Here is a 113469-nt window from a genome sequence, read left to right as displayed (position 1 = left end):
GCGTTCCCGTTCCTGGTGTTGATGCTGGCAATCATGGCCATCCTCGGTCCGGGCTTGAAGAGTTTCTATATCGCCATGGCGCTGGTGGGCTGGGTGTCGTATGCGCGGTTGATCCGCTCGCAGATCCTGGTGCTCAAGGAAAGTGACTTCGCCCTGGCGGCCAAAAGCCTCGGCTTTGGCCATGGGCGCATTCTGTTCCGGCACTTGCTGCCGAATGCGATGTTTGGCTCGATTGTGTTTTCCATGTCTGACGCGGTGCTGGTGCTGCTCAACGGCGCAGCGGTGAGTTACCTGGGCCTGGGCGTGCAACCGCCGACCGCCGAGTGGGGGACGATGGTCGCCGAAGGGCAGGCCTTCATTACCACCGCCTGGTGGATCTGCACCTTTCCGGGGCTGGCCATCGTGACCCTGGCCATGGGCTTCAGCCTGCTGGCCGATGGCGTGGCGCAAGTGTTGGGAGAGCGCCCATGAGCCTGCTGCAAGTGCGCGACCTGAGCGTGATCGCCAACAATGCCGGGCGCGACGTGACCCTGGTCGACCGCATCTCCTTCGACCTGGCCGAAGGCGAGATCCTCGGCCTGGTAGGCGAAAGCGGCTCGGGCAAGACCATGGCCTGTCGCGGGCTGATCCGCCTGTTGCCGTCGCCCAACCTGCGCGTGCAGGGCGGCGCGGTGCGCCTGGCCGGCCAGGACTTGCTGCCACTGGACGACGTAGGCATGCGCGCAATCCGTGGCGGGCAATTGGGCATGATCTTCCAGAACCCCAGCAGCCACCTCGACCCGCTGATGCGTATCGGCGAGCAGATCGCCGAGGGCATCCGCCTGCATCAAGGCGCGTCGAAAAAAGACGCGCGCCGGCAAGCCATCGAGGTGTTGCGCCAAGTGGGCATTCCCGATCCCCAGGCGCGGGTCGACAACTACCCCCACGAGTTTTCCGGCGGCATGCGCCAGCGCGCCATGATCGCCGTGGCATTGGGCTGCAACCCGACAGTGCTGATTGCCGACGAACCCACCACGGCCCTCGATGTGACCGTGCAGGCGCAAATCCTGCGGCTGTTGCTGGAGCTGCGCGACCAGCGTGGCTTGTCGATCATCATGATCACCCACGACCTCGGCGTGGTGGCGCAAACCTGCGACTCCATCGCGGTGATGTACGCCGGGCGCCTGTGCGAGCACGCCAGTAAATACGAGTTGCTCGCCCATCCCCGACACCCGTACACCGCGGGGCTGATCGATTGCCAGCCGGCCCACAGCAGCGGCCACGCCTTGCTGCGCACCATTGCTGGCCAGCCGCCGTTGCTCGATGCGTTGCCCGTCGGGTGCCGCTTCCACCCGCGTTGCCCGCAAGTCGGCAGCCTGTGTCGCGAACGCTTGCCGGAAGGTGCGCGGGTGGCCTGTCACTATCCGTTGGGAGATCGCCCATGAGCCTGTTGCAGATCAAGGACCTGGAGGTGCGGTTTGCCGCGTCCGGCAGCGGGATGTTCGGCCTGCACAAACAGTGGGTGAGGGCGGTCAACGGTGTGTCGCTGAACCTGGCGGCGGGCGAGACCCTGGGGCTGGTGGGCGAATCCGGCAGCGGCAAAAGTACCCTCGGCCGGGCGATTCTGCATCTCAACCCGATCAGCGCCGGGCAGGTGCTGTTCGACGGCATCGACATGGCCCACGGCAGCGCCGTCGACATCGCCCGCCTGCGCCATGAAACCGCGATGATCTTCCAAGACCCGTATGCCGCGCTGAACCCACGCCACACCATCGGCGAAACCCTTGCCGAAGTGTTGCGGGTGCAGCACAAAGTCGCGCCGCAGCAGATCGCGCGGCGTGTCGACGAATTACTCGAGCTGGTCGGCCTGCGCCCTGAATTGGCCGCTCGCAAGCCCGGTTCCCTCAGCGGCGGCCAGTGCCAGCGAGTCGGCATCGCCCGGGCGCTGGCGGTGGAGCCGCGCTTGATCGTTGCCGATGAATGCGTGGCGGCACTGGATGTCTCGATCCAGGGGCAGATCATCAACCTGTTGCTGGAGCTGCAACAGCGCATGAACCTGGCGATTCTGTTCATCGCCCATGACCTGGCCATCGTGCGCCGCCTGTGCGACCGCGTGGCGGTGATGTACCTGGGCCAGATCGTCGAGGAGGGGCCGGTGGAAGCGGTCTTCACTTCACCGCGTCACCCGTATACGGCGGCGTTGATCCAGGCGATTCCCGAGATCGATCCGCATCGGCCGTTGCCCACGGAGCCCTTGCCTGGCGAGCCGCCGAGCCCGCTGAATTTGCCTACAGGCTGTGCTTTTCACCCGCGTTGCCGGTATGCCCAGACCGTGTGTTCCGTGGTGTTGCCGCCGACCCATTTCCTGCACGAGCATCGGTACAGTTGCGTGCTTGAAGAACCTTTGCTTTGACCCCTGCCATTCTTGAACAACCGCCGTTATAAACAAGGAGTTATGACATGCAATCGCGCCACTTGAAGTTGCTCGCCGCCGCCACATTGACCGCCTGGTCGCTGACCGCCGGTCTTGCCCAGGCCGCCGGTGTTCTCACCATCGGTTGCCGGGAAGACAGCACCACGTTCGATCCGATCAAAAGCGCGCAAAACCGCGACACCTGGGTCTTTGCCAACGTCTACGACACCCTGGTGCGCGTGGACAACCTGGGCACCAAGATGGAGCCGGGGCTGGCTGAAAGCTGGGAGATTTCCAAGGACGGCCTGACCTACACCTTCAAGCTGCGTGCGGCGAAGTTCTCGGATGGCTCGCCGATCACCGCAGAGGATGCGGCGTTCAGCCTGTTGCGCATCCGCGACAACAAGGCCTCGCTGTGGAGCGACCCGTTCAGCCTCATCGACACGGCCAAGGCCGCCGGCCCGCAAACCCTGGTGGTGACGCTGAAGACCCCGGCGGTCGCGTTCCTCTCGCAACTGGCGTCGCCGACGGTGTCGATCCTGTCGGAAAAGGCCATGAGCAAAATGGGCGAAGACGCCTACGCGGAAAACCCGGTGACCTCCGGCGCGTTTACCGTGGGCGAGTGGCGCAAGGGCGATCGGGTGATCCTGAAGAAAAACCCGAACTTCTGGCAGGCCGGGAACGTCAGCCTGGATGGCGTGGAGTGGGTCTCGGTGACCGACGACAACACGCGCATGCGTATGGTGCAGAACAACGAGCTGGACACGGCGATCTTCGTACCGTTCTCCCGGGTTGAAGAACTGAAGAAAGACAAAAACGTGGTGATCCATTCCGACCCGTCCACCCGCGAAGATCACCTGCTGATCAACCACGAGCACGGCCTGCTGGCCAAGCCGGAAGTACGCCAGGCGCTGGACATGGCCATTGACAAACAATCGCTGGTGAAGACGGCCACTTACGGTCAAGGCACCGTGGCTTATTCCTACATCCCCAAAGGTTCGTTGTACCACTACGCCAACAACCTGCAGCGCCCGTATGACCCGACCGCGGCGAAGAAACTGCTGGCCGACGCCGGTGCCAAGGACTTGAAACTGAACTACGTGGTCAACGCCGGCAACGAAGCCGACGAGCAGATCGCGGTGATCATCAAGGACCAGTTGGCCAAGGTCGGCGTGACGGCCAACCTGCAGAAAGTCGACCCGACCCAAAGCTGGCAGATGCTGGTGGACGGTGATTACGATATTTCGGTGATGTACTGGACCAACGACATCCTCGACCCGGACCAGAAGACCACCTTCGTGCTGGGCCACGACACCAACAAGAACTACATGACCCGCTACAGGAACGACAAGGTCAAGGAACTGGTCGCCGCCGCACGCATCGAGGCCGACCCGGCCAAGCGTGAGCAGATGTACGTCGACCTGCAGAAACTGGCGAAACAGGATGTGAACTGGATCGACCTGTACTACAGCCCGTACATCAACATCTCACGCAAGAATGTGAGCAACTTCCTGCAAAACCCATTGGGTCGCTTCACCCTAGAGGAAGTCGTGAAAAACTAAAGAACACCGCTAAATAAATGTGGGAGGGGGCTTGCCCCCGATAGCAGGGTGTCAGTCACTGCATCTGTGACTGACCCACCGCTATCGGGGGCAAGCCCCCTCCCACATGTGTCGGCCGTTACTGCGCGTCGAACGCTTGCCCGTTGATCCCGCTGCTGTCCGGCCCCATCAGGTACAGGTACACCGGCATGATGTCTTCCGGCGCCGGGTTGTCGGCCGGGTTTTCCCCCGGGTACGCCTGGGCCCGCATGCTGGTGCGCGTGGCGCCGGGGTTGATGCTGTTGGCCCGTACTGGCGCAACGGTGTCGAGCTCGTCGGCGAGGGTTTGCATCAGGCCTTCGGTGGCGAATTTCGATACGCCATAGGCACCCCAATACGCCCGGCCCTTGCGCCCGACGCTGCTGGAAGTGAACACCACCGAGGCGTCCTGGGACAGCTTGAGCAGCGGCAACAGCGTGCTGGTCAGCATGAACATCGCGTTGACGTTGATGTGCATCACCCGCATGAAGTTCTCACCGGACAACTGCTCGATCGGCGTGCGTGGGCCGATGATCGAGGCGTTGTGCAGCAGGCCGTCGAGGTGGCCGAATTCCTTTTCGATCATCGCCGCCAGCTCATCGTATTGATGGGGCAGGGCGGTCTCCAGGTTGAACGGGATCACCACCGGTTGCGGGTGGCCGGCGGCTTCGATCTCGTCGTACACCTGGGCCAGGTTGGCTTCGGTCTTGCCCAGCAGCAGCACGGTCGCGCCATGGGCGGCATAGGTTTTCGCCGCCGCCGCGCCAATCCCGCGACCGGCACCGGTCACCAGGATGACGCGGCCTTTGAGCAGTTCGGGACGTGCAGAGTAATCAAACATAAATAGCCTCGACAAAATTCACTAGGTGACCAACACCGAGCTGGAAAACACTGAAGATCCCCTGTGGGAGGGGCTTCATAGGTCAGCAAGACCGGTAGACCATCAGCAACTGCACAGCGCGTTATCCAGCACCTTGCGCAATTCCAGCGGGTGATCCACCACCACATCCGCGCCCCAGTGACGTGGGTTGTCGTCCGGGTGGATGTAGCCATAGGTGACCGCTGCCGTGCGGGTGCCGGCGTCGCGGCCGGACTCGATGTCGCGCAGGTCATCGCCGACGAACAGCACGCTGGCCGGGTCCAGGTTGAGCATCTGGCACGCCAGGATCAGCGGCTCCGGGTGCGGCTTGCTGTTCGTCACGTGGTCTGGGCAGATCAGCAGCGCCGAGCGCTCGGCCAGGCCCAGCTGCTGCATGATCGGCTCGGCAAACCGCAGCGGTTTGTTGGTGACCACGCCCCAGATCAGCTTGGATTTTTCGATGTCTGCCAGCAGCTCGGCCATCCCGTCGAACAACGCGCTGTGGATCGCGCAGCCCTTGAGGTAGCGCTCGAGGAACTCCAGGCGCAGTTCTTCAAAGCCCGGGGATTCCGGGTCCATCGAGAAGGTCACGGCGACCATCGCCCGCGCGCCGCCGGAGATTTCATCGCGGATATGCTGGTCGTTGATCGGCGCCAGGTTACGGTCGGCGCGCATGGCCTGGCAGATGGCGATAAAGTCCGGCGCGGTGTCCAGCAGGGTACCGTCCATATCGAAGAGAACTGCTCGCAACTTCACAGGCTTACTCCTCGCGCAGGGTCTGGATCATGTAGTTGACGTCGACGTCGCTGGCCAGCTTGTAGTGCTTGGTCAGCGGGTTGTAGGTCAGGCCGATGATGTCCTTGACGCTCAGCCCGGCCTGACGGCTCCAGGCGCCCAGCTCGGAAGGGCGGATGAATTTCTTGAAGTCGTGGGTGCCGCGCGGCAGCAGCTTCATGATGTATTCGGCGCCGATGATCGCGAACAGGTAGGCCTTGGGGTTGCGGTTGATCGTGGAGAAGAACACCTGGCCGCCGGGCTTGACCATGCGGAAGCAGGCGCGGATCACCGAGGAGGGGTCCGGCACGTGTTCGAGCATTTCCAGGCAGGTGATCACGTCGAACTGCTCGGGCATTTCCTCGGCCAGGGCTTCGGCGGTGATCTGGCGGTATTCGACGTTCACCCCGGATTCCAGCTGATGCAACTGGGCCACGGCCAACGGCGCTTCGCCCATGTCGATCCCCAGCACCGTAGCGCCGCGCTGGGCCATGGCTTCGCTGAGGATGCCGCCGCCGCAACCGACGTCCAGCACCTTCTTGCCGGCCAGGTTGATGCGTTCGTCAATCCAGTTGACCCGCAGCGGGTTGATGTCGTGCAGGGGTTTGAACTCGCTTTCGCGGTCCCACCAGCGGTGGGCCAGGGCTTCGAATTTGGCGATTTCGGCGTGGTCGACGTTGCTCATGGTGGTTCCTCTAAATCGGATAAATCGGTTTGTCGGCCCTGAACACGGGTTCAGGACCGGCGTTATTCGCGGTGCCCGCTGATGCGCTGGCCCCAGGCAATGGCCATGGCGGTCAACTGTGGTTCATCCATGCGGGTCAACTGCCGGTTGTCGAGCAACTGCTTGCCGGCGACCCAAAGGTGTTTCACGCTATCGCGTCCGGTGGCATATATAAGCTGTGAGACCGGATCGTAGATCGGTTGTTGCGCCAGCCCCGAAAGATCAAAGGCGACGATATCCGCCGCCTTGCCGACCTCCAGCGAGCCAATCTCGCCCTCCAGGCCCATGGCGCGGGCGCCGTTGAGGGTCGCCATGCGCAAGGCACGGTGGGCATCCAGGGCGGTCACCGAACCGGAGACGGCCTTGGCCAGCATCGCGGCGGTACGGGTTTCGCCCAGCAGGTCGAGGTCATTGTTGCTGGCGGCGCCATCGGTACCGATGGCCACATTGACGCCAGCCTGCCACAGACGCTCCACCGGGCAGAAGCCGCTGGCCAGTTTCAGGTTCGATTCCGGGCAATGGATGACGCTGGTGTTGCTTTCTACCAGCAAAGCCAGGTCGTCCTCGCTGATTTGGGTCATGTGAACGGCCTGAAAGCGCGGGCCCAGCAGGCCAAGCCGGCCGAGGCGCGCCAATGGGCGTTCGCCGGTCTGCTCGACAGACTGTTGTACCTCGAACGCGCTCTCGTGCACATGCATATGGATCGCCGCGTCCAGCTCCTCGGCGATCACCCGGATCTTTTCCAGGTTGGCATCGCTCACGGTGTAGGGCGCGTGGGGGCCGAAGGTGATCTTGATGCGCGGGTGATGCTTGAGGTCGCCGAACAACTCGATGCCCTGGCGAATCGCCTCGTCGGCGCTGCTGGCGCCGGGAATCGGGAAGTCGAGGATCGGAATCGCAATCTGCGCGCGCATCCCGCTGTTGTGGACGCAATCACTGGCGACCTTGGGAAAGAAGTACATGTCCGAGAAGCAAGTAATGCCCCCCTTGAGCTGTTCGGCGATGGCCAGGTCGGTGCCGTCGCGCACGAAGGCTTCATCGACCCACTTGGTCTCGGCGGGCCAGATGTGTTTTTCCAGCCAGGTCATCAGCGGCAGGTCATCGGCCAGGCCGCGAAACAGGGTCATCGCCGCGTGGCCGTGGGCGTTGATCAGGCCGGGGCTGAGCAGCATGCCCGGCAGCTCGCGCACTTCACTGGCGGAAAGTTTCAGCGCCGCGGCCCGCGGGCCGATAAAGGCAATGCGCCCATCGCGGATGCCCAGGCCATGCTCCTTGAGCACCACGCCGGCGGGTTCGACAGGTACCAGCCACGTCGGCAGTAGCAATAAGTCGAGCGGGGCGGCAGTGGAGGTCATCGCAGGCTTCTTCCCGGGCAGCAATAAAAGAAGGGCGAAGTATACCCGAGCGTCCTGGCTGGCGGATCGCTATAATCGGCGGCTTTTGTTCATGAGTGCGGGGTGAGGGATGCGCGATCGACTGTTGGCTGCGGAGAAAGTGAAGGCCATCGATTGGCGCGATGGCGCACTGCACCTGCTCGACCAGCGTGTTTTGCCGTCCCGGGAAAGCTGGGTGACCTGCTCCACGGTCGATGAAGTGGCCGCGGCCATACGCTCGATGGTCGTGCGCGGCGCAGCGGCCATCGGCATCAGTGCCGCCTACGGCCTGGTACTCGCCGCCCGCGAACGGATCGCCGAGGGCGATGACTGGCAGGCTGGATGGGAAGAAGACTACGCACTTTTGGCCGATACCCGCCCGACCGGCGCAAACCTGCTCTGGGCCCTCAAACGTATGCGCGACCGCCTGGACCGTCTCAAACAGCACGCCGATCCGCTGGCGGTGCTGGAGGCCGAAGCCATCGCGATCCATGAGAGCGATCGCGAAGCCAACGTCGTCATGGCTCAGTTGGGCGTCGAGCGGATTCGCAAGCACCAGGGCAACGCCCAGGCGATCCTGACCCATGGCAACGCAGGCGCCCTGGCCACGGGAGGCGTCGGCACGGCCCTCGGGGTGATCCGCGCGGCCTTCCTGGAGGGGCTGGTCGAGCAGGTCTATGTCAACGAAACCCGGCCATGGTTGCAAGGTTCGCGGCTGACGGCGTGGGAATTGGCTGGCGAGGGGCTGCCCGTCACGGTCAATGCCGACTCGGCGGGCGCGCATATCCTCAAGACCAAAGGCGTGACGTGGGTGATCGTCGGCGCCGACTGCATTGCGGCCAACGGTGATGTGATCGGCAAGATCGGCACTTATCAATTGGCGGTGTGCGCCATGCACCATGGCGTGCGTTTCATGGTGGTGGCGCCGAGTTCGACCCTGGACCTGATGATGGCCTCCGGCGACGACGTGGCCCTGGAAGAGCGCGCTGCGGGCGAGTTGCTGGACGTCGCCGGGCAGCGCTTCGCTGCGGATGTGAATGCCTTCAATCCGGTGTTTGATGTGACCCCGGCCGACTTGATCGACGTGATCGTGACCGAAAAGGGTGTTGTCGAACGGCCTGACACGGCCAAGCTCGCCAAGTTGATGTGCCGTAAACGCCTGCATTGAGGGCTTTGGTGGTTGTTAGATTGCCATCGGGAGCAAGCTCCCTCCCACATTTGACGGTGTTCACAATTTGAGTGTGGCAGGGGGCTTGCTCCCGATTGGCCTTGAAAGGCTATGGTTTCTTCGGATCTGCCGCGCAAAAACAGCACCACCCCGGCTCTAAGCCCCTCTCGTCGTCCTCAAGCCTGTCATCCGTCAACTTACTATGCTCCATGCCCATCAGGGGGATAGGTGCGTGGCGGCGATTGTGATAACATCCGGCGGTTTCCAGGGTCGCCCCGAGGGGCTGCCTTTAACGTGCAGATCCGTGTCATAACTCGTTGATTTGTCGTAAGTCGTTGCCAGGCACCATGCCGGCAGCGGCGAGCTTCGTTCGTCCCATATGGATGTGACGAGGTTTCACCCGAAAAAGGAATCAGGCTTCTCATGGGCGAACTGGCCAAAGAAATCCTCCCGGTCAATATCGAAGACGAGCTGAAACAGTCCTACCTCGACTACGCGATGAGCGTAATTGTCGGTCGGGCACTGCCTGATGCGCGCGATGGCTTGAAGCCCGTGCACCGGCGTGTGCTGTTCGCGATGAGCGAGCTGGGTAACGACTGGAACAAGCCGTACAAGAAATCTGCCCGTGTTGTCGGTGACGTGATCGGTAAGTATCACCCTCACGGCGACACTGCGGTGTACGACACCATCGTTCGGATGGCCCAGCCGTTTTCCCTGCGCTACCTGCTGGTAGACGGCCAGGGCAACTTCGGTTCGGTCGACGGCGACAACGCCGCGGCCATGCGATACACCGAAGTCCGCATGACCAAGCTGGCGCACGAGCTGCTGGCCGACCTGCACAAAGAAACCGTGGACTGGGTGCCGAACTACGACGGCACCGAAATGATCCCGGCGGTCATGCCAACCCGTATTCCCAACCTGCTGGTCAACGGCTCCAGCGGTATCGCCGTGGGCATGGCCACCAACATCCCGCCGCACAACCTCGGTGAAGTCATCGACGGTTGCCTGGCCCTCATCGACAACCCCGAGCTGACCGTCGATGAGCTGATGCAATACATCCCGGGCCCGGACTTCCCGACCGCCGCGATCATCAACGGTCGCGCCGGCATCATCGAAGCCTATCGCACCGGCCGTGGCCGCATTTACATGCGCGCCCGCTCGATCATCGAAGACATCGACAAGGTCGGTGGCCGCCAGCAGATCGTCATCACCGAGCTGCCTTACCAGTTGAACAAGGCGCGTCTGATCGAGAAGATCGCCGAGCTGGTCAAGGAGAAGAAGCTCGAAGGCATCACCGAGCTGCGCGACGAGTCCGACAAGGACGGTATGCGCGTCGTGATCGAGCTGCGTCGTGGCGAAGTGCCTGAGGTGATCCTCAACAACCTCTACGCCCAGACCCAGCTGCAAAGCGTGTTCGGTATCAACGTCGTGGCCCTGATCGACGGTCGCCCGCGCATCCTGAACCTCAAGGATCTGCTGGAAGCCTTCGTCCGTCACCGTCGCGAAGTCGTGACCCGCCGCACCGTGTTCGAACTGCGCAAGGCCCGCGAGCGCGGCCACATCCTGGAAGGCCAGGCGGTTGCGCTGTCGAACATCGACCCGGTCATCGCCCTGATCAAGGCTTCGCCGACCCCGTCGGAAGCCAAGGAAGCGCTGATCAAGATGCCGTGGGAATCCAGCGCCGTGGTGGCGATGGTTGAACGCGCCGGCGCTGATTCCTGCCGTCCCGAGACCCTCGACCCGCAATACGGTCTGCGCGACGGCAAGTACTTCCTGTCGCCGGAACAGGCCCAGGCCATCCTCGAACTGCGCCTGCACCGCCTGACCGGTCTGGAGCACGAGAAGCTGCTGGCCGAGTACCAGGAGATCCTCAACCAGATCGGCGAGCTGATCCGCATCCTCAACAGCGCCGTGCGCCTGATGGAAGTGATCCGCGAAGAACTGGAAGTGATCCGCGCCGAATACGGCGACGTGCGCCGCACCGAAATCCTCGATGCGCGTCTCGACCTGACCCTGGGTGACATGATCCCGGAAGAAGAGCGCGTCGTGACCATCTCCCACGGTGGCTATGCCAAGACCCAGCCATTGGCTGCGTACCAGGCCCAGCGTCGTGGCGGTAAAGGCAAATCGGCTACCGGCGTCAAGGATGAGGACTACATCGCTCACCTGCTGGTCGCCAACAGCCACACCACGCTGCTGCTGTTCTCCAGCAAGGGCAAGGTGTACTGGCTGAAAACCTACGAAATCCCGGAAGCCTCCCGTGCCGCCCGTGGGCGTCCGCTGGTCAACCTGCTGCCGCTGGACAGTGATGAGTACATCACCACCATGCTGCCGGTCGATGAATACACCGAAGGTCACTTCATCTTCATGGCCACCGCCAAGGGCACCGTGAAGAAGACCCCGCTGGAATCCTTCAGTCGTCAACGCAGCGTGGGCCTGATCGCCCTGGAGCTGGATGAAGGCGACGTGTTGATCTCCGCAGCCATCACCGATGGCGAGCGTGAAGTCATGCTGTTCTCCGATGGCGGCAAAGTGACGCGCTTCAAAGAGTCCGACGTGCGTGCCATGGGCCGTACCGCCCGCGGTGTGCGTGGGATGCGCCTGCCGGAAGGGCAGAAGCTGATTTCCATGTTGATCCCGGAAGAAGGCAGCCAGATACTCACCGCTTCGGCGCGTGGTTATGGCAAGCGCACCGCCATCAGCGAGTTCCCGGAGTACAAGCGTGGCGGCCAGGGCGTTATTGCCATGGTCAGCAACGACCGCAACGGCCGTCTGGTTGGCGCGGTACAGGTACTCGATGGCGAGGAGATCATGTTGATTTCCGACCAGGGCACCCTGGTGCGTACCCGTGTCGCTGAAGTATCGAGCCTGGGCCGTAACACCCAGGGCGTGACGCTGATCAAGCTGGCCAACGACGAAACGCTGGTTGGCTTGGAACGCGTCCAGGAACCGTCGGAAGTCGAAGGCGAAGAGCTGGAAGGCGAGGCATTTGACGGCGAGGTGATCGCAACCGGCGATGACAGCGTCGACGAGCCGACCCTCGACGCTGCCGCAGACGAAGAAGAACCGCAGGAATAAGCGGACAAACAGGGGGGCGGATGAAGATTCGCCCCTTGTTGTTTGTCACCTTTGAAATATCAATGCTCCCCCTGTAGGAGCGGGCTTGCCCGCGAAAATCGTCAACGATAACGCGTGCATCCTGGATAAACGCGGTGATCTTGCGTTTTTCGCGGGCAAGCCCGCTCCTACAGGCAGCGTTAGCAGTTAATATTCGATTTATTGCACCACCCCCACCAGATCAGAGTGAGATTGGATGTGAGCAAGAGAGCCTATAACTTCTGTGCCGGTCCCGCGGCGCTTCCTGAAGCAGTCCTGCAGCGCGCGCAGGGTGAACTCCTCGATTGGCATGGAAAAGGCCTCTCTGTGATGGAAATGAGCCATCGCAGTGATGAGTTCGTGTCCATCGCCACCAAGGCCGAGCAGGACCTGCGCGACTTGCTGGACATTCCCTCCGACTACAAGGTGCTGTTCCTGCAGGGCGGCGCGAGCCAGCAGTTCGCCCAGGTGCCGCTGAACCTGCTGCCCGAAGACGGCACGGCCGATTACATCGACACCGGTATCTGGTCGCAGAAAGCCATCGAAGAAGCTGCGCGCTACGGCAACGTCAACGTCGCCGGTACCGCCAAGCCTTACGATTACTTCGCGATTCCAGGTCAGAACGAGTGGAAGCTGTCGAAGGACGCGGCCTACGTACACTACGTGGCCAACGAAACCATCGGCGGCCTGGAATTCGACTGGGTGCCGCAAGTGGGTGACGTGCCGCTGGTGTGCGACATGTCTTCGGACATTCTCTCGCGGCCGATCGATGTGTCCAAGTACGGCATGATCTACGCCGGCGCGCAGAAGAACATCGGCCCGAGCGGCATCCTGGTCAACATCGTCCGTGAAGACCTGCTCGGTCGCGCCCGCTCGCTGTGCCCGACCATGCTCAACTACAAGGTCGCGGCCGACAACGGCTCGATGTACAACACGCCGCCGGCGTTTGCCTGGTACCTCTCGGGCCTGGTGTTCGAGTGGCTCAAAGAGCAGGGCGGCGTTGCCGCCATGGGCAAGCTCAACGAAGTGAAGAAGCGCACCCTGTACGACTTCATCGACGCCAGCGGTTTGTACAGCAACCCGATCAACCTGACCGACCGCTCGTGGATGAACGTACCGTTCCGCCTGGCCGACGACCGTCTGGACAAGCCGTTCCTGGCCGGTGCCGAGGCGCGCGGCCTGCTGAACCTCAAGGGTCACCGTTCGGTGGGCGGCATGCGCGCCTCCATCTATAACGCTGTCGATATCAATGCCATCAACGCGTTGGTGGCCTACATGGCAGAGTTCGAAAAGGAACACGGCTAATGTCTGAGCAAGAACTCAAGGCCCTGCGTGTACGCATTGACAGCCTGGACGAGAAAGTCCTGGAGCTGATCAGTGAGCGCGCGCGCTGTGCCCAGGAAGTGGCGCGGGTGAAGATGGCGTCCCTGGCGGAAGGCGAAGTGCCGGTGTTCTACCGTCCGGAGCGTGAAGCTCAGGTGCTCAAGCGCGTGATGGAGCGCAACAAGGGACCGTTGGGTAACGAAGAGATGGCGCGGTTGTTCCGTGAAATCATGTCTTCCTGCCTGGCGCTCGAGCAGCCGCTGAAAGTGGCTTACCTCGGCCCGGAAGGCACCTTCACCCAGGCGGCGGCGATGAAGCACTTCGGTCACGCGGTGATCAGCAAGCCGATGGCAGCGATCGACGAAGTGTTCCGTGAAGTGGCGGCCGGCGCGGTGAATTTTGGCGTGGTGCCGGTGGAAAACTCCACCGAAGGCGCGGTCAACCACACCCTGGACAGCTTCCTTGAGCACGACATGGTGATCTGCGGCGAAGTCGAGCTGCGCATCCACCACCATTTGCTGGTGGGTGAAAACACCAAGACCGACAGCATCAGCCGTATCTACTCCCACGCCCAGTCCCTGGCCCAGTGCCGCAAGTGGCTGGATGCCCATTACCCGAATGTCGAGCGCGTGGCGGTGTCCAGCAACGCCGAAGCGGCCAAGCGGGTCAAGGGTGAGTGGAACTCGGCGGCGATTGCCGGCGATATGGCGGCGGGCCTGTACGGCCTGACGCGCCTGGCCGAAAAAATCGAAGACCGCCCGGACAACTCCACGCGCTTCTTGATGATCGGCAGCCAGGAAGTGCCGCCGACTGGCGACGACAAGACCTCGATCATCGTCTCCATGAGCAACAAGCCCGGCGCGCTGCATGAACTGCTGGTGCCGTTCCACGACAACGGGATTGACCTGACGCGCATCGAGACTCGTCCTTCGCGCAGCGGTAAATGGACCTACGTGTTTTTTATCGACTTCATCGGCCATCACCGTGATCCGCTGGTCAAAAGCGTGCTCGAGAAAATCAGTCAGGAAGCCGTGGCACTCAAGGTGCTGGGCTCTTACCCGAAAGCGGTTTTGTGAGGCGTTAACATGAGTGGCAACTTCCTCGCCCTGGCGCAGCCGGGCGTGCAACAACTGTCGCCTTACGTTCCAGGCAAGCCTGTGGACGAGCTGGCGCGTGAGTTGAACCTGGACCCGGCGAAGATCGTCAAGCTGGCCAGTAACGAGAACCCTCTGGGTCCAAGCCCCAAGGTGCTGGCGGCGATTCGTGAAGAACTGGCCGAGCTGACCCGTTATCCGGATGGCAACGGTTTTGCCCTCAAGTCCCTGCTGGCGCAGAAGTGCGGGGTCGAGCTGAATCAGGTGACCCTGGGCAACGGCTCCAACGACATTCTTGAACTGGTCGGTCGTGCCTATCTGGCGCCCGGCCTGAACGCCGTGTTCAGCGAGCACGCGTTTGCGGTCTACCCGATCGTCACCCAGGCCGTCGGTGCCGATGCGCGGGTGATTCCTGCCAAGGACTGGGGTCACGACCTGCCGGCCATGCTGGCGGCGATCGATGCACAGACCCGCGTCGTGTTTATCGCCAACCCGAACAACCCGACCGGCACCTGGTTCGATGCACAGGCACTGAACGACTTCCTACAGGATGTGCCGGAACATGTGCTGGTGGTGCTGGACGAGGCCTACATCGAGTACGCCGAAGGCAGCGACCTGCCCGACGGCCTGGATTTCCTCGCGGCCTACCCGAACCTGCTGGTCTCGCGCACGTTCTCCAAGGCTTATGGCCTGGCGTCGCTGCGCGTCGGCTACGGCCTGTCGACGGCGGTGGTGGCCGATGTGCTCAACCGTGTGCGTCAGCCGTTCAACGTCAACAGCCTTGCCCTGGCGGCGGCCTGCGCAGCGTTGCAGGATGCCGAGTACCTGGAAGAAGGGCGTCGCATCAACGAAAGCGGCATGCTGCAGTTGCAGGCAGGCTTTCGTGAGCTGGGCCTGGGCTGGATTCCGTCCAAGGGCAACTTCATCTGCGTCGATCTCGGCCAAGTGGCGGCCCCGGTGTTCCAGGGCTTGCTGCGCGAAGGCGTGATCGTGCGTCCGGTGGCCAACTACGGCATGCCGAACCACCTGCGCATCACCGTCGGTCTGCCGGCTGAGAACAGCCGCTTCCTGGAGGCGCTGGCCAAGGTTCTGGCCCGTGGTTGATGTCACTGCATTGCAACCTGCTGTGCCTATGATCGGTCGCCTGGTGGTGGTCGGTCTGGGGTTGATCGGTGGTTCCTTCGCCAAGGGCCTGCGTGAGAGCGGGTTGTGTGGCGAAGTGGTCGGCGTGGACCTGGACCCGCAATCGTGCAAGTTGGCGGTTGAGCTGGGTGTCGTCGATCGCTGTGAAACCGACCTGGCGCGCGCATGCCAGGGCGCCGATGTGATCCAGCTCGCCGTGCCGATCCTGGCCATGGAGAAGTTGCTGGCGGTGCTGGCCGGCATGGACCTCGGCCAGGCGATCCTCACCGACGTCGGCAGTGCCAAGGGCAATGTGGTGCGGGCGGCGCAGCAGGCGTTTGGCGAGATGCCCGCGCGTTTTGTGCCGGGCCATCCGATTGCCGGTTCCGAGCAGAGCGGGGTGGAAGCGTCCAATGCGCAGTTGTTCCGTCGGCATAAAGTGATTCTGACGCCGCTGGCGCAAACCGATCCGGCGGCCTTGGCCGTGGTCGACCGTCTGTGGCGCGAGCTGGGCGCGGATGTCGAGCATATGCAGGTCGAGCGCCACGACGAAGTGCTGGCGGCGACCAGTCATCTGCCCCATCTGCTGGCGTTCGGATTGGTGGATTCGTTGGCCAAACGCAACGAAAACCTCGAGATTTTCCGCTATGCCGCCGGTGGCTTTCGCGATTTCACGCGGATCGCCGGCAGCGACCCGGTGATGTGGCACGACATCTTCCTCGCCAACCGCGAGGCCGTGTTGCGCACCCTGGACACCTTCCGCAGCGACCTTGACGCCTTGCGCGACGCGGTCGATGCCGGGGATGGCCACCAATTATTGGGCGTGTTTACCCGTGCGCGGGTGGCGCGTGAACATTTCAGCAAGATCCTGGCACGCCGGGCCTACATGGAAACCGCAGTGAACGCCGACGACCTGACTTTCCTCGCCAACCCGGGCGGCCGCTTGAGCGGGCGTATCCGGGTGCCGGGCGACAAGTCGATCTCCCATCGGTCGATCATGCTCGGTTCGTTGGCCGAGGGCGTGACCGAAGTCGAAGGTTTCCTTGAGGGTGAAGATGCCCTGGCGACCTTGCAGGCGTTTCGCGACATGGGCGTGGTGATCGAGGGGCCGCACCACGGGCGCGTGACCATTCATGGTGTCGGGCTTCATGGTTTGAAGCCGGCGCCGGGGCCGATTTATCTCGGTAACTCCGGCACCTCCATGCGCCTGCTGTCCGGTTTGCTCGCCGCACAGGTCTTCGACAGCGTGCTGACCGGCGATGCTTCGTTGTCCAAGCGCCCGATGAACCGCGTGGCCGAGCCGCTGCGGAAGATGGGCGCGGTGATCGAAACCGGGCCGGAAGGGCGCCCACCGCTGACCATCCGTGGTGGCCAGAAGTTGAAAGGCCTGACGTATGTGCTGCCGATGGCCAGTGCGCAGGTCAAATCCTGCCTGCTGCTGGCGGGCCTGTATGCCGAGGGCAAGACGTCCGTCACCGAGCCGGCACCGACCCGCGACCATACCGAGCGCATGCTGCGCGGTTTCGGTTATCCGGTAGAGGTCGTGGGTGCAACGGCGACGGTCGAGTCGGGCCATGCGCTGGTCGCCACCCATATCGAAGTGCCGGGGGATATTTCCTCGTCGGCATTTTTCCTGGTGGCGGCGTCAATCGCGGAAGGTTCCGAGCTGTTGCTGGAACATGTCGGCATCAATCCGACGCGCACCGGGGTGATCGATATCCTGCGGCTGATGGGCGCGGATATCAGCCTGGAAAACCCGCGCGAAGTGGGCGGCGAACCGGTGGCCGACCTGCGGGTGCGGGCGGCCGCGTTGAAAGGGATCGAGATCCCCGAAGCGCTGGTGCCGTTGGCAATCGATGAATTTCCTGTGCTGTTTGTGGCTGCTGCCTGCGCTGAAGGGCGAACCGTCCTGCGTGGTGCACAAGAATTGCGGGTCAAGGAGTCCGACCGTATCCAGGTCATGGCCGACGGTCTGCTCGCCCTTGGCGTGAAGTGTGAACCCACCCCCGATGGGATTATCATTGACGGTGGCCTGATGGGCGGTGGCGAAGTGCATGCCCATGGCGATCACCGGATCGCCATGGCGTTCAGCGTGGCTTCGCTGCGGGCAACGGCGCCGATTCGTATCCGTGACTGCGCCAATGTTGCTACGTCTTTTCCGAACTTTCTTACACTGTGTGCCCAAGTCGGCATCCGTGTTGCCCAAGAGGCTCAATTGTGAATATCAAAGCACCGGTGATTACCATCGACGGGCCAAGCGGCTCGGGCAAAGGCACGATCGCCGGCATCCTGGCCAAGCGCCTGGGCTGGTGCCTGCTGGATTCCGGCGCGCTGTACCGCCTGCTGGCATTTGCCGCCCGCAACCACGGCGTCGACCTCACCAACGAAGAATCCCTGAAGCTGCTGGCGGCGCACCTTGATGTGCAGTTCGTCGCTGCGACGGAAGGTCATCCCCAGCGCATCATCCTGGAAGGAGACGATGTGACCGATGACCTGCGTAACGAACAAGTCGGTTCCTGGGCCTCCCAGGTTGCCGCGCTGCCGGCCGTGCGTGATGCGCTGCTGCAGCGCCAGCGGGCGTTTCAGGAGCCGCCGGGCCTGGTAGCCGATGGCCGCGACATGGGCACGGTGGTATTTCCCGAGGCGCCGCTGAAGATTTTCCTGACCGCCAGTGCCGAGGAGCGGGCGCGTCGCCGCTACTTGCAGTTGAAGGGCAAAGTGGATGGTGTTAGTCTGTCGAGTCTGCTAGATGAGATCCGTGCACGCGACGAGCGTGATACCCAGCGCGCAGTAGCCCCGCTCAAGCCGGCGGCTGATGCCATACAGCTGGATTCCACGGAGTTGTCCATCGAGCAGGTGCTGGAACGCATCTTGAGTGAAATCGCTATTCGCGATATCGCCGGGTGACCAAGAAGTCTGCAGGGGACCAGTCATAGTCCTGCGGTGCTTCTTTTAATTGAAACTAACCCACACCGTCTGGGGCGTGGAGATGGGCGTATTCTTCGCCCTTATCAACAGGAATTAAAATGAGCGAAAGCTTTGCGGAACTCTTTGAAGAAAGCCTAAAAACCCTGAACCTTCAGGCAGGCTCCATCATCACCGGTGTTATCGTTGATATCGATTACCAAGCTCGCTGGGTAACCGTTCACGCTGGTCTGAAGTCTGAAGCACTCATCCCGCTTGAGCAGTTCTACAACGACGCTGGCGATCTGACTATCAATGTCGGTGACGAAGTTCACGTTGCTCTGGACTCGGTTGAAGACGGTTTCGGTGAAACCAAGCTGTCCCGTGAAAAAGCCAAGCGCGCTGAATGCTGGATTGTTCTCGAAGCAGCCTTCGCAGCTGAAGAAGTGGTCAAGGGCGTTATCAACGGTAAGGTTAAAGGCGGCTTCACTGTCGACGTTAACGGCATCCGTGCGTTCCTGCCAGGTTCTTTGGTCGACGTCCGTCCAGTGCGCGACACCACGCACCTGGAAGGCAAGGAACTCGAATTCAAGGTCATCAAGCTCGATCAGAAACGCAACAACGTTGTCGTTTCCCGTCGCAGCGTCCTGGAAGCAGAGAACTCCGCCGAGCGTGAAGCTCTGCTGGAATCCCTGCAGGAAGGCCAACAAGTCAAAGGTATCGTCAAGAACCTCACCGATTACGGCGCATTCGTCGATCTGGGTGGCGTCGATGGCCTGCTGCACATTACCGACATGGCTTGGAAACGTATCAAGCATCCTTCCGAAATCGTCAACGTTGGCGACGAGATCGATGTCAAGGTTCTGAAATACGATCGCGAACGCAACCGTGTTTCCCTGGGCCTGAAGCAACTGGGTGAAGATCCATGGGTCGCTATCAAAGCCCGTTACCCAGAAAGCACCCGCGTGACCGCGCGTGTTACCAACCTGACTGACTACGGCTGCTTCGCTGAGCTGGAAGAAGGCGTTGAAGGCCTGGTACACGTTTCCGAAATGGACTGGACCAACAAAAACATCCACCCTTCGAAAGTCGTACAAGTCGGCGACGAAGTGGAAGTTATGGTTCTGGACATCGACGAAGAGCGTCGTCGTATCTCCCTGGGCATCAAGCAGTGCAAATCTAACCCATGGGAAGATTTCTCTGGCCAGTTCAACAAGGGCGATAAAATCTCCGGCACCATCAAGTCGATCACCGATTTCGGTATCTTCATTGGTCTGGACGGCGGCATCGACGGCCTGGTTCACCTGTCCGACATCTCCTGGAACGAAGTGGGCGAAGAAGCTGTTCGTCGCTTCAAGAAGGGCGACGAGCTGGACACCGTTATCCTGTCGGTTGACCCAGAGCGCGAGCGCATCTCCCTGGGCATCAAGCAACTGGAAAGCGATCCGTTCTCCGAGTACGTTCAAGAGAACGACAAAGGCGCAATCGTTAAAGGCATCGTGAAAGAAGTTGACGCTAAAGGCGCCATCATCACCCTGGCCGACGATATCGAAGCGACTCTGAAAGCCTCCGAAATCAGCCGTGACCGCGTTGAAGACGCGCGCAACGTTCTGAAAGAAGGCGAAGAAGTAGAAGCCAAGATCATCAGCGTTGACCGCAAGAGCCGCGTAATCCAGCTCTCCATCAAGTCGAAAGACGATGCTGAAGAGAAAGAAGCCATCCAGAGCCTGCGCGACAAGCCAGCTACCTCTGAGCCTTCTGCTGGTCCTACCACTCTGGGCGACCTGCTGCGTGCACAAATGGAAAAACAGAACTAAGTTCTGTCAGACCATAGAAAAAGGGCGACTTCGGTCGCCCTTTTTTGTGCCTGAAATTTGTTGAATCAACAACTTGGAGCCACGTAGAGCTGATCGGTGTCAGAACTGATTATAGTCTTTGGATAAGCTATTCCCGTGTTGCTGATTCAGTAAGGATTTTCAATGAACAGGCTCATCTTCGTGTTCGCAATGGCCATGCTTGCAGGTTGCGCCGCCACCAATGCCAAGACTCACGCACGGCATGGCGTCAGTGGCATCGAGATCGACTGCTCAGGCTTGGGCTCCAACTGGGAGAAGTGCGAGAAGCGCGCGGCTCGAGAGTGCAAGATGCAGGGGTACAAGGTCGTCACAAGGTCCAGTGACGCCAAGGACGAGGAAGGGGATTACTTGTTCGGCTGGAACCCGGCAGGCGCCGTTACCCGCACGATGCTGGTGATCTGCAATTGAGCGCGTAAGCGCTTGATAGTGAAGTCGATCTGGCGTGTAGATAAGTTATTGGATGGGCTGTTCAAATTCATCAAGTCATGCTAAAACCTTTGAAGCGCTTTTCCTAGCTGCTTGAAAAAGAAGGGAAAAATATGACGAAGTCGGAGTTGATCGAACGAATTGTCACCCATCAAGGGCTGCTCTCATCCAAGGATGTGGAGCTGGCCATCAAGACCATGCTTGAACAAATGTCCCAATGCCTGGCTACGGGCGATCGTATTGAGATCCGAGGGTTTGGTAGCTTCTCGCTACACTACCGCGCCCCGCGCGTAGGCCGTAACCCTAAGACCGGGCAATCCGTCAGCCTGGACGGCAAGTTCGTGCCTCACTTCAAGCCGGGCAAGGAATTGCGTGATCGAGTGAACGAAGACGAAGAAGAAAACGTCTGAGTGTCTTTAGGGTAGGAGAAGATTATGCGTGGAATTAAGCGCGCCGTGGTGTTGCTGACAGTGCTGGTGGTCGCACTGGTGGTTATAGCGTTTGTGCTCGAAAACCAGCAGGGCGTGTCTCTCTCGTTCCTTGGCCTGGCGACCGGGCAGATGCCGGTGTCGGTGTTCGTGACCGTGGCGTTGATTGTCGGCATGCTGATAGGGCCGTTGTTGGGCGTATTGGTGCGCAGTCGCCGTCATAAGTCGACCCCTGCAGGGCGTGCCTAGGGAGCTCTCTCCCGTTCCACAAAAATCGCATGCATGCTGAGACAACCGCTCGTCAGAAAACTGCCCTAAAATAGCCCGTCAATTTCAGCGCCACCTTGTAATGATGCGGCCGCCCTCAAGTAAAAAATCCGCGGATTCATTGGGTTTCAGCTCGTAGATTCGGAAAGTCCTTTCTGTTTTCACTCTCCTTGGACGTGCTGCATCAGGGCTACCCCTACACCTGTAGGAAAAGCCTACCGCTCATGTCAAGACTTGTAATATGTCAGAGAGATGGCAAAATGAAATCTGTTCTCGATAACAGGCATTTTGTGCGCTCAAAATTTGGCAGAGACGCTGGGTTTTGACGGTCATCTAATTAGAATAAAAAAGACACAATTTTGTCTGCATAACGAGCCCGCAGTTTCTTTTTGAAGGCAGGTTTTTGTTGTGAGTAGTAGTTTTCGCGCGCCTCCAGTTCCCCCGTCCGATGAAGTTGATTTCGTAGCTCTCTTCGATGCCGTTTGGCAGCAAAAAAAATTAGTTGCGCTTTTCACGTTTGGCGCGTTGGTGATCGCGGGTGCCTATGCGTTTTTAGCTAAACCTGAGTATCAGGTGAGCAGCGTACTCAGGCCTGCCGCTATTAACGAGCTGGACTCATTGAATCGCTCAGAAATTTATAAGCTTCCTCCTAGAGAAGCCCTGATAAAGGTAGGTTCCTCTTTAGAGTCTTACGACACTCGTTTGGCTTTTTTTCGCGCAAATCAGAAACTATTTAAAGAATTTGAGCGCCCAGGGCGAACGCTTGAGCAAAGTTTTGAAGAGTTTAATCGAAATTCAATTAGCTTGTCTCTTCCTGATCCCAAGAAGTCCGATGCGCTTAGTTCATATATTCGAATTGAAATGAACTACCCTGCTGGGGTCGATGGAGTATCCATACTCAATGGTTTTGTTGAGTATGCCATTTCAAATGAGAAAGAACAGGTTGCTGCAGATTTAGAAGTTATTGTTAAGAATCGTCTTAACGAGTTGGCTGAGAAACTCAATGCAGCACGCGCTGGCTATGATAATGATAAGAGCGCCAGGATCGCCTCATTACAAGAGGCGAGCAATTTACGTAAGGCGCAACTGCGTGATGAGCTAAATGCACTGCGTGCACAGTTGAAAATGGAGCGCGTGAGTAGGGTGGCTCAATTAAGTGAGGCTATTGGGATTGCCAAGTCTTTAGGGATAAAGAAGCCGACGACGCCATCCTCCCTAGGAGAAGCTGATCGAGGCGGTGCAGCCAATATGATGCGCACTGAAGTCAATAATCAACAAATTCCTTTGTACTTTATGGGTACAGACGCGCTAGAGGCAGAGCGCGGTGCACTGCAGCAGCGTAAGTCTGATGATTTTACTGCCAGACGTATAGGTGAAATAGCCAAAGAGTTACAATTGCTTGAGAAGAACCGCGAGGTAGAGGTTCTCAATAGTCGCCAAAACGAAGATATATTCTTGGCGGGTGTTCAGCCTCTGCGCGCTGAGGCCGTACGTTTGCGTAATTTGAATATTGATATCAGTCGCTTGAAATTGGTGACAATCGATAAGCAGGCGTTAGAGCCGCTCAGTCCCGTTAAGCCCAATAGGAAGCTAGTCTTGATAATTGGCCTTGTTCTCGGCTTGGGACTAGGGGTTGGTATTGCGATGGTGCGTTACGTAATTGGCCGGCGACAGACAGCTGTAACGCAGCTTTCACGGGTCGATCATTAGTTGCCACTGCACGCGGTGTTGGGCCTTCGGGTGTGCTGTATCGGGAGCGTGTTTGGAGGCTTTCGGCCTTCTTGCGCGGTAAGTGTTTTGCTTGCCATTTGGCTATCTTAGGTAACGAAAGCGGCGGCGGGGCCGTATAATGTCGCACTTGGGGAGGCTGAAGGTTGGCAGGTCGTCCCATCGCTATCGAATGGAATCAGGTGCGCCAGCTTTTGCCTTCCAGAAATATGCTCAACGAGGTTCGTCGGCATGGCTATGAATGCAAGCTCGACTGATAGGCAGTGGTCTTTATTTTTGGAGCTACATATGCGTTTATCGTGTAGCGATTTGAGTGTTTGGCGTATACGGCGCTTGCCGCGTATCGGTGTCGACGCGAGTGCTGCTGCGCGACGAGGAAGTCAGGCTCTTCGAGGACTCTTTGCTCATGAACGATCGAACGAATGGATGCAGTGAGCGGTCATATGAGCCACCAGACGTTTTCAATCTTTCTGGGCATATTAACATGCAGGCATGTAGGTGCGGACTGGAGCTCAAAGAAATTCGTGTTCTTTGAGTCTGATTGGCTGTGGATAGTGGCACCAGGAGGGGTCTGGTAGCCAGGAATGATAGGATATCTGACAATCATAGATGTCACTGAGCGTCGCTGCGAGTTTGAGCACTCTACCCGAGGCGATGTGATCCAATTTTGGCGTAGATGGAGATCGAAAAACCAATGAAAGGTATTGTTTTGGCCGGCGGCTCAGGGACGCGTCTTTATCCTATTACAAAGGGTGTTTCCAAACAGTTGTTGCCTGTCTACGATAAGCCGATGATTTACTATCCGCTGTCTGTTTTTTTTCTGGCCGGTATCCGTGACATATTGCTTATAAGTACACCCGTTGATATCGATGGTTTCAAGCGTCTTTTGGGTGATGGGAGCGATTTTGGTGTATCCATCAGCTACGCGGTCCAGCCGGAGCCGGATGGCTTGGCGCAAGCGTTTATTATAGGTGAAGAGTTCATTGGGTCGGATTCAGTTTGCCTGGTTCTGGGCGACAATATTTTTTATGGTCAAGGCTTCAGCCCGATGTTGCGTTCAGCCGCCGGGAAGACCAGCGGTGCAAGTGTATTTGGATATCAGGTCAAAGACCCGGAGCGTTTTGGAGTCGTGGAATTTGATAACCGGCAACGGGCGCTGTCGATAGAGGAAAAGCCGCTGAAGCCAAAATCAAATTTTGCGGTAACCGGACTTTACTTTTACGACAATGATGTTGTGGAAATTGCAAAGCAAGTGAAGCCATCTTCCCGTGGTGAGCTTGAGATCACCAGCATCAACCAGGCATACCTCGAGAGGGGGGACTTGCGGGTGGAGCTTCTTGGTCGTGGTTTTGCCTGGCTGGACACAGGCACCCACGAAAGTTTGCTGGAAGCGGCTCATTTTGTTGAAACGCTAGAAAAACGCCAAGGGTATAAAGTCGCCTGTCTTGAAGAAATTGCATTCAATAACGGTTGGTTGACCGCGGAGCAATTAATTCAAATTGGCACAGGCATCAGTAAGAATGCGTATGGTCAATATTTGTTAAGTATTGCACAAGCTCATCAATAAGGTTATGACACGCTGACTTTGCGTGGGGAGGTGCTGTGGCATATTTAACGTATGAAGAACTTCAAGAGCTGGGCTTTAAGTCGTTGGGGAAAGACGTAAAGGTCAGCGATAAAGCCAGCATCTATAATGCTGACCAAATTGAGATAGGTGATTACTCCAGGATTGACGACTTTTGTGTTATTTCTGGGAAGGTCGTAATTGGAAAGTATAATCACATTACCCCTATGTGCCTCGTTGCCGGCGGTGTTCCTGGTGTGTATTTTGCCGATTTCTGTACACTGGCCTATGGCGTAAAGATTTTTTCGCAGTCAGATGACTATAGCGGCGAAACTCTTACTAATTCACTATTGCCAAAAAAATACAAAAATGAATTTTTTAGTGCGGTGCATGTAGGTCGGCATTCCATCATCGGGGCAGGTGCAACGATTTTTCCTGGTGTTACGATTGCTGAAGGGTGCGCAGTGGGGGCTCAGGCTCTAATGCTTAAAAGCACTGAGCCGTGGGGTATCTATCTAGGTGTTCCCGCTCGCAGAGTAAAAGAACGAAAGCAAGACTTATTGAAGCTAGAAGCTGAGTTTTTTAAAGAGAAAAGTAATGATTCCATTTAACCGACCTCCCTATACTGGCAATGAAGATCAATATGTTCTTGCTGCCATGAGAAGTGAAAAAATGTCCGGTGATGGCGAGTTCTCATCGCTTTGCCAGAAGTGGTTCGAGGAAATGCTGGGGTGTAAGAAGTTTCTTCTTACACCTTCGTGTACACAGGCACTGGAAATGGCGGCGCTGCTGATTGATATTCAGCCTGGCGACGAAGTTATCATGCCAAGTTATACATTTGTAAGTACGGCTAATGCATTTGTACTACGTGGTGCGCGTATTGTATTTGTTGATATTCGCCCTGACACGATGAACATGGATGAAGCACTAATCGAAGCTGCTATTACGGATAAAACCAAAGCCATAGTGCCCGTTCATTATGCAGGCGTTGCTTGTGAAATGGATGTCATTATGGATATAGCGTCCCGCCATAACCTCTTTGTGATTGAGGATGCGGCTCAGGCAATGATGTCAACCTATAAAGGTCGCCCACTGGGCACCATTGGCCATCTTGCCGCATTCAGCTTTCATGAAACTAAAAATTATACCAGTGCCGGTGAAGGTGGAGGCTTAATCATCAATGATGAGAAGTTCTCGATTCGCGCCGAAATTATTCGTGAGAAAGGCACTAATAGAAATCAGTATTTTCGTGGAATGGTTGATAAGTACAGTTGGGTAGATGTCGGAAGTAGTTACCTTCCTTCGGATATACAAGCAGCTTATTTGTGGGGGCAACTTGAAAAGTGCAGTTCGATCAATGAACTTCGTTTGAGGATATGGGGGCAGTATAAAACCGGCTTGCAATGTCTGGAGGATGCCTGCAAGTTGACTTTGCCGACTATTCCGCAAAACTGTCAGCATAACGGGCATATGTTCTACATTAAAGTTGATTGTCTGGAAACCCGGGCAGGACTTCTCTCTTATCTTAAAGATAAGGGTGTCGGGGCGGTTTTTCATTATGTTCCTCTGCATTCTGCACTGGCAGGCGAGAAATTCAGTCGTTTCGTAGGAAAGGATCAATTTACCACCTGTGAAAGTGAGAAGTTGATACGTCTTCCCGTCTGGTATGGTTTGAGCGACGCAGATGTAAAAACTGTGATTGATGCAGTAAAAGAGTATTTTAGTACCCTTTGATTTTAGGGGGGAGCTGAAGAATCCTGAGAAGTAGGTGGGTTTGTGTCTGGTTTAATTAGTGCTATGTGGACAGGTTTTGCACATTTGACAAAGATACTTGCCGGCTTCATAGTTTTGAAGTTGGTTGCTGTATACTTGGGAGCCGCAGGTTTGGGAAGCCTCGGCCAGTTGATGAGCTTTGTTACCATTTTATCGCTCATTGCTGGTGGTGGCATAACTAATGCGGTTATTAAGTATGTTGCCGAATATAGGCAGACACCGTCGAAGATGCTCCAGTTTGTTTCTGGCGCCTTTTCATACGCCACCTATTTCTCAGTTGTTATCTTGGTAATATGCACGCTCTTTTCTACAACGATCGCCAAAGTCGTACTGGGGAACGCAGACAATGCCTGGGTTATTGTATTTGTAGGCGTTGCGCAGTTTGGCTTTGCTATGACAAATCTGATCGTTGGTGTAGTAAATGGGTTGAAGGAAACTAAGGTTTTTGCAGTAATACAGATTTCAGGCGGTTTGATAGCGATACCTATTGCCTGGGCTCTGATCGCCAATTGGGGATGGGAGGGGGCAGCAATCGCACTATGCGCAATTGTTGTGATTCCCCTGGTTCCGGCATTGGTCGTTTTTTTTCGATCGGGTTTCAAAGGCAATGTAAAACTTCTACCTGTGCGTAAGCTCCCAGTGCGCGTACTTGCCCCCTTTTCGCTTATGTTGTTTACCAGTGCGGTTGCATTTCCGATTGTGGAGATGATCGTAAGAAATAGTCTGATTACGCATGAAGGTTACTACCAGGCTGGGCTATGGCAGGGGGCGATAAAGTTATCCAGTGCCTACCTCGGATTTTTCAGTATGTTTCTGGGCTTTTATTTTATGCCCTTGATTTCCGAACAGCATGACAAAACGATTATAGGTCGATTAGTTTTCAAGTACTTGGCATTTGTCATGGCTTTGTTTGTGTTTGGAGGGGCTGTTCTCTATTTTGGGCGCTCTTACATTATCCCATTGGCACTCTCCTCTGATTTCAAAGGGTTGGAAAAGCTGATTATTTATCAGTTATCAGGCGACTTTTTCAGAATATCAGCTTATGTAATAGGTTACGTTGCTGTCGCAAAAGCGGCAACCAGACTCTATATTTCTGCTGAGGTCTTCCAAAGCGTGGTGTTCCTCATCGCTGTGTTTACCCTGATGGGAATGTATGGTGGCGTTCAGAGCGTCATGCTGGCCTACATGGTAACGTATATAATCTACTTCATTGTTTGTCTGCTGTGCTTTCGGCTGTATTTGGTGAAAGCAGCCTAACCCTGTGATGATATTAATTTGATGTTGGAGATGTTATGAAAAAGGTCCTTTTTGTTCAGTCGTCACTAGGGTTGGGCGGTATAGAAACGTTTTTTGTACGGTTGGTTAAAGAGCTTAATAAGAAGGGAGTTCGCCCTCAGTTTGTTTTTTTGTATAAAAAAATCATCAATCCAAAATTGCTTGAGCAGCTTGAAAAGCATGCAGATGTATATTATTGGCAGGATCTGCTCGCTTTTTCCAGCGAGGCGCTCGGGGAGAAAGGCCGGTTAATGTTTCCGCTGAGTGTTTCCAAGGTGAGTGCCTTGTTCTCTGAGTGCGAAGCTGTACACGTCTCTAATGCATTGACCTACCTGTGTGCACAGCGCTTGGCAGCGTGCCTCCCGCAAAAGGTTAAATGCGTTTTCGGTATTTATCATACAAATGAATTGGCCTGGGGCGGTAATAAGCTTCCTGTTTATGAAGGTTTTTTTAGAAAAAAAATATTCGCTGCGCCGCCTATGTTTTTGTTCTTTAATCAGTCCTCTGTTGACAAAACGGCCAAGAAAAACGGGTCGCCAAACTACCCCTCAATGTTGTTTCCATTGGGTGTGGATATGCCGTCTAATGCTAGTAGTGTAAAAGCTATTCTTGGTGAAAAGTTGCGCTTGGTTTCAGTTGGTAGGTTAGTTGAGTTTAAAACTTATAATTTATATATGTTGGATGTGGCTAGAAAGCTAAAGGATGAGGGTGTTCAATTCAGCTATAGTATATTTGGTAGTGGACCATTGCATGGTGCGATGAAAGATAGAGTTGAAGAGCTCGGTTTGGAAGCTGAAGTCATTCTTGAGGGCGATCTGGAGTACTCCAAGCTTGATGAGGAGTTGTCCCGCCATCAGGTGTTTATTGGTACTGGGACGGCACTGCTGCATGCTGCTGCCAATGGTTTGGCTTGTATTACGGCAATCGAAAATGAAAAGGATTCAAACTCATACGGTTATTTTTCTGAGTTGCCTGGATATGACTATCACGAACAGGACATGGATTTTCAGAAATATAAATTCTATGACGTGATTGCTGAATACAGTCTTCTGGATGAGGCCGGCCGGTCTGATCTGTCTGAGCGCCATCGAGCGAAAAGCAAAGCGTTTAATATGGAATCCTGTGCAGACAACTTTGTCGTTGCATTTGAAGATGCGCCGGCGATTAAGAAGTCATCTGCAATATTTTTCTCATTTATGCTTCGCTTTGCCATCTGTGAGGTGTGGGCTTCAATTACGTCTGGTGAAAAATACAGCAAAAAATATGAGCATGTTCTGTGATACAGGTGTACTCATGTATGAGGCTTAAGATGGCCAATAGGAGTGCGCAAGTATGAGATTGCTGCTGCTATTCATTATTGTGGTTGTCGTTAAGATTGCGTTTTTTTTCGTGTTTATCTCTAATCCAGCCGTGCTTTTTTCAGGCGGAAGTGACGCGGATTTTTATGACGCCTATGCGCTGGGAGAAGACTCCATGACTTCCAGCGTTTGGCCCGATTGGCTACGCTTATTGAATCAGGTGGGATTGTACTCTCGTGTGAATGTCAGCATTTTTCTTATGCTTTTGGGAGTAGTGCTTATCCCGATTCTGTGTGGTCGACTTGCGCTGGTTAAAGACTATGATCATAAGACTAAAATTGTGCTGGGTGTCGCGTTAGCGGTCAGTATGTATCCGACGCTTTTTTATTATACACTCGATATATACCGTGATGTCTTCATGCTGTTTTTGTACCTTTCTGGGTTGCTATTTGTCAAATGGTCGATCCAGACGCGGTCCGCTGTAAAAAGAATGTTCTTTGCCTTGGTGGTTTTGGCACACGGCTATTTATTGTATTTGTTTAGAGGGTACTTGGGGTTTTCGTTCCTTGTCGCGTTCTTTGGGTTTTTCCTGTTTCGTGTACGTAAGATATCGTTCTTTTTTTATGTTGTTCCTTTATTGGTAGTCTTGAATGTTTTTTATGTTCTAGGGCTATTTGACTCGTTGATGGCGTATCGTGGTCTTTTTGATGGGGTAGAAGGCGGGGCCAGTCTAGGTATTCGCTTCGATTCCGCGGTGATGTTTATCCCCGACTTTATCCTGAACTTCCTTTATCAGCTATTTGGTCTCTATTTTCCCAATATCATGGCGGTGTTTGTATTTGTTTTGGAAAGCATACCCTTTTTATGTGCGCTGGTTTATATAGTCAAGAATCGTGCCTATGCCGATTCCTTTGTAAATTACATGTTCGTATTTTCGATTGTTTATTCGATCATCTGGTTGTTGGGAAATGACAATCTCGGCACAGCAATGCGCTTGCGAATGTATACCTATGTCAGCTTTATTATATGCAGCCTAATTATTTTTCAACGCAAGAAGATTTTTCTGCATGCTCAGTCTCGTAAGCATGCGTAAGCCTTGTATGTTTCTCGATTTAAACCTTGGATTGTTGGAGTGGTGTGTATGAACGTTTCAGTAACGGGAGGAAGCGGGTTTATCGGAGGGTTGCTAATGGCATCGCTAGTAGCGCGCGGTGATCAGGTTACTCAACTTTCTCGTCGTGAGAGCACACCAGCCTCCAAAATTAAAGTTGTCCAAGGGGACCTTGTCTCACAAGTGGCTTCACTTGGGGAGTTTGTCCGAGACAGCGAGGTGATTATTCACTGTGCGGGAGAGGTTAACAACACGGAGCTGATGTATAACTTGCATGTCGAGGGGACTCGGAACCTCCTCGCAGCCGTACATCTTGAAATTAAGCGCACAGGTACACCTGTTCACTGGGTACAACTCAGCAGTACGGGAGCCTATGGCGCGCCCACGTGCGGTTCGAATCAAAACTTGACGATTGATGAGCGTCTCGCGCCTGCGCCAGTGGGAATGTATGAAGTCACCAAGACAATTGCGGACGAATTAGTTGTTGCATTGGCCGCGGTCGAACCCCTTTTTACCTTTACCCTGGTAAGACCCTCGATTGTAATTGGCAGTGAAATGTCCAATGGATCGTTCTTTCAGATGGCAGAAGTCGTGCGCAAGCGGCTGTTTTTCTATATAGGAGCGGATACGTCATTGGCGACGTATGTGCATGTGGATGACGTGGTCCGTGCATTGCTGCTATGCGCGTCGGATGCCAGGGCCGCTGGTAAAACGTTCATTTTGTCCAATGACTGTTCTTTAGAACAGGTTATTTCCCAGATGGCGAAAGCTCAGGGTGTGCCTTTGCCGCGACTGAGGCTACCAGAACCGCTTGTAAGGTTGTTGGTGAAGGTATTGTCACCGTTTGTCCGGCTCCCTCTGACACCGGAGCGCATCGACGCGCTGACTAAACAGGTTGGCTATAGTTCAGATCATATTCGCACTACGCTGGGATTTGAATTCAATAGTTCAATTCCCGACTCCATTCCAAGTTTGATCACTAATCGAACGAAGCATACATCTTGAATTTACGGTGGTAGTGTATGGCTTATCTCAAAAAAATTTGTATCGTCGCGACGGTGCCGGTAGCGCTCAGGGCGTTTATGCTGGAGCACGTCAACAAACTGGCGGAGACGCACAGCATCACGCTCATGGCTAATGGTTCCGAAGCGGATGTCGCTGGCATGCTCGGAGAAAATGTTCGGTTTCTACCTCTTCCGATTGAGCGTCAGGTTTCGTTGCTCAGTGATTTGAAGTCCTTGGTTAAGTTGTATCGGATCTTCTCATCGGAAAAGTTCGATTGCGTCCTTTCAATTATGCCCAAGTCCGGGCTGCTTTCGATGCTCGCGGGCTTCTTTGCCTGTGTACCGGTTCGCGTGCATATTTTCACCGGGCAAGTCTGGTTCACTAAGAAAGGTATCGCACGTATCGGTTTGAAAAAACTGGATTGCTTGCTCGCGTTCTGCGCTACCAGCCTGCTCGCTGATAGTCCCTCCCAACGTGATTTTTTAGTCCAGGAAAAAGTTGTGAGGGCTAATAAAATCGGCGTGTTGGGGCAAGGTTCAATCAGTGGCGTCGATGTGCGGCGTTTCAAGCCCAGTTTAGAGCTGAGGCATGAAATTCGGCAGTCATTGGGTATTCCCGAGGGGAGTATTGTCTTTCTGTTCATGGCACGCTTGACCCACGTAAAAGGGGTTCTTGAGCTGGGGCAGGCGTTCAAGCAACTGAGCCAACAGCTTCCTCATGCACACCTGTTGATAGTGGGGCCTGACGAAGATGGCTTGGATGTGCAATTGTCCGAACTATTGAAGTCGTTCGGTGATCGTTTTCATCGGATTGGCTACACTCAAAAGCCCGAAAGCTATATGGCGGCTTCAGACGTATTCTGTATTCCCAGCTACCGAGAAGGTTTCAGTCTTGCCACGATTCAAGCAGCCGGAGTTGGCTTGCCGGCGATCGCATCAAGAATCTACGGCCTGACGGATGCCGTAAAGGAGGATGTCACTGGGATCTTCCACACAGCTGGATCAGTTGCGGAACTGAGTTCGGCGATTCTAAGGCTTTATACTGATGCTGAATTGCGGCTTCGGCTTTCGAAATCCGCGCAGCTTAGGGCTCACCAAGATTTTTCCCAGATGTATATTGTTCAAGAAATGCATCGCTATATAACTTCTTTGTTGAGTCGGGTTCGCTGATTGCGGAGCCTGCCTTATGCAGGTTGCTTGTTGTGGCGTTTTAATACATGAACCGCTTGGTTTGGGTGTGAGAGTAAACGGATGAAACGGTGCTTTGATTTCTTTGCTTCATTTCTGGCTTTATTTTTTTTATGGCCTGTTCTGGCCTTGGTCGCATGGCGGATCAAGAAAAACCTGGGCTCACCTGTGTTTTTCAAGCAGGTCCGCCCAGGGCTCAACGGTAAGCCCTTTGAGATGATCAAGTTCAGGACAATGCGTGATGCTACGGATGCTCAGGGTAACCCGTTACCGGATTGTGAACGTCTGACCCCCTTTGGTTCTTTTTTACGCTCATCCAGCCTGGATGAATTGCCGGAATTGTGGAACGTTCTAAAAGGCGATATGAGTTTGGTTGGGCCTCGTCCTCTTCTGATGGAATATTTGCCGCTTTATTCTCCTGAACAGTTTCGGCGGCATGAGGCTCGCCCTGGTGTCAGCGGTTGGGCACAGGTAAATGGACGAAATGCAATCTGTTGGGAAGATAAATTCAAGCTGGATGTATGGTATGTAGATAATGCGAGCTTTTTGCTTGATTTGAAGATTATTTTCCTAACTGTAAAAAAAGTATTGATCAAGGACGGTATCAGCGCTGAAGGGGAGGCGACTATGTCGAAGTTTACGGGGGGTGATTCTTGAATCGCTTGGCAATCCTCGGCGCCAGTGGTCATGGAAAGGTGGTGGCTGACACGGCCTTGGTTTGTGGCTGGAGGCAGATCGATTTTTTCGATGACGCCTGGCCCGCACGACTAGAAAATGGTCATTGGAATGTAGTAGGCAATTCAGCCGAGCTTTTACTACGTCTGGATGCATACGATGGGGTGTTCATAGCGATTGGCAATAACATGATCCGGCTTGCCAAGTTGCGGGAGTTGGAAGAAGTTGGAGCCAAGATTGTCTCGCTGATCCATCCGAGCGCCGTGATCAGTCAATTTTCCTCAATAGATGTTGGCTCATTGGTTCTCGCAGGGGTTGTTGTTAACGTGGATGCTGTTATTGGCCGTGGGGTGATTCTCAACACCGGCTGCAGTGTCGATCATGACTGCGTGCTAGGCGATGGCGTTCATCTCAGCCCTGGCTCGCGCCTGGCAGGTGGTGTTCACGTTGGAAAATTGGCTTGGGTCGGCATAGGAGCGTGCGTCCGCCAATCTCTGAAGATCGGCGACTCCGTGATAGTAGGCGCGGGCGCTGCCGTTGTAGCGGATGTGCCGGATGAGTTGACTGTGGTCGGTGTGCCGGCGCGTAAATTCTCTCGAAGCTAGCATCAGAAATTTGTTCTAATTGTCCTATTACGCCGATAAAGTGTTGTCTGCCAAGGGCCTACTCGTTGTGGCCCGCTATTTAATTATGATCTTGACGGGTATTCCCAGTGCTTAATACACCATTTTCTCCTTGGCCGTCGTTTTCTAACGAAGAGGCTGATGCTGTACGCGACGTGATTTTGTCTAACAAGGTCAATTATTGGACCGGTCAGGAGGCGCGCAACTTTGAGAAAGAGTTTGCAGTCTGGTCGCAGACCGAATACGCAGTTGCATTGGCCAATGGCACAGTGGCTTTGGATTTAGCGTTCAAGGCACTGGGGATTGGCCCCGGCGACGAGGTGATTGTCACTTCCCGCACATTCCTGGCATCAGTATCGAGCATCGTGAACGCAGGAGCAGTGCCGGTATTTGCTGATGTTGATCTGGATTCTCAGAATATTACTGCCGACTCCATCAGGGCAGTGCTGAGCCCTCGTACACGTGCAATTCTCTGTGTTCATCTTGCCGGTTGGCCATGTGACATGGATCCCATCATGGCCCTGGCGGCTGAGAAAGACCTGAAGGTGATCGAGGATTGTGCTCAGGCCCATGGTGCCCGTTACAAGGGGCGTCGCGTTGGCTCTATCGGGCATATCGGTGCTTGGTCTTTCTGTCAGGACAAAATCATGACCACGGGTGGAGAGGGTGGTATGGTCACGACCAATGACCGTGAACTGTGGTTATTGATGTGGTCTTACAAGGATCATGGCAAGAGTTGGGAGGCTGTGTACGAACGGCAGCACAAGCCAGGTTTTCGTTGGTTGCACGAGAGTTTTGGTACCAATTGGCGCATGCTGGAAATGCAGGCGATAATTGGCCGGATTCAGTTAAAACGTATGGCTGAGTGGGAATCCATACGTCAAGCCAATGCCGGTAGGATCTGGGCTGTTGCGAGCAAACTCAAAGGGTTACGGGTTCCAACTATTCCGGCTGACGTTATTCATGCGGCGTATAAGTGCTATGTCTTTGTTGAGGCTTCGATGCTCAAGGAAGGGTGGAGCAGGGATCGGATTATTGACGAGCTTGGCAGCCGAGGCGTTCCGGCGTTTTCCGGCTCGTGCTCTGAGGTTTATCTCGAGAAGGCTTTTGACAACACCGGCTGGAGACCCAATGCGCGTCTGCCGAATGCTGTAGAACTTGGTGACTCCAGTTTGATGTTTCTGGTGCATCCAACTTTGACGGCCGATGAAATCGAGCTGACATGCGGGACTTTGAAGCAAGTAATGAATGAAGCTACAGCGAACTGAGCAGACGGACACCTCATATTGAATGAGGAATATCGACTGCTGGTGGCAATTCATTAATACATCTAAACGGTTGATTGCACGGCACCAGCCGTTTTCAGCGAAAAAGGGGGGATCAGAGGGGTTATGGATAAGGTACGCGCACACCTGTTGGGGTTGCCTCGGCGACAAAAACGCTTCTTGCAACTGATAACGGATGTGTTGTTGGTTTGGCTGGCACTGTGGATGGCTTTTGTCGTACGCCTTGGCGTGGACGAAATGGTGAATCCGCTTTCCCTTCATCTATGGCTATTCGTTTGCGCGCCGATTGTCGCGATCCCTCTTTTTATTCGTTTTGGCATGTATCGTGCGGTCCTGCGCTACTTCGGCAATGACGCTTTAATTGCGATTATCAAGGCTGTCAGCCTTTCATCGTTGATTCTCGGGGTAGTCGTTTATTGGTACAGCAACCACCAAAACGTCGTCCCACGATCTATCATTTTCAACTATTGGTGGCTCAGCCTGATTATGGTCGGCGGCTTGCGCCTGGCCATGCGGCAATACTTTCTTGGCGACTGGTTCGCCGCTGCTCAGCATGTACCCTTTACCGCTCGTGAGGACGGTCTTCCACGAGTTGCGATCTATGGTGCTGGCGCAGCCGGCAACCAATTGGTTGCAGCACTGCGTATGGGGCGCGTTATGCGTCCAGTGGCGTTTATTGACGACGACGCGAGTATCTCTGACCGGGTTATCTCAGGGCTGCAGGTTTATAAACCTAAGCATATTCAGCGTATGATCGACACCACAGGAGCGCAGGAAATACTGTTGGCTATCCCTTCTTCGACTCGAGGGCGTCGTCGTGAGGTCCTTGGCTTCCTCGAGGGCTTTCCGCTCCATGTTCGAAGTGTGCCCGGTTTCATGGATCTGGCCAGCGGCCGTGTGAAAGTGGATGACATCCAAGAGGTCGACATCGCCGACCTTTTGGGCCGGGATGCGGTACCCGCCCAAAGCGAACTGCTGGAGCACTGCATTAAGGGCAAGAATGTGCTTGTGACGGGGGCGGGTGGTTCCATCGGTTCCGAGCTTTGCCGTCAGATCATGTCTTTGCGCCCTACGACGTTGCTGTTGTTTGAGCACAGTGAATTTAATCTTTACAGCATCCTTTCTGAGCTTGAGCAGCGGATCACTCGTGAGTCGCTACCCGTGAAGGTATTACCTATTCTGGGGTCGGTTCGTAACCAATCCAAGCTCTTGGATGTCATGAAAACCTGGCGTATAGACACCGTCTACCACGCTGCCGCCTACAAACATGTGCCGATGGTTGAACACAACATCGCTGAAGGTGTTTTGAACAACGTGATTGGTACATTGAATACAGCTCAGGCTGCGTTGCAGGTCGGGGTGGCCAACTTTGTTTTGATCTCGACGGACAAGGCGGTACGCCCCACCAATGTCATGGGCAGTACCAAGCGTTTGGCCGAGTTGACACTGCAAGCCCTCAGCCGCGAGTTGGCACCAGTGTTGTTCGGTGACAAATCAAACATTTCGCGAGTCAATAAAACCCGTTTCACCATGGTGCGTTTTGGTAATGTTCTGGGCTCTTCAGGTTCGGTGATTCCGCTGTTCCACAAGCAGATCAAGTCGGGTGGCCCGCTCACAGTGACCCATCCGAAGATCACCCGTTACTTCATGACGATCCCTGAGGCCGCGCAGTTGGTGATTCAGGCGGGTTCCATGGGCCTAGGCGGTGACGTGTTTGTGTTGGACATGGGTGAACCGGTGAAAATCGTTGAACTCGCGGAAAAGATGATTCACTTATCTGGCTTGAGTGTTCGCTCAGACAAGAACCCGCACGGCGATATTGCCATCGAGTTCTCCGGCCTGCGTCCCGGCGAGAAGCTGTACGAAGAGTTGCTGATTGGTGACAACGTTGTCGCCACCCAGCACCCGATGATCATGAGTGCCAACGAAGATTACCTGTCATGGGAGACACTCAAAGAAAAGCTGACTGAACTGCTTGCAGCTGTAGACGCGGACGATTACACACGTGTCCGTCAACTGCTCCGTGACACCGTCAGTGGCTATTCTCCTGACGGCGAAATTGTCGACTGGATCTACCAGCAACGCCGCCTGGAACTATGAATTAACACCCTGTTACTCACCCATTTTTGACACCCATCGCACATCATCTAACGTAGAAAAGCAGCTTCGGAAAAGCTGCTTTTTCTCTTACCGATGTCATGGAGCGTCACCAATGCAAAACACCTACATCTCCTCTCTAATCTTCGCCTTCCTCACCAGTATTTCGGTCGCCACCATGGCAGGACCGTCAACCAAACAGGAAGCCCCAACCCCCATTACCGCCCAAATGGCCAAGACCGAGCAATTCACCAAGGTCGATCTTAACGCCGCCGACGCCGAGACTCTGCGTCGTGACCTGTTCGGTATCGGTGCTGCGAAGGCGATGGCGATTATTGCCTATCGCGAAAGCAACGGCCCGTTCACGGCGGTGGATGAGTTGTTGGAGGTAAAGGGTATCGGCAAGGCGCTGCTGGAGAAGAACCGCGAGAGGTTGGCGATCAATTAAGAAGGCGAGGATAATCAAAGAGGCTGGTCATTGACCGGCCTTCTCACCTTCTGAAATTTGCTTTTTCAAACTGGTGCACACCATATTCATGATATGTGTCGCCAATTCCGCACTTTCGACACCCCTGCTAATACCAGCGCGCCCACCAGCGTCGACATCAGTACCGTGCTTTGTTCATCGGCATTCTCGATGCCCAAGGCCGTTTCAACCTGCTGCAGCGGGGGCCCAAGCACTGCATCCGTGGTCGGACTATACTGCCTCCTCAATCCCAACTCCGCAGACATCGTCGGCAACGGACATCCCTGATCCGGCGAAGCCCGTTGCCATTCCGATAAGTAACCGTCGATAAATGCCTCCAGCGGCCGCTCCTGGCTGAATAGTGTTTCGCAGTGCGCGCCCAACTCCGCCGGCGCAGCCTGCAGGGCCTTTTCCACTAGCTCGTCCTTGGATTTGAAATGCACATAGACGCCGCGATGCATCAGATTCAGCGCTTTCATCAGCGGTTGCAGGCCGGTTGCGCCTATACCGTCGCGGCGAAAGCGGACGAAAGCTTCCTTGATGATGCGTTGGTGAGTCTGGGCTTTATGGTCCGATGAGTAGCGCACGGGACTACCTCGTGAACGAACGCGCATTTTAACGGAGTCGTATCTTTTTATCCTTCGAGGCAGCGTTGGCATGAAACGTGACTACATCTGGTTCAGTGATTGTTCAACAATCTTGAGGTGGTGATGTCACTCAGTTTGTCTTTAGCCGACCAGATCGCCCGGGAACTGCGCGCCGACATCATCGGTGGGCGGTTGTTGCCGGGCATGGCGTTGGTCGAGGTGGATCTGGTCAAGGGGTATAACGCATCGCGCAATACCATCCGTGAGGCGTTGCATCGCTTGGGCCAGGAGGGGCTTACGCGTTATGTGCGCAATAAGGGGGTGATGGTTCGGCGAGTGGAGCGCGAAGAAGTACGTGATCTGTTTGTAGTCCGTCGTACCCTGGAGTTGCAGGCGATTGCTCGGAGTAGCCCGTTGACCCCCCCTCAATCCGAGCGTATGCAAAGCGCCATTGAAGCCATCACCCTGGCCCGTGATCGTGAGGACTGGCGGGCCGTGGCCACTCACAGCCTGGTGTTCCACCAGCAGATTGTCGGGCTGATGCGCAGCCCGTTGTTCGACGAGTTTTTCGCCCAGGTGATTGCGCAGTTGCGTCTGGTGTTCTGCGCCGCGCCCGATGAGCAGCGTTTCCAGTCGCCCTGGCTGGAACGGGACCTTGAGATCCACACGTTATTAGCCAATAACAACAAGCTGGCGGCCGGGGAGGCGATGAGCGTGTACCTGGATGATTCAGAACGGCAGTCGTTGGCCCTGTTTACTTTCCCTTGATCGAGGATTCGCACCATGTACAAAGACTATCCAGCCGCTTACCAGGTCAGCAAAGGTTCGGCGTTGCAGGTCGACACCGCGTTTTATGAGCGTATCCGTGAGCGCAAGGATCAACGCACCTTGGTCGAACAGTTCGAGGTGCCGATTCGCACGGGCAGGGCGTGGAAGGTGCCGGCCGGGCATGTGTTCCGTGTGACTACGCCGGTGGGGCCGCAGGTGGGCGACTTCAATGTGTGGAACGCCAACGACCCGCGCGAACGCCTGTGGGCCGCGCGCACGCGTCAGTTGCAGGGCGCGCATGTCAGCACTCATGACCGGTTGTGGTCGAACCTGCCGTTCCTGCGGCCGCTGGTGACCATCACCGATGACAGCCTGGCCAGCTACGGCATCGATGAGCACGGCGGGCGCCTGCATGATTTGCTCGGTACGCGCTGCGATCCGTATGTGAACCGCATGCTCACTGGTGAAGATTTCCATCATCACTGTCACTCGAACCTGACCCGTGCGGTGTTGCCTCACGGTCTGACGGAATTCGACGTGCATGACGTGCTGAACATCTTCCAATGCACCGGCCTCAATCACGACGACATGTATTTCATGAAAGCCTGTCCGGCGCAGAAGGGCGATTACCTGGAGTTTTTTGCCGAGATTGATTTGTTGTGTGCGCTGTCGACCTGCCCGGGCGGGGATCTGTCGCTGCCGATGTGGGGCCCGGATGCACAGGACCCGCTGACGGTGTGTCGTCCGCTGGGGGTTGAGATTTATCGATTGGAAGCCGAGTTGCTGAACGGCTGGAGTCAGCCGGAGCGTGCTGCTTATAAAGGGCAGCACGGTTTGCAGATTGCCAAGGCGGAATGGGAGTAGGGCAGAAGAGGGGCTGCTTTGCAGCCCGACGGGAGCAAGCTCCCTCGCCACATGGGATCAGCGGTCCTGCCCATCCTTGGCATCCGCCTGCGCATTGCGCTCGGCCACGCGTTTGCGTTGTTCGTCGGTGAGTTCCACTTTGTTGGCGCTGTCACGCAGCATCAGCAGCCCGCCGACGATCGACCCGATCGCAACCACCATAATCAACCATGCATACCACGGCATAACGCTCTCCTTGAGGCAGATTGCCGTGGGAGGTTTTCCCACGGTAATAACTGCTTTGAGTTACAGGCTTTCTGAGTAGTTCAGTGTAGGCCTGTTCCGCCTCAAAACCTTAGAGCCCGGTCAACATTGCATCTGCCGGTGCCGCGGCGCGGTCGTGCGCGGTCATCTGGAAGTAGATGAAGCCGACCAGCATGAAGCCGAGGAAGATCATGCCGATCAGTGCGTTGAACCAGGCCATGGCCACCAGGCACACCACCGCCAGCACCAGCGCGATGCCCGGCACGATCGGGTAGCCCGGAGCGCGGAAGGTGCGTTCCAGCAGCGGTTCGGTCTTACGCAGTTTGAACAGGCTGAGCATGCTCATGATGTACATCACGATGGCGCCGAATACGGCCATGGTGATCATTGCTGCAGTCAGGGTCATGCCGCCCAGGTTGATCAAACCGTCGCTGTAGATGGCGGCAATACCGACCACGCCGCCAGCGATGATTGCCCGGTGCGGTGTATGAAAACGCGACAGCTTGGCCAGGAACGGCGGCAGGTAGCCGGCCCGAGCCAGGGCGAAGAATTGGCGCGAGTAGCCAAGGATGATGCCGTGGAAGCTCGCCACCAAACCGAACAGGCCGATCCACACCAGCATGTGCAGCCAGCCGGAGCTTTCGCCTACTACGGTTTTCATCGCCTGGGGCAGCGGGTCGTTGATGTTCGACAAGGTGCGCCAGTCGCCCACGCCGCCGGCGAAGAACATCACGCCCATGGCCAGGATCACCAGGGTCAGGATGCCGCTGATGTAGGCTTTCGGAATGGTGCGCTTGGGATCTTTCGCTTCCTCGGCCGCCATGGCCGCGCCTTCGATGGCGAGGAAGAACCAGATGGCGAATGGGATCGCCGCGAACATTCCGGCAATCGCCGGAGCACCGAAGGTGTCGGAGCCGGCCCAGCCATTGAGGGCGAAGTTGCTGAAGCTGAACGCGGGGGCGACTACGCCCATGAACACCAGCAGTTCGGCGACGGCGAGTACGCACACCACCAGCTCGAAGGTAGCGGCGAGTTTCACGCCGAGGATGTTCAGGCCCATGAACACGATGTAGGCGCCGACGGCGGCGTGTTTCGGATCGAGTGCGGGAAACTGCACATTCAGATACGCACCGATGGCCAAGGCGATGGCGGGCGGGGCGAACACGAATTCGATCAGGGTCGCCAGGCCGGCAATCAGGCCGCCTTTTTCCCCAAACGCGCGGCGGCTGTAGGCAAAGGGCCCACCTGCGTGGGGAATGGCGGTGGTCAGTTCGGTGAAACTGAAGATAAAGCAGGTGTACATCGCGGCGACCATCAACGAGGTCACCAGGAAGCCCAAGGTCCCGGCTACGCCCCAGCCATAGCTCCAGCCGAAGTATTCCCCGGAAATCACCAGCCCGACCGCGATGCCCCACAAATGCAGGGTGCCCAAGGTGGGTTTGAGTTGTGTGTTCATCGTATTGCGCTCCCTGAACCGGTTGGAATGATTCAAGGTGTTGCAGCGGCCATGCCAGCCTGAGAATCATTGTCGTAAAGCTGCGCTACTGTCGTTTGGGGGATGGTTTGGCGTTTGAAATTTCCTGTTGCTGCACCAGATAAGTGCGGCGGTGACTGTGCCGGTGCTATCGGGAGCAAGCTCCCTCCCACACTTGGCCGAGTTGTCACGCCGAGCGCCGATCAACCTGTGGGAGGGGGCTTACTCCCGATAGCGCCCGCCCAGGCACCGAAACCCCCGGTGTAAACCCCGCATAAACCCACTCTTTACGCCATCTTTACGCCCCACCCAGCCCCTCGCTCTCGTTCCTTTACACCACTCCTGCCGACAATTGCCCCACACGCGGCACTCGCCGCAAAACGGAGAGACTTCCATGAGCGTTCTGGACGGGGTGTCACTGCTATTGGCCGTGGCGCTGTTCATTTATCTGCTGGTTGCGCTATTACGCGCGGATCGGAACTAGGAGCAGGCTATGCACAGTTATGACTATTGGCTGATCATCGCCTTCTTCGCCGTGGTACTGGTGCCGGCCCCGTTCCTGGGGCGGTTCTATTACAACGTGATGGAAGGCCGGCGCACTTGGCTCACGCCGCTGCTCGGGCCCGTGGAGCGCGCGTGCTATCGCCTCTCGGGCGTGGACGCGCAACAGGAACAGAGCTGGCAGAAATACATGTTGGCGTTGCTGGCGTTCAACCTCGCCGGGTTTGTGTTGCTGTTCTCGATCCTGTTGTTCCAGGACTACCTTCCACTGAACCCGCAGAAATTGCCGGGCCAGGAATGGACCCTGGCCTTCAACACCGCGGTCAGCTTCATGACCAACACCAACTGGCAGTCCTACAGCGGTGAAGCGTCCCTCAGCTACCTCAGCCAGATGGCCGGCCTCACCGTGCAGAACTTCGTCAGTGCGGCCACCGGCCTGGCAGTCCTGGTCGCGCTATGCCGTGGGATCGGTCGCAAATCCACCCAGACCCTGGGCAACTTTTGGGTCGACATGACCCGCGCCACGCTCTACGGCCTGTTGCCGTTGTGCCTGGTGATGGCGTTGTTCCTGGTGTGGCAGGGCGTGCCGCAAACCTTCGCGCATTATGTTGATGCCGTGACCCTGCAGGGTGTCGACCAGGTGATCCCTTTGGGCCCGGCGGCCAGCCAGATTGCGATCAAGCAACTGGGCACCAACGGCGGCGGTTTCTTTGGCGTGAACTCGGCGCATCCGTTTGAAAACCCGACGGCCTGGGCCAACCTGTTCGAGTTGTCGGCGATCATCCTGATCCCGGTGGCGCTGGTGTTTACCTTCGGCCATTACGTGAAGGATCTGCGTCAGAGCCGGGCGATCCTCGCTTGCATGCTGGCCCTGTTCCTGATCGGCGGTGCAACCTCGCTGTGGGCCGAGTACCAGCCCAACCCGACCTTGAACAACCCGGCGGTTGAGCAGACCGCGCCGCTGGAAGGTAAAGAAGCGCGCTTCGGCACCACTGGCACCGTGTTGTGGTCGGTGACCACCACCGCGGCGTCCAACGGTTCGGTCAACGGCATGCACGACAGCCTCAGCCCCCTCAGCGGGATGGTGGCACTGGTCAACATGATGGTCGGCGAAGTGATCTTCGGCGGCGTCGGCGCCGGTATGTACGGCATGTTGCTCAACGTGTTGATCGCGGTGTTCCTCGCCGGCCTGATGATCGGCCGCACTCCGGAATACCTGGGCAAGAAGCTGCAGGCCAAGGAAGTGCAATTGCTGGTCGTGACCCTGATGGTGATGCCGATCGGCGTGCTGGTGCTCGGTGCCATAGCTTCCAGCCTGCCCGGCCCGGCCGGTGCGATCAGCAACCCTGGCCCCCACGGGTTCAGCCAGTTGCTCTATGCCTACACCTCGGCCAGTGCCAACAACGGTTCGGCGTTCGGCGGCTTCAGTGCCAACACGCCGTTCCACAACTTGATGCTGGGCCTGGGCATGTTGATCGGTCGCTTCGGCTACATCCTCCCGGTACTGGCCCTGGCCGGCAGCCTGGCGATGAAGAAGACCGCACCGATTGGCCAGAACAGCTTCCCCACCCATGGTCCGCTGTTCGTGACCCTGTTGACCGTGACCATTTTGCTGGTGGGCGGCCTGACCTTCCTGCCGACACTGGCACTGGGCCCTATTGCTGAACACCTGAGCATGGGCTTCTGAAGGATATGAAAATGAATATGCCTGCAAAAAACGCGAGCCCGGTCAAAACCCACGAACCCGCCAAAACCGCGATCTCCGCGCTGTGGCGCCCGGCGCTGGTCCAGGCGTTCGTCAAGCTCGACCCACGGCAACTGCAACGCTCGCCGGTGATGCTGGTGGTCGAACTGACCGCCATCCTCACCACCGTGCTGTGCCTGGTGCCCGACACCGCCGTGCCGACCTTCGTCGCCGCGCAAATCGCCGTGTGGCTGTGGTTCACCGTGCTGTTCGCCAACTTCGCCGAAGCCTTGGCCGAAGGGCGTGGCAAGGCCCGCGCCGACAGCCTCAAGGCCGGCAGCGAAGGCCTCAGCGCTCGGCGCAAGGAGGCCGATGGCAGCTTCAAGGTCGTGCCCGCCACCAGCCTGCGCAAAGGTGATGTGGTGCGCGTCGCCGCCGGGGAAATGATCCCCGGCGACGGCGAGGTCATCGAAGGCATCGCCGCGGTCAACGAAGCGGCGATCACCGGCGAATCCGCACCGGTGATCCGCGAATCCGGCGGCGATCGCTCGGCCGTCACCGGCAACACGCGCCTGGTCTCGGACTGGCTGCTGATCCGCATCACCGCCAACCCCGGCGAGTCCACGCTGGACCGCATGATCGCGCTGGTGGAAGGCGCCAAACGCCAGAAAACCCCCAACGAAGTGGCGCTGGATATCCTGCTGATCGGCCTGACCCTGATCTTCCTGCTGGTGGTCGTGACCCTGCAGCCGTTCGCCCACTTCGCCAATGGCAGCTTGCCCCTGGTGTTCCTGGTCGCCCTGCTGGTGACGCTGATTCCGACCACCATCGGCGGCTTGCTCTCGGCCATCGGTATCGCCGGTATGGACCGCCTGGTGCGCCTCAACGTGATCGCCAAGTCCGGTCGCGCCGTGGAAGCGGCGGGGGACGTGCATGTGTTGTTGCTGGACAAGACCGGCACCATCACCTTTGGCAACCGTCGCTGCGCGGCAGTGGTGGCGGCGCCGGGCGTGAGCGGCCGGGAACTGGCCGAGGGCGCGCTGCTGGCGTCCCTGGCGGATGACACGGCAGAAGGTAAATCCATCGTTGAATACCTGCGTGCCCTGCACCCACAGGCCGAGCCGTCCCTGGCGGAACTGACTGCTGTGCCGTTCACCGCCGAAACCCGTTTGTCCGGCGTCGACTATCAGGGCCGCGTGTTCCGCAAAGGCGCCGTGGACTCGCTGCTGGCGTTTATCGGTCAGCCTCGCGGCGACCTGCAACCGGCTCTGTCGCGGGAAGTCGACAAGATCGCCCAGAGCGGCGGCACGCCGTTGCTGGTGTGCGCCGATGGCAAGTTGCTCGGTGCGATCCATCTGAAGGACGTGGTCAAGCCCGGCATCCGCGAACGGTTTGCCGAGCTGCGCAAGCTGGGGATCCGCACCGTGATGGTCACCGGCGACAACCCGCTGACAGCGGCCGCGATTGCTGCGGAAGCCGGCGTGGACGACGTGTTGGCCGAAGCTACCCCGGAGAAAAAACTCGCACGGATCCGCCACGAACAGAACGACGGCCGACTGGTGGCGATGTGCGGCGACGGCGCCAACGACGCCCCGGCGCTGGCCCAGGCGGACGTCGGCATGGCGATGAACGACGGCACCCAGGCTGCCCGCGAAGCGGCCAACATGGTCGACCTCGACAGCGACCCGACCAAGCTGCTGGACGTGGTGCAGATCGGCAAGGAATTGCTGGTGACCCGCGGCGCGCTGACCACCTTTTCCATCGCTAACGACGTGGCCAAGTACTTCGCGATCCTGCCGGCGCTGTTCGCCTCGATCTACCCGCAACTGGGCGTGCTCAACGTGATGCACCTGCAGAGCCCGCAGAGCGCGATCCTCTCGGCCATCGTGTTCAACGCGCTGATCATCGTCGTGCTGATTCCCCTGGCGCTGCGCGGTGTGCGGGTGCAGGCGGCGAGCGCGGCGGCGTTGCTGCGGCGCAACCTGTTGATCTACGGCCTGGGCGGGATTGTGGTGCCGTTCGTGGGCATCAAGGCGATCGACATGTTGCTGACCGCGCTGCACCTGGTTTGACCCGATGCCTGTGGGCACCGGCAAAGCGGTGGCCACAGGTTGCACTGACCGAATCGAGGAATTTGAAATGTCCAATATCATCCGCCCGGCCCTGAGTCTGCTGGTCCTCATGACCCTGATCACCGGCGTCGCCTACCCGTTGGTGGTGACCGGCGTCGCCCAGGTTGCCTTCCCGGACCAGGCCAACGGCAGCCTGGTGCGCGACGCCAGCGGCAAGGTGCGCGGCTCCAGCCTGATCGCACAGGACTTTACCGGCGACAGCTGGTTCCACCCGCGTCCTTCGGCGGGCGCGTTCGCGACCGTGTCCAGCAGCGCGAGCAACCTGGGGCCAAGCAACCCGGCACTGGCCACGCGCGTGTTCGATGACGCGAATAAACAGTTCGTGCCCGCGCAAGGGCCGGTGCCGTTAGCCTCGCTGACTACCTCCGGCAGCGGTCTTGATCCACACTTGCCTCCGCAGGCGATTGCCTATCAACTGGCGCGGGTAGCCGCCGCGCGGAACATGCCGGTGGCCACCCTGCAACGCTTGCTGGATGAACACATCGAAAGCCCACTGGTGGGCCCGCCGGTGGTGAATGTGCTGGCGCTGAACATGGCCCTGGAAAAATTGTAAACAGGAGCGCCGCTATCGCGGGCAATGCGTTCCAAATGTGAGAGCGGGCTTGCCCGCGATAGCGCCCTGAAAGACACCCTATAAACCCCTGAAGGAACCCCCGCGCATGAGCGACTCCGGCCGCGCCGATGCCCTGTTAGCCGATCTGCCCCGGGACGGCCGTGGCCGGCTCAAAGTCTTCCTTGGCGCCGCGCCGGGTGTGGGCAAGACCTACGCCATGCTCCAGGCCGCCCACACGCAGTTGCGCCAGGGCGTCAGGTTGCTCGCTGGCGTGGTCGAAACCCATGGCCGCGCCGAGACCGAAGCGTTGCTCAGCGGCCTGCCGCAGCAACCGTTGCTGCGCAGTGAATACCGGGGCGTGATGCTCGAGGAAATGGACCTGGACGGCCTGCTCGCCGCCAAGCCGCAACTGGTGCTGGTGGACGAACTGGCCCACAGCAACGCGCCCGGCAGCCGCCATGAAAAGCGCTGGCAGGATATTCAGGAACTGCTCGCCGCCGGCATCAACGTGTTCACCACGGTCAACGTCCAGCACCTGGAAAGCCTCAACGATCAGGTGCGTGGCATTACCGGCGTGCAGGTGCGCGAAACCCTGCCCGATTGGGTCTTGCAGGAGGCCGATGAACTGCTGCTGATCGACCTGCCGTCCCGCGAGTTGCTGGAGCGCCTGCGCGACGGCAAGGTGTATGTGCCGGAACAGGCTCGTGCGGCCATCGACGCGTTTTTCACCCAGACCAACCTGATGGCCCTGCGCGAGCTGGCGATGCAAACCGCCGCGGCTCACGTCGACGACGACCTGGCCCAGGGCTACCGCCAACTCGGCCAGGCCGCGCCGGCCGTGCGTGGGCGCTTGCTGGTCGGCGTCGACGGCGATGCACAAGCCGAACGCCTGGTGCGCCATGCCAGCCGCGTGGCGCAGCGTCGCCATCTGCCCTGGACCCTCGTGCATATCGATAACGGCCGCGCACGCGATGAGCAAGCACGCCTGCGTCTGCAAAATGCCCAGCAACTGGCCGAACGCCTCGGCGGTGACGTGGTGCTGCTGCGTGCGGGTGAGGTGACCAAGACGTTGATCCAGCATGCCGCCGAGCGCCGCGCCAGCCTGGTGCTGGTCGGGCAGTCGCGGATGAACTGGCGACGTCGGCTGTTCGGCGGTGGCGTGGCCGAGCGCCTGATGCGCAATGCGCGCGGTCTGGAAATCAATATCCTCGACAGCGACGACGTACCTGCACCGCCGCGTCTGCCGGATGTGCGCGGGCTGGTGTGGTTCGACTATGCGCTGGCGGTGGTCGCGACGGTGATCGCGGCGGCCCTGGCCTGGGCGGTCGCCAGTGTGTTGCCGTTGCCGAATATCTCGCTGGTGTTTCTCGCGGCGGTATTGCTGGTGGCGGTGCGCAGCAGCCTGGGGCCGTCCCTGATGTGCGCGGCGCTGTCGTTCCTGACGTATGACTTCCTGTTTATTCCGCCAAAATTCTCCTTCGCCATCCAGCGTGAAGAAGACGTGCTGACTCTGTTGTTCTTCCTGCTGATGGCGGCGCTGACCGGCAACCTCGCGGCGCGCCAGCGCCGGCAGTTGCAGGCGTTGCGCGATACCCAGGAAGAAACCAGCGAGCTGCTCGACCTGTCGCGCAAACTCACCGCCGCCACCGACCGCCAGGCGGTGATCAGCGCGGCGGCGCATCACCTGGAAGGCTGGAGCGACCTGGATCTGTGCCTGGTCAACCGCGACGGCCAGGGCGGCTGGAAAGTCGAGACCGGCGGGCCGCTGACCTTCACCGAAGCCGAACGCGCCGCCGCCGACTGGGCCTGGCAGCATGATCAGCCGGCGGGCAAGGGCACCGGCACGTTGCCGTTCGGGGGCTGGTGGTGGTGGCCGCTGTCGAGCGAAGAGGGCCCGCTGGGGTTGCTCGGTGTCAGTGCAAAACCCGGTATGGAACTGAGCGGCCAGCGCCGTCGCTTGCTGATCGCCTTGAGCCAGCCGCTGGCCCAGGCGTTGGCCCGCGCGCAATTGGCGCAGGAGCTGGAGTCCGCGCGCCTGCACGGCGAGACCGAGCAACTGCGCAGTGCCTTGCTCGCCTCGGTGTCCCACGATTTGCGCACGCCGTTGACGTCCATGCGCGGCAGTATCGACAGCCTGCTGGCACTCGGCGAAGCCATCCCGCTGGAGGATCGCCGCGAGTTGCTCGAAGGCACCCGCGATGAAGCTGAGCGCCTCGACCGCTATATCCAGAACCTGTTGGACATGACCCGCCTGGGCCACGGCGCGTTGAAGCTGGCGCGCGATTGGGTCTCGCCCGGTGATATCGTCGGCAGCGCCCTCGGCCGTTTGCGCGCGGTGCTGGCGCCGTTGCAGGTGAGGATCGATGTGCCGTCTGAACTGCCATTGCTGTATGTGCATGCCGCGTTGATCGAGCAGGCGCTGGTCAACGTGCTGGAAAACGCCGCTCGATTCTCGCCGGCCCAGGGCCATTTGCACGTCAGCGCCGGGGTGTCGGATAACCAGCTATTCTTCGCCGTGGCGGACGAGGGCCCCGGGATTCCCGAAGACGAGCGCGCGAAGATTTTCGATATGTTCTACACCGCTGCCCGTGGCGATCGCGGCGGGCAGGGCACCGGTCTGGGCCTGGCGATCTGCCAGGGCATGGTCGGTGCCCATGGCGGGCATATCAGCGTCGCCGATGGGATTGGCGGGCGGGGTACCTGCATCACGCTGTTCCTGCCTTTACCCGCACAGCCTGGCCTGGAACGCGAGGCGTGAGCTACTCTCTTTTTTCGATGGATTTTGATTGGACACCATGAGCCAGACCGCGACGATTTTGGTCATTGACGACGAACCGCAGATCCGCAAATTCCTGCGCATCAGCCTGGCCTCCCAGGGCTACAAAGTGATCGAGGCCGGCACTGGCAACGAGGGCCTGGCCCAGGCCGCCTTGAGCAAGCCGGATTTGCTGGTACTCGACCTCGGCTTGCCGGACATGGACGGCCAGCAGGTGCTGCGCGAGTTTCGTGAGTGGTCGACGGTGCCGGTGCTGGTGTTGTCGGTGCGCGCCGGCGAAGTGCAAAAGGTCGAGGCGCTGGATGGGGGCGCGAACGATTACGTCACCAAACCCTTTGGCATCCAGGAGTTTCTGGCCCGCGTGCGCGCCTTGTTGCGCCAGGCCCCAGCGGGTGAAGCCCAGGAAGCGGCGTTGTGTTTTGGCCCGCTGACGGTGGACCTGGCCTTCCGCCGCGTATTGCTGGACGGCGCCGAAGTGGCGCTGACCCGCAAGGAATACGCGGTGCTGGCGCAACTGGCGCGACATCCGGGGCGGGTGATTACCCAGCAACAACTGCTCAAGGACATCTGGGGGCCGACCCATACCGAGGACAGCCACTATCTGCGCATCGTGGTGGGCCACCTGCGCCAGAAGCTGGCGGATGATCCGACTCAGCCGCGGTTTATCGTGACCGAGGCGGGGGTGGGGTATCGGTTGCTGGGGGCTTAGGCCTGGTGGGTTTTCGTTGGCTGTCAGGGCCCTATCGGGGGCAAGTCGAATCGTCGCACCGCCCCTCCCACAGTTTGATTTGTGAACACATTTCAAAATGTGGGAGGGGGCTTGCCCCCGATAGGGCCCCCAGCCACACCGCCAATCTCAGTGCTGCTCACTCTCATACCGATCCAACGTATCACTGGCGATCTCGCGCCCCAGGGCGATCAGTTCCGGCGCCTTGTAGAACTCGAAAAACCGGCACACCCGCTTCGGCACGTTGATCAGCACATCCGGCGGGTAGCCGGCGATCTTGTATTGCGCCAGCGATGTCTGCATCACCTCGAAGCTCTGGTTGATCAGGTCCAGCAATGATGCCGGGCCGACGTTATCGATGATGAACGAACCGGTCGCCGACTTCGGCGCCCCGGCTTTTTCCGGGGCGGCGGCGGGCTGCTGGGATTCCGGTTCGGCCGACTCCAGCCACGGGTTGATCTCGGCCGCTTGGGCCTGCAAGGCTTCCTGTTCGAGCTTCATCAACTGCTCGGCCTGCTTGCGGCGAAACGGCAAGTGCGAACCCAGCGACTTCGCCAGGCTGTTGAAGCGGCTCTTGAATGCCGGCGGCCGCTGGATCACCGGCAAGTGGTAGTGTTTCTGGTTGGTCGCGTTGAGGTTGACCGCAATGATCAAGTCGCAATGGCTCGACACCACCGGCACGATCGGCAGCGGGTTGAGCAGGCCGCCGTCCACCAGCATGCGGTTGCCCTGCATCACCGGGGTGAACAGGCTCGGAATCGCCGCCGATGCGCGCATGGCCTGGTGCAGGCAGCCTTCCTGGAACCAGATTTCCTGCTGGTTGGTGAGGTCGGTGGCCACGGCGGTGTAGGGGATGCGCAGCTCTTCGATATTGATCTCGCCGACGATCTTGCGGATCTGCCCGAAGACCTTCTCGCCGCGAATCGCTCCCAGGCGGAAGCTCACATCGACCAGGCGCAGTACGTCGAGGTAATCCAGGCTTTCGATCCAGTTGCGATACTCGTCGAGTTTGCCGGCAGCATAGATTCCGCCCACCACCGCGCCCATGGAGCAGCCGGCGATACAGGCGATGTCGTAGCCGCGCCGTTCGATTTCCTCGATCACACCGATATGGGCATAGCCCCTGGCCCCACCGGAGCCCAGCACCAAGGCAACACGCTTCTTCATGGTCGATGTCCTTCGTTAAGCAGGCGCCCACAATGCACCCAATACGGGGGCGGCTTCAATCTTCGCGCCACCGCGCAATATTTTTCCAGAATAGCGGCTAGGCTCGGGTATGCTCTGGCAATAGGCGCTTTTGATTTCGGGTGGCGGACAAGGCACTTTTCTTTGTAGGCAACGTCTACACGGTACGACCGTTTTTCTTTATTTTGAGGTGTCATCGATGAAAGCCTGGATGTGTGTGCCTGTGATCATGTTGGCCCTGGCCGGTTGCGCCGGGAAAACTGCCTATCGCGACAGCTGCGGCAGCCAATTGGACGCCGCGTGGAAAGAGCTGGACCTGGCCAAGGCCGAAGGCTTTGCCGGCACCGTGAGTTACTCCAAGGCCTTGTCCCTGCTGACCGGCGCCAAGACCCAGCAGCAATTCGAAGCGTTCGAAGGCTGCGCCAACAAGGCCGAGAAGGCGCGTTTCTATATTCGTGAGTCGCGCGCCGGCCGCTGATTCGTCGCAGCTGTCGAGTGCAACCAGGCTGCGTCAGCGGTTTGAGTGATGCAGGGATTATTCGTCGTCAGTGGGGGAAAGCATGTCAGCCTTGGTAGATCAGTTAGTCGCTCAGGTCATCGGCCTGGAAGTAGGGTTACTGAGCTGCCAGGCTCGGCTCGCCGCCGTCACCGACGATGAAGCCCTGCATGATTTGCGCACCACCGTGCGGCGCCTGCGTAGCCTGTTGCGACCCTTGCGCGGCTTGCCGGGGGTCGAACAACTCGAACTGGCCGCCAGCACCGTCGGCCAATTGACCACCCCGTTGCGCGATCGTGAAGTGCTGGCCGCGCATCTGCACCAGCACGGTCACCATGCCGCCGCCGACCGTCGTCTGCGCCTGCAACCCGAGGCCTATCGCCACGTCGCCCAGGGCCCGGAGCTGGCGCACCTGCTGCAGATCCTCGATGCATTCCCGCGGTTTATCCGTGCCTCGCAACACCAGAAACTGCTCAGGGGCCTGCGCACGCGTATCGAGAAACGCCTGACCAAGCAATGGCACAACCTCGATGACGCCCTGCAGGACCCCAGTCACGATCGCCACCGTCTGCGCTTGTTGATCAAGCGCGTGCGCTACGCCGCCGAAGCCTACCCCGAGCTGGACAAGCTGCCGGTCAAGGCCGTGTTGCGCCTCAAGCAAGCCCAAGGCGCCCTGGGCGATTGGCATGATTGCTGGCAGTGGCTGCTCCAGGCCGAGCATCAAGCCGATCTGCAGCCCTGTGTGACGATTTGGCGTCGCACCATGGCCCAGGCCGAAGGCGAGGCGGATCGGGTGCTGGACAAACTCTGCGCGGATTGTTTCTGAGCCGGTCCGGTTTTTGGCCGGAATAGGCGCTGTACCTGGTGGTTGCGCTGGTTAAGATCGCTGCTCCGGTCTTTTTGATGTGAGGTCGCCATGCGCTTCAGTGATTTGCTCGACGCCGCCCGTAACCACCCGCTGGAGGTCACCATCCCCGCCGAATGGGCGCAGGGTCGCGCGACCTTTGGTGGCCTGGTGGCCGCTTTGCAATATGAAGCGCTACGCGCCCAGGTCCCTGCCGACCGGCCGTTACGCTCGTTGGCAATCACTTTTGTCGGCCCGGTCGCCGCGGATGTGCCCGCCAGTTATCACGTCGAAGTGCTGCGCGAAGGCAAGGCGGTCAGCCAGTTGCTTGGCCGGGTGGTGCAGAACGGTGAAGTGGCGACGCTGGTCCAGGCCAGTTTCGGCGCGTCCCGTGAGTCGCAAGTCGTGGTGCCGAGCGAGCCGCCGCCGACCTTCAAGCATTGGGATGAATGCCAGGAGCTGCCGTATATCCAGGGCGTCACCCCGGAATTCATGCGGCACCTGGCGATGCGCTGGAGTGTCGGCGGCCTGCCGTTTACCGGCAATACCTCCCGCGACATGGGCGGTTGGGTGCGCTTGCGCGGCGATGTGAAGGAAGAGCCGCTGACCGAGTCGCACATCCTCGCCCTGGTGGATGCCTGGCCGCCGGCGTTGCTACCGCACCTGCGCAAGCCAGCGCCGGGCAGTACCCTGACCTGGACCATCGAGTTTATCCAGCCGCTGCAAGACCTCACCACACTTGACTGGTGCCAGTACTACGTCAACATCGAACACGCCCGTGACGGCTACGGCCATGCCGCTGCGGCGCTGTGGAGCCCGAGCGGCGAGTTGATCGCCATCAGCCGCCAGACCGTGGTGGTCTTCGCCTGACCTTCAGTGCCGGTGGCGCTGACGCCAGGCGCGCCACCAGCCACCGCTGAGCACAAAGCGCGGGAAGCTCACGAACTGCTCGACCAACAGGCGTTGGACCGCGTCTTTGCGGTCGCTGAACGGTTCACCGGCCTGGGCTTCCAGGCTGTGGCCATGCCGCTGCAAGGCAAGGCCGGCGAGGATGCCGACAACGCCCACGGCCAAACTGGCCAGGCTCAGGCTGAACACCCCGGAAACGACCAACAGAAACCCGATGATAAACAGCGGCACCGCGATCATGTGCAACGCCAGGTTGGTCGGGTGCTGGTGGTTTTGCGGGTACTGACGCCATTGCCAGGCGGGGAGATTGGGATGACGTTTGCCCATGATGATGAATCCTCTGTCCGTTGAAACAACTTGAACAGAGTTTAGGTCGGGTCGGCTGGCGCGGCGAATCAAGGCTGGCTATGGGGGCCATAGCCTCGCCTTGTATTGCTTATAGCTTCAACTGGCCAATCGCCTTGCTCAACTCCCCGGCCAATGTGGCGAGCTGATTGCTGGTGGTGGCCGAATCCACGGTCTGCTGCACGGTGTTCTCGGTCACATCACGAATACTCACCACGGCGCGGTTCATCTCTTCGGCGACATGGCTCTGCTGTTCGGCGGCGACGGCGATCTGGGTGTTGCTTTCGCGCATCTGCGCCACGGCGCCGGTGATTTCGGCCAGTGCCGCGCCGGCTTCCTGGGCCTGTTGCACGCAGTCATCGGCCTTGAACGAGCTTTCTTGCATGAAGTCCACCGCATCGCGGGTGCCGGCTTGCAGCGCCGAGACCATGAGCGTGATTTCGTCGGTGGAGGTTTGCACGCGTTTGGCCAGGTTGCGCACTTCGTCGGCGACCACGGCGAAACCGCGGCCCATCTCCCCGGCGCGGGCGGCTTCGATGGCGGCGTTGAGCGCGAGCAGGTTGGTCTGTTCGGCGATGCTGTGGATCACGCTGACCACGCCGTTGATTTTCTGGCTGTCTTCGGCGAGTTTCTGGATCATCTCGGCGGTCTGTTGCACGCCGCTGGACAGCCCGGCGATTGAGCGCTGCACCCGATCCACCACTTCGCGGCCGCTGCCGGCGAGGGTGTCGGCGGTCTGGGACAAATCGCGGGTGGCGCCGGCGTGCTGGGCGATGTGGTGGACGGTGGCCGTCATCTCGTTGATGGCGGTGGCGGCCTGGTCGGTTTCGCTTTGCTGGCCGAGCATGCCGTGCTGCACCTCGTTCATGCTGCTGGCCAGGCGCGCCGCGCCCTCATCCAGTTGCTTGGCGGTGCTGGCCACGGTGTTGACCACTCGCTGGTAGCCGGCTTGCATGGCATTGAACGCGCTGGCCATCTGCCCGACTTCATCTTTGCAGGCCAGCGGGACACGCGCCGACAAGTCGCCGGTTTTCTCGACGTGCAGCATCACGTCCTTGAGGGTGTTGAGCTGGCTGAGCAGGAAGCGGATCAGCAACTGCGAGGCGCAGAGCATCGCCAGCATCAGGATCAGCACCGCCACCGCGTAGTTGGCGAAGCGCTCACTGAACACCTGGCTCAGGCTTGGCGCGTAAGCGAGCACGGCGACCTGTTGCCCGTCGGCGCGGGCGACCACTTCAGCGCCCATCAACGGGTTTTCGCCGAATAAGGGCAGGTGATTGAGTTCGACCCAGCCGCTGGCACTGCTCAGGTCTGACAGATCTTGATCAGCCAACTGTGGGACTTGGCCACGGGCAAACGTCAGCCACGCCTCGCCCTTGGGCAGCGCCTTGTCGGCCGGCCAGGCGCTGAGCAAGCGCGCCTGGGCTTGTGCCGAGGCCTGGGACGCCTGGCTGCGCGACTGCTGTTCGAGATGCACAGCGTATAGCACCAACAGCAGCGTGGTGATAAAGGCGACCGCGTTGACGGCCCAGAATTTGTATTTCAGCGAGATATTGCTAAGCCAGGCACCCATAGAAGGTTTTTCTCTGATAGCGGAAACAGCATTGGCAAGGTGCCATTATTGTGCCGCTACTGAAAAAATACCACTTTGATATGGGTCAATACGCCACATCAAACCACAGCGGGTAGGCCAAAAAAAATACGCGCGCAGGCGGTGCTGTGCTGGGCCAGGTCTTCCAGGCTTTCGTTGCGGTGCAGGGCGACTTCGCGCAGCACCTCCGGCAGGTAGGCCGGTTCGTTACGGCCGTTTTTCGGTTTGGGCCGCAGGGTTCGCGGCAGCAGGTAAGGCGCATCGCTTTCCAGCATCAGGCGGCCCCGAGGAATTTCTCTGACCAGCGGATGCAGGTGCGTCCCACGGCGCTCGTCGCAGATCCAGCCGGTGATGCCGATGTGCAAGTCGAGGTCGAGGTAGCTGAACAGCGCCTGCTGCTCGCCCGTGAAACAATGCACCACGGCGGCGGACAAGTGATCGCGGTAATCCTTGAGGATCTCCAGCAGGCGCTGGTTGGCGTCGCGTTCGTGGAGAAACACCGGCAGTTTCAGCTCGACGGCCAGGGCCAGGTGTTCTTCGAGGACTTTTTCCTGCTGCGGGCGCGGTGAGAAGTCGCGGTTGAAATCCAGCCCGCATTCGCCCACCGCGCGCACGCGGCTGTCGTTGAGCAAACCACGTAGGCGTTGGGCGCTGTCGCCGTTCCAGTCGCTGGCGGAGTGGGGGTGGATGCCAGCGGTGCAGAACAGTCGCTGGCCGCTTTCATCCAGCTTTTCGCACAATTGCAGGGCCTGTTCGCTGCCGTCGACACTGGTGCCGGTGAGCACCAATTGTTGCACGCCGGCAGCATACGCACGCTCGAGAACGGCCTGGTGCTTCTCGTCGAAACTTGGGTTTGTCAGGTTGACGCCGATATCAATGAGTTGCATGGTGCTATCTCCGCCTGCGGCCGGAAAGCATATCAGAGCTGTAGATTTATAAGAAAAACCTAGAACTACAACGAGTTATAGCTGTCTTTGAACGTCGCAAGTGACATTGTGGTGGGTCTATCGCCTACCCTGGTGCCGCCGTTGCGTGCCTTGTCAGCGCATAAAGCGCTCTGTTTCTGACCTCCAGCTCCTCGTTTTTCGCGAAGGTGCTGGCCAGTATTCTTTCCGGAGAGCGGATGATCCGACCCTCGGCGTTGCTTATGTTGTGCCTGACGTTATCGCTGCCCATGGCGGCGGTCGCGCGGCTGGACGGGCCGCTGGAAGTGACCAAACCGAGCAAGGTGCGCGACCTGGCCGAGATTCGCTCCAGTCGTACCCTGCGCGTACTGGTCAACCAGAGCCGCAACAGTTCCGGCGAAATCCAGGGCCAGGCCATTGGTGTCGAATACCATCGCCTGCGTGCGTTCGAGCAGTACCTCAACGACCAAGCCCGCGATGGCCAGGAAATCAATCTGAAGATCATCCCCAAGGCCAAGGACCAACTGCTCGGCGCGCTGGCACGGGGTGAAGGCGATCTGGTAGCCCCCGGGGAATTGCTGGAAGTGAAGGCCACGCACAAGATCAGTGCGAGCGACCCGATTGCCAGCGGCGTGCCGTTATGGCTGGTGGGGGTCAAGGGCGAGCGCCGGTTCACCCGGCTGGAGCAGTTGTCCGGGCGCACATTGGCGCTGACCACCGGCAGCGCGGCGGCGGATGCGATCAACCAGGTCAACCAGAAACTGGCCCTGCACAAGCAGCCGCCGATCAAGGTGGAGTGGGTCGACCCGAGCCTGGCGGTGGAGGACGTGCTGGAGATGGTCCAGGCCGGCATCTTTCACCTGACCATCGTCGAGAAGCCCATCGCCGAACGTTGGTCGAAGATCCTGCCCAAGCTGCGCTTCGACAAGCAGGTGGTGATCAATGAGCCGGGCGAAGAGTATTGGTTCGTGCGGCAGGACGCCGCGATGCTGCGGGCGAGTATTGATCGCTTCCTCAAGACCTACCGCACGCCGTCCGACCAGGACGTGGCGTTTCAGCGCATTTATCGACGCCTTTACCAAGTGCGCAACCCGCTGGCCCGCATCGACCGCCAGCGCCTGGAGAAACTGCGCCCGATCCTGCAAAAACATGCGCGCGAGCAAGGCATGGATTGGTTGAACCTCGCCGCGCTGGCCTTCAAGGAGTCCGCCCTCGACCCAAGCGCGCGCAGCAGCGGTGGCCCCACCGGCCTGATGCAGATCACGCCTTCGGCGGCGCAGCGGGTGGGCGTGAACAATATCGAAAATCTCGACAGCAACGTGCAGGCGGGCGCACGTTATCTGTCGATGATCCGCCGCAAGTTTTTCGCCAGCCCCAAGCTCAACGAGCGTGAGCGCATGGCGTTCGTGCTGGCGGCCTACAACATGGGGCCGGAACGCGTGCAAGGCATGCGTACCGAAGCCAAGCGGCGTGGGTTGAACCCCAATCAGTGGTTCTTCCAGGTGGAGCGCATTGCCATGGAGCAGGTGGGGATGAGCGGCGTGAGCTATGTGAATAGCGTCAACAAGTACTACCTGGCGTTTGATCGGGAGCGGGACTCCCTGGAGCCGTCGGCGTTGGAGCCGAAAATCGCTTCGCGCAAGTGATCGATTTTATAGATATTAATTAGGCATTTTTTCGGCTTTTATCATTGCCTAAACTGATTAATATAGCGGCCAACCAACCCCTACTCTGAAAAGGATTATCCCCATGAGCCCACTGATCAAAAGCATCCTGTCCACCCGCGCCGGCTATGGCTTGACCATTCTGCGCATTGTCGTCGGCATCATCTTCGCTGCCCACGGTTCGCAAAAACTCTTTGGCTGGTTTGGCGGCTACGGCCTGGCGGGCACCGCGCAGTGGATGGAAAGCATCGGCCTGGCGCCGGGCACCCTGATGGCCTTGTTGTCGGGCGGTACCGAGTTCTTCGCCGGCCTGGCCTTGATCATCGGTCTGCTGGCACGCCCTGCGGCCTTGGGCCTGACGATCCTGTCGCTGGTGGCGATCTTCTCGGTGCATATCCATAACGGTCTGTTCATGGCGAACAATGGTTATGAGTTCGCCCTGGCCTTGCTCGGCGGCTCCCTGGCCGTCCTGTTCGAAGGTGCCGGCAAACTGTCCGCCGACCGCGCCATCACCCACTGATCGGCCTGTAACCGCTGGAGAAGGCCCGCCATGTGCGGGCCTTTTCGTTGCGCGGGATTCTTGACACCGCCCCATCGGCTTCTCTAGGATGTTGGTTATGCGCCGATTTAAACAGCTAATTGCGGGGCGCCACTGGGACTCGATGCAGCCCGACAGAAGCCAGTTCTCATTGCAGACGCCGGCTTCGAAATACCGCTAAAGCGCTGGTTCGGTGTTGCCTCTCACCTGCCCGCAGACTTTTGAGGCAGAGACACGACACGATGAATGCACCACGCCCCCTCATACGCCTGGCTCCGATCACTGCGGAGCTGACTCAACGCAATCCGAGAATTCTCCTGGGCGGCAAGCACCAGCCGACGCTGTTGCGTTACCTGGACGGCTGGCCGCGTCGGGGCGGGCGGCCCTCGGCGTTCCTGATCCAATTTGTCGAAGATGGCGATTCCCTGGCACGCTTTGCCAGCAACAGCTTTGACCTCGCGGTGATCCAGGCGCCCAGCGCCAGTGACGCGGCTGAGGTGATCCGCCAACTGACGCGCATTGCCCGGCAAGGCTTGATCGCGCGGCGCTGAGCCCTCAATAAAACGCCGACGGCGGCACCGGCCAGCGACGACGCCGCCGCCGAAACAGCCCCCAGGCAATCAGGCACAGCAGTGCCGGCAACGGCACAATCACCAGCAGTTTTACGTTGCGTTCCAGGCGCTGCACTGGCGCGTAAAGCGTGTTTTTCAGCGTATGCAGTTCCATCGGTAGACGCAGGCGTTCCTTGTTGAGCGCTTGCAACTGGGTACTGGTATCGACCGACTCCGTGCCCAGGGCCGTGACGTCGGGGTTAAGGCGCTGCCATTCCTTTTCCGTTCGTGCCAGGCGCCGTTCCAGCTCGGCAGCCTGATCCCGATAGGCGCGTTCGGCAGCCTCGCGCCGCTTCGCCAGCAGCTTCAATGAATGGCCGGCCACCGCGCGCGGGCGAATATCCGCCAGGGCCTGCGGCGCGGCCAGGTTATCCAGTGCGTTCATGACAAACAGTTTGTTGGCATTTCGCGCGGATTCGCCGGGAGGCTCGCTCAACATATCCGTATCTGCAACCACGACCACATGGATCTGCGCCGCCTTCTGCAACCCCGGCGGCCGCCCGCCAAATCCGTCGGCAAACGCCGAATAGGCTGGCCCTTCGAGGCGGGCAGCGATCACGTGAGGCTCGCCACGCGTGGGTAACGCACTGCCCACGGCGTCTGAATCGATCAGTAACGACTGTCTGGAACTGCGCAACAGCGGCGTGAAGATGGCGCGGCTTTTATCCAGGGAGAACAGGGCGCCGCTGTTCGACACGGTCACTGTGCCCAGCTTCCAGCTGCTGACATCGCGGGTATTCATTGCTTGGCGTGGCAGGGTGAATGTGGCCGGTTGATGTTCCGACGGGGCATAGGTGGGGTCGACCAGCACTTTGTTGCTCGGCATGCTGACCCCCCAGCCGGCGAGCAAGCCGTCTAGCCGGGTGGCGGAGGACGTTGTCTTTGAGCCGCCTTTGTCGAGGGGGTCGATAAACATCAGCAGTTTGCCGCCGCCCAGGACGAACTGGTCGATCGCATACAGTGTTTTTTCCGGCAGCCCGCGTGGATGTACCAGCATCAGGGTTTTAATCCGCGAGGGCACATGATCGGCCGTCGGCTCCAGCTCCAGGAGATCGAAATGTCGGTGCAACTCCAGTACCAGCGGCTCGATGGATGCGCCGGCCGGTAACCCTGATAACAGCCCGACGATCGCGGGCTCGGGGTGCAGCAACTGGGTGATCAAGTGGCTGATTTCATACTCCAGCAGCGGCTCGTTCTCCGGGTTGAACGACTCGATGCGTTGGGCGGTTTGTCCCTCCCGAGCGCCGATAAGACCGAAGAACCCCGGTTGATCGCGCAGGCCATACAGTCCTGCTTTGTAGGCATCCTCTGAAAAGGGAGTGGGATCGATAATGTGCAGATTGATCCTGCCGTTTGCTGCGTGTTCAAACGCCCTGAGCTTTTCTTCAACGCGTTTGGCATAGTGTTTCAGGATGCTTTTTTTGGCCGGTATGCTTGAGTTGAAATAATAGAAGTCCAGTGGGCTTTCCAGTGTGGTGAGTAAGTGCAATACCGCGGGTGACAATGTATTGGTCTGTTGTTGGGAAAAGTCCTGGCGTAAATCAGGAAGTTTGACTACCCATACCAGGTTGAATGCGAGGAACAGCAGCAGTATGACGCTAAGTGTCATGCCGGTGCGCAATGGATATCGCATCGAGAGTGTTCCTTCTCAGCTGTTCTTGTAGTTGAGGATAACGGTCGTCGCAGCAAGAAAAGCAATGATCATGCTGATGAAATACGCGCCGTCCTGAAAGGTAAGTGTCCCGTGATCAATCAGGCCAAAACGCAGGAGTGGGCTGAGAGATGTCAAACTGTCGATGATCCAGATGGGGGCTTGACGCTCCAGTGCATCCAATATCGAAGACACGCCGCTGGCCAATAACAGCAGGCTCAGCGTCAATATGAAAATGGCCAGGCGCTGGCGGGTCAGTGCGCAAATAAAAACACCCACTGAGAGATAGCTCCCGCTCAATAACCAACTGGCCAGGAATTGGGATGCGATGACCCGGTTGTCCGCACTGCCCAACAAGTTGACCACCGTCACGATGGGGAATGTCAGTAATAATGCCAGGCCCGCCACGACCCAGGCGGCGAGGAACTTCCCAATAACCAGTTCGGCGGGCCGCACAGGCAGTGTTTTCATGAAATCGCCAAAGCCTGTCTCATTCTCGTCCGCCCAAAGTTGAGTCGACAGTGCAGGGATCAGTAACAGGTACAACCAAGGGTGCCATTGAAAAAAGCCCTGCAAATCGCTGCTGCTGCGCTCCAGCAGTTGGCTGGTGTGCAACCCCAGCAAGGTCGACAGCAACAGGAACAGCGCAACGCTCAGGTAGGTGGCAGGTGCCGATAGATAGCTGGCAAGCTGGCGTTTGAAAACAGATGGCAGCAGGTTCAATGGGATGCCTCCTGGCTCAGGTGGTGAACGACATCGTTCAGGCGGCCTGGCTCCAGATTCAGTGAGTGTATTTCCCAGCGTCGGTTGGCAATCAATGCGCAGATGGCGGGGTAGATGGAGTGTCCCGGCATGGCGAGAACGGTTACCGTGCCCGGGCCGTGCCGGTCTTCTTCGATACCTGCCACGCCGGGCAGTACGGCAAGTGCCAGTAAATCCAGGGCTGACTCCGCCGCCAGGGTGACCGCGCGAAAGTGCCGGGAACTGCGCTGCAGCTCGGGCATCGGGGTGTCCGCCAACAGGCGCCCGCCGCCAATGACCAGGGCGCGGGTGCAGACGCCGGCCAGTGCTTCGCAATCGCGTGAGGCAACGATGATCGTCATCTCGTCGGCCAACGACTGGATAAGCCTGCTGATCTTGCCTTGCTGATGGGGCGCCAACCCTTCGCTGGGTTCGTCCAGTAACAGCACGTCGGGGTCGTGCAGCAGGGCCTGGGCAAACGCGACTTTGCGTTTCAGGCCAGGGGGAAGGGTGTTGATCGGGTAATCGAGGACTGGCCAGAGTTCGAGTCGGCTGGCCGCGTGATCCACCCGCCTGCGTCGCTCCGCGCCTTGGAATCCCCGAAGAGTGGCGATGAAACTGAGCAGGTTCTTGACCGACAGGGTCGGGTGACTGACTCCGGATTCGGGTTGATAGCCTATTGCCTTGCGTGCGTGATAGCCGTGCGTGTGTGTATCCAGCCCCAGAATCCGCACTTGCCCCGAGGAGGGTTGGATGGCGCCGGCGATCATTTTTAAAAGTGTCGTTTTACCTGCCCCCTCCAATCCAAATAAACCAAGGCACTCTTGGCGTTTGGCAGAAAATGAGACATCGCTGATTACACTCTTTTTGTTCAAGTATTTTGTGAGGTTGCTTATCTCGATCATTATGCTTTTCTGTTCGGTTGGTGAGGCAAGAAGAATGAAGAGGCAAGCGCCTTTGTTGAGTGATATAGGGCTCGGGTTTAAAAATGGTACGTTCAATGTACAGCGCTTGGAAACGCTGAAGTATCTTAATAAGAGAAGTCCTACGTTCAGTCTGTTACCTCGCTGAAACAATCGTTGAGTGATAAATGCATGTTGATGGTCGGATGTTTATCTGATGTTTATATACGCTTTGCTTGTTGTCATGAGGCCTGATTACTATGATGCTTCTACGTACCCTAGTTCTTGAACGCTCTGGTGAGGATGCGCCGGTCAACGGTGCTCTGCTCTGTGGTTTTGCTGTTCCCCAGATCGCGTCGAACTTTCTTGTGTACAGCCTGGATGAAGAAATAGAGCCGGGTAGTTCCCGGGTATATGTCGCAGCATTGCGTAGGAAAGTTGAACGCTACTTCTTGGGTGGGGTGGATGCCCAAGAGGATCTGCAAGTTGCGATGCGGGTGTTTAAACAAATACTGACCTTGGCCGCGTCCGGTACCAAGTCGGGTAGCGTCGGCGACGGCCAGATTCCCTATCACTTTGTCGACTTGAAAGGCTGCAAGTTGCCGCCCGCCAGGCCCGAAGATCATCATTCAATGAACATCAAGAAAGCCTTGGTGATGAAGGTGATTACCTTGGGCACATCGGCCCCTGCGTCAGAGGCGATTGAAAGTCCCACGCTGATTGTCCCGTCCATTCGTTTTTCTTCCAAATTGGTCTCGGCTCCCAAAGTCACCAAGGCGCCTGAAAAGGTCTTGCCCGTGGTGATCGAGGGGCTGGCTGAACCTCAGCGGCAGGTGCCCGCGGTCGTGGCGCCAACTGCTGCGCCGGTCGTCGCGGTTGCACCCAGTGCGCCGCCGGCATCCAACGAACAGGCAGAACACAATTCACTGTTCGAGGTGGACAGCACCTTGACCAACCTCGCGCGTGTCGCCCAGGAGCTGACCCAGCAAAAACTTGCGATGCAAAAGCGCGAAGAAGCGCTCGAACAGCGCCAGGTTGAACTGCAGCGAGGGCTGGCGGAGCTTGAGCAAAAGCGCCAGGAACTGACCCGTCGCATGGTGCAGGAGGAGGGCGCCGTGCAGTTGCAGGCGCAGGCGTTGGAGGGGCGTGAAGCGCAGTTGGCAAATGCCGTGGTCATGCAGCAGCAAGGGCAGCGTCAAATGGATGAGCGCACCCGCGTCCTCGAAGAGCGGGCCATTCAAGTCGAGGCGCAAGAGCTGCGGGCGCGTCAGAAAGGCGAGACGTTGGCGGCGCTGCTCGTGCAGTTACCAGGGTTGCGCCAGAATGTGCATGCCATTCTCTTTGAACTCGACCAGGCGTTGGACGGCCTGGCCAGGAATGAGCTGGTTCAAGCCAGCAGCGAGCCGGGCGCAATCCAGCTGTGATGCGAGGCGTCAGAGGGTCTGGCTACTTTCCCCGGTTCATTTATCATCACCCTCTGTTCGTCGACGCCGGGGCCTGCATGCCGCGGCGTATTGGAATCAATGGACATTGCCTGGGGATGCACACGTTTGAGTACCAAGCTGATTACCAAAGAAGGTCATGAGGCGCTGAAGAAGGAGTTGGATTACCTGTGGCGCGAAAAGCGTCCGGACACCACGCGCAAGGTGACTTGGGCTGCTTCCCTGGGGGATCGCAGCGAGAACGCGGACTACCAGTACAACAAGAAGCTGCTGCGTGAGATTGACCGACGGGTGCGCTACCTGCGCAAGCGTCTGGAAGACATGCGCGTGGTGGAGTACATGCCCGAACAGGAAGGGCGGGTATTTTTCGGTGCCTGGGTCGATATCGAAAACGAGCAGGGCGAAACCAAGCGTTTTCGCATCGTCGGCTATGACGAGATCTACGAACGGATGGACTACATCTCCATCGACTCGCCGATGGCGCGGGCGCTGCTGCGCAAGCAAGTCGACGATGAGGCCATCGTGCAGACGCCGAACGGCGAGGTGTGCTGGTGGATCACCGCTATCGAGTATGTGAAATAGACAATGGTGGCCCGCGGTCTGTGACGCGCGGGCCATTGTCGTCTCAGCCTTCGCGCAATACCGCCAATGGCGTGGCATTCAGCGCGCGGCGCGTCCCGAACACCCCGGCAGCGCCGATCAGCACGCCACCGATCACCGGCAGCAACAACAACCACGGGTGTGGGTGCCAGGCCAGGTCGAAGGCATAGCGGTAGAGCACCCAGGTCACCAGCTCGGTGCCCAGCGCCGCGAGCAAACCGCTGACGGCGCCGAGCAGGCCGAACTCGATGCGTCGGGCCTTCACCAGCAGCTTGCGCTCGGCGCCCAGCGCACGCAGCAGCGCACCTTGGCGAATGCGCTCGTCCAGGGTGGCCTGCAGGCCGGAGAACAGCACCGCCATCCCTGCCGCCAGCACGAACAGCAGCACATACTCCACGGCCAGCGTTACTTGGGCGAGGATGCTGCGCAACTGTTCCAGCAGGGCCTCGACTTGCAGGATCGTGACCGCCGGGAAGGCCCGGGACAGGTCGACGATCTGCCGGTCATGGCCGGGGGCCAGATAAAAGCTGGTCAGGTAGGTGGCCGGCAGGTCTTTCAAGGTGCCAGGCTGGAAAATCATGAAGAAGTTGGGCTGGAAGTTATCCCAATTGATGGTGCGCAGGCTGGTGACCCGCGCTTCACGGGTTTCGCCCGCCACGGTGAACACCAGGTGGTCGTTGAGCTTGAGTTTCAGGCTTTCGGCAACCTTGGCTTCCACCGACACCCCCGGTATTTCATCGCCCGGTTGCTGTGACCACCAGGTACCCGCAGTCAGGGCATTGCCCGGCGGCAGGTCGGCGGCCCAGGTCAGGCTCAGGTCGCGCTGGATCGCGCGGTCGCCGCTGGAGTCCTTGCTGACGATCGCCTGCACGGGCTCGCCGTTGACGCTGATCAGCCGGCCGGGCACCACCGGATACAGCGGCGCCGATTGTGCCTGCAGTTCGAGCAGGCGAGCGCCAAAGGCGTCCTTGTCGGCGGGCAGGATGTTCAGCGCGAAGTAGTTGGGGGCGTCCTTGGGCAGCTGGTTTTGCCAGGTGTCGAGCAATTCGCCGCGCAGCAGGGCGATCAAGCCCATGGACAGCAGGATCAAGCCGAACGCCAGCGACTGGCCTGCCGCCGCCAACGGATAACGCAGCAACTGGCCCAGGCCCAGGCGCCACGGCAGGGACGCCCGGGCCAGCAGGCGGCGCAGGCTCTGCAACAGCAGCAGGAGCAGGCCACCGAGGATCAACGCCGCAACCACGCCCCCGCCGAGCAGGGCGAAGGTCAGCACCAGGTCGAGGCTCAGGCGCCACATGATCAGGCCCAGGGCAAGCAGCGCCGCGCCGTAGACCATCCAGGTGCTGGACGGGATGGGCAGCAGGTCGCGCCGCAACACGCGCAGCGGTGGGACGCGGCCCAGTGCCGCCAACGGTGGCAGGGCGAAACCGGCGAGGGCCACCAGCCCGGTGCCGATCCCGGCAATGGCCGGCAGCAGCCCGCCGGGCGGTACGTCCGCCGGCAGCAGGTCGTGGAGGAAATAGAACAGGCCAAATTGCGCCAGCCAGCCCAGCAGGGCGCCGGCCAGGCTCGCCAACAGGCCGAGTACGCTCAGTTGCAGGCTGAACAACAGCATGGTTTCACGCCGCGATAAACCCAGGCAGCGCAACAGCGCGCTGGCATCAAAACGTCGGCTGGCGAAACGGTTGGCGGACAACGCCACGGCCACACCGGCCAGCAACACCGCCACCAGGCTGGCCATGTTCAGGTAGCGCTCGGCCTTGCCCAGGGCGCCGCCGATCTGCTGGTTGCCATCCCGCGAGTCCTGCAGGCGCTGGTTGGCCGCGAGACCCGGCTTGATCAGGTCACGATAGGTTTGCAGTGCCGTACTTGAGGGGGCTGCGCGCCACAGCTCGCGGTAACTGACGCGGCTGCCGGGCTGGACGACGCCGGTGGCGCCCAGGTCGGCCAGGTTGATCATCACCCGTGGCGTGAGGCTGTAGAAATTGCCGGCGCGGTCCGGTTCATAGGTCAGCACACGCGCCAGGCGCAGGGACTTCATGCCCACGTCGATGCTGTCACCCACTTTCAGGTCGAGTGCGGTGAGCAGCCGTGCCTCCACCCAGGCTTCGCCGGGTTTCGGGCCGCCGCCTGCGGTTTCGTCAGCGAATGGCGCGGCTGCGCTCTTCAGTTCGCCGCGCAGCGGGTACTGCTCGTTGACCGCCTTGATGCTGGACAGCTGGATGCCGTTATCGGTGGCGATAACGCTGGAAAACTCGACGACGCGTGCGTGATCCAGGCCCAGTTCGATCCCGGACCTGATTTGCTCGGGGCGCGCGGGTGAGCTGCCCTCGAGCACCAGGTCGGCGCCGAGGAACTCGGTGGCGCGCAACAGCATGGCGCCATTAAGGCGTGCGCCGAAGTAGCCGATGGCGGTGCTGGAGGCCACGGCCACCAGCAGGGCGAAGAACAACACGCGCAATTCGCCGGCGCGGGCATCGCGCAGCAATTGGCGCAGGGCAAGGCTGAACAGGCGCAACAGCGGCAAGCGTGCCATCAAGGCTCCAGGGGCGCGACCAGCAGGCCGGCTTCAAGGCGGATCAGGCGTCGGCAACGGTGCGCCAGGCGCTCGTCGTGAGTGACCAGGACCAGGGTCGTGCCGCTTTCTTTATTCAGTTCGAACAGCAGGTCGCTGATGCGCTCGCCGGTATGGCTGTCGAGGTTGCCGGTGGGTTCGTCGGCAAACAGCACGTCCGGTTCGGCGGCAAAGGCGCGGGCGATCGCCACCCGTTGCTGCTCACCCCCGGAGAGTTGGCGTGGCGAGTGGGTCAGGCGTTGGCCCAGGCCGACCCGTTCGAGCAGGTACCTGGCGCGCTCGCGGGCGTCTTTGCGGCCGTCCAGCTCCAGCGGCAGCATGACGTTCTCCAGGGCGTTGAGGCTGTCGAGCAGTTGGAATGACTGGAAGACGAAGCCCACGTGTTCGGCGCGGATGCGCGCGCGCTGGTCTTCGTCGAGGCTGCTCAAGGCTTGGCCTGCGAGGATAACTTCGCCGCTGCTGGGCAGGTCGAGGCCGGCCAGCAGACCGAGGAGGGTGGACTTGCCGGAGCCGGAGGCACCGACGATAGCCAGGCTATCGCCCTTGTTCAGTTCCAGGCTCAGTTCGTGCAGGATAGTCAGTTCACCTTCCGCGCTGGGAACCACTTTGCTAAGGTTTCGCGCGATGAGAATGCTTGCGCCCATGGAGAATCCGATGCGAATGTGGTTTTTGAGTGCTGGCCTGGCCTTGATGTGCATGGCCCAGAACGCAGCGGCGGGTACAGTCCTGATCGTTGGCGATAGTATCAGTGCCGGTTTCGGACTGGATACCAGCAAAGGGTGGGTAGCCTTGTTGGGACAGCGGCTCAAACACGAAGGTTTCGACGATAAAGTGGTCAACGCGTCCATCAGCGGCGACACCAGCGCCGGAGGCCTCGCGCGGCTGCCGGCGGCGCTTGCGGAGCATAAGCCCAACCTGGTGATTATCGAGCTGGGCGGCAATGACGGCCTGCGTGGACAGCCGCCCGCGCAATTGAAACAAAATCTTGCGTCGATGATCGAGCAGTCCCAGGCGGTCGGCGCCAAGGTCCTGCTGCTGGGCATGCAGTTGCCGCCTAACTACGGTCCGAAATACACCACGGCATTTGCCGGGGTCTACGCGGCCCTGGCCAAGGAGAAGAGCGTGCCGTTGGTACCGTTTTTCCTCGACGGCGTGGGCGGTCATCCCGAGCTGATGCAGGCCGATCAACTGCACCCGGCGGTCGGCGCCCAGGGTAAGTTGCTGGAAAATGTCTGGCCGACGCTAAAACCGCTGTTATGACGCTTTTCTACCGGCAGGCTTTCGGCTAAGGTGGCGCCCCCCCGATTTGGAGCCCTCGATGTCGCGTCCTGCCTGGTCCCTGTTTAATTACCAACTGATCGAGCCGGACGAGCAGCTGGATCTGTTCGCCTGCCAGGAAGTCCGGGTGCATCTGGTCACGCGTCAATTGGAGCTGGGCGGCACGATCGATCGCACGCTCTGCGGCACGTTGTTGCCGGCTCAGCCACGCTGGTCGGCGGTGGATCGCTCGATTTTCCAGGATCAGCGCCTGTGCCCCCTGTGCCGTGCCATCTTGGAGTCGCAAAAGCGTGGCACGCCGCCGATCTGGCCGGAGCTGCGCTTCGAGTGGTGAGGGGCGCTACGAGCTTGCAGCTTGAAGCCCGCATCGCGTATACAATCGCTTTTTACCTACACGTTGTTCTGCGAAGGATTTTCCGGATGTTGTCGCGCCTTTCCGCCGTCACCTGCTGCCTGTCTCTTGCCGCCCTGTGTGCGGCGGGTTCCGCGGCGGCCTTGCAGTTGCCCTTGCCACCCCCGGGCGAAGACATCGTCGGCCAGGTCCAAGTGATCAAGGCCAAGTACGAAGATACGTTTGCCGACCTGGGTACCACCTACGACCTGGGCTACTCGGAGATGGTCGCCGCCAACCCGGGCGTCGATGCCTGGTTGCCGGGGGCGGGCACCGAGATCGTCCTGCCGACGCGGTTCATCCTGCCGCCGGGCCCCCGCGAAGGCATCGTGATCAACCTTGCCGAATACCGGCTCTACTATTTCCCCAAGGGCCAGAACGTCGTCTACACCTTCCCGCTGGGGATTGGTCGTGAAGGCTGGGGCTCGCCGATCGCCCATACCAGCATTGTCGCGAAAACGCCGAACCCGACCTGGACGCCACCCGCTTCGATCAAGGCCGAGCACGCCGCCAACGGCGATCCGTTGCCCAACGTGGTACCGGCCGGCCCGGACAACCCGCTGGGGCCGTTCAAGTTCACCCTGGGCACGCCGGGCTACCTGATCCACGGCTCCAACATGAAGTTCGGTATCGGCACGCGTACCAGCCACGGCTGCTTCCGCATGTTCAACAATAACGTGCTGGAAATGGCCGGCATGGTACCGGTGGGTACTCCGGTGCGTATCATCAACGATGCCTACAAGTTCGGCAGCAGTGGCGGCAAGGTCTACCTCGAAGCGCATACGCCGCTGAACGACGATGGCACGCCGTCGGTGGTCGACAAGCACACCGCGGTGATCAACGCGCTGCTCAAGCGTGAAGACCTGGCCAATCACCTGCGGGTGAACTGGGATCAGGTGCGCGACGTGGTCGCGGCGGAAGATGGCCTGCCGACTGAAATCGGTGTGCCGGCTGCGGCGTCGATGGTCTCGAACGCGCCGCTCGATCCGTTGCAATAAGCCGGTTCGATCAATCGCCCGCCACGGCCTTGGGCTGCGGCGGGCTTTTTATTGCCCGTGATCCGGGACCGAATCGCAGGCAATAAAAAGCCGGTCCAAGAATGGACCGGCTTGGTAACAACCCCGAAGGACTATTACTTGCGGCTAGCTTTTTCAAGCATGCGCAGAGCGCGCTCGTTAGCTTCGTCAGCAGTCTGTTGTGCTTTTTGAGCAGCAGCCAGAGCTTCATCAGCTTTACGGTAGGCTTCGTCTGCACGAGCCTGGGAGCGAGCTGCTGCGTCTTCAGTTGCAGTCAGACGAGCTTCGGTTTCTTTGGAGACGCTGCTGCAACCGGTAGCCAGAACTGCGGCCAGAGCCAGAGCAGAGAATTTCAGAACGTTGTTCATCGTGTTCCCCTTCAAGGACTTTCTATAAGATAGCTACTATCTCAGAGTGAGCTAATAGCCGGCGTACATACTACTCATTACTTGTAGTAAGTAAACTGACGTAGCGCAAGAAGCAAAAAAAAATTTCTGTGCTGAATCTATTTTGGCTAATCTTTTGGGAAATTGTATAAAAAGCGTTCAATTTTTAGCAGTCTGCTGAAGAATGGATGCGCCCTGAAAGGGCCGGCCAGCATGTGTCAAGCCTTGTAAGTAGATGAAAATTTATATACTGAAGCTAACACTTTTGTACAGGTTGACTTTGCCAAACCCTGTATCTTTTGCGCATGTAGAGGTGACTTTAACAGCGCCTGTTCGTCTCAAGCTTCAACTGCCGGCAATGTTCAGGCTTTCGGTCACCGATTGATCGAGGCCCTTTCTATATCCGCCAGCCCCAGGGATGACGAGTGCGTCTTGAGCAATTTCAGGATTGCCGCCTACTATTCTCTACGTGCTGGTTGTGAGCGCTCACGGTTTTCTCGTCGTCGAAACCGGCACGGGGTGGCGTAGATGTTCCTTCGCCGGAAAAACATCGGTAAGGTAGGGGTCAGAATCCAAGACCCGCGAGGAGTAGTGATGAGCGAGGCGTTGTCCATCCACCATGACCAGGCTGGTCATCAGTTCGAGACCAATGTGGACGGTCATCGTGCCTACCTGACCTATATGGACCTCGGGAAGCAGACCTTGGACATCTATCGGACCTTCGTGCCCAACGCACTGCGAGGTCGCGGTATCGCGGCTGCATTGACCGAGGAAGCCTTGAAGTTCGCCGAAGAGGCCGGCTACACGGTGATCCCGTCGTGCTCTTACGTCGAGCGCTACATGGAGCGCCACCAGCGCCATGCGGCCAAGCTGTAAGGCATGAACTGCAACATGAAAAACGCCGGGCTTAGCCCGGCGTTTTTGTGTGCGCTGATCAGGATCAGACTCAGCTGCGCTTGCGCAGGGGCAACACGTCCTTGAGCTTGGCGTGCATGCTGCGCAGGGTATTCTCGGTGGTCGCCCAGTCGATGCAGGCATCGGTGATCGACACGCCGTACTGCAAGTCGGCCAGGTCTTTGGGGATCGCCTGGCAGCCCCAGTTCAGGTGGCTTTCGACCATCAGGCCGATGATCGACTGGTTGCCTTCCAGGATCTGGTTGGCGACGTTTTCCATCACCAGCGGTTGCAGGGCCGGGTCCTTGTTGGAGTTGGCGTGGCTGCAATCGACCATGATGTTCGGCTTGATCTTGGCCTTGTTCAGCGCCTGTTCGCACAGGGCAACGCTGACCGAATCATAGTTGGGCTTGCCGTTGCCGCCGCGCAATACCACGTGACCGTAGGCGTTGCCTTTGGTGGTGACGATGGAGACGCCGCCTTCCTGGTTGATACCCAGGAAGCGATGAGGGCTGGAGACCGACTGCAGCGCGTTGATCGCCACGGTCAGGCCGCCGTCGGTGCCGTTCTTGAAGCCCACGGCCGAAGACAGGCCGGACGCCATTTCGCGGTGGGTTTGCGATTCGGTGGTGCGCGCGCCGATGGCCGACCAGCTGATCAGGTCCTGCAGGTACTGCGGGGAGATCGGGTCGAGGGCTTCGGTGGCGGTGGGCAGGCCCATTTCGGCCAGGTCTAGCAGCAACTTGCGACCGATGTGCAAGCCGTCCTGGATCTTGAACGAGTCGTCCAGGTACGGGTCGTTGATCAGGCCCTTCCAGCCGACGGTGGTACGCGGTTTCTCGAAATAGACGCGCATGACCAGATACAAGGTGTCGGACACTTCTTCGGCCAGCGCCTTGAGGCGCTCGGCGTATTCGTGGGCCGCCTTGAGGTCGTGGATCGAGCATGGCCCGATTACCACGAAGAGGCGGTGGTCGGTGCCGTCGAGAATGTCACGAATGACTTCGCGACCCTTGGTGACGGTCTGCAGGGCAGCGTCGCTCAGGGGGATTTCGCGCTTGAGCTGATCGGGCGTGATCAGGGTCTCGTTGGATTCGACGTTCAGGTCGTTGATCGGTAAATCAGCCATCGTGTTACTCGTCAGGGTCACGGGTGCCGGCCGCCAGCCATCCCCGTGCGGCGGAGCACAGCATGATTTGAATGCAGGGGGGAGGAACCTTAGCGCGTAACACGGGCCCGCGACAATGGGCAAAGCCCGCTTTAATCCAGTGCCGGCGCTACAAACGCCTCATGGGAGAATTCACCGGCATGCCGCGCCACCCACTCGCGGGCCATCGTTTCGAACTGCTCGGGCGTCGACTCGGCGTCTTCGTGCTGGCGGCAGTAGCGCTCTATCCGGCATGCTTGCTCACCCATGCGTGCGCCGAACAACGCATGTTCATCGGTAAACGAGATGCCGACGCGATAGCCGTCTTCTACCTTGCGGCACCATGCCACATAGCCCGGGTAGCGGGCCCCGGCGCCCAGGGACGGGATATGCAGGTCAACCGCTGTACCCTGGCGCCAGGCACGCGGGCAATTGCAGGCGATGCCGCCCAGGCCGATAGTGTGCAGGCGTTGGCGGGGAATGGGGGGAGAGGGACGTTGGATCAACAGGGCAGCGACATCATCAGGATGAGGTAAAAAACGACCCATGTACACGGACTCCGAGCACCGTCCAGTCGACGGCGGTGGCAGCAGTATAGTGAAGGAGCAGGCATTGACCGACCTGGATATTGACCAGCAACTGCTGGGATTACCAGGCATTTCGCTCGTGCTGTTTACCAGCGTGGGCTGTTCCGGTTGCCGTTGGGCGCATCAGCAGCTACCGGGCTGGCAGTTGCCGGTGGATCGGTTGTGCTGGGTGGATGCCGGGCACAACGGCGGCGCGGTGGAACGTTATCAGGTCTTTCATTTGCCGGCGCTGTTCGTGGTGTGCGAGGGTCAATTCTTCGGGCAGATACAGACACGTCTTACACCTTCCGAGCTTACCGACGCTATTCATCAAGCGCTTACCCGCACTCCAGAGGATTTGCCATGACCGCATTGTCGCCACGCATTGGCATTATCGGCACCGGCGCCATCGGTGGTTTCTACGGCCTGATGCTGGCGCGCGCCGGCTTCGATGTGCATTTCCTGCTGCGCAGCGAATACGCAGCGGTCAGTGAGCGTGGCCTGCGCCTCAACAGCAGCGTGCATGGCACCTTGCACCTGAACCCCGTGCAGGCCTACGCCCACGCCGCCGACATGCCACCGTGCGACTGGCTGCTGGTAGGCACCAAATCCACGGGCAATGTCGACCTGGCCCCGACCATCGCCCAGGTCGCGGCGCCCGACGCGAAGGTTGTGTTGCTGCAAAATGGCCTCGACGTCGAAGACAGCCTGCGCGAACACTTGCCGGCGTCCCTGCATCTGCTCGGTGGGCTGTGCTATATCGGCGTACACCGTTCCGCCCCCGGCGTCGTCGAGCATCAGGCGTTGGGCCGGGTCAACCTGGGTTATCACAGCGGTACTGCCGCCAACGACGAAGCGCGCCAGAAGGCGATTGTCGAAGCAGGCGCCGCGTTGTTTCATCAGGCCGGCATCGAGTCCCAGGCCATGGCCAACGTACACCTGGCGCGCTGGCACAAGCTGGTGTGGAACGTGCCTTATAACGGTCTCTCCGTGCTGTTGGGCTGTGGCACCACGGCGATGATGGCGGACGAGTCCAGCCGCGAACTGATCCAGGCGCTGATGGCCGAAGTGGTGAAGGGCGCTCACGCCTGCGGTCACGACATTCCGGCCAGCTATGCCGAGCAGATGTTTACCATGACCGAAAGCATGGACGATTACCTGCCCAGCATGTACCACGACCATATCCATAAACGCCCGCTGGAACTGGCGGCGATCTACGCTCGCCCACTCGCCGCCGCCAAGGCCGCCGGCTGCGAGCTGCCGCGCATGCAGGCGTTGTATCAGGCCTTGAGTTTTATTGATCGGCATAACCGCTGATTGGGGGGAACCACCATGGCAAACGGATTGGGCGACAAACTGGTGCTGGCGATTTCATCGCGGGCCCTGTTCGACTTGAGCGATAGCCACAAGGTCTACCTGGCCCAAGGCGTGGAGGCCTACCGCAAATACCAGATCGAGCACGAAGAAGAAACGCTCGAGCCGGGCGATGCCTTCCCGCTGGTCAAAAAACTGCTGAGCCTCAACGCCAGCCTGGGCCGGGCCCGGGTCGAAGTGGTGCTGGTGTCGCGCAACAGTGCCGACACCGGCCTGCGCGTGTTCAATTCGATCCAGCATTACGGGTTGGACATTTCCCGCGCCGCTTTCGTAGGAGGGCGTAGTCCATATCCTTATTTGGCGGCGTTTGGTTGCCATCTGTTTCTTTCGACCCATGCTGACGATGTGCGCAGTGCGCTCGATGCCGGGTTCGCCGCGGCGACGATTCTGTCGGGCGGCGCGCGCCGTGCATCGAGCGAGGAGCTGCGGATCGCATTCGATGGCGATGCGGTGTTGTTTTCCGACGAGTCGGAGCGCGTTTACCAACAGGGCGGGCTGGAAGCGTTCCAGGCCAGCGAGCGCGAATCGGCGCGCCAGCCGTTGCATGGCGGCCCCTTCAAGGGCTTCCTCGCGGCGCTGAACCTGTTGCAGCGTGAGTTTCCGGACGCGGCCTGCCCGATCCGCACTGCCCTGGTCACCGCCCGGTCGGCGCCGTCCCACGAGCGGGTGATCCGTACCCTGCGCGAGTGGGATATCCGCCTGGACGAGTCGTTGTTCCTCGGCGGCCTGGAGAAATCCGCGTTCCTGGAGGCGTTCGCCGCCGACGTTTTTTTCGACGACCAGGCCGGCCATTGCGAGAAAGCCAGGGAGGTGGTGGCCACCGGGCATGTGCCCCATGGCATCAGTAATGAGGTGAAGGTTCAGACGCCGAGCTAAGTCAGTCTAATTCCCCAAGGCGCTGCTAAGCTCATTCAATCTCCGCCATCCTGGCAGTCCAGGAGGTTTTATGATCCGTTCGATGCTGTATGCCACGGACCTTGGTCTGTATGCGCCTTATGTGATGCAACATGCGCTGGCGCTGGCGCGAACGTTCAAGGCTGAGCTGTCGGTGATTCATGTGGTCGAACCCATCGGGCTGTTCGCCGAATCGGTGTTGCAAAGCTACCTTGATGAAAAGGCCCTGAACGAATGGCAGAGCCAGGGCCTGAGCACAGTGATGGCGACGATCGAGCAGCGGGTCCTTGAGAGTTTTCGCGAGGAGCTGGGGGACGGCGCGCAAGACTTGCAACTGATCCACTCGGTGCGGGTGATCCAGGGTGACCCGTGCGAGGTGATTCTCGACCAGTTGCGTAAACTTTCCGTGGATTTGTTGATCGTAGGCAGTCATAGCCACGCTACTGCCGCGGCCACACCCCTTGGGCGCACTGCCGCACGGGTGTTGCAGCTGTCTCCGGTGCCGGTTTACCTGGTGCCATCGTTACAACGTCGACGCAGTGATGACGTGTGAAGGGGCGCGATAGATAAAAAGTTCTAGATTTATCTGTCTAACCTTTAATATAGTTATATGCCGTCGCTGATACCCGTGGCGTCTATCTGCTTTGAGGGATACATATGAAGCTTCAACAACTGCGCTACATCTGGGAAGTGGCGCACCACGATCTCAACGTTTCCGCTACCGCTCAAAGCCTGTACACCTCGCAACCGGGTATCAGCAAACAGATCCGCCTGCTCGAAGACGAGCTGGGTGTCGAAGTGTTCGCCCGCAGCGGCAAGCACCTGACCCGCGTCACCCCGGCCGGTGAGCGCATCATCACCACCGCCGGCGAGATCCTGCGCAAAGTCGAAAGCATCAAGCAGATCGCCCAGGAATTCTCCAACGAGAAGAAGGGCACCCTGTCGATCGCGACCACCCACACCCAGGCACGGTATGCGTTGCCGCCGGTGATCCGTGATTTCATCAAGCAATACCCGGACGTGGCCCTGCACATGCACCAGGGGTCGCCGATGCAGATCGCTGAAATGGCCGCCGACGGCACCGTCGATTTCGCGATTGCGACTGAGGCGCTGGAGTTGTTCGGCGACCTGGTGATGATGCCGTGCTATCGCTGGAACCGTTGTGTGGTGGTGCCGCAAGGCCACCCGCTGGCCAAGCTGCCGAAGCTGACCCTGGAAGCCCTGGCGGAATACCCGATCGTGACTTATGTGTTCGGCTTTACCGGCCGCTCCAAGCTCGACGAAGCCTTCAGCCACCGCGGCCTCACGCCGAAAGTGGTGTTCACCGCGGCCGACGCCGACGTGATCAAGACTTACGTTCGCCTGGGCCTGGGCGTGGGGATCGTCGCCAAGATGGCGGTCGACACCCAGCTCGATAAAGACCTGGTCGTGCTCGACGCCAGCGAGTTGTTCGAGTCCAGCGTGACCAAGATCGGTTTCCGTCGCGGCACGTTCCTGCGTGGTTTCATGTGCGACTTCATCGAGAAATTCGCCCCGCACCTGACGCGCGAAGTCATGGCCAAGGCGATCCAGTGCCACAACAAGCAGGAACTGGAAGAGTTGTTCGACGGCGTAGAACTGCCCGTCCACTGAGTGGTTTCAGCGGGCCTCGGTCACCGTAAAGTGTTGCCGGGCGCCCGCCACCAGGATTTCCACCTCATCGCCTTCGAACTTGCCCAGCAGGCTGTGGCCCAGGGGCGAGCGCGGGGTGATGACGGTGACCGGTTGCCCCACCACATCGACTTTCAAACCCGCAGCATCCGGCGCCAGGAACAACCATTGCTGGCGACCGTTTTCGTCCTCCAGGCCCACTAGCGCGCCGACTTCTATGCCCCGTTGCTCATCGTATGCACGCAGCTGCAGTTGCAGGTTCTGGCACAGCGCCAGCGACTGCTTGATTTCCTCCACCCGCTTGGCCTGCCCGGCCGCCAGGTAAGACGCTTCCAGGCCGAGGGTGTCGTATTTGTTTTCGGCGATGTTTTCTTCGTGGGTCGCGGTTTCGTAGGCGGTCTGCGCGGCGCGCTGGGCGATGTCGAGGTCGACGCTGAGTTTTTCCAGGATCAACTGGAGGACGGCGTGTTTATTCATGGTTGGGCTTGATCATTCGCAAAATTGCAGGACATTCGCCTTGCTCTTTTCATTGGGCGCGTTCTGGTCCTGTTGCAGCCAGAACTGGCATTTGGGGTTGGACAGGTTGCGCGCATTGTTGCGCGCCTGATCCAGGCTCTGTCGTTGTTCCTGCTTGCGCAGGTTCTCTTGATACTGCTCGAACAGGCGGTTCGGCGGTTCCACCGCGACCGGCGCGGGCTTGCCGAGTTGCTCGACGGCCTGGGCGACCGGCGCCAGGCTCTGCGGGAACAGATAGCGCGACGCCAGCCAGGTGGTCAGCGCAATCGCGATAAACCCCAGCCACACGCCCAGGGCGATAGCGAGACAAAGCTTGAACAACGACAGCGGACGGTCAGACATGGCGGCCTCCTGGCAGGCATTTACGGCGTGGCGGCGATTGTCGCACAGCCACCGTGCAGAATAATCGCGATCAAGCCTTCTGCATCGGGGCATTTATGCGGACAATCGAGCCTTTGAGCGTGGGAGCCCGGAATGAAAGCCCGCTGGGATATTTTTTGCAGCGTCGTCGACAACTACGGCGACATTGGCGTGACTTGGCGCCTGGCCCGGCAATTGGTGGTGGAGCACGCCTGTGATGTGCGCTTGTGGGTCGATGACCTGCGGGCCTTCGAACGCATGTGCCCGGAGATTGATGTGCAACGGGAGCAGCAATGGCAAGAGGGCGTCGACGTGCGCCATTGGCCGGCGCAGTGGTCGGCCACGCCATCGGCGGATGTGGTGATCGCCGCGTTTGCCTGCCAGTTGCCGCCTGACTACATGGACGCGATGGCCGCGCGCGAGCACGCGCCGTTGTGGATGAACCTGGACTACCTGAGTGCCGAGGACTGGGTGGTGGGGTGCCATCGTCTGCCGTCGGTGAAGTTCAAGGGGGTGCAGAAGTACTTCTTCTTTCCCGGCTTCCGGCCCGGCACCGGTGGCCTGTTGCGTGAGGCGGGGTTGCTGCAACAGCGTCAGGCGTTTCAGCAGGATGCTGGCGCGCAGAAACATTTCCTGCAAAGCCTGGGCGTATTTCCCGCAACCGGTGCGCGGCTGATGTCGCTGTTTGCCTACGAAAATGCCGCGCTTGCCGGTTGGCTGGACGTGTTGGCGACGGACGGGCGCGCCACTCATCTGCTGGTGCCGGAAGGGCGCATCCTCGGCGATGTGCAGCGCTGGCTCGGCGTGGACCGGCTGGCGGCGGGCGATACTCATCAGCGCGACGCCCTGACCGTGCAGGTGCTGCCGTTCGTGCGCCAGGAGCAATATGACCGCCTGCTGTGGTGTTGCGAGTTCAACGCCGTGCGCGGCGAAGACTCGTTCGTGCGGGCCCAATGGGCCGGGCGCCCGTTGCTGTGGCATATCTATCGCCAGGACGAAGACATCCACCTGGACAAGCTCGACGCCTTTCTGGAGCTGTACACCGCAGCCCTCTCGCCGGCGGCAAAAGCCGCGGTGGTAGCGCTTTGGCAGGCCTGGAACACCGAGGGCGATATGGCCCAGCCGTGGAAAATGCTGCTGGAACACTGGCCGGAAGTGGCTGCACACGCCGAAACATGGTGTCTGGAACAGGCCTTGCAGGCGGATCTTGCGACGGCGCTGGTACAGTTTTATGAAAGTTGGATATGATACGCCACCTTGATTTTTGTAAACCCCATCCAAATTTCGGATATACGCAATGAAAACTGGTAAAGAACTGAAACCCGGTATGGTAATCCGTATCGACAACGATCCTTGGTTGATTCAGAAAGCTGAATTCACCAAGTCGGGCCGTAACAGCGCGATCATGAAGACCAAGCTGAAAAACCTGCTGACTGGTTACAAGACCGAAACCGTTTACGGCGCCGATGACAAGCTGGACGACGTGATCCTCGACCGTAAAGAAGCGACTCTGTCCTTCATCAGCGGCGACTCTTACACGTTCATGGACACCACCGACTACACCATGTACGAGCTGAACGCTGAAGATATCGAAGCCGTTCTGCCGTTCATCGAAGAAGGCATGACCGACGTCTGCGAAGCCGTTTTCTTCGAAGACCGCCTGGTTTCCGTAGAGCTGCCGACCACTATCGTGCGTAAGGTTGCCTACACCGAAGGTTCCGCTCGCGGCGACACTTCGGGCAAAGTCATGAAGCCTGCCAAGCTGGCTAACGGTACCGAACTGCAAGTGGCCGATTTCATCGAAATCGACGACATGATCGAGATCGATACCCGTGAAGGCGGTTCGTACAAAGGTCGCGCCAAGAAGTAATTCTGGCCCCACCGGTACGAAAAAAGCCCGACCTTGAGTCGGGCTTTTTTGTGGGCGTTTACCTGTCACTTCAAGTATTGCCTCAGCTCATCCGATGCTTGCCGCAACGCCAGCACGTGGCTGGCGGCGTGTCGTTGGCGAGCCGCGCGGGTTAGACGGTGACGTGCAGACGCACATCGACGTTGCCGCGGGTGGCGTTGGAGTACGGGCAGACTTGGTGGGCAGCGTCGACCAGGCTTTGCGCGTCGTCCTGGGCCAGGCCCGGCAGGCTGATGTGCAGGTCGATATCCAGACCGAAGCCACCCGGGATCTGACCGATGCCGACATGGGCAGTGATCGACGCATCATCCGGAATTTTGCGTTTGGTCTGGCTGGCGACGAATTTCAGTGCGCCGATAAAGCAGGCCGAGTAGCCGGCGGCGAACAGTTGTTCCGGGTTGGTGGCCTGACCGCCGGCACCGCCCAGTTCCTTGGGGGTGGAGAGTTTGACGTCGAGGATGTTGTCGTTGGACACGGCACGACCATCACGGCCGCCGGTGGCGGTGGCTACTGCGGTATAGAGCGTTTGCATGGTGTTGCCCTCTTGGTGTTTTGCGCTAAATGTTTGCGCGCTAAGTAGTTGGTGAGGTGAATGTATAGCGCTAATGTTTAGTGCGCAAGATAAATTTTAGGTTTTTTCCGTAAGGGCACCTCAAAACCACTTGTGGGAGGGGATTGCCCCCTCCGCAGGTATGGGGCTTGGGTGTGTTTAGACAGCGCCTTGCAGATTGCCCCGCAACGCAATCAAATCAGCTTGCAGCTTGCGCAGTTGCTCCAGCTCCAGGCCGCTGGCGCCGAGGATGCACTGAGGAATCCCCTTGGCCTTGTCTTGCAAGGCACGGCCAGCGTCGGTCAGTTCCACCACCACCACTCGCTCGTCTTCGCGACTGCGCGTGCGGCTGAGCAGGCCCTCGGCTTCCAGGCGCTTGAGCAGGGGGGTCAGGGAGCCGGGATCGGTCAGCAGGCGGCTGCTGATTTCGCCGACAGTCAAGCCATCCTCTTCCCACAGCACCATCATGGCCAGGTACTGCGGATAGGTCAGGCCGAGGGCTTGCAGCAGCGGCTTGTAGACCTTGGTCATCAGCAATGAAGTGGAGTGCAGGGCGAAGCACAGCTGGTTATCCAGCAACAGGGATTGGCAAGGATCGGGATTTTTGCTCATGGTGCTGCCTCAAAAAAGCGTATCTGGGCTGGAATCTAGCGGGCAAATCTTTAATGCGCCAGGTAATTCTGTCCGGGGGGTCAGACCAATCCGCTTTGCAACGCCAGGTCCCAGGGCGGCACTGGGCTGAAGCGTGATTTCAGGTATTCGAGCAACAAGCGGCTACGTGCGTTCGGCTGTTGTTCCAGGCGCAGCGCATAGATGCCGGTGGTTTCCGGGCTGGGCAGGCCGTTTTCGCAAAACAGAGGCAAGAGTTCGCCGCGGACCAGGTATTCACTCGCCAGCCAGGTGGGCAGGTGCGCGATACCCAGGCCGGCCAGGGCACCGGAGAGCAGGGCTTCGGCGTTGTTGGCGCTCATGCGGATGCGTTGCGGGCGATAGGTGGCGCGACGCCCGTCCAGTTCGAAGCGCCAGGCGAAGATCGGTGCCAGGCCATCCCAGTCCAGGCCGTCGTGTTCGCTGAGGTCTCGCGGATGGGTCGGCGTGCCACGGTTTTTCAGGTAGGCCGGGCTGGCACAGGCAATTCGCACGATGCTGGCCAGCGGCGTGGCGATCAGCCGGGTGTCGACGATATGCCCGGCACGCAGCACCAGATCGACCTTACCCAGGTGCGCGCCCTGCATGTCCACGAAGCTGTCGATCAAATGCAGGTGTACATCCAGCCCCGGGTAGACGTTCAGGAAGTCGGCGATCACCGGCGCCAGATGCCGTCGACCGAACGCCGCCGGTGCGTCCACGCGAATCAAGCCTTCCGGCGCATGGCTCAAGGACACCGCTTCCGCCCGTGCCAATTGCAACTCGGTGACGATGCGCCGCGCGCGTTCGGCGAACGCCAGGCCGGCCGGTGTTGGCAGCACCGCGTGGGTGCTGCGCTGGAACAAGCGGCTGCCCACCGAGCTTTCCAGGCTGTCGATACGCCGGGCCACGGCGGAGGGCGTCAGCGGATGGCGACGCGCGGCGGCGGAAAAACTGCCGGTTTCCAGCACATCGAGAAACAGGCTGAGTTGGTCGGTGAGGATATGCGGGTTCATCGGTCGACGCTTATGCGGGATTGGCACAGCCATTGTGCGTTGCTGTGCGTATCCGCGCCAGAGCGGACTGCGTAGCATGCAAGGCTTGGGATTGTGGAGTAATGCGTGGTGTTGGATTTAGCGATGTACTTGGTTATGGGCGCGGCATTGGGCACGGTGGGCGGCCTGTTCGGCATTGGCGGCGGGTTGATTGCCATCCCGGTGCTCGGCGTGCTGTTCGGCCTCGATCAGCAGATCGCCCAAGGCACCGCGCTGGTGATGGTGGTGCCCAACGTGATGCTCGCGCTGTGGCGTTATCACCAGCGTAATCGCATTGAACTGCGCCACGCGCTGCCGTTGGGGGTAATGGGCTTCAGCTTTGCCTGGCTCGGCTCGATCTGGGCCGTGGGCCTGGACGCCGGCGCGATGCGTGTCGGCTTTATCGCATTTCTGCTGGCGCTGTCGGCCTACAACCTGCTGCGCATGTTCACCCGCAATGCGCCGCCGACGGCACAGATGCGCCATGCCTGGCCGTGGCTCGGGGTGTTGGGCGCGGTCTCCGGCTCTATGGGCGGTTTGTTCGGTGTCGGTGGTGCGGTGGTCGCCACGCCGGTGCTGACCAGTGTGTTCGGCACCACCCAGGTGGTGGCCCAAGGCTTGTCCCTGGCCTTGGCACTGCCCAGCACCGGGGTGACTCTTGTCACTTACGCCTGGCACCACGAAGTGGACTGGATGATCGGCATCCCCCTGGCGGTCGGTGGCCTGCTCAGCATCAGTTGGGGGGTAAAAGTCGCCCACGCTCTGCCGGAGCGCCTGTTGCGCGGTTTGTTCTGCGGTTTCCTGGTGGTGTGCGCCGTGATGCTGATGTTTAAGGTTTGAAGCCGTCGATGATGTACTCCGCCAGGCATTCGGTGATAGGTGACGTCATCAACGGGTTGCGTAACAAGCGCAGATTCATCGACGGCAAGGGCGGGAAACCCTCGTCACTGCCGAGCACGCGCAGGTCATCTGTCACCAGGCTTTCCATGCTGACCATCACTGCCAGGCCGGCGCTGACCACGGCCTGGATCGCCGCCCCGTTGGTGCTGTTGTAGGCCAGGCGATAATTGCGCCCGACGGTATCCAGTGAGGTACGCGCCCACTGGGTGTAAAGGCAATCGGCGCCGGACATCGCCAGTGGCAGGGCGTCGTGCTCGTCCACGCAGAAACACGGCGCCGCGGCCCACACCACGCGCTCGGTGCGCAATAGCTCGCCGATATCATTGCCGGGTTCGCGGCTGATCACCGTCAACGCCAGATCCCGCCGTTGCATCAGCACGGTGGATGCCTCGCAGTGCATCTCGATCTGGATCAGCGGGTAGGCCTTGGAAAACTGTTTGAGAATCCCCGGCAGGAAGCGCATCACATAGTCGTCCGGGGTGCCGATGCGTACCAGCCCGACCATATGCGGTTCTCGCAGGGTGTTGAACACCTCGCTGTGCAGTTTCAGGATGCGCCGCGCATACCCCAGCAGCACCTGGCCCTCCGGCGTCAGTCGCACTTGGCGGCCGTCGCGCTCGAACAGTTTGCGCTGCAGCACGTCTTCTTCCAGGCGCTTCATCTGCATGCTGACCGCCGATTGGGTGCGGTTGACCTGCTCACCGGCGCGGGTAAACCCACCCTGGTCGGCGATGGCGACGAAGGTGCGCAGCACGTCGGTGTCGATGCTTGGGTAGGCGGCCAATTGATCAATTCCTGAGATGTATTTCATAAAAAACATTCGTTGGATTGATCATAGCTGCCGGCACACACTCGCGTCATCCCCAAGGGAGGGCGAGAAGATGAAAGGTCAAACAGGTTGTGCAGGATGGACGAAGCGGCCGCTTTCCGGGCTGTTCCAAGCGATTGCGCGGTGGCAGGTATTGCGGTACGAGCGTCGGTTAGTGGCCACGCTGAGCGATGCGGCGCTCAAGGATATCGGGCTGAGCCGCGCTGATGTGGAGCACGAAGCCCATCGGCATTTCTGGGAAGACCCACTGCGAAAATGACCGAGGATGCAGTAGGGTGGTCGGCACGTTCATACGGAGATGCTCATGCCCGCCGACCTGTCGTTTTCCCTCAAGCAAGCGCGCCGCATGGCACTGGCCGCCCAGGGCTTTTCCGGGCGCCAGGCGCCTGCATTGATCAAGGCCGCACACCTCAACCGCTTGATCGACCGCCTGGGCGTGCTGCAGATCGATTCGGTCAATGCCGTGGTGCGCTCCCATTACCTGCCGTTGTTTTCCCGCCTGGGTCAGTACGCCCCGTCACTGCTTGAGCAGGCGGCCTGGAGCCAGGGCCGACAGCGTTCGTTGTTCGAGTATTGGGGGCATGAGGCCTCGTTGTTGCCGATGGCGCTGTACCCCTTGATGCGCTGGCGCATGGAGCGGGCAAAACAAGGGCAGGGGATCTACGCGCAGATGGCGCGTTTTGGTCGCGAGCAGCAGGCCATCATCCAGCGCGTGTTGAACACTGTCGAACAACAGGGCCCCCTGGGTGCAGGCAGTCTGTCGACCCGCGCCGAGCGCGCCGGCCCGTGGTGGGACTGGAGCGATGAAAAGCACGCGCTGGAATGGCTGTTCGCCGCTGGCCTGGTCACGGTTGCCGGTCGGCGCGGGTTCGAGCGGCTCTATGATTTGCCCGAGCGCGTCATCCCTGGCGACCGGCTGCACCAGGCCCCGTTGAGCGAGGCCGAGGCTCAGCGCGGTTTGCTGTTGCACAGCGCGACTGCGCTGGGTGTGGGCAGCGAAAAAGACCTGCGCGATTACTTCCGCCTGGACCCCGCCGACACTCGCAGCCGTTTGGCCGAACTGGTCGAGGACGGCCAATTGCTGATGTGCCGGGTGCAGGGCTGGAAGCAGCCGGCCTACTGCCTGCCGGAGCCGAAAGTGCCGCGCAAGGTGCCGGCCAGCGCACTGTTGTCGCCGTTCGATTCGCTGATCTGGGAGCGCAGCCGCACCGAGCGGCTGTTCGATTTCCGTTATCGGCTGGAGATTTACACGCCGCAGGACAAGCGGGTGTACGGCTACTACGTGCTGCCGTTTCTGCACAACGAGCGGATCGCCGCGCGCGTCGACCTGCGTGCCGAACGCGCCCACGGCCGCCTGGCCGTGCATGCGGTGCATGAAGAAGCGCCGGGGCTGGACGAGGAGGGGATGTGCGCGCTGGCGCTGAACTTGCGGCAAATGGCCGATTGGCTGGGGCTCGAACAGGTGCAGCTCAATTGCCCACGGCCGAGTGCCGACCGATTAAGGGCGGCGATGCTCACATTACGGTAGGCCCGAGCTTGCTCGCGAGAAACGTTAACGATGACGCGGGAAACCGACACCCCGCGGCATTCTCAGGTTTTTCGCGAACAAGCTCGCGCCTACCGAATGGGGTCACCGTTTTACTTGCTTCAACGTCTCTGCGATCAGGAACGCCAGCTCCAGCGACTGATCGGCATTCATCCGTGGGTCGCAGTGGGTGTGGTAGCGGTCCGACAAGCCATCTTCGGTGATCGGCCGCGCGCCGCCGATGCATTCGGTGACGTTCTGCCCGGTCATCTCGATATGAATCCCGCCGGCATAGGTGCCTTCGGCCTCGTGTACCTGGAAGAATTCCTTCACCTCGCCGAGGATCTGCGCAAAGTCGCGGGTCTTGTATCCGCTGCTGGCCTTGATCGTGTTGCCGTGCATCGGGTCGGAGCTCCACAGCACCTGTTTGCCCTCACGCTGCACGGCGCGAAGCAGCGCCGGCAGGTGGTCGCCGACCTTGTTGGCGCCCATGCGCGCGATCAGGTTCAAGCGGCCGGGGTCGTTGTCCGGGTTGAGGATGTCGATCAGGCGGATCAGGTCATCCGGGTTCATGCTCGGGCCGACCTTGACCCCGATCGGGTTGTGTACCCCGCGCAGGAACTCGACGTGGGCGCCGTCCAACTGACGGGTGCGATCGCCGATCCACAGCATGTGGGCCGAGCAGTCGTAGTAGTCGTTGGTCAGGCTGTCGCGGCGCACGAAGGCTTGTTCGTAGTTGAGCAGCAGCGCTTCGTGGGCGGTGAAGAAGCTGGTTTCGCGCAGTTGCGGCGAGCTGTCCATGCCGCAGGCGCGCATGAAGGCCAGGGTTTCGTCGATACGGTTCGCCAACTGGCTGTACTTCTCGGCCAGTGCGGAGTTGGCGATGAAGTCCAGGTTCCACTTGTGTACCTGGTGCAGGTCGGCAAACCCGCCCTGGGCGAACGCGCGCAGCAGGTTAAGGGTGGCGGTGGACTGGTGGTAGGACTGCAGCAGGCGGTCGGGGTCCGGCACACGGCTTTTTTCGTCGAAGCCGATGCCGTTGACGATATCGCCACGGTAGGCCGGCAAGGTGACGCCATCGATGGTTTCATCGTTGGACGAGCGCGGCTTGGCGAACTGGCCGGCCATGCGCCCGACTTTCACCACCGGGCAGCCGGCGGCGAAGGTCATCACGATAGCCATCTGCAGCAGCACCTTGAAGGTGTCGCGGATTTTTGCGGCGGAGAACTCGGCAAAACTCTCGGCGCAGTCGCCGCCTTGCAGCAGGAAGGCGCGACCCTGGGTCACCTCGGCAAACTGGCGGCGCAACTCGCGGGCCTCCCCGGCAAATACCAGCGGCGGGTAGCTGGCCAGGCTCTGCTCTACCTGTAACAGGTGTGCAGCGTCCGGGTACTGGGGTTGTTGCTGGATCGGCAGGGCGCGCCAGCTGTCGGGGCTCCAGGGTTGGCTCATCGTGGACTCGATAGGGTGATTGACGGTCGGGCGCCAATGTTATCAGCAATTAGTGCGTGACCTGTTGCCGCCGGTTGGCCGACAATCGCGCCTTTGCCCTGGGGTGAACCCGTTAGGAGTTGTAGATGAGCGAGGAGCGTGTCGAGCGCCTGCTGGCCGAGGTCCATGATGACTTCGGCATGATCCGCGTGCTCGAAGTGGCCGATTACCGTTTTCTCGAGTTTGGCGACGCCATCGAGCAAAGCTGCGTGTTCACCGCCGACCCGAGCTGGCTGGAGTACGACTACACCCGTGCGATGCTGATCGGTGCGTTGTGCCACGAGCAGCCGGAAAGCGCGTTGTTCCTCGGCCTGGGCGCCGGCACGCTGACCCAGGCGTGCCTCAAGTTCCTGCCGCTGGAGGATGTCGAAGCCATCGAGCTGCGCCCCGAGGTGCCGCGCCTGGCCATTGAGTTCCTGGGGCTGGACGACGATCCGCGCCTGTACATCCGCATTGGCGACGCCCTGGAACTGCTCGAAACCGCCGAAACGGCCGACTTGATCTTCGTCGACCTGTACACCGATGTCGGCCCCGGCGTTGGGCACCTGGCCTGGACCTTCCTGGAAAACTGCCAGAAGAAACTCAACCCGGGCGGTTGGCTGGTGATCAACCAGTGGGCCACCGACGACGGCAAGCCGTTGGGTGCGGCCCTGCTGCGCGGGTTGTATCACCGGCATTATTGGGAGCTGCCGGTGAAGGAGGGCAATGTGATCCTGCTGGTGCCTTCGGAGCTGGATCAGGCGCTGGACGCTGCGGCGCTCTCGGCCCGCGCCGAAGCGCTGGCACCGCGATTGGGCTATTCGTTGCAGCCATTGATCAAGGCGATTCGGCCGGCAACCTAGTTGTCTGAACGGGCGTCATCGCGGGCAAGCCCACTCCCACATTTGACCGAGCACATCCTGAAGGAATGCGGTCGATGTGGGCGCGGGCTTGCTCGCGATGACTGCGGCACGGCCAACTCAAACTCCCCTGAATACCCCCGGGCGCTTCTCGAGCATGGCGCGCACGCCTTCCTTGGCGTCTTCGCTGTTGAACAATTGCGCGACCAGCGGCGGTAACGCCGCGGCCGCGACAGCTTCGCCCTCCAAGCGCGCCAGGCGGGCCGACATCAATGTGGCTTGCACGCCGAGGGGCGCCTGGCGCGCGATGCGGCTGGCCAGTTCGATGGCGCGCGGCAGCAGGTCTTCGCTGGCCATCACTTCCTGCACCAACCCCAGGCGCAGGGCTTCGTGGGCATCGAACTCATCGCCGGTGAGCAGCCAGCGCATGGCGTTGCCCCAGCCTGCTATTTGATGAAAGCGCAACGTCGCACCACCAAATGGAAAGATCCCACGTTGTACTTCCATCTGCGCGAAGCGGGTGTTGCTCGCGCAGAGATTGATATCCGCCGCCAGCATCAGCTCGATGCCAAGGGTCAGGCAGTAGCCCTGAGCGGCGACGATCACCGGTTTGCCGACCCGAGGGCCGGCGAACACGCCCCAGGGATCGCAGCCCCCCGGTGGCGGTTGCCAGCCTCCGGCCATCACTGCGCTGACGTTGGCCAGGTCCAGCCCGGCGGTGAAGTGGTCGCCGTGGGCGAACACCACGGCCACCCGCGCATCGTCGTTTCGATCAAATTCGCCATAGGCCAGGCTCAGTGCGTTGAGCAGATCCAGGTCAAAGGCATTGCGCTTGGCGACCCGATCCAGGCCCAACAACAGGACATGATCCAGGAGTTCACGGCTGACGAGGCTGCTGCTGGCTTGATTCATCGGGTGTGCCCTCGGGTGCAGTAAGGGGTTTCGGACCAAAGGGGCCGAGTGTGCGGGTGAACCGTTTAAGCGTTTCAGCCAACAGGGCCGGGCACTTGAAAAATAGACCCTGGAGCCCATCTGCGCAAAGGCGGTGACGCAGTGCGGTTTATCGGTGCTTTGCGATAAAAAAAGCTCCCTTTTTCAGCTATTTCCGGTATAGTGCGCGCCGGCCTTTAACCGGGCCGCGTTTAGGTAGCGCAATTCCCCGAAGTCAGCTTCGGCTGCACGTCCGCACAGCGGACTCTTCCTTGACGAATCTTTTTCATTCATTCGTTTTCGCAAATCCCCGCCGACAAAGCAGCCAGGGCGACTCTTGAGTCTCAACACGGCATGCGCAGCTTTGGAGCATGGGTCTTTGCGGATGCACTTAGAGGCAGACCCATGACCCAGGAAACCGGCGGCTTCGCCGCTTTTAATCTTAACCCGAACATTCTTGCTGCCGTCATTGCGACTGGCTACGAAGAACCTTCGGCGATTCAGCAGCAATCGATCCCGATCATCATGGCCGGCCACGACATGATTGGCCAGGCGCAAACCGGTACCGGTAAAACCGCCGCGTTCGCCCTGCCTATCCTGCACTGCATCGATCCTGCCAAGCGCGAACCGCAAGCCCTGATCCTGGCGCCAACTCGTGAGTTGGCGCTGCAAGTAGCAACCGCTTTTGAAACCTACGCCAAGCAAATGCCAGGCGTAACCGTTGTGGCCGTCTACGGCGGCGCGCCGATGGGCCCGCAACTCAAGGCTATCCGTAATGGCGCACAGATCGTTGTCGCCACTCCGGGTCGTCTGTGCGACCACCTGCGTCGTGACGAGAAAGTCCTGTCGACCGTGAACCACCTGGTTCTGGACGAAGCTGACGAAATGTTGAAGCTGGGCTTCATGGATGACCTGGAAGTCATCTTCAAGGCACTGCCACCGACCCGTCAGACCGTGCTGTTCTCGGCCACCCTGCCGCAGTCGATCCGTGCCATTGCCGAACGCCACCTGCGCGATCCGCAACACGTGAAGATCCAGACCAAGACTCAGACCGTTACCGCGATCGAACAGGCTCACCTGTTGGTTCACGCTGACCAGAAGACCTCGGCTGTATTGAGCCTGCTGGAAGTCGAAGACTTCGACGCGCTGATCATGTTCGTGCGTACCAAGCAAGCGACCCTGGACCTGGCCAGTGCCCTCGAAGCCAAAGGCTACAAAGCCGCTGCGCTGAACGGTGACATCGCCCAGAACCAACGTGAGCGCGTGATCGACTCCCTCAAGGATGGCCGTCTGGACATCGTTGTAGCGACCGACGTAGCTGCTCGTGGCCTCGACGTTCCACGTATCACCCACGTGTTCAACGTTGACATGCCTTACGATCCAGAGTCCTACGTTCACCGTATCGGCCGTACCGGCCGTGCGGGTCGCGAAGGTCGCGCACTGCTGCTGGTGACGCCGCGTGAGCGCCGCATGCTGCAAGTGATCGAGCGTGTGACCGGTCAGAAGGTTGCCGAAGTCCGCCTGCCGGATGCCCAGGCCGTTCTCGATGCACGCATCAAGAAACTGACCAACAGCCTGTCGCCACTGGTGGCTGACGCTGAATCGACCCACGGCGACCTGCTGGACCGCCTGACCGCCGATATCGGTTGCACCCCGCGTGCCCTGGCTGCAGCCCTGCTGCGCAAAGCCACCAACGCTCAGGCCTTGACCCTGGCAGCCATCGAGAAAGAACGCCCACTGGTACCGAACAACGCGCCACGCGGTGATCGTCCAGAGCGTTCCGGCGACCGTCCTGAGCGTGGTGATCGTGAGCGTCGCGCTCCGGTGCCATTGGCTGAAGGTCGTGCTCGCTGCCGTACCGCGCTGGGCGCGCGTGACGGTATCGCGGCCAAGAACCTGCTGGGCGCTATCCTCAACGAGGGTGGCCTGGCACGTGAAGCCATCGGTCGCATCCAGGTCCGTGACAGCTTCTCCCTGGTGGAGCTGCCGGAAGACGGTCTGGAAAAACTGCTGACCAAGCTGAAAGACACACGCGTTGCCGGTAAGCAGCTCAAGCTGCGTCGCTACCGCGAAGATTGATCCGCCCCTGGGCTGATTGATCGCACCTAAAAAATCCCCGACTGGTTCGGGGATTTTTTTTGCCCGGCAATTGGCGCGGATCGTCGTGGGGTGGTCGGCCATAACGGTCAGCTACTGATCTTATTGGGTTTAGGAAAAGTCTGAGTTTCTGAGCGGCCTTTCTGGCAGCCGGCTTTGCGTAAAGTTTTTACTATCAAGTGACGGGGGGCGGATAAACCTGAGTTGCATCGCTCAAGGGGAAAAAACGCTCTCAATCTGCTCTCGTCAGTTGTTCAAGTTGGAAAGGTTCGCTTGTAACCGTGTCGAGGGATAGGCGCCGGGCTTGACGGCTATTGATTGATTTTTCCAGAAAGGAGCTGTGGCTGTTATGCGTATTAGTAATTCACAGTTGTTTCCACAAACAATGCCTGAGCCTGCGACTTATCCTCCCAGCCAACCGCCTGTTAATCAGGCGAGAGAGCCAGCGCGCGAGCACGGTTTGCCATGGACCGAGCGCGCACTCGCTTCGGATGCCGCGGCCGCTCGTTCAAGAAGAAATACGCGATCCATGCCTGTGGCGTCTGCGACCACGACGTCAACGCTTAATAAAGTCAGCGATCCGAAACTGGAAATCAAGAAGGTAGCCACATCGCCCAATGGGCTGTATGGCCTGAGTTACTCGCTGTCCGCGCCTGGCGCTGGGTTGAGTAACATTACGTTTCCAATGAGTATCGACGAAGGCCTTCAACGAAAAGGAAGCAAGGACGCAGGGATTTATTATGCGATGCAGTTTGGCGTCAATGATGCGCAAGGTCGGCCTCTTGGCCGTGGCTATATTGGGATGCAGCCGCGCGGGGATGGCAAGGCGCTGATTGTGTTTTCTGGAAACGGTGAGCATTTCAAAGCGCCACAAGGCCGCCCCGAGTTTGATGGGGGAAAAGGCGCCAGTAACAGCACCTTGGTAGATTTTAAATTTGGGAATAAATATAACCTCACGGTAGAACGAGATCCTGAGGATGCCCATAAGTTGAGGGGGGTTATTCAGGACGTTACCGATGCCGACATGCCGGGCCCCAAGCAGCATGTCAAAGATATTTATGTCGATCAGAAGTTTGCCTTGGCTGGCAGAGACAGAGGCTTCGTCGAACATTATGGCGCGAAAATAGACCGAAGTTCGCAGATCGCACCTACTCGCGGTAGTTTCTCCGCCCCCTTTACTACAGACGATAAGGGCAATGTCAGGGTGGGTGAAATCAAGAGTGATGGGCTCTATGGCCGGTACAAGAACTCGATGGTGGGACTGCAGCGGGTGATCAGCGAAGCGGGTAAAGGTCAGGAAATACAATTCTCTTTTCAGGGCGCAGGTTATGAGAAGAAAGCCTGAAGTGCGCTGTTGATAGAGCCTGAGTAAGCGTTTCAACGCTACGCCTGTTGGAGTTGCGCCCCTTGAAAATATTGGCGATGCAAAAACCCGGAAGGCCCACGCAGGTGAGGATTTCCGGGTTTTCTTCTTGGGCCGCGCTCGCTTTGTGGGCGGCCCTCAATCTGGGTTTGCCCGCGCATCGGGATGTGCGTCAGCCGAAGCGGTAGATGTCCATGCCCAGCGCGCCCATGGTGAAGCCTTGGTGCGCCACGCTGAAGTCGCCGCCGGCACCCCGCGCAAAGTAGAGCGGCAGTAAATGTTCATCACTGGGATGGCTGCGCACGGCGTTGGGCGCCTGGCGGCGATAATCGTGCAGCGCGGCTTCGTCGTTGGCGGCAAGCTTGTCCACCATCCAGTCACGAAACGCCCGCGCCCACGGCTCGATGCTTTCGGACCCGGCGTGCCAATCCAGTTCACCGAGGTTGTGGGTGATGCTGCCGGAGCCGATCAGCAACACGCCTTGTTCGCGCAGGCTGGCGAGGGTGTGTCCGACTCGGGTCTGCAGGGCAGGGCCCATACGGCTGGGCAAGGACACCTGCACCACCGGGATATCCGCGGCCGGGTACATCAGCGACAGCGGCACCCAGGCGCCGTGGTCGAAGGGACGGCGCTCATCGATGCGCGCATTCAAGCCATCGGCGTGCAGCAACTCGACAATCTCGCGCGCCAATTGCGGGTCGCCCGGTGCCGGGTATTGCACGGCAAACAACTCGGCCGGAAAGCCGCCGAAGTCATGCCAGGTTTCCGGTGCGGCGTTGCCGCTGACCAGCAATTCCTGGCTTTCCCAATGCGCCGACACCACCACAATCGCCTTCGGCCGTGGCAGTTCAGCCGCCAGGCGCTGCAGGGCCGGGCCGCTGGCGCCGGGTTGCAGGGCGAGCATGGGCGAACCATGGGAGATAAACAGAGTGGGGAGCATTAGAAGGGCCCTCAGGGTTAACATGCCCCATCTTCAACCAGATCAATGATCTAAATCTAATATAAGTTTTAGCGCCTTTTGATCGAATTTTTAGGGTGATGTATGGATTCTCAGTTTTGGCGGGAGCGCTGGGCACGTAATCAGATCGGTTTTCACTTGCCCGAGGTCAACCCCTATCTGCAACGGCACTGGCCGCAGTTGGCGGTCGCGCAGGGGGCAAAGGTGCTGGTGCCCTTGTGTGGCAAAAGCCTGGATCTGGTGTGGCTGGCCAGTCAAGGCTGTCGCGTGCTCGGGGTAGAGCTGTCGGAGCAGGCGGTTGAGGCATTCTTCAGTGAGCAGGGGCTGACACCGCATATCAGCCAACGTGGCGTGTTCAAGGTGTACCAGGCGGATGTGATCGAGGTGTGGTGCGGTGATTTCTTCGCGCTGGACGCGCAGGCGCTGCTCGATTGCACGGCGCTTTATGACCGCGCGGCGTTGATCGCCTTGCCGCCGCTGATGCGGGCGCGCTACACCGAGCACCTCAATACGCTTCTGGGGCCGGGTTGCAAGGGGTTGCTGATTACCCTCGACTACGACCAGACGCAAAAGGCCGGCCCACCGTTTGCGGTGACCGATGATGAGGTGAAGGTGCTGCTGGGGGCGCACTGGGCCCTCGAAGTGCTTGAGGAGCAGGACGTTTTGGGTGAGAGCTGGAAGTTCGTTCAGGACGGCGTAACCCGGCTGGAAGAGCGAGTCTACCGACTCACGAAGCGCTGAGTCCTGGGCGGGTAAGGCGCCCACAAAAAAGGGGCGATCAGATCGCCCCTTTCCGTGTCGCCGCCAAGCGGTCAGCCGCGACGACGCAATGCGTCAATCCGCTCTTCCAGCGGTGGGTGGCTCATGAACATGCGCGCCAGGCCCTGCTTGATGCCGCCGTTGATGCCAAACGCGGTCAGGCTGTCCGGCATATGCACCGGCAGGCCCTGTTCGGAGCGCAGGTGCTGCAAGGCTGCAATCATCGCCCCGGTGCCGGCCAGGCGGGCACCGGCTTCGTCCGCGCGAAATTCCCGTTTGCGCGAGAACCACATCACGATCGCGCTGGCCAGGAAGCCCAGCACCAGTTCAGCGAAGATGGTTGCCACGTAGTAGGCAATGCCGCGGCCTTCTTCGTTCTTGAAGATCACCTTGTCGACGAAGTTGCCGATGATTCGCGCGAAGAACATCACGAAGGTGTTCACCACGCCCTGGACCAGCGCCAGGGTGACCATGTCACCGTTCGCCACGTGGCCGATCTCGTGGGCCAGCACCGCCTTGACTTCATCGTAGGAGAAGCGCTCCAGCATGCCCTGGCTCACCGCAACGAGCGCGTCGTTCTTGTTCCAGCCGGTGGCAAAGGCGTTGGCTTCATAGGCCGGGAAGATCCCGACCTCCGGCATCTTGATACCGGCCTCGCGGGACAACTGTTCGACGGTCTGCAGCAACCATTGCTCATGCCGGGTGCGTGGCTGAGTGATGACCTGGGTGCTGGTGCTCATCTTCGCCATCCACTTGGAGATGAACAGCGAGAACAGCGAGCCGGCAAAACCAAAGACCGCACAGAAGATCAGCAGCTGATTGAGGTTCAGATCGACCCCGTTGGCCGCCATGAACCCGTTGAAGCCGAAAAGGCTCAGGGTGATGCTGGCAATCAGCACGACCGCCAGGTTAGTGGCCAAGAACAGCAGGATGCGCATCATGGTTGTAGAGTTCTCCTCATGCTAAATATGTCGCGTACTGCGGGGTATATAAGGTGCGACATGGGGTGATTCAACCGAGCGACTATTTCAAACTGTGTCCTACAGCCTGAATGTAGAGTCTTGAAGGGAATTTCCCACCTGTATTGCCTCGCTTGATCAGCCTCCTGTTGCCTCGCGGCCCTTTGATTATAGGGGGCACGCGCTGGGAGAGGGGCAAACGCAGTGCGGAGCGGGGGCAATGGGCAGAGAAGTGTTGCCAGATACTCGCTGTACGACCAGATCCCGGTCGTACAGCGTCATAGTCGTTACTGGCGATAGGACTTGAGGAAGTTGCCGATGCGACCGATGGCCATGTCCAGGTCATCCACACGCGGCAAGGTCACCACGCGGAAGTGATCCGGCCACGGCCAGTTGAACGCGGTGCCTTGCACCACCAGGAGCTTTTCCGACAGCAGCAGGTCGAGCACGAACTTCTCGTCGTTGAGGATCGGGCAGACTTTCGGGTCGATGCGTGGGAAGGCGTACAGCGCGCCCATCGGTTTCACGCAACTGACGCCGGGAATGTCGTTGAGCAATTCCCAGGTGCGGTTGCGTTGCTCCAACAGGCGGCCCTGAGGCAGCAGCAGATCGTTGATGCTCTGGTAACCGCCCAGCGCGGTCTGGATCGCGTGCTGGCTCGGTACGTTGGCACACAGGCGCATATTGGCCAGCATGTCGATGCCTTCAATGTAGCTCTGGGCGTTGTGCTTGGGCCCGGAGATGGCGACCCAGCCGGAGCGGAAACCCGCCACGCGGTAGGACTTGGACAAGCCGTTGAAGGTCAAGCAGAGCAGGTCCGGCGCGAGGGAGGCGGTGCAGATGTGGACGGCGTCGTCGTAGAGGATCTTGTCGTAGATCTCGTCGGAGAACACCACCAGGTTGTGCTGGCGCGCCAGCTCGAGCATGCCCAGCAGCACTTCCCGCGAGTACACGGCGCCGGTCGGGTTGTTCGGGTTGATGATGACCAGCGCCTTGGTGTTCGGGGTGATCTTGGCCTTGATGTCGGCCAGGTCCGGGAACCAGTCGGCGCCTTCGTCGCACAGGTAGTGTACCGGGCGGCCACCGGCCAGGGTCACCGCGGCGGTCCACAGCGGGTAGTCCGGCGCCGGCACCAGCACTTCGTCGCTATTGTTGAGCAAGGCCTGCATCGACATCACGATCAGTTCGGACACGCCGTTGCCCAGGTAGATGTCTTCGATGCCGACACCTTCGACCTGCTTCTGCTGGTAATACTGCATCACCGCCTTGCGCGCACTGAACAGGCCTTTGGAATCGCTGTAGCCCTGGGCGGTGGGCAGGTTGCGGATCACGTCCTGGAGGATTTCGTCCGGCGCTTCGAAACCAAAGGGCGCCGGGTTGCCAATGTTCAGCTTGAGGATGCGATGGCCTTCCTCTTCCAGGCGCTTGGCGTGCTTGAGCACCGGGCCGCGAATGTCGTAGCAGACGTTGGCGAGCTTGTTCGATTTGCTGACCTGCATGGCGATGTGATCCTGAAAATGAACGATCCAGACGGTGCGAAGCCTACCGTGCTGAGAATCCTGCGTTGGTCGCACCCATAAATACGTTTGAATGCCGCTAACGCGGGTGCCAGACTGCCGGGTTGAAGAGGCGCAATCATACGTGCCGCCTGATCCCTGGAAAAGACACAGATCAGGGTTTTTCAGTTGCCGAGGTGTACTGATGGAAAAGCTGCAGAAAACCATTGAAGAATGGAAAGCGATGCTCGATCCGGAGCAATACAACGTGTGCCGCCTGAAGGGCACCGAACGGCCGTTTTCCGGCAAGTACAATGCCACCAAGACCGACGGCGTGTATCACTGCATCTGCTGCAATGAGCCGCTGTTCGACTCTACCACCAAGTTCGATTCCGGCTGCGGCTGGCCCAGCTTCTACGCACCGATCGCCGACAGCGCGATGATCGAGATCCGCGATGTCAGCCACGGCATGATCCGCACCGAAGTCACCTGTGCCAAGTGCGACGCGCACCTGGGGCATGTGTTCCCGGATGGCCCGCCGCCGACCGGCCTGCGCTATTGCATCAACTCGGTGTGCCTGGACCTCGTGCCGCGCTGAGCCTGAGTCGCCCCTGCGTCTTGCGCGGGGGCGATGTATACCGGGCTATCAGTTTGATCAATTCAATTGCACGCAATTGAATTGCTCGCTATGTTTTGCCTTCTTTCTCCTTATCCGAGGCATTGCCATGAGCGACAACCTGCTGAGCATCCCTTGCACCACCATCAAGGGTGAGCAAAAGACCTTGGCCGATTTTGCCGGCAAGGCCATTCTCGTGGTCAACACTGCCAGCAAATGCGGCTTCACCCCGCAGTACAAGGGCCTGGAGCAACTCTGGCAGCAGTACAAGGACCAGGGCCTGGTGGTGCTGGGGTTTCCGTGCAACCAGTTCGGCAAGCAGGAACCGGGCAACGAAGGCGCGATTGCCGAGTTCTGCGAGCTGAATTTCGGCGTCAGCTTCCCGTTGTTCAAGAAGATCGACGTCAATGGCGGCGCTGCCCACCCGCTGTTCGTGCAGTTGAAAAAACGCGCGCCGGGCCTGCTGGGTTCCAAGGGCATCAAGTGGAATTTCACCAAGTTCCTCATCGGTCGCGACGGCCAGGTGGTCAAGCGCTTTGCGCCAACCACCAAGCCCCAGGAGTTGACCCAAGAGATCGAAGCCCTGCTCAAATGACCGACCTGCCCACCGTGTCCCTGGCGCTGGACAACCAGCTGTGTTTCAAGCTCTACGCCGCATCGCGCGCGGTGACCCGCGCCTATAAACCGATGCTTGACCAGTTGGGCCTGACCTACCCGCAATACGTGGTGATGCTGGTGTTGTGGGAATGGCACCACGCGACGCCGCCCCAGCCCACGGTCAAGGCCTTGGGCGAGCGCTTGATGCTCGATTCGGGCACGCTGACGCCGCTGCTCAAGCGCCTGGAGCAGCTTGGGTTAGTGAGGCGCCAGCGCAGCGCGCAGGATGAACGCGAAGTGCATTTGAGCCTGAGCCACGCCGGGGTGCAGTTGCGCGGCCAGGCCCATCAGTTGAAAACCCGCTTGCTGTGCGACAGCGGTGTCGACCTCAACCAGGCCGATGCCTTGCGCGAGGGGTTGGACCAATTGCTCGCGCAGATCAGAGACTTGTCGTCTTAGGCACCCACAGGTCCAGCAGCGCATTGAGTTCTTCGCGGCGAAACGGCTTGGCCAGGTAGTCATTCATCCCCGCCGCCCGGCAACGCTCGCGTTCTTCCGACAGCGCGTTGGCGGTCAGGGCGACAATGGGCAGGTCCGGCCAGCGCCCGCTGCGACGAATCTGCCGACTGGCCTCGTAGCCATCCATCACTGGCATGTTGCAGTCCATCAGCACCATGTCGAAGTGCTGTTCTTCGAGGAACTTGAGCGCTTCGCCACCATGGGCGGCGACGATCACTTCGCAGCCCAACTTGCTGAGCATGCCCTTGGCCACCAGCTGATTGACCGGGTTGTCCTCCACCAGCAGGATGCGTGCCCGGTGGACCAGGGGCGTGGCATCGAGTGCGATCGGGTCGAGGATCAAGTGCGCGTCGCTGCGCAGATTACGTTGCAGGATCTGGTACAGCGCGTTGCGGCTCAAAGGGCGCGCCTGTTGCTGCAACGGCGCCAGGGCCGCGACTTCCTCACTGGGCATGAAATTGCCATAGGCGGTCACCAGCAGGATCGGCGCCGTGATGGCCGGGCGCAGGCGAAACAGGCACTCCGGGCAGTCCGTGATCAGCAAGTCGGGTTTTTTTCCGCTCAAGTCCTCATCGATAGAATAGCAATGCACTGTCAGCCCCCAGTGAGGTAGCAGGGTGCTGAGCAGCTCCGCCAGGCCGCTGTCGGCACTGGTGATTGCAATGACTTCGCCCGTCAGCGGCGCGAGCCGGGGCGCGGGTAAATGGGCGGGCAGCGGCAGGTCGGCGCAGAACTGGCTGCCGAAGCCGACTTCCGAACTGATGCTCAGCCGACCGTGCATCGCCTCGCACAGGTTATGGGTCAGCGCCAGGCCCAGGCCGGTGCCGCCAAACTGGCGGGTGATGCCCGCGCCAGCCTGGGTGAACGGCTGGAAGATCTTCACCTGCGCGTCCTGGGCAATGCCGATCCCGGTGTCGCACACTTCGATTTTTACTCGGCCATCCTGGGCGCTGAGGCGCACATCCACGCGGCCGAAGCGCGTGAACTTCAAGGCGTTGGACAGCAGGTTACTGACGATCTGCCGCACACGTGTCGGGTCGCCGAGCACCTGCGCCGGGAACTTCGGGTCGATCAGGCACGTCAGTTCGACACTCGGCGCGGCGTTCTGCGATAACAGGTTGGCGGTGTCTTCCACCAGCGCGCCGAGGTCGAACGGGATGCGCTCCAGCTCCAACTGGCCCGCGTCGAACTTGGACAGGTCGAGGATATCGTTGAGCAGTTCCACCAGCACCTTGCCGGAATCATGGGCGATCGACAGTTGCTGGCGCTGCTCGGCGTTGAGCGGGCTGTCCAGCGACAGCGCGATCATGCCCAGCAACCCATTGAGCGGCGTGCGGATTTCGTGACTCATATTGGCCAGGAACGCCGCCCGCGCCTGAGCCATGCCCAGCGCGTTCATTTTTGCTGCTTCCAACTCATCGTTGGACTGGCTCAAGCGCTGGTTGCTGGCCTTGAGCTCCAGCGTGCGCGCCGAGACGATGTTTTCCAGTTGCCCCAGGTACTCGGTGAGGCGGTCCTCGGCGTGACGCCGCTGCTGGATCTCGGTTTCCAGGGTGTCGAATTGCTGGTTGGCCATGTTGACCAGCACGCCGATTTCATCGTGCTCGTGCCCCGGCGGGCAATCCAGGCGTGTCTGCCTGCGCGTGCTCAGCTCGCGAATGATGCGTACCAGCGGTTGGGTCAGCATCACATAGAACAGGCCCAGCAGGATCCCGGTCAGCAGCAGGCTGCGTACAAACCCGTTGATCAGGGTGACCTCGGCACGGTGCAGGAAGCGGCTGCCAAAGGCGTAGGTGTCTACGTCGAGGCGCAGCACGCCAAGGGATTCGTTGGGCATATGGCTGAGGAACAGCCGGTCTTCAAACTGGCGGTTGGCGCCGAACAGGAAATCGCTGACGGGCCGGTAGGGGCTTTCCTTGCGCGGCCGTCCGACGTCGGCCAGTACCACGCCGTTGTTGTCGGTCAACCGCGCCTGAATGATGGCGGGGGAGTGCAACAGGCCGAGGGTCAGCTCCTGGGCCAACTCGGCGTCGATGTTGTAGGCGATGCGTGACGCCGGGTTATGGCTGATTTCAATCAGCGAACGAATTTCACGGTTGATGGATGCGTCTTCGCTGGCATAATCAATGCCGATCTGGATCAGGCTGAGCAAGGTTCCCAAGACGAAACCGACCAGCACAGTCAATCTGGCTTGTTTATAAGACAAGCGGTGGGCGAACTTGATATCCATCGAGTGTTGAACCACTTCACGTTTCCCTTCGCCCGGCAAGCATAGCTGAACATCCACAGGTTCAGGCTTGCCCGGTACGAATCGTCAGTTTTAGAGGTGCAGCCCGGAGCGCTCGGCCGCAGGGTTGCCAATACGCCATCTTTTACAAGAACTTGCCAGAGGAATAGTCGTGGATTCTCGATTGAATGCCTTTCTTGAGCGCGCCGATGCCGTACTCGCGCGCCTGGAACCCCTGTTGCCAGCCCCGCGCCAAACCATCGACTGGAACCAATGCCTTGCGGCCCGTTGGCAGCGTGAGGGTCGCAGCGGCTTCCTGCTGCCGCTGGAGGTCAGCCTGGACATGCGTCTGTCCGACCTGATCGGTGTGGACAAGCAGCGTGAAACATTGGCGCGCAACACCCAACAGTTCCTCGACGGCCTGCCCGCTAACCATGCGCTGCTGTGGGGCTCGCGCGGCACGGGGAAATCGTCGATGGTGCGCGCCTTGCTCGCCCAGCACGCCAGCGCCGGTTTGCGCTTGATCGAAATCGAACGCGATCACCTCGCCGACCTGCCGCGTGTGGTCGAACAACTGCTCAAGCTGCCGCAGCGTTTCATTCTGTTCTGCGATGACCTGTCGTTCGAGGCCGGTGAAGGCGATTACCGCGTGCTCAAGAGCGTGCTGGACGGTTCCCTGGAACAGGCGCCGGAAAACGTGCTGCTGTATGCCACGTCCAACCGTCGTCACCTGGTGCCGGAAAACCAGAGCGACAACGATAACTGGAAACGCGTGGATGGCGAGCTGCACCCGAGTGAGGCGGTGGAAGACAAGATCGCCTTGTCCGACCGTTTTGGCCTGTGGCTGTCGTTCTACCCATTCACCCAGGAACATTTCCTGAACGTGGTGGAACACTGGATCGGCGAGCTGGCGCGCAAGGCCGGCCTGCAGTGGCAGCGTGATGAAGACCTCGATATCCTCGCCGTGCGCTGGGCCACCGGGCGTGGCAACCGCAACGGCCGTTGCGCGTATCAATTCGCCCGTTACTGGGTGGGCCTCAAATTGCTGGAGCGTCAACCATGATCGATTTGCAGCAGGCCGGCAGCGGTCTGGATGGCTATGCCATGTTGTGCGCGCAGTTGGAGTCGCTGCTGGCCGATGAGCGCGATTTCATCGCCAACAGCGCGCAGTTCTCTGCGTTTTTGTTCAATCAGTTGGATGACTTGAACTGGGCCGGTTTCTACCTCAACCGTCACGAAGAGTTGGTGTTGGGGCCGTTCCAGGGGCAGATCGCGTGTGTACGCATTCCGTTCGGGCGTGGCGTGTGCGGTGCGGCGGCCGCGTCGCGCCAGACCCAGCGGGTGGAAGATGTGCATGCGTTCCCGGGGCATATCGCCTGTGACAGCGCATCGAACAGTGAACTGGTGGTGCCGCTGGTCAAGGATGGCCGACTGATTGGCGTCCTCGACCTCGACAGCCCGTCGCTGGCCCGGTTTACCGCGCAAGACCAGGTTGGTATCGAGCAGTTGGCGGCGATTTTCCTGCGCCTGACCGACTGCTGACCGACCGTTGCGGGGGCGGGCCGTGCGGCGCGCTCCTGCCTACCCTGGAGAGCCCAGGCCGTTGAGTTGCATGTGCAGCAGGCGCTCCAGTTCCAGCATGCACTTTTCCAGGGTCTTGATACCGGTTTCGATCACCGCCCGATCATCGCCGCGGGCGCAGGCCTGCTCCAGCGCTTCGCATTGCGCCGCCAGTACACTGGCCTGGACGATACGCGCAGCGCCCTTGATCTTGTGGGCCTGCTCGATGATGTCCTGCGGTGAAGCCTGCTGGGCCCACAACGTGACCAATATCTGGCGATCGTGACAACTGCTGCTCAGCAGTTCCTCAAGCAGCCGCCGAGTCAGTTGCGGATCGCCGCCCGTCAGCGCATCCAGGTGGCTGAGGTCGAGTCGCGGGCCGGACGGCTGCGGCGCGATCTGCGCCAGTTGCCGTTCCAGCGCCGTGAGGCTGATCGGTTTGAACAGGCAGTCGTTCATCCCGGCTTCGGCGCAGCGCAGTTTCTCTTCGGGCTGGGCGTTGGCGGTAAACCCCAGGACCACGCAGGGTGTCAGTTGCTCCCGCTGCTCATACTCACGGATCGAGCGGCTTAACTCATAGCCATTCATGATGGGCATGTTGCAGTCGGCGATCACCAGGTCGAAGTGTGCCTGGCGCCAGGCCTGGAACCCGGCGGCGCCATGTTGGGCTGCGGTGAACTGGTGGCCCAGGTAACCCAGTTGCTGGCACATCAGCAGGCGATTCGCCGGATGATCATCCACCACCAGCACGTTGAGCACCGGCGCCGGTGCGGGCGCAGCCGGCAGGGGTTCATCCGCGGCCTGGATGGGCTGCAGGCAGTTCATCTTCAGGCTGACATGCACCTGGGTGCCGACCATGGGCACGCTGCTCAGGCTCAGTTGCCCGCCCATCATCGCGCACAGGCTGCGGCAGATCACCAGCCCCAGGCCCGCGCCGCTGCGGGCCAATTGCCCGGAATTGTCGGCCTGGGCAAAGGGTTCGAACAGGCGCAACTGGTCGTCGCGGCTGATGCCGATCCCCGTGTCTTCGACCACCAGCTTCATTTCGACCTGCTGTGCCAATTCGGTGGCTTGCACCTGCACCTTGATCTTTACCTGCCCGCGCTCGGTGAACTTGATCGCATTGCTCACCAGGTTGGACAGCACCTGCTTGAAGCGCAGCGGGTCGATCAGCACGTCGGTGTCATCGAGTTCGGGCTTGAACTCCAGCAGCAAACTCAGGGTTTTCTGGCGTGCCAGGCCGTCGAACACCCGCACCACCGACTCGATCACTTCCCGCAGGTTCACACGCTCCGGTGCCAGGCTCAGGCGGCCGGATTCGATCCGCGCGATGTCCAGAATATCGCCGATCAGCTCCAGCAGGTCCTTGGCCGAGTGGTAGGCGACTTCGATCGCCGGGCGGTCGAGATGCCCCTGGTCGGCGCGCTTGAGGGTCAGTTCGAGCATGCCGATCACCGCGTTCATCGGGGTGCGGATTTCGTGGCTCATGGTTGCCAGAAAGGTGCTCTTGGCACGGTTGGCTTCGTCGGCACGTTCCTTGGCGGCGCGCAGCTCATCGAACAGTTGGCGTCGTTCGCTGATGTCGATCCAGCCGCCGATGATGCCCTGGACTTCGCCGGTGGAGTCGCGGTAGGGCAGTATCCAGTGGTAGATCGTCAGCTTTTTGCCATTGATGAGCAGGGTGCGATCAAGGATCAGCGGGTTGCCCTCGGCGACCACGCGCAGATAGTCGGCGTGATACTGAGCCGCTTCGGTTGCCTGGGCCGTGCTCATCTGCATCACACTTTTGCCGATGACCTCTTCGCGCTTGACGTCGAACACCTGCAGGTAGCTGTCGTTGCAGGTCTGCAACAGGCCGTTGCGGTCGCGGACATAGATCGGGTGCGGCGTTTCGTTGACCAGTGCGCGCATGAATTCGAACTGGTCGTTGAGGGCCCGTTCGGCCATCTTGCGGTGCTTGATCTCCCGGCGCATGTAGGCGTTCCAGGTCAGGGAAATCAGCAGCAGCAGGCCGGTGACGAGGATGATCTGGGCAATCAGGTGGTGGTAGTTGCGCCAGTAGCTGTCGGAGGCGGCGGCGTAGCCTCGCCAACGGCTGTTGATCACCCCGAGCTCATCGGGGGCGATGCTCAGCAGCGCCTTGTCGAGGATCGCGCTCAACTCGGTGGCACCCCGTGACGTGGCCAGCGCAAAGACTGCGGGGAGGGTGCCGATGCTGCCGCTGATCTGCAGTTTGTCCTGAAACACTTGGGAGGACAGGAAATAGTTGGCGACCACCAACGAGTTCACCGCGCCTTCCACATGCCCCTGGGCCAGGAGTTCCGAGGCCTTGAATGTATCACTGGTTTCCACCAGGCGAATGTGCGGGAAATCCTTGCGCAGAAGGCTTTCCAGAGGGTTGCCTTGGGTGATCGCCAGGCGCTTGCCTGCCATCTGTTCAAGATTCGATGGGGCGTTGGGTTCCTTGCGCGTGAGCAATACGTAGGAGTTTTCCAGATAGGGACGACTGAAGTTCAGTTGAGCTTCCCGTTCCGTGCTGGGAATGATGGCGCCGATGAGGTCGGCTTTGCCGGTATCGATTTGCTCGATCATCGCGTTGACATCGCGTGCGCGCAGGATCTCGAAGCGCAACCCGGTGCGCAGGCGGATCAGCTCCAGGAGGTCGGCAGTGATGCCGCGGAAGTTGCCGTCGGCATCGAAGAAGGTCAATGGCGCGAAGGTTTCGTTGGCGATTACCCGGACCACTGGGTGCGTCTTCAGCCAGCGTTCTTCGCGTTGCGTCAGCTGCAGTTTTTGCGCGGTGAGCAGGATGTCGCTGCCCGCACTCCAGCGTTTGGCAATGCTCTCCTGCTCATTGGTCGGCACCGCCGCCAGCACCGCGTTGAGGATGCTCAAGAGGGTGTGCTGGTCCTGGCGCACGGCAAAGCTGAAACCATAGGCTTCGTGCTTGCCGAAGTTGGCCATGCGGATATTTTTCAGATAGCCCTTGTTGATCATGTAATGGGTGGAAATGGTGTCGCCGAGAAACACATCCGCCTGGTCGAATGCCACTGCATTCAGGGCGTTCTGATAAGAGGGGTAGGTGTGGATGATCGCCTCGGGATACAGCTTCTCGACTTCGCCCAGCGGCAGGTAGTGATAGACCAGGCTCAGGCGCAGCCCGGCCAGGCCCTCACTGAGGCTGCGGGTTTCGCCCTCGCGTGTCACCAGCACTGGCTGGTCCACGGCATACGGTGCTGAAAGGGTGAGCAGCGGGTTGGTGGCCTCAAAACCATTGGACGAGCCCAGCAGGTCGATTTCACCGGCTTCAAGCGCCTGGATGGAGGCTTCCCGGTTGGGGTAGCGCAGCACCCTGACGGGGAGCGCTAGCGCCTTGGCCAACAGCCCGGCGTAATCGGCCGTGAGCCCCTCATAGTCGCGTCCGCTGGCCGTGAGGTCGAAGGGCGGGTAATCGGGAGCTGCCGCGCCGAGCACCAGTTCGCGTTTGTTCTGCAGCCACTGGCGTTGCGTCTTGTCCAGTTGAGTGTCCAGTTGAACGGCGCCTGCGCGGCTCAATAAGGTGAAGTGTTCCGGTTCCGTTTGAGCAGCGAGCACAGAGGTGCTCAAGCACACGCCTGCGCTCAATATGATCAGATAGTCCTTTATACGCCTGGGCATCCGCTTTCTCACACTAGCGCGTTTCGTTTTGCCAACTCGATAAGTTCTACCAAGGACTTGGCTTTGAGTTTTTGCATAAGCCTCTTTTTGTAGGTGCTGACGGTTTTGTTACTGAGAAACATACCTTTGGCAATTTCCTTGTTGGTGCGACCTTGTGCAAAAAGTTGCAAGACCATTAATTCGCGATCATTCACTGCCTTGAACAGTTCCAGTTCCTGGGAATTACTGTCCGGGCCGCAGGCGTTCAATGCCTGGCTGGGGAAGTAGTTGTAGCCGGATAATACAGCGCGGATGGCACTCAGCAGTTCACTCAGGTCGCCCTCTTTGCACACATAGCCATCGGCGCCCGAGCGCATGCAGCGGGTGGCGAACAGGGTTGGGCATTGGGCCGTCAAAATCAGGGTTTTCATCGAAGTATTCATTGCGTTAAATCGGCACAGCACTTCGAGGCCATCAAGTTTTGGAATACTGATATCCAGAATGATCAGGTCTGGAAGGCATTCGCGAACCATTTGTATTGCATCACAACCGTTATCCGTTTCGCCGACGACTTTATAGCCTTCGTGTTCCAACAACATACGAATCGCCAGCCTGATAACAGGATGGTCATCAATGATGAAAACTGTGTTCATAATCACATTCCATGCAAGTGCAAATAAAGCGGGCACATTAGCTCAGAAGGCGAGGCGGGAGCATGGAGGTGAGGGGGCGTAGATACAGAACAGGAATATTCCTACATTAAAAAAGGTATTGCCTTACGATCTATCAAGGCTTTGTGGACGTCTGTTTCAGAATTCGGTCGGCGATGCGGGTTCGGGCCTTGGCCCACCGGTTAAGCGGTTATTGTGGTGAGTTTTTCCTATGTGGAGATGTTTAAATTCCTACATTTACAGCGGGCTTATCAGCGTCATTAGTTCGTCCCGGTTTAACGGTTTTGATAAATAACCAAGTAACGGCAAGTTACGTTGTAAGGCTTGAGTCTTCAGATTCGCCAGTTCGGGCAGGGGCAGCCCGCTCAACAGGATCGCCCCTGCGATAAACCCCCGCCGACCGGCGATTTCGACTAACTCAAGCCCGGGCAGATCTGGCAGGCATTGGTCGCACAGCATGAGGTCGAAGGGACGTTCGGACTGGGTCATCAAGCGGATCGCCTGTTCGGCGTTTTCCGCCAGGGTCAGGTGCTCGAAGCCGAAGCTGTTGAGCAGGCACTGGGTTGCCAGGAGCTGAAAGGGGTGATCCTCCACCAACAGGATGCGAAGGCAATTCTTGAACATAGGAAGGGCACACGGTGAGTCAAGCGGCGATTGGGCGGGGCGTAGGAAGGCGCCCTATGCCCTTTAAGAGCGTGCGTGATTATTCATCGGGTGTTTGTACTGATTCGATCAGGCCGCTCTGTTCCCTTCGTAGGTAGATTCTGTTCAGGCAACAGGCAGCTGGATCAGTCATCTATTGCGGGCTGGAACGCCCGGTCATTTCCCGCGCCATCTCGGTGGCGTAGCTGTCGGTCATGCCGGCGATGAAATCGATCATCCGCAGGAACGAGGCGTGCAGCGACCAGGCCGGGTCGGGGGCACTGTTGCCCAGCAGGTCGAGGATGCGCCGGTTCTTGAACGACGGCGTGCGCCCGCCGTGCTGTTCAAGCGCCGCCCCGCAGAAGGCGTTGAGGAGGATTTCCAGGGTGGTGTAGGCGCCGATTTCATGCAGGGTCTTGCGCTTGTCCTGGAAGATTTTCTTGCGCGCCATGTCCTTGGCATCCAGCACGCAGCGTTTGGCGGGGCCGTGCATATGCTCGACCAGATCACCGTGCAAGGTGCCGGCGAGCAAGGCGTCCTGTTGTTCGACGAAAGCGCGTGCGGCGGCGTTGGTCAGGTGTTCGATGGCTTTGCCGCGCAGGATCGCCAGTTTGCGCCGCCGTGAATCCTGGGCGCCCAGTTGCCGGTAGGTTTGCGGCAGGTCGTCGCCGACCAGGTCGAGCAGCAGCGACTCGACTTCGGCATATTGCAGCAAGTCCATTTCCAAGCCGTCTTCCAGGTCGATCAGCGCGTAGCAGATGTCGTCCGCGGCCTCCATCAAGTACACCAGCGGATGGCGCGCCCAGCGTTGTTCTTCCAGTTGCGGCAGGCCGAGCTTGTGGGCGATCTGCTCAAGGATCGGCAGTTCGCTCTGGTAGCAGCCGAACTTGTGTTTCTTGTAGCCCAGGGAGTCGGCATGGCGGGCGGTCCACGGGTATTTCAGGTAGGTGCCCAAGGTCGCGTAGGTCAGCCGCGTGCCGCCGTCGAACTGGTGGTATTCCAGCTGGGTCAGCACCCTGAAGCCCTGGGCGTTGCCTTCGAAATTGAGGAAGTCATTGCGCTCGGCCACGCTCATGTCGTCCAGCCAGCCGCGCCCGGCGGCCTGCTGGAACCAATGGCGGATGGCGTCTTCGCCGGAGTGTCCGAAGGGCGGGTTGCCGATGTCGTGGGCCAGGCAGGCCGATTGCACCACCATGCCCAGGTCGCTCGGGTCGCACCACTCGGGCAGGGCGCTGCGCAGGGTTTCGCCCACGCGCATGCCGAGGGAGCGGCCGACGCAGCTGACTTCCAGGGAGTGGGTCAGACGGGTGTGGATATGGTCGTTGCTCGACACCGGGTGGACTTGAGTCTTGCGCCCCAGGCGGCGGAACGCGCCGGAGAAAATGATGCGGTCATGGTCTTTGTGAAACGGGCTACGGCCCAATTCTTCCGGGCTGTGCAGGGGCTTTCCAAGACGTTCGCGAGTCAGCAGGGTGGGCCAATCCAAGGCGGGTACTCTCCGTGCGGTGAATGACTCGCCCAGCTTCCCGGTTCCGGGTGGGCGGAGCAAGCGAAAATCTACAGGCCGACCGCGTCGATATCGATTAACAGCAAGCGCTGACCGTTATCGAAGAATTGTCCGGCGGTCAGGCAATACTGGTTGGTGGTGGCGTCGCGGTAGGTCGAAGACAGCGTCAAGCGGCGCTCGTCCCAGCCTTCGGCCAGCAGATGATAGAAATACGGGCGCCACGACCAATTGTGGCCGAGGTAGCGGCTGTCGGCTTGCCAGGCGTCCTGGCGCCATTCGAAATTGGGGGTCAGTTGGGTGCCATGCCGGTCGCACTGGTAGAACCGCAGCAGCCAGGGATAGTCCGGCAATTGCGGCAAATGGCTCAGCGGCGCCTGGCCCTGGGCCCAGGTCTGGAGGATTTTCATCAGTTCGGCCAGTTGTTGGCGCAATTGCATGATGCGTCCGCGTTCGGCGAGTTTTTTCTGCACGTAGGCGCCACGCAGTTGGGCGAAGCGCGGCACGAAAGCATCGGTGGCGAACCAGTCCAGTTGCGCCTGGGCAAACAGATAACCCTGCACATACCGCGAGCCGCATTCCAGCGCAAAACTCAACTGCGCCTCGGTCTCCACCCCTTCGGCAATGATCCAGCAGCCGGTTTTTTCCGCCATTTGCGCCAGTGCCCGCACCACTTCACTGCTGGGGCCCCCTTTGGCGGCCTCCTGAAACAGGCGCATGTCCAGCTTGAGAATGTCCGGCTGCAACGCCAGCACGCGGTCGAGCTGCGAATAGCCGGCGCCGAAGTCATCGATGGCGATGCGCGCGCCGGCCTCGCGATAGCGCGCCACCACGTCGGCCAGGCGCTGGATATCGCCGCCCAGCTCAGTGATCTCGAACACGATGCGCTGTGGATCGACGCCGTGAGCCTGCACCTGTTGCAAACTGGGCAGGGCCTGGCCGGCACGCAGGCGATTGATCCAGCGCGGTGAGATATTCAGGCTCAGAAACCAGTCCTGCGGTACCTCGTGCAGACGGCTCAAGGCGTTGTCGCGGATCTGCCGGTCCAGGCGCCGCAAGGCCACGCCTGAGGTGCGCGGGTCGGCGAACAACGGGCCGACCGACAGCAGGCGACCGTCAGCCTGGCGCAGGCGGCCGAGAGCCTCGACGCCGGCGATGCGCCCGGTGGCGGTGTCGATGAAGGGTTGGAAGCAGGCGAGCGGTTGCCCGTCGATCACGGGGCCTCCTTAAAAACGTTGGCAACAAAGTGCCCGGCCCTCGTTGACGAGGGCCGGGCCGATTCTGTTTGCAAGAATGCAGCCAGCAGGCCTCAACCTTTGCGTGAGGCGCCCTGCATGGCTAATTTGATCAGTGGGATCAAACCGGCGCCCAGCCGTACCAGGCGGGTCAGGCTGCTGAGACTGCCGCCCTTGGCGCCCTTGCCGGTAAAGAAGCCGATCAGCGTCACTGCGGCCACGCCCCACAGCGGCGCATGCTTGATGCCCAGGCTGTCCTGCCAGTGCTGGCCCATGTTGCGCACCTTATTCAGGGGCGCCATCAGTTGCTGGGACTCGTGGCGGATTTCCTGGCGGTGCATTTCCATGCGCAGGCGGATCAATGCCTTGCGCATTTCCCGGCGCGAGTTGGTGGGTGGGATTTCAGTCAGGCTCATGGCAGCAGGCGCTCCCGGTCATTGGCCAGCTCTTCGAGGGTGGCGTGGAACGGCGTGGACTCATCGAACACCGCCGCCTTCAAGCGCACACCGCAGAATGCAGCGGCCAGGGTATAGAACACGCAGAGGCAGATGATTCCGGTCAGGCGGTAGCCGGTGTCCCACACCAGAATCATCACCAATGTCGACAACCCCACCAGCAACAGCAGGGCAAACACCAGGGCCAGCCCGGCAAACAGCAGCAGGCTGACGGTGCGCGCTTTCTGCTCCTGCAGCTCGATGCCGAACAGTTCGACATGGCTGTGCAGCAAGCCCAGTACGGCTGCGCCCAGGCGTCGGGACGTTGAACTTGGGCCCGTGGACGAGCCGGATTCGCCGATAGACATAGGATTAGCGCCTTGTAGCCAACAGACCGATCAAGAAGCCCACGCCAGCGGCAATGCCCACTGATTGCCAAGGGTTGGCCTGCACATAATCTTCGGTCGCGGTGACGGCGGCCTTGCTGCGGTCGCGCAGGGAGTCTTCGGTCAGTTGCAGGGTTTCACGGGCCTTGAGCAGGCTGTCGTGGATCTTGGCGCGCAGCTCGTCGGCCTGGTCACCGGCCAGGATGGCGGTGTCGTCCAGCAACTTTTCAGTATCACTGACCAGCGTTTGAAAATCCGCCATCAGTATTTCTTGAGCCGTCTGTGCTGTTTTGCTGGCCATGGTTATCTCCGTGAGTGGCTGATCGGTACGTGTGGTTTCGAGTCACCGGTATCGGTGAAGGTTCATTGCAAATGACTGGTACAGCTTTTGCTTTGCCTTGGTGCGCAGGCCCCTGGGTCTGCGCTGAATCTGGGCGGTTGGGCCGCAAACCGGTGAAAACCTTACCCTATATAACTGAAACTCGCGGAAAAACCCTGTCGGGAATGGCCGGTTGTGCTGATCGCTGCGCTAAAGCGGTTCACGCCCTCAGAAGAGGGGCGGAGCCGGTGGTACCAATTTAGTGCGCGAAACGCCGGTTTGAACCGCTTTGGTGCTTTTTGCCTTTATCGCAGGCCTGCCAACCTCCATGGAAAATCTGCAAAGCGCAGTGGACACCCTCGTCCACAGCTCCAACACCCTGTTCATTCTGATCGGTGCGGTCATGGTTTTGGCCATGCACGCCGGTTTTGCCTTCCTCGAAGTCGGCACCGTGCGTCAGAAGAACCAAGTCAACGCCCTGTCGAAAATCCTCAGTGACTTCGCGATCTCCACCCTGGCCTATTTCTTTATAGGCTATTGGATCTCTTATGGCGTGAGCTTCATGCAACCGGCGGCAGTGATCAGTGCCGATCACGGCTATGGTCTGGTGAAGTTCTTCTTCCTGCTGACCTTTGCCGCGGCGATTCCGGCGATCATTTCCGGGGGCATTGCCGAGCGTGCACGATTTGTTCCGCAACTGTGCGCTACCGCGCTGATCGTGGCGTTTATCTACCCGTTTTTCGAAGGCATGGTGTGGAACGGCAATTTCGGCGTGCAGGCCTGGTTGCTCGCGACCTTCGGTGCCAGCTTCCATGACTTCGCCGGTTCCGTGGTGGTGCATGCCATGGGCGGCTGGCTGGCATTGGCGGCGGTGCTGTTGCTCGGGCCGCGCAACGGGCGTTATCGCGAAGGGCGCCTGGTCGCGTTTGCGCCGTCGAGCATCCCGTTCCTGGCGCTGGGCTCCTGGATTCTGATTGTCGGCTGGTTCGGCTTTAACGTGATGAGCGCACAAACCCTGAACGGCGTCAGCGGCCTGGTGGCGGTCAACTCGCTGATGGCCATGGTCGGCGGTACGGTTGCGGCGCTGGTGATTGGCCGCAATGACCCCGGCTTCCTGCACAACGGCCCGCTGGCCGGGCTGGTGGCGATTTGTGCCGGTTCCGACCTGATGCATCCGGTGGGCGCATTGGTCACGGGGGTTGTCGCCGGTGGCTTGTTTGTGTGGTGCTTCATTGCCGCCCAGGATCGCTGGAAGATCGACGATGTGCTGGGTGTCTGGCCGTTGCATGGCCTGTGTGGCGTGTGGGGTGGCATTGCCTGCGGCATCTTCGGCCAGACCGCCCTTGGCGGGTTGGGCGGGGTCAGCCTGATCAGCCAATTGATCGGCACCGCGTTGGGTGTGCTGGTGGCGTTTGCCGGCGGCCTGCTGGTGTATGGCGTGATCAAGCGCGTACACGGGCTGCGCCTGAGTCAGGAAGAGGAGTACTACGGCGCGGACCTGTCGATCCACAAGATCGGTGCGATCAGTCAGGATTGATCGGCGCCTCTTCGTCAGGGGCCGCCCGCGGGTAGAAGCCGTGCAGCAGACGGTAGCGGTTGTGCCGCACCTCATCGACCCGCGCTTGCACCTGCTGGTCCGGCAGGCCCAGCAGGATCAGGGCGTGGGAGGCGAGCATCAGGCTCGACTCCAGCAGCTCGGGCACCACTTCGCTGGCGCCCGCGGCTTTCAGTTCGGCTAATTGGCTGTCGTCGCGGGTGCGTACCAGGATCGGTACGTCGGCGTTGATCCGGCGGGCTTCCTTCAGCACTAGCAGGGCGACTTCGGTGTTATCCACGGCGATGACCACCAGCCGCGCCCGTTCCAGGCCGACCGCGCTGAGCAGGGCGCCACGGCGGCAGTCGCCGTAATGCACGCTGTTGTCTTCGGTGGCGGCTTCCTGCACCCGTTCCGGGTTGTCATCCAGGGCGATAAACGCCTGTTTTTCGTGGTGCAGAAAGCGCCCGATGGATTGCCCGACGCGGCCATAGCCGCAGATCACCGCATGGTCGCGTAACTCGGCGTTGAGCGCGGTGATGGCTTCGAGTTGCACCTGCTGGTTGGGTTTACGGTGCAGGCGCAGGGCAATGCCCGGTGCCGCGCGCAGCAAAAGCGGGGTCAGCAGCATCGAGCAGAAGGTGGCGGCCAGCAGCAAGCCGTTGAACTCATCCGGAATCAGCCGGCTCTGTTGCATCTGCGCCATCAGCGCAAAACAGAACTCGCCGCCCTGGGCCAGGGCCAGGCCGCTGCGCCAGGCGGTTTCGCGGTCGCTGCCGCGTAGTTTGACCAGCGCCGCGACCACGCAGCCCTTGGTCAGCATCAGCGTGAAGGTCAGGCCGAGGATCAGCAGGCTGTGGCTGATGAACAGTTGCAGGTCGATGAGCATGCCGATGCTGACGAAAAACAGCCCCAGCAGAATGTCGCGAAACGGCCGGATATCCGCCTCGATCTGATGCCGGTAATGGCTTTCCCCCAGCAGCATGCCGGCCAGGAACGCGCCAAGCGCCGGGGAGAGGCCCAGCAAGTGCGTGAGCCAGGCGGTCAGCAACACGATCACCAGCGCCAGCAGCACAAACAGCTCGGCCGAATGGGAGGCGGCGACTTCATGGAACAGACGCGGCAATAACCAGCGGCTGGCGAGCAACAGGCCGACGAACAACAACAATGTCTTGGCCAGCGTCAACGGCAGTGCCCAGTACCAGGCCTGCTCGCTGCCACCGGCGAACACCGGCACCAGGGTCAGCAGCAACACCGCCACTACATCCTGGAACAGCAGCACGCCAATCGCGTTCTGGCCGTGGCTGCTGAAGATTTCCCCGAGGCTGCTCAGCTCTTTGCTGACAATGGCCGTGGACGACAATGCGAGCCCCGCACCGAGCATCAAGGCGATGTTCGGCGACACGCCAAAGGCCATCAACAGGCCTCCCAGCAGCAACCCGCAGCCCAGCACTTGCAAGCTGCCCAGGCCAAATACCACGTGGCGCAGGGCGAACATCTTGCTCAGGGAGAACTCCAGGCCAAGGGAAAACAGCAGGAATACCACGCCCAGCTCGGCGAGGTCGGGCAGGTTTTCGCTGTCATTCACCCAGTCGAGGGCGGTCGGCCCCACGGCCAGGCCCACGCACAGGTAGCCCAGCACGGGCGGCAATTGCAGCCGGCGAAACAGCGCAATCACCACCAGGGATGAGGCCAGAATGATCAGCAGGTTGGCGAACACAAGCATCTCCGTTGCAGGGCGAGCGGACAAAAAGCCGCGAGAATCGCTGAATCAGTTATAGGGCATGGTGATCTGGGTCAGGGTTTATCGGCTCGCCAGCGCTATAGAGTCGGCCTAAAATGGGCGCCTATCCCTGATCAGGTCCTGTCGTCATGCCTCCTGAATGCCAGTTGTTCACTACTTCGGGTTGCCATCTGTGTGAGCTCGCCGAAGCAGAAATCATGCCGTTGGTCGAACATGGGTTGCTGGTTGAGCTGGTGGATATCGCCGATTCCGAAGCCTTGTTTGAAGCCTATGGCCTAACGATTCCGGTGCTGCGCCGGGTGGATACCGGGGCTGAACTGGGGTG

109 protein-coding genes and 1 pseudogene (2 of these 110 running past the window's edge) are annotated in these 113469 nt (G+C 59.6%); 70 read left to right on the top strand and 40 right to left on the bottom strand.

Annotated elements, in window-relative coordinates; translation table 11 throughout:
• The 4 genes in view from TU80_RS02290 to TU80_RS02275 are tightly spaced (at most 47 nt apart) and all read left to right on the top strand, a layout consistent with a single transcriptional unit that may run on beyond the window.
• Positions 1 to 471 carry the 3' portion of an ABC transporter permease gene (locus tag TU80_RS02290; RefSeq protein ID WP_057003760.1) on the top strand. Its footprint begins 387 nt before the window's first position, so only the last 471 of its 858 coding nucleotides appear in the window; the start codon falls outside the window, past its left edge; the stop codon is at positions 469 to 471.
• A complete protein-coding gene (locus TU80_RS02285; RefSeq protein ID WP_057003759.1) occupies positions 468 to 1424 on the top strand; it encodes an ABC transporter ATP-binding protein in 957 nt (318 codons plus the stop codon). The genes TU80_RS02290 and TU80_RS02285 overlap by 4 nt, the downstream gene beginning before the upstream one ends.
• A complete protein-coding gene (locus TU80_RS02280; protein WP_057003758.1) occupies positions 1421 to 2392 on the top strand; it encodes an ABC transporter ATP-binding protein in 972 nt (323 codons plus the stop codon). The genes TU80_RS02285 and TU80_RS02280 overlap by 4 nt, the downstream gene beginning before the upstream one ends.
• A gap of 47 nt (positions 2393 to 2439) precedes the next feature.
• Positions 2440 to 3954 (top strand): ABC transporter substrate-binding protein, encoded by a 1515-nt coding sequence (locus tag TU80_RS02275; RefSeq protein WP_046384285.1) that lies wholly within the window; start codon positions 2440 to 2442, stop codon positions 3952 to 3954.
• Positions 3955 to 4072: 118 nt separating this feature from the next.
• Here the strand turns inward: TU80_RS02275 and TU80_RS02270 are convergent, their stop codons facing one another.
• From TU80_RS02270 to TU80_RS02255, 4 genes are all read right to left on the bottom strand, one after another.
• Entirely contained in the window at positions 4073 to 4813 is a 741-nt protein-coding gene (locus tag TU80_RS02270; protein WP_017848858.1) for a YciK family oxidoreductase, read from the bottom strand.
• Between the two features lie 102 nt (positions 4814 to 4915).
• Positions 4916 to 5587 carry an N-acetylmuramic acid 6-phosphate phosphatase MupP gene (gene mupP, locus TU80_RS02265; protein ID WP_046384284.1) on the bottom strand — a complete coding sequence of 224 codons (672 nt, stop codon included), beginning with the start codon at positions 5585 to 5587 and terminating at the stop codon, positions 4916 to 4918.
• Positions 5588 to 5591: 4 nt separating this feature from the next.
• Positions 5592 to 6290, bottom strand: a complete 699-nt coding sequence (gene ubiG / locus TU80_RS02260; RefSeq protein WP_017848856.1) for a bifunctional 2-polyprenyl-6-hydroxyphenol methylase/3-demethylubiquinol 3-O-methyltransferase UbiG — start codon at positions 6288 to 6290, stop codon at positions 5592 to 5594.
• Positions 6291 to 6352: 62 nt separating this feature from the next.
• The gene (locus TU80_RS02255; RefSeq protein ID WP_046384283.1) at positions 6353 to 7684 is read right to left on the bottom strand and encodes a TRZ/ATZ family hydrolase; all 1332 of its coding nucleotides are present in this window, start codon (positions 7682 to 7684) and stop codon (positions 6353 to 6355) included.
• A gap of 109 nt (positions 7685 to 7793) precedes the next feature.
• Between TU80_RS02255 and mtnA the strand changes: the two genes are divergently transcribed.
• The 25 genes from mtnA to TU80_RS02130 all read left to right on the top strand — a co-directional run bounded on the left by mtnA (position 7794) and on the right by TU80_RS02130 (position 37456).
• On the top strand, positions 7794 to 8870 hold the full coding sequence (gene mtnA, locus TU80_RS02250; RefSeq protein ID WP_057003757.1) for an S-methyl-5-thioribose-1-phosphate isomerase: 1077 nt from the start codon (positions 7794 to 7796) through the stop codon (positions 8868 to 8870).
• A gap of 423 nt (positions 8871 to 9293) precedes the next feature.
• Positions 9294 to 11948, top strand: a complete 2655-nt coding sequence (gene gyrA, locus TU80_RS02245; protein ID WP_017848853.1) for a DNA gyrase subunit A — start codon at positions 9294 to 9296, stop codon at positions 11946 to 11948.
• A gap of 237 nt (positions 11949 to 12185) precedes the next feature.
• Positions 12186 to 13271, top strand: a complete 1086-nt coding sequence (serC, locus tag TU80_RS02240) for a 3-phosphoserine/phosphohydroxythreonine transaminase (protein WP_026140261.1) — start codon at positions 12186 to 12188, stop codon at positions 13269 to 13271.
• On the top strand, positions 13271 to 14365 hold the full coding sequence (gene pheA / locus TU80_RS02235) for a prephenate dehydratase (RefSeq protein WP_017848851.1): 1095 nt from the start codon (positions 13271 to 13273) through the stop codon (positions 14363 to 14365). The genes serC and pheA overlap by 1 nt, the downstream gene beginning before the upstream one ends.
• Before the next feature lie 9 nt (positions 14366 to 14374).
• The gene (gene hisC, locus TU80_RS02230; RefSeq protein WP_017848850.1) at positions 14375 to 15487 is read left to right on the top strand and encodes a histidinol-phosphate transaminase; all 1113 of its coding nucleotides are present in this window, start codon (positions 14375 to 14377) and stop codon (positions 15485 to 15487) included.
• 28 nt (positions 15488 to 15515) lie between these two features.
• Entirely contained in the window at positions 15516 to 17726 is a 2211-nt protein-coding gene (locus TU80_RS02225) for a bifunctional prephenate dehydrogenase/3-phosphoshikimate 1-carboxyvinyltransferase (protein ID WP_057003756.1), read from the top strand.
• Entirely contained in the window at positions 17723 to 18412 is a 690-nt protein-coding gene (gene cmk, locus TU80_RS02220; RefSeq protein WP_017848848.1) for a (d)CMP kinase, read from the top strand. Before TU80_RS02225 ends, cmk begins: the two co-directional genes overlap by 4 nt.
• A 119-nt stretch (positions 18413 to 18531) precedes the next feature.
• Positions 18532 to 20226 (top strand): 30S ribosomal protein S1, encoded by a 1695-nt coding sequence (rpsA, locus tag TU80_RS02215; RefSeq protein ID WP_003218806.1) that lies wholly within the window; start codon positions 18532 to 18534, stop codon positions 20224 to 20226.
• A gap of 162 nt (positions 20227 to 20388) precedes the next feature.
• Positions 20389 to 20673 (top strand): hypothetical protein, encoded by a 285-nt coding sequence (locus tag TU80_RS02210; protein WP_057003755.1) that lies wholly within the window; start codon positions 20389 to 20391, stop codon positions 20671 to 20673.
• A 131-nt stretch (positions 20674 to 20804) separates the two neighbouring features.
• Entirely contained in the window at positions 20805 to 21101 is a 297-nt protein-coding gene (ihfB, locus tag TU80_RS02205) for an integration host factor subunit beta (RefSeq protein ID WP_017848846.1), read from the top strand.
• Between the two features lie 24 nt (positions 21102 to 21125).
• A complete protein-coding gene (locus TU80_RS02200) occupies positions 21126 to 21368 on the top strand; it encodes a LapA family protein (RefSeq protein WP_057003754.1) in 243 nt (80 codons plus the stop codon).
• 426 nt (positions 21369 to 21794) lie between these two features.
• Positions 21795 to 23096, top strand: coding sequence for a Wzz/FepE/Etk N-terminal domain-containing protein (locus TU80_RS02195; protein ID WP_057003753.1), 1302 nt, complete (start codon positions 21795 to 21797; stop codon positions 23094 to 23096).
• A 712-nt stretch (positions 23097 to 23808) separates the two neighbouring features.
• Positions 23809 to 24681 (top strand): glucose-1-phosphate thymidylyltransferase RfbA, encoded by an 873-nt coding sequence (gene rfbA, locus TU80_RS02190; protein ID WP_057003752.1) that lies wholly within the window; start codon positions 23809 to 23811, stop codon positions 24679 to 24681.
• Positions 24682 to 24716: 35 nt separating this feature from the next.
• Positions 24717 to 25289, top strand: a complete 573-nt coding sequence (locus TU80_RS02185; protein ID WP_057003751.1) for an acyltransferase — start codon at positions 24717 to 24719, stop codon at positions 25287 to 25289.
• Entirely contained in the window at positions 25276 to 26412 is a 1137-nt protein-coding gene (rffA, locus tag TU80_RS02180; RefSeq protein WP_057003750.1) for a dTDP-4-amino-4,6-dideoxygalactose transaminase, read from the top strand. Before TU80_RS02185 ends, rffA begins: the two co-directional genes overlap by 14 nt.
• Positions 26413 to 26454: 42 nt before the next feature.
• Positions 26455 to 27708, top strand: a complete 1254-nt coding sequence (locus tag TU80_RS02175; protein ID WP_090234785.1) for an O-antigen translocase — start codon at positions 26455 to 26457, stop codon at positions 27706 to 27708.
• A 35-nt stretch (positions 27709 to 27743) separates the two neighbouring features.
• Positions 27744 to 29006: a glycosyltransferase family 4 protein gene (locus TU80_RS02170; protein ID WP_057003748.1), complete on the top strand. Its 1263-nt coding sequence runs from the start codon at positions 27744 to 27746 to the stop codon at positions 29004 to 29006.
• Between the two features lie 52 nt (positions 29007 to 29058).
• Positions 29059 to 30117, top strand: a complete 1059-nt coding sequence (locus TU80_RS02165; protein ID WP_057003747.1) for a hypothetical protein — start codon at positions 29059 to 29061, stop codon at positions 30115 to 30117.
• A 48-nt stretch (positions 30118 to 30165) separates the two neighbouring features.
• Complete coding sequence (locus TU80_RS02160; protein WP_057003746.1) at positions 30166 to 31140, top strand: NAD-dependent epimerase/dehydratase family protein; 975 nt, start codon at positions 30166 to 30168, stop codon at positions 31138 to 31140.
• 17 nt (positions 31141 to 31157) lie between these two features.
• Positions 31158 to 32309, top strand: a complete 1152-nt coding sequence (locus tag TU80_RS02155; protein ID WP_057003745.1) for a glycosyltransferase family 4 protein — start codon at positions 31158 to 31160, stop codon at positions 32307 to 32309.
• A gap of 81 nt (positions 32310 to 32390) precedes the next feature.
• The gene (locus TU80_RS02150; RefSeq protein ID WP_057003744.1) at positions 32391 to 32984 is read left to right on the top strand and encodes a sugar transferase; all 594 of its coding nucleotides are present in this window, start codon (positions 32391 to 32393) and stop codon (positions 32982 to 32984) included.
• Positions 32981 to 33607 carry an acetyltransferase gene (locus tag TU80_RS02145; RefSeq protein WP_057003743.1) on the top strand — a complete coding sequence of 209 codons (627 nt, stop codon included), beginning with the start codon at positions 32981 to 32983 and terminating at the stop codon, positions 33605 to 33607. Before TU80_RS02150 ends, TU80_RS02145 begins: the two co-directional genes overlap by 4 nt.
• A 107-nt stretch (positions 33608 to 33714) precedes the next feature.
• Positions 33715 to 34893 (top strand): DegT/DnrJ/EryC1/StrS family aminotransferase, encoded by a 1179-nt coding sequence (locus TU80_RS02140; RefSeq protein ID WP_057003742.1) that lies wholly within the window; start codon positions 33715 to 33717, stop codon positions 34891 to 34893.
• 123 nt (positions 34894 to 35016) lie between these two features.
• Positions 35017 to 37011, top strand: a complete 1995-nt coding sequence (locus tag TU80_RS02135; protein ID WP_057003741.1) for a polysaccharide biosynthesis protein — start codon at positions 35017 to 35019, stop codon at positions 37009 to 37011.
• Positions 37012 to 37123: 112 nt separating this feature from the next.
• Entirely contained in the window at positions 37124 to 37456 is a 333-nt protein-coding gene (locus TU80_RS02130) for a ComEA family DNA-binding protein (protein WP_057003740.1), read from the top strand.
• Between the two features lie 27 nt (positions 37457 to 37483).
• On the opposite strand, the pseudogene TU80_RS02125 reads toward TU80_RS02130, so the two are convergent.
• A pseudogene (locus TU80_RS02125) lies at positions 37484 to 38061 on the bottom strand (TetR/AcrR family transcriptional regulator).
• Between the two features lie 123 nt (positions 38062 to 38184).
• Between TU80_RS02125 and TU80_RS02120 the strand changes: the two are divergent.
• Complete coding sequence (locus TU80_RS02120; protein ID WP_057003739.1) at positions 38185 to 38829, top strand: GntR family transcriptional regulator; 645 nt, start codon at positions 38185 to 38187, stop codon at positions 38827 to 38829.
• A 15-nt stretch (positions 38830 to 38844) separates the two neighbouring features.
• On the top strand, positions 38845 to 39693 hold the full coding sequence (locus TU80_RS02115) for an urea carboxylase-associated family protein (protein WP_046384258.1): 849 nt from the start codon (positions 38845 to 38847) through the stop codon (positions 39691 to 39693).
• 57 nt (positions 39694 to 39750) lie between these two features.
• Here TU80_RS02115 and TU80_RS31250 read toward each other — a convergent pair whose 3' ends face one another.
• Positions 39751 to 39918 carry a DUF2897 family protein gene (locus TU80_RS31250; protein ID WP_079443146.1) on the bottom strand — a complete coding sequence of 56 codons (168 nt, stop codon included), beginning with the start codon at positions 39916 to 39918 and terminating at the stop codon, positions 39751 to 39753.
• A 109-nt stretch (positions 39919 to 40027) separates the two neighbouring features.
• Entirely contained in the window at positions 40028 to 41392 is a 1365-nt protein-coding gene (eat, locus tag TU80_RS02110; RefSeq protein ID WP_057003738.1) for an ethanolamine permease, read from the bottom strand.
• A gap of 412 nt (positions 41393 to 41804) precedes the next feature.
• Here eat and kdpF point away from each other — a divergent pair, with 412 nt between their 5' ends.
• The 6 genes from kdpF to TU80_RS02080 all read left to right on the top strand — a co-directional run bounded on the left by kdpF (position 41805) and on the right by TU80_RS02080 (position 49765).
• Positions 41805 to 41894, top strand: a complete 90-nt coding sequence (kdpF, locus tag TU80_RS02105; RefSeq protein ID WP_003218754.1) for a K(+)-transporting ATPase subunit F — start codon at positions 41805 to 41807, stop codon at positions 41892 to 41894.
• Positions 41895 to 41903: 9 nt separating this feature from the next.
• Positions 41904 to 43598, top strand: coding sequence for a potassium-transporting ATPase subunit KdpA (kdpA, locus tag TU80_RS02100; protein ID WP_057003737.1), 1695 nt, complete (start codon positions 41904 to 41906; stop codon positions 43596 to 43598).
• An 11-nt stretch (positions 43599 to 43609) separates the two neighbouring features.
• Positions 43610 to 45667 carry a potassium-transporting ATPase subunit KdpB gene (kdpB, locus tag TU80_RS02095; protein WP_026140253.1) on the top strand — a complete coding sequence of 686 codons (2058 nt, stop codon included), beginning with the start codon at positions 43610 to 43612 and terminating at the stop codon, positions 45665 to 45667.
• Positions 45668 to 45734: 67 nt separating this feature from the next.
• The gene (gene kdpC, locus TU80_RS02090; RefSeq protein ID WP_057003786.1) at positions 45735 to 46280 is read left to right on the top strand and encodes a potassium-transporting ATPase subunit KdpC; all 546 of its coding nucleotides are present in this window, start codon (positions 45735 to 45737) and stop codon (positions 46278 to 46280) included.
• 106 nt (positions 46281 to 46386) lie between these two features.
• Complete coding sequence (locus TU80_RS02085) at positions 46387 to 49038, top strand: sensor histidine kinase (RefSeq protein ID WP_057003736.1); 2652 nt, start codon at positions 46387 to 46389, stop codon at positions 49036 to 49038.
• A 37-nt stretch (positions 49039 to 49075) separates the two neighbouring features.
• Entirely contained in the window at positions 49076 to 49765 is a 690-nt protein-coding gene (locus TU80_RS02080) for a response regulator (RefSeq protein WP_057003785.1), read from the top strand.
• 147 nt (positions 49766 to 49912) lie between these two features.
• Here the strand turns inward: TU80_RS02080 and TU80_RS02075 are convergent, their stop codons facing one another.
• Positions 49913 to 50950: a patatin-like phospholipase family protein gene (locus tag TU80_RS02075; RefSeq protein ID WP_017848819.1), complete on the bottom strand. Its 1038-nt coding sequence runs from the start codon at positions 50948 to 50950 to the stop codon at positions 49913 to 49915.
• 217 nt (positions 50951 to 51167) lie between these two features.
• On the opposite strand from TU80_RS02075, the gene TU80_RS02070 reads away from it, so the two are divergent.
• From TU80_RS02070 to TU80_RS02060, 3 genes are all read left to right on the top strand, one after another.
• Positions 51168 to 51446 (top strand): hypothetical protein, encoded by a 279-nt coding sequence (locus TU80_RS02070; protein WP_017848818.1) that lies wholly within the window; start codon positions 51168 to 51170, stop codon positions 51444 to 51446.
• Positions 51447 to 51528: 82 nt separating this feature from the next.
• A complete protein-coding gene (locus TU80_RS02065) occupies positions 51529 to 52290 on the top strand; it encodes a CHAD domain-containing protein (protein ID WP_046384253.1) in 762 nt (253 codons plus the stop codon).
• Positions 52291 to 52380: 90 nt separating this feature from the next.
• Positions 52381 to 53178: an acyl-CoA thioesterase gene (locus tag TU80_RS02060; RefSeq protein ID WP_046384252.1), complete on the top strand. Its 798-nt coding sequence runs from the start codon at positions 52381 to 52383 to the stop codon at positions 53176 to 53178.
• 3 nt (positions 53179 to 53181) lie between these two features.
• Here the strand turns inward: TU80_RS02060 and TU80_RS02055 are convergent, their stop codons facing one another.
• From TU80_RS02055 to TU80_RS02045, 3 genes are all read right to left on the bottom strand, one after another.
• A complete protein-coding gene (locus tag TU80_RS02055) occupies positions 53182 to 53544 on the bottom strand; it encodes an Mpo1-like protein (protein WP_017848815.1) in 363 nt (120 codons plus the stop codon).
• A gap of 109 nt (positions 53545 to 53653) precedes the next feature.
• Positions 53654 to 55135, bottom strand: a complete 1482-nt coding sequence (locus TU80_RS02050) for a methyl-accepting chemotaxis protein (protein WP_046384251.1) — start codon at positions 55133 to 55135, stop codon at positions 53654 to 53656.
• Between the two features lie 98 nt (positions 55136 to 55233).
• Entirely contained in the window at positions 55234 to 56040 is an 807-nt protein-coding gene (locus tag TU80_RS02045; RefSeq protein WP_046483457.1) for a TatD family hydrolase, read from the bottom strand.
• Positions 56041 to 56276: 236 nt separating this feature from the next.
• Here TU80_RS02045 and TU80_RS02040 point away from each other — a divergent pair, with 236 nt between their 5' ends.
• The 3 genes from TU80_RS02040 to TU80_RS02030 all read left to right on the top strand — a co-directional run bounded on the left by TU80_RS02040 (position 56277) and on the right by TU80_RS02030 (position 58811).
• On the top strand, positions 56277 to 57704 hold the full coding sequence (locus TU80_RS02040) for an MltF family protein (RefSeq protein WP_057003735.1): 1428 nt from the start codon (positions 56277 to 56279) through the stop codon (positions 57702 to 57704).
• 103 nt (positions 57705 to 57807) lie between these two features.
• Complete coding sequence (locus TU80_RS02035) at positions 57808 to 58242, top strand: DoxX family protein (RefSeq protein ID WP_017848811.1); 435 nt, start codon at positions 57808 to 57810, stop codon at positions 58240 to 58242.
• 260 nt (positions 58243 to 58502) lie between these two features.
• Positions 58503 to 58811, top strand: a complete 309-nt coding sequence (locus tag TU80_RS02030; RefSeq protein ID WP_017848810.1) for a hypothetical protein — start codon at positions 58503 to 58505, stop codon at positions 58809 to 58811.
• A gap of 4 nt (positions 58812 to 58815) precedes the next feature.
• Here the strand turns inward: TU80_RS02030 and TU80_RS02025 are convergent, their stop codons facing one another.
• The 3 genes from TU80_RS02025 to TU80_RS02015 are packed head-to-tail and all read right to left on the bottom strand — an operon-like array spanning position 58816 to position 62168.
• Positions 58816 to 60504 (bottom strand): Gldg family protein, encoded by a 1689-nt coding sequence (locus TU80_RS02025; RefSeq protein ID WP_057003734.1) that lies wholly within the window; start codon positions 60502 to 60504, stop codon positions 58816 to 58818.
• 15 nt (positions 60505 to 60519) lie between these two features.
• On the bottom strand, positions 60520 to 61245 hold the full coding sequence (locus TU80_RS02020; RefSeq protein ID WP_046384248.1) for an ABC-2 transporter permease: 726 nt from the start codon (positions 61243 to 61245) through the stop codon (positions 60520 to 60522).
• Positions 61242 to 62168 carry an ABC transporter ATP-binding protein gene (locus TU80_RS02015; RefSeq protein ID WP_057003733.1) on the bottom strand — a complete coding sequence of 309 codons (927 nt, stop codon included), beginning with the start codon at positions 62166 to 62168 and terminating at the stop codon, positions 61242 to 61244. Before TU80_RS02015 ends, TU80_RS02020 begins: the two co-directional genes overlap by 4 nt.
• A 257-nt stretch (positions 62169 to 62425) precedes the next feature.
• On the opposite strand from TU80_RS02015, the gene TU80_RS02010 reads away from it, so the two are divergent.
• Together TU80_RS02010 and greB are read left to right on the top strand one after the other, a co-directional pair.
• Positions 62426 to 63589 carry a hypothetical protein gene (locus TU80_RS02010; protein ID WP_057003732.1) on the top strand — a complete coding sequence of 388 codons (1164 nt, stop codon included), beginning with the start codon at positions 62426 to 62428 and terminating at the stop codon, positions 63587 to 63589.
• 126 nt (positions 63590 to 63715) lie between these two features.
• Positions 63716 to 64189: a transcription elongation factor GreB gene (gene greB / locus TU80_RS02005; RefSeq protein WP_026140354.1), complete on the top strand. Its 474-nt coding sequence runs from the start codon at positions 63716 to 63718 to the stop codon at positions 64187 to 64189.
• A 43-nt stretch (positions 64190 to 64232) separates the two neighbouring features.
• On the opposite strand, the gene TU80_RS02000 is transcribed toward greB, so the two are convergent.
• Both TU80_RS02000 and TU80_RS01995 read right to left on the bottom strand, forming a co-directional pair.
• The gene (locus TU80_RS02000; RefSeq protein ID WP_057003731.1) at positions 64233 to 66743 is read right to left on the bottom strand and encodes an ABC transporter permease; all 2511 of its coding nucleotides are present in this window, start codon (positions 66741 to 66743) and stop codon (positions 64233 to 64235) included.
• Positions 66743 to 67426, bottom strand: coding sequence for an ABC transporter ATP-binding protein (locus tag TU80_RS01995; RefSeq protein ID WP_017849531.1), 684 nt, complete (start codon positions 67424 to 67426; stop codon positions 66743 to 66745). The genes TU80_RS02000 and TU80_RS01995 overlap by 1 nt, the downstream gene beginning before the upstream one ends.
• A 10-nt stretch (positions 67427 to 67436) precedes the next feature.
• On the opposite strand from TU80_RS01995, the gene TU80_RS01990 reads away from it, so the two are divergent.
• The 3 genes from TU80_RS01990 to TU80_RS01980 all read left to right on the top strand — a co-directional run bounded on the left by TU80_RS01990 (position 67437) and on the right by TU80_RS01980 (position 69449).
• Positions 67437 to 68042 (top strand): arylesterase, encoded by a 606-nt coding sequence (locus TU80_RS01990; protein WP_026140353.1) that lies wholly within the window; start codon positions 67437 to 67439, stop codon positions 68040 to 68042.
• A gap of 58 nt (positions 68043 to 68100) precedes the next feature.
• Positions 68101 to 68394 (top strand): hypothetical protein, encoded by a 294-nt coding sequence (locus TU80_RS01985; RefSeq protein ID WP_017849529.1) that lies wholly within the window; start codon positions 68101 to 68103, stop codon positions 68392 to 68394.
• Positions 68395 to 68480: 86 nt separating this feature from the next.
• Complete coding sequence (locus TU80_RS01980) at positions 68481 to 69449, top strand: L,D-transpeptidase family protein (protein ID WP_017849528.1); 969 nt, start codon at positions 68481 to 68483, stop codon at positions 69447 to 69449.
• A gap of 134 nt (positions 69450 to 69583) precedes the next feature.
• Here the strand turns inward: TU80_RS01980 and oprI are convergent, their stop codons facing one another.
• Positions 69584 to 69835 carry an outer membrane lipoprotei OprI gene (gene oprI, locus TU80_RS01975; RefSeq protein WP_003172710.1) on the bottom strand — a complete coding sequence of 84 codons (252 nt, stop codon included), beginning with the start codon at positions 69833 to 69835 and terminating at the stop codon, positions 69584 to 69586.
• Positions 69836 to 70447: 612 nt separating this feature from the next.
• Here oprI and TU80_RS01970 point away from each other — a divergent pair.
• Entirely contained in the window at positions 70448 to 70729 is a 282-nt protein-coding gene (locus TU80_RS01970) for a GNAT family N-acetyltransferase (RefSeq protein WP_003189869.1), read from the top strand.
• A gap of 70 nt (positions 70730 to 70799) precedes the next feature.
• Here TU80_RS01970 and TU80_RS01965 read toward each other — a convergent pair whose 3' ends face one another.
• Together TU80_RS01965 and TU80_RS01960 are read right to left on the bottom strand one after the other, a co-directional pair.
• Positions 70800 to 71876, bottom strand: a complete 1077-nt coding sequence (locus TU80_RS01965) for a 3-deoxy-7-phosphoheptulonate synthase (protein WP_017849526.1) — start codon at positions 71874 to 71876, stop codon at positions 70800 to 70802.
• A gap of 131 nt (positions 71877 to 72007) precedes the next feature.
• Positions 72008 to 72442: a PilZ domain-containing protein gene (locus TU80_RS01960; protein ID WP_017849525.1), complete on the bottom strand. Its 435-nt coding sequence runs from the start codon at positions 72440 to 72442 to the stop codon at positions 72008 to 72010.
• Between TU80_RS01960 and TU80_RS01955 the strand changes: the two genes are divergently transcribed.
• From TU80_RS01955 to cysB, 5 genes are all read left to right on the top strand, one after another.
• A complete protein-coding gene (locus tag TU80_RS01955; RefSeq protein ID WP_017849524.1) occupies positions 72441 to 72827 on the top strand; it encodes a YbbN family protein in 387 nt (128 codons plus the stop codon). The two genes, TU80_RS01960 and TU80_RS01955, sit on opposite strands and share 2 nt — an antisense overlap.
• Complete coding sequence (locus tag TU80_RS01950; RefSeq protein ID WP_057003730.1) at positions 72824 to 73777, top strand: putative 2-dehydropantoate 2-reductase; 954 nt, start codon at positions 72824 to 72826, stop codon at positions 73775 to 73777. The genes TU80_RS01955 and TU80_RS01950 overlap by 4 nt, the downstream gene beginning before the upstream one ends.
• A 15-nt stretch (positions 73778 to 73792) precedes the next feature.
• The gene (locus TU80_RS01945; protein ID WP_046384243.1) at positions 73793 to 74710 is read left to right on the top strand and encodes a 5'-nucleotidase; all 918 of its coding nucleotides are present in this window, start codon (positions 73793 to 73795) and stop codon (positions 74708 to 74710) included.
• Positions 74711 to 74780: 70 nt separating this feature from the next.
• Positions 74781 to 75281 (top strand): universal stress protein, encoded by a 501-nt coding sequence (locus TU80_RS01940; RefSeq protein ID WP_046384242.1) that lies wholly within the window; start codon positions 74781 to 74783, stop codon positions 75279 to 75281.
• A 104-nt stretch (positions 75282 to 75385) separates the two neighbouring features.
• Positions 75386 to 76360, top strand: a complete 975-nt coding sequence (gene cysB, locus TU80_RS01935) for an HTH-type transcriptional regulator CysB (RefSeq protein ID WP_017849520.1) — start codon at positions 75386 to 75388, stop codon at positions 76358 to 76360.
• Between the two features lie 6 nt (positions 76361 to 76366).
• Here cysB and TU80_RS01930 read toward each other — a convergent pair whose 3' ends face one another.
• Positions 76367 to 76855: a GreA/GreB family elongation factor gene (locus tag TU80_RS01930; RefSeq protein ID WP_046384241.1), complete on the bottom strand. Its 489-nt coding sequence runs from the start codon at positions 76853 to 76855 to the stop codon at positions 76367 to 76369.
• A 12-nt stretch (positions 76856 to 76867) separates the two neighbouring features.
• Positions 76868 to 77236, bottom strand: a complete 369-nt coding sequence (locus TU80_RS01925) for an alpha-amylase family protein (RefSeq protein ID WP_017849518.1) — start codon at positions 77234 to 77236, stop codon at positions 76868 to 76870.
• A gap of 132 nt (positions 77237 to 77368) precedes the next feature.
• Here TU80_RS01925 and earP point away from each other — a divergent pair, with 132 nt between their 5' ends.
• Both earP and TU80_RS01915 read left to right on the top strand, forming a co-directional pair.
• On the top strand, positions 77369 to 78502 hold the full coding sequence (gene earP, locus TU80_RS01920) for an elongation factor P maturation arginine rhamnosyltransferase EarP (RefSeq protein ID WP_057003729.1): 1134 nt from the start codon (positions 77369 to 77371) through the stop codon (positions 78500 to 78502).
• A gap of 49 nt (positions 78503 to 78551) precedes the next feature.
• A complete protein-coding gene (locus TU80_RS01915; protein ID WP_057003728.1) occupies positions 78552 to 79124 on the top strand; it encodes an elongation factor P in 573 nt (190 codons plus the stop codon).
• 151 nt (positions 79125 to 79275) lie between these two features.
• Here the strand turns inward: TU80_RS01915 and TU80_RS01910 are convergent, their stop codons facing one another.
• The 3 genes from TU80_RS01910 to TU80_RS01900 form a co-directional block, all read right to left on the bottom strand.
• Positions 79276 to 79695 carry an organic hydroperoxide resistance protein gene (locus tag TU80_RS01910; protein ID WP_010211852.1) on the bottom strand — a complete coding sequence of 140 codons (420 nt, stop codon included), beginning with the start codon at positions 79693 to 79695 and terminating at the stop codon, positions 79276 to 79278.
• Between the two features lie 177 nt (positions 79696 to 79872).
• Positions 79873 to 80325, bottom strand: a complete 453-nt coding sequence (locus tag TU80_RS01905) for a MarR family winged helix-turn-helix transcriptional regulator (protein WP_026140352.1) — start codon at positions 80323 to 80325, stop codon at positions 79873 to 79875.
• A gap of 80 nt (positions 80326 to 80405) precedes the next feature.
• The gene (locus TU80_RS01900; protein ID WP_046384239.1) at positions 80406 to 81356 is read right to left on the bottom strand and encodes a LysR family transcriptional regulator; all 951 of its coding nucleotides are present in this window, start codon (positions 81354 to 81356) and stop codon (positions 80406 to 80408) included.
• A gap of 108 nt (positions 81357 to 81464) precedes the next feature.
• On the opposite strand from TU80_RS01900, the gene TU80_RS01895 reads away from it, so the two are divergent.
• Positions 81465 to 82214 carry a sulfite exporter TauE/SafE family protein gene (locus TU80_RS01895; RefSeq protein WP_046385336.1) on the top strand — a complete coding sequence of 250 codons (750 nt, stop codon included), beginning with the start codon at positions 81465 to 81467 and terminating at the stop codon, positions 82212 to 82214.
• Here the strand turns inward: TU80_RS01895 and TU80_RS01890 are convergent.
• Positions 82204 to 83085 carry a LysR family transcriptional regulator gene (locus TU80_RS01890; RefSeq protein WP_032805034.1) on the bottom strand — a complete coding sequence of 294 codons (882 nt, stop codon included), beginning with the start codon at positions 83083 to 83085 and terminating at the stop codon, positions 82204 to 82206. The two genes, TU80_RS01895 and TU80_RS01890, sit on opposite strands and share 11 nt — an antisense overlap.
• Before the next feature lie 70 nt (positions 83086 to 83155).
• On the opposite strand from TU80_RS01890, the gene TU80_RS31245 reads away from it, so the two are divergent.
• Entirely contained in the window at positions 83156 to 83362 is a 207-nt protein-coding gene (locus tag TU80_RS31245; protein ID WP_164887030.1) for a DUF1127 domain-containing protein, read from the top strand.
• Positions 83363 to 83407: 45 nt separating this feature from the next.
• The gene (locus tag TU80_RS01885) at positions 83408 to 84631 is read left to right on the top strand and encodes a winged helix-turn-helix domain-containing protein (RefSeq protein WP_057003727.1); all 1224 of its coding nucleotides are present in this window, start codon (positions 83408 to 83410) and stop codon (positions 84629 to 84631) included.
• A 102-nt stretch (positions 84632 to 84733) separates the two neighbouring features.
• Here the strand turns inward: TU80_RS01885 and TU80_RS01880 are convergent, their stop codons facing one another.
• Positions 84734 to 86080 carry a class II 3-deoxy-7-phosphoheptulonate synthase gene (locus TU80_RS01880; protein WP_017849509.1) on the bottom strand — a complete coding sequence of 449 codons (1347 nt, stop codon included), beginning with the start codon at positions 86078 to 86080 and terminating at the stop codon, positions 84734 to 84736.
• 125 nt (positions 86081 to 86205) lie between these two features.
• Between TU80_RS01880 and TU80_RS01875 the strand changes: the two genes are divergently transcribed.
• A complete protein-coding gene (locus TU80_RS01875) occupies positions 86206 to 86961 on the top strand; it encodes a spermidine synthase (protein WP_017849508.1) in 756 nt (251 codons plus the stop codon).
• Between the two features lie 117 nt (positions 86962 to 87078).
• Here TU80_RS01875 and TU80_RS01870 read toward each other — a convergent pair whose 3' ends face one another.
• On the bottom strand, positions 87079 to 87870 hold the full coding sequence (locus TU80_RS01870) for a crotonase/enoyl-CoA hydratase family protein (RefSeq protein WP_057003726.1): 792 nt from the start codon (positions 87868 to 87870) through the stop codon (positions 87079 to 87081).
• A gap of 423 nt (positions 87871 to 88293) precedes the next feature.
• Between TU80_RS01870 and TU80_RS01865 the strand changes: the two genes are divergently transcribed.
• Together TU80_RS01865 and TU80_RS01860 are read left to right on the top strand one after the other, a co-directional pair.
• Complete coding sequence (locus tag TU80_RS01865) at positions 88294 to 89967, top strand: DEAD/DEAH box helicase (protein WP_017849506.1); 1674 nt, start codon at positions 88294 to 88296, stop codon at positions 89965 to 89967.
• A 367-nt stretch (positions 89968 to 90334) separates the two neighbouring features.
• Positions 90335 to 91330 (top strand): hypothetical protein, encoded by a 996-nt coding sequence (locus TU80_RS01860; protein WP_234427150.1) that lies wholly within the window; start codon positions 90335 to 90337, stop codon positions 91328 to 91330.
• Between the two features lie 190 nt (positions 91331 to 91520).
• Here the strand turns inward: TU80_RS01860 and TU80_RS01855 are convergent, their stop codons facing one another.
• Positions 91521 to 92288 carry a DODA-type extradiol aromatic ring-opening family dioxygenase gene (locus TU80_RS01855; protein WP_057003724.1) on the bottom strand — a complete coding sequence of 256 codons (768 nt, stop codon included), beginning with the start codon at positions 92286 to 92288 and terminating at the stop codon, positions 91521 to 91523.
• Positions 92289 to 92390: 102 nt separating this feature from the next.
• On the opposite strand from TU80_RS01855, the gene TU80_RS01850 reads away from it, so the two are divergent.
• Complete coding sequence (locus TU80_RS01850) at positions 92391 to 93047, top strand: thiopurine S-methyltransferase (protein ID WP_057003723.1); 657 nt, start codon at positions 92391 to 92393, stop codon at positions 93045 to 93047.
• Between the two features lie 71 nt (positions 93048 to 93118).
• Here TU80_RS01850 and htpX read toward each other — a convergent pair whose 3' ends face one another.
• Together htpX and TU80_RS01840 are read right to left on the bottom strand one after the other, a co-directional pair.
• Positions 93119 to 94006, bottom strand: a complete 888-nt coding sequence (gene htpX / locus TU80_RS01845; RefSeq protein WP_017849408.1) for a protease HtpX — start codon at positions 94004 to 94006, stop codon at positions 93119 to 93121.
• A gap of 305 nt (positions 94007 to 94311) precedes the next feature.
• Positions 94312 to 95523 (bottom strand): pyridoxal phosphate-dependent aminotransferase, encoded by a 1212-nt coding sequence (locus TU80_RS01840; protein WP_017849409.1) that lies wholly within the window; start codon positions 95521 to 95523, stop codon positions 94312 to 94314.
• A gap of 202 nt (positions 95524 to 95725) precedes the next feature.
• Here TU80_RS01840 and msrB point away from each other — a divergent pair, with 202 nt between their 5' ends.
• The 3 genes from msrB (at position 95726) to TU80_RS01825 (ending at position 97192) form a co-directional block, all read left to right on the top strand.
• A complete protein-coding gene (msrB, locus tag TU80_RS01835) occupies positions 95726 to 96118 on the top strand; it encodes a peptide-methionine (R)-S-oxide reductase MsrB (protein ID WP_046384231.1) in 393 nt (130 codons plus the stop codon).
• 127 nt (positions 96119 to 96245) lie between these two features.
• Positions 96246 to 96731: a glutathione peroxidase gene (locus TU80_RS01830; RefSeq protein ID WP_017849411.1), complete on the top strand. Its 486-nt coding sequence runs from the start codon at positions 96246 to 96248 to the stop codon at positions 96729 to 96731.
• The gene (locus TU80_RS01825) at positions 96728 to 97192 is read left to right on the top strand and encodes a MarR family winged helix-turn-helix transcriptional regulator (protein ID WP_046384229.1); all 465 of its coding nucleotides are present in this window, start codon (positions 96728 to 96730) and stop codon (positions 97190 to 97192) included. The genes TU80_RS01830 and TU80_RS01825 overlap by 4 nt, the downstream gene beginning before the upstream one ends.
• On the opposite strand, the gene TU80_RS01820 is transcribed toward TU80_RS01825, so the two are convergent.
• Positions 97173 to 99482, bottom strand: coding sequence for a hybrid sensor histidine kinase/response regulator (locus TU80_RS01820; RefSeq protein WP_057003722.1), 2310 nt, complete (start codon positions 99480 to 99482; stop codon positions 97173 to 97175). The genes TU80_RS01825 and TU80_RS01820 overlap by 20 nt on opposite strands.
• A gap of 169 nt (positions 99483 to 99651) precedes the next feature.
• Here TU80_RS01820 and TU80_RS01815 point away from each other — a divergent pair, with 169 nt between their 5' ends.
• Together TU80_RS01815 and TU80_RS01810 are read left to right on the top strand one after the other, a co-directional pair.
• Positions 99652 to 100542, top strand: coding sequence for an ATP-binding protein (locus TU80_RS01815; RefSeq protein ID WP_026140337.1), 891 nt, complete (start codon positions 99652 to 99654; stop codon positions 100540 to 100542).
• Positions 100539 to 101021 carry a GAF domain-containing protein gene (locus tag TU80_RS01810; RefSeq protein WP_017849415.1) on the top strand — a complete coding sequence of 161 codons (483 nt, stop codon included), beginning with the start codon at positions 100539 to 100541 and terminating at the stop codon, positions 101019 to 101021. The genes TU80_RS01815 and TU80_RS01810 overlap by 4 nt, the downstream gene beginning before the upstream one ends.
• 39 nt (positions 101022 to 101060) lie before the next feature.
• On the opposite strand, the gene TU80_RS01805 is transcribed toward TU80_RS01810, so the two are convergent.
• The 8 genes from TU80_RS01805 to TU80_RS01770 form a co-directional block, all read right to left on the bottom strand.
• The gene (locus TU80_RS01805) at positions 101061 to 104696 is read right to left on the bottom strand and encodes a transporter substrate-binding domain-containing protein (protein ID WP_082643796.1); all 3636 of its coding nucleotides are present in this window, start codon (positions 104694 to 104696) and stop codon (positions 101061 to 101063) included.
• Between the two features lie 8 nt (positions 104697 to 104704).
• Entirely contained in the window at positions 104705 to 105328 is a 624-nt protein-coding gene (locus TU80_RS01800) for a response regulator transcription factor (protein ID WP_017849417.1), read from the bottom strand.
• Between the two features lie 255 nt (positions 105329 to 105583).
• On the bottom strand, positions 105584 to 105970 hold the full coding sequence (locus tag TU80_RS01795; protein WP_017849418.1) for a response regulator: 387 nt from the start codon (positions 105968 to 105970) through the stop codon (positions 105584 to 105586).
• Between the two features lie 172 nt (positions 105971 to 106142).
• The gene (locus TU80_RS01790; protein ID WP_017849419.1) at positions 106143 to 107474 is read right to left on the bottom strand and encodes a deoxyguanosinetriphosphate triphosphohydrolase; all 1332 of its coding nucleotides are present in this window, start codon (positions 107472 to 107474) and stop codon (positions 106143 to 106145) included.
• Between the two features lie 71 nt (positions 107475 to 107545).
• A complete protein-coding gene (locus TU80_RS01785; protein WP_057003720.1) occupies positions 107546 to 108709 on the bottom strand; it encodes an EAL domain-containing protein in 1164 nt (387 codons plus the stop codon).
• A 92-nt stretch (positions 108710 to 108801) separates the two neighbouring features.
• On the bottom strand, positions 108802 to 109143 hold the full coding sequence (locus TU80_RS01780) for a hypothetical protein (RefSeq protein ID WP_017849421.1): 342 nt from the start codon (positions 109141 to 109143) through the stop codon (positions 108802 to 108804).
• Positions 109140 to 109529: a phage holin family protein gene (locus TU80_RS01775; RefSeq protein WP_017849422.1), complete on the bottom strand. Its 390-nt coding sequence runs from the start codon at positions 109527 to 109529 to the stop codon at positions 109140 to 109142. The genes TU80_RS01780 and TU80_RS01775 overlap by 4 nt, the downstream gene beginning before the upstream one ends.
• 4 nt (positions 109530 to 109533) lie before the next feature.
• Positions 109534 to 109848, bottom strand: coding sequence for an ElaB/YgaM/YqjD family protein (locus TU80_RS01770; protein WP_017849423.1), 315 nt, complete (start codon positions 109846 to 109848; stop codon positions 109534 to 109536).
• Between the two features lie 346 nt (positions 109849 to 110194).
• Here TU80_RS01770 and TU80_RS01765 point away from each other — a divergent pair, with 346 nt between their 5' ends.
• The gene (locus tag TU80_RS01765) at positions 110195 to 111403 is read left to right on the top strand and encodes an ammonium transporter (protein WP_026140339.1); all 1209 of its coding nucleotides are present in this window, start codon (positions 110195 to 110197) and stop codon (positions 111401 to 111403) included.
• Here TU80_RS01765 and TU80_RS01760 read toward each other — a convergent pair.
• Entirely contained in the window at positions 111390 to 113120 is a 1731-nt protein-coding gene (locus TU80_RS01760; RefSeq protein WP_026140340.1) for a cation:proton antiporter, read from the bottom strand. The two genes, TU80_RS01765 and TU80_RS01760, sit on opposite strands and share 14 nt — an antisense overlap.
• A 152-nt stretch (positions 113121 to 113272) precedes the next feature.
• On the opposite strand from TU80_RS01760, the gene TU80_RS01755 reads away from it, so the two are divergent.
• Positions 113273 to 113469, top strand: the 5' portion of a protein-coding gene (locus TU80_RS01755) for a glutaredoxin family protein (RefSeq protein WP_046384225.1). 40 nt of this gene lie beyond the right edge of the window; 197 of the gene's 237 nt are visible here — the first part of the coding sequence; it begins with the start codon at positions 113273 to 113275; its stop codon lies beyond the right edge, outside the window.

This window comes from Pseudomonas veronii, from assembly GCF_001439695.1.
GTDB lineage: Bacteria > Pseudomonadota > Gammaproteobacteria > Pseudomonadales > Pseudomonadaceae > Aquipseudomonas > Aquipseudomonas veronii.
The sequence above is the reverse complement of the archived record's forward strand: the minus strand, read 5'-3'. Positions and strand labels throughout refer to the sequence as shown.

Coding starts and splice junctions, on each gene's coding strand:
- TU80_RS02285 (WP_057003759.1), top strand. CDS start 468: ATGAGCCTGCTGCAAGTGCGCGACCTGAGCGTGATCGCCAACAATGCC.
- TU80_RS02280 (WP_057003758.1), top strand. CDS start 1,421: ATGAGCCTGTTGCAGATCAAGGACCTGGAGGTGCGGTTTGCCGCGTCC.
- TU80_RS02275 (WP_046384285.1), top strand. CDS start 2,440: ATGCAATCGCGCCACTTGAAGTTGCTCGCCGCCGCCACATTGACCGCC.
- TU80_RS02270 (WP_017848858.1), bottom strand. CDS start 4,813: ATGTTTGATTACTCTGCACGTCCCGAACTGCTCAAAGGCCGCGTCATC.
- ubiG (WP_017848856.1), bottom strand. CDS start 6,290: ATGAGCAACGTCGACCACGCCGAAATCGCCAAATTCGAAGCCCTGGCC.
- TU80_RS02255 (WP_046384283.1), bottom strand. CDS start 7,684: ATGACCTCCACTGCCGCCCCGCTCGACTTATTGCTACTGCCGACGTGG.
- mtnA (WP_057003757.1), top strand. CDS start 7,794: ATGCGCGATCGACTGTTGGCTGCGGAGAAAGTGAAGGCCATCGATTGG.
- gyrA (WP_017848853.1), top strand. CDS start 9,294: ATGGGCGAACTGGCCAAAGAAATCCTCCCGGTCAATATCGAAGACGAG.
- pheA (WP_017848851.1), top strand. CDS start 13,271: ATGTCTGAGCAAGAACTCAAGGCCCTGCGTGTACGCATTGACAGCCTG.
- hisC (WP_017848850.1), top strand. CDS start 14,375: ATGAGTGGCAACTTCCTCGCCCTGGCGCAGCCGGGCGTGCAACAACTG.
- TU80_RS02225 (WP_057003756.1), top strand. CDS start 15,516: ATGATCGGTCGCCTGGTGGTGGTCGGTCTGGGGTTGATCGGTGGTTCC.
- rpsA (WP_003218806.1), top strand. CDS start 18,532: ATGAGCGAAAGCTTTGCGGAACTCTTTGAAGAAAGCCTAAAAACCCTG.
- TU80_RS02210 (WP_057003755.1), top strand. CDS start 20,389: ATGAACAGGCTCATCTTCGTGTTCGCAATGGCCATGCTTGCAGGTTGC.
- ihfB (WP_017848846.1), top strand. CDS start 20,805: ATGACGAAGTCGGAGTTGATCGAACGAATTGTCACCCATCAAGGGCTG.
- TU80_RS02200 (WP_057003754.1), top strand. CDS start 21,126: ATGCGTGGAATTAAGCGCGCCGTGGTGTTGCTGACAGTGCTGGTGGTC.
- rfbA (WP_057003752.1), top strand. CDS start 23,809: ATGAAAGGTATTGTTTTGGCCGGCGGCTCAGGGACGCGTCTTTATCCT.
- rffA (WP_057003750.1), top strand. CDS start 25,276: ATGATTCCATTTAACCGACCTCCCTATACTGGCAATGAAGATCAATAT.
- TU80_RS02170 (WP_057003748.1), top strand. CDS start 27,744: ATGAAAAAGGTCCTTTTTGTTCAGTCGTCACTAGGGTTGGGCGGTATA.
- TU80_RS02165 (WP_057003747.1), top strand. CDS start 29,059: ATGAGATTGCTGCTGCTATTCATTATTGTGGTTGTCGTTAAGATTGCG.
- TU80_RS02160 (WP_057003746.1), top strand. CDS start 30,166: ATGAACGTTTCAGTAACGGGAGGAAGCGGGTTTATCGGAGGGTTGCTA.
- TU80_RS02155 (WP_057003745.1), top strand. CDS start 31,158: ATGGCTTATCTCAAAAAAATTTGTATCGTCGCGACGGTGCCGGTAGCG.
- TU80_RS02150 (WP_057003744.1), top strand. CDS start 32,391: ATGAAACGGTGCTTTGATTTCTTTGCTTCATTTCTGGCTTTATTTTTT.
- TU80_RS02135 (WP_057003741.1), top strand. CDS start 35,017: ATGGATAAGGTACGCGCACACCTGTTGGGGTTGCCTCGGCGACAAAAA.
- TU80_RS02130 (WP_057003740.1), top strand. CDS start 37,124: ATGCAAAACACCTACATCTCCTCTCTAATCTTCGCCTTCCTCACCAGT.
- TU80_RS02120 (WP_057003739.1), top strand. CDS start 38,185: ATGTCACTCAGTTTGTCTTTAGCCGACCAGATCGCCCGGGAACTGCGC.
- TU80_RS02115 (WP_046384258.1), top strand. CDS start 38,845: ATGTACAAAGACTATCCAGCCGCTTACCAGGTCAGCAAAGGTTCGGCG.
- TU80_RS31250 (WP_079443146.1), bottom strand. CDS start 39,918: ATGCCGTGGTATGCATGGTTGATTATGGTGGTTGCGATCGGGTCGATC.
- eat (WP_057003738.1), bottom strand. CDS start 41,392: ATGAACACACAACTCAAACCCACCTTGGGCACCCTGCATTTGTGGGGC.
- kdpF (WP_003218754.1), top strand. CDS start 41,805: ATGAGCGTTCTGGACGGGGTGTCACTGCTATTGGCCGTGGCGCTGTTC.
- kdpA (WP_057003737.1), top strand. CDS start 41,904: ATGCACAGTTATGACTATTGGCTGATCATCGCCTTCTTCGCCGTGGTA.
- kdpB (WP_026140253.1), top strand. CDS start 43,610: ATGAATATGCCTGCAAAAAACGCGAGCCCGGTCAAAACCCACGAACCC.
- kdpC (WP_057003786.1), top strand. CDS start 45,735: ATGTCCAATATCATCCGCCCGGCCCTGAGTCTGCTGGTCCTCATGACC.
- TU80_RS02085 (WP_057003736.1), top strand. CDS start 46,387: ATGAGCGACTCCGGCCGCGCCGATGCCCTGTTAGCCGATCTGCCCCGG.
- TU80_RS02080 (WP_057003785.1), top strand. CDS start 49,076: ATGAGCCAGACCGCGACGATTTTGGTCATTGACGACGAACCGCAGATC.
- TU80_RS02075 (WP_017848819.1), bottom strand. CDS start 50,950: ATGAAGAAGCGTGTTGCCTTGGTGCTGGGCTCCGGTGGGGCCAGGGGC.
- TU80_RS02070 (WP_017848818.1), top strand. CDS start 51,168: ATGAAAGCCTGGATGTGTGTGCCTGTGATCATGTTGGCCCTGGCCGGT.
- TU80_RS02065 (WP_046384253.1), top strand. CDS start 51,529: ATGTCAGCCTTGGTAGATCAGTTAGTCGCTCAGGTCATCGGCCTGGAA.
- TU80_RS02060 (WP_046384252.1), top strand. CDS start 52,381: ATGCGCTTCAGTGATTTGCTCGACGCCGCCCGTAACCACCCGCTGGAG.
- TU80_RS02055 (WP_017848815.1), bottom strand. CDS start 53,544: ATGGGCAAACGTCATCCCAATCTCCCCGCCTGGCAATGGCGTCAGTAC.
- TU80_RS02050 (WP_046384251.1), bottom strand. CDS start 55,135: ATGGGTGCCTGGCTTAGCAATATCTCGCTGAAATACAAATTCTGGGCC.
- TU80_RS02045 (WP_046483457.1), bottom strand. CDS start 56,040: ATGCAACTCATTGATATCGGCGTCAACCTGACAAACCCAAGTTTCGAC.
- TU80_RS02040 (WP_057003735.1), top strand. CDS start 56,277: ATGATCCGACCCTCGGCGTTGCTTATGTTGTGCCTGACGTTATCGCTG.
- TU80_RS02035 (WP_017848811.1), top strand. CDS start 57,808: ATGAGCCCACTGATCAAAAGCATCCTGTCCACCCGCGCCGGCTATGGC.
- TU80_RS02030 (WP_017848810.1), top strand. CDS start 58,503: ATGAATGCACCACGCCCCCTCATACGCCTGGCTCCGATCACTGCGGAG.
- TU80_RS02025 (WP_057003734.1), bottom strand. CDS start 60,504: ATGCGATATCCATTGCGCACCGGCATGACACTTAGCGTCATACTGCTG.
- TU80_RS02015 (WP_057003733.1), bottom strand. CDS start 62,168: ATGATCGAGATAAGCAACCTCACAAAATACTTGAACAAAAAGAGTGTA.
- TU80_RS02010 (WP_057003732.1), top strand. CDS start 62,426: ATGATGCTTCTACGTACCCTAGTTCTTGAACGCTCTGGTGAGGATGCG.
- TU80_RS02000 (WP_057003731.1), bottom strand. CDS start 66,743: ATGGCACGCTTGCCGCTGTTGCGCCTGTTCAGCCTTGCCCTGCGCCAA.
- TU80_RS01995 (WP_017849531.1), bottom strand. CDS start 67,426: ATGGGCGCAAGCATTCTCATCGCGCGAAACCTTAGCAAAGTGGTTCCC.
- TU80_RS01990 (WP_026140353.1), top strand. CDS start 67,437: ATGCGAATGTGGTTTTTGAGTGCTGGCCTGGCCTTGATGTGCATGGCC.
- TU80_RS01985 (WP_017849529.1), top strand. CDS start 68,101: ATGTCGCGTCCTGCCTGGTCCCTGTTTAATTACCAACTGATCGAGCCG.
- TU80_RS01980 (WP_017849528.1), top strand. CDS start 68,481: ATGTTGTCGCGCCTTTCCGCCGTCACCTGCTGCCTGTCTCTTGCCGCC.
- oprI (WP_003172710.1), bottom strand. CDS start 69,835: ATGAACAACGTTCTGAAATTCTCTGCTCTGGCTCTGGCCGCAGTTCTG.
- TU80_RS01970 (WP_003189869.1), top strand. CDS start 70,448: ATGAGCGAGGCGTTGTCCATCCACCATGACCAGGCTGGTCATCAGTTC.
- TU80_RS01965 (WP_017849526.1), bottom strand. CDS start 71,876: ATGGCTGATTTACCGATCAACGACCTGAACGTCGAATCCAACGAGACC.
- TU80_RS01955 (WP_017849524.1), top strand. CDS start 72,441: ATGTACACGGACTCCGAGCACCGTCCAGTCGACGGCGGTGGCAGCAGT.
- TU80_RS01960 (WP_017849525.1), bottom strand. CDS start 72,442: ATGGGTCGTTTTTTACCTCATCCTGATGATGTCGCTGCCCTGTTGATC.
- TU80_RS01950 (WP_057003730.1), top strand. CDS start 72,824: ATGACCGCATTGTCGCCACGCATTGGCATTATCGGCACCGGCGCCATC.
- TU80_RS01945 (WP_046384243.1), top strand. CDS start 73,793: ATGGCAAACGGATTGGGCGACAAACTGGTGCTGGCGATTTCATCGCGG.
- TU80_RS01940 (WP_046384242.1), top strand. CDS start 74,781: ATGATCCGTTCGATGCTGTATGCCACGGACCTTGGTCTGTATGCGCCT.
- cysB (WP_017849520.1), top strand. CDS start 75,386: ATGAAGCTTCAACAACTGCGCTACATCTGGGAAGTGGCGCACCACGAT.
- TU80_RS01930 (WP_046384241.1), bottom strand. CDS start 76,855: ATGAATAAACACGCCGTCCTCCAGTTGATCCTGGAAAAACTCAGCGTC.
- TU80_RS01925 (WP_017849518.1), bottom strand. CDS start 77,236: ATGTCTGACCGTCCGCTGTCGTTGTTCAAGCTTTGTCTCGCTATCGCC.
- earP (WP_057003729.1), top strand. CDS start 77,369: ATGAAAGCCCGCTGGGATATTTTTTGCAGCGTCGTCGACAACTACGGC.
- TU80_RS01915 (WP_057003728.1), top strand. CDS start 78,552: ATGAAAACTGGTAAAGAACTGAAACCCGGTATGGTAATCCGTATCGAC.
- TU80_RS01910 (WP_010211852.1), bottom strand. CDS start 79,695: ATGCAAACGCTCTATACCGCAGTAGCCACCGCCACCGGCGGCCGTGAT.
- TU80_RS01905 (WP_026140352.1), bottom strand. CDS start 80,325: ATGAGCAAAAATCCCGATCCTTGCCAATCCCTGTTGCTGGATAACCAG.
- TU80_RS01900 (WP_046384239.1), bottom strand. CDS start 81,356: ATGAACCCGCATATCCTCACCGACCAACTCAGCCTGTTTCTCGATGTG.
- TU80_RS01890 (WP_032805034.1), bottom strand. CDS start 83,085: ATGAAATACATCTCAGGAATTGATCAATTGGCCGCCTACCCAAGCATC.
- TU80_RS31245 (WP_164887030.1), top strand. CDS start 83,156: ATGAAAGGTCAAACAGGTTGTGCAGGATGGACGAAGCGGCCGCTTTCC.
- TU80_RS01885 (WP_057003727.1), top strand. CDS start 83,408: ATGCCCGCCGACCTGTCGTTTTCCCTCAAGCAAGCGCGCCGCATGGCA.
- TU80_RS01880 (WP_017849509.1), bottom strand. CDS start 86,080: ATGAGCCAACCCTGGAGCCCCGACAGCTGGCGCGCCCTGCCGATCCAG.
- TU80_RS01875 (WP_017849508.1), top strand. CDS start 86,206: ATGAGCGAGGAGCGTGTCGAGCGCCTGCTGGCCGAGGTCCATGATGAC.
- TU80_RS01870 (WP_057003726.1), bottom strand. CDS start 87,870: ATGAATCAAGCCAGCAGCAGCCTCGTCAGCCGTGAACTCCTGGATCAT.
- TU80_RS01865 (WP_017849506.1), top strand. CDS start 88,294: ATGACCCAGGAAACCGGCGGCTTCGCCGCTTTTAATCTTAACCCGAAC.
- TU80_RS01860 (WP_234427150.1), top strand. CDS start 90,335: ATGCGTATTAGTAATTCACAGTTGTTTCCACAAACAATGCCTGAGCCT.
- TU80_RS01855 (WP_057003724.1), bottom strand. CDS start 92,288: ATGCTCCCCACTCTGTTTATCTCCCATGGTTCGCCCATGCTCGCCCTG.
- TU80_RS01850 (WP_057003723.1), top strand. CDS start 92,391: ATGGATTCTCAGTTTTGGCGGGAGCGCTGGGCACGTAATCAGATCGGT.
- htpX (WP_017849408.1), bottom strand. CDS start 94,006: ATGATGCGCATCCTGCTGTTCTTGGCCACTAACCTGGCGGTCGTGCTG.
- TU80_RS01840 (WP_017849409.1), bottom strand. CDS start 95,523: ATGCAGGTCAGCAAATCGAACAAGCTCGCCAACGTCTGCTACGACATT.
- msrB (WP_046384231.1), top strand. CDS start 95,726: ATGGAAAAGCTGCAGAAAACCATTGAAGAATGGAAAGCGATGCTCGAT.
- TU80_RS01830 (WP_017849411.1), top strand. CDS start 96,246: ATGAGCGACAACCTGCTGAGCATCCCTTGCACCACCATCAAGGGTGAG.
- TU80_RS01825 (WP_046384229.1), top strand. CDS start 96,728: ATGACCGACCTGCCCACCGTGTCCCTGGCGCTGGACAACCAGCTGTGT.
- TU80_RS01820 (WP_057003722.1), bottom strand. CDS start 99,482: ATGGATATCAAGTTCGCCCACCGCTTGTCTTATAAACAAGCCAGATTG.
- TU80_RS01810 (WP_017849415.1), top strand. CDS start 100,539: ATGATCGATTTGCAGCAGGCCGGCAGCGGTCTGGATGGCTATGCCATG.
- TU80_RS01805 (WP_082643796.1), bottom strand. CDS start 104,696: ATGCCCAGGCGTATAAAGGACTATCTGATCATATTGAGCGCAGGCGTG.
- TU80_RS01800 (WP_017849417.1), bottom strand. CDS start 105,328: ATGAACACAGTTTTCATCATTGATGACCATCCTGTTATCAGGCTGGCG.
- TU80_RS01795 (WP_017849418.1), bottom strand. CDS start 105,970: ATGTTCAAGAATTGCCTTCGCATCCTGTTGGTGGAGGATCACCCCTTT.
- TU80_RS01780 (WP_017849421.1), bottom strand. CDS start 109,143: ATGAGCCTGACTGAAATCCCACCCACCAACTCGCGCCGGGAAATGCGC.
- TU80_RS01775 (WP_017849422.1), bottom strand. CDS start 109,529: ATGTCTATCGGCGAATCCGGCTCGTCCACGGGCCCAAGTTCAACGTCC.
- TU80_RS01770 (WP_017849423.1), bottom strand. CDS start 109,848: ATGGCCAGCAAAACAGCACAGACGGCTCAAGAAATACTGATGGCGGAT.
- TU80_RS01765 (WP_026140339.1), top strand. CDS start 110,195: ATGGAAAATCTGCAAAGCGCAGTGGACACCCTCGTCCACAGCTCCAAC.